Origin of the sequence: Burkholderia sp. Ac-20345 (assembly GCF_017104825.1) — a bacterium.
Classification (GTDB): Bacteria; Pseudomonadota; Gammaproteobacteria; order Burkholderiales; family Burkholderiaceae; genus Burkholderia; species Burkholderia lata_B.
In genome coordinates this window covers 1-115,343 of record NZ_JAAGPO010000008.1, presented here as the reverse complement: position 1 = coordinate 115,343, position 115,343 = coordinate 1, and the positions used below count along the sequence as shown (strand labels likewise).

Annotated in this window: 94 protein-coding genes and 3 pseudogenes; 41 read left to right on the top strand and 56 right to left on the bottom strand. The window is 66.2% G+C overall.

Features of this window, described 5'->3' with window-relative positions:
• The first annotated feature begins 28 nt into the window (after window positions 1-28).
• On the top strand, window positions 29-277 hold the full coding sequence (locus G3O06_RS06110) for a hypothetical protein (RefSeq protein ID WP_237434471.1): 249 nt from the start codon (window positions 29-31) through the stop codon (window positions 275-277).
• 200 nt (window positions 278-477) lie between these two features.
• Here the strand turns inward: G3O06_RS06110 and G3O06_RS06105 are convergent, their stop codons facing one another.
• Window positions 478-1,638, bottom strand: a complete 1,161-nt coding sequence (locus G3O06_RS06105) for a porin (RefSeq protein ID WP_205815411.1) — start codon at window positions 1,636-1,638, stop codon at window positions 478-480.
• A 316-nt stretch (window positions 1,639-1,954) separates the two neighbouring features.
• On the opposite strand from G3O06_RS06105, the gene G3O06_RS06100 reads away from it, so the two are divergent.
• Both G3O06_RS06100 and G3O06_RS06095 read left to right on the top strand, forming a co-directional pair.
• Window positions 1,955-2,230: a DUF4148 domain-containing protein gene (locus tag G3O06_RS06100; protein ID WP_205815410.1), complete on the top strand. Its 276-nt coding sequence runs from the start codon at window positions 1,955-1,957 to the stop codon at window positions 2,228-2,230.
• A 65-nt stretch (window positions 2,231-2,295) separates the two neighbouring features.
• Entirely contained in the window at window positions 2,296-2,799 is a 504-nt protein-coding gene (locus tag G3O06_RS06095; RefSeq protein ID WP_205815409.1) for a hypothetical protein, read from the top strand.
• Between the two features lie 16 nt (window positions 2,800-2,815).
• Here the strand turns inward: G3O06_RS06095 and G3O06_RS06090 are convergent, their stop codons facing one another.
• The gene (locus G3O06_RS06090; protein WP_205815408.1) at window positions 2,816-3,541 is read right to left on the bottom strand and encodes a hypothetical protein; all 726 of its coding nucleotides are present in this window, start codon (window positions 3,539-3,541) and stop codon (window positions 2,816-2,818) included.
• Window positions 3,542-3,727: 186 nt separating this feature from the next.
• The gene (locus tag G3O06_RS06085) at window positions 3,728-5,023 is read right to left on the bottom strand and encodes an aminotransferase class I/II-fold pyridoxal phosphate-dependent enzyme (protein ID WP_205815407.1); all 1,296 of its coding nucleotides are present in this window, start codon (window positions 5,021-5,023) and stop codon (window positions 3,728-3,730) included.
• Window positions 5,024-5,155: 132 nt separating this feature from the next.
• Here G3O06_RS06085 and G3O06_RS06080 point away from each other — a divergent pair, with 132 nt between their 5' ends.
• On the top strand, window positions 5,156-5,824 hold the full coding sequence (locus G3O06_RS06080; RefSeq protein WP_174916077.1) for an O-methyltransferase: 669 nt from the start codon (window positions 5,156-5,158) through the stop codon (window positions 5,822-5,824).
• Between the two features lie 36 nt (window positions 5,825-5,860).
• Here the strand turns inward: G3O06_RS06080 and G3O06_RS06075 are convergent, their stop codons facing one another.
• The 4 genes and pseudogenes from G3O06_RS06075 to G3O06_RS06060 form a co-directional block, all read right to left on the bottom strand.
• Window positions 5,861-7,156 (bottom strand): nitrite reductase, encoded by a 1,296-nt coding sequence (locus G3O06_RS06075; RefSeq protein WP_205815406.1) that lies wholly within the window; start codon window positions 7,154-7,156, stop codon window positions 5,861-5,863.
• A gap of 62 nt (window positions 7,157-7,218) precedes the next feature.
• Window positions 7,219-8,367 carry a DUF1176 domain-containing protein gene (locus tag G3O06_RS06070; RefSeq protein ID WP_205815405.1) on the bottom strand — a complete coding sequence of 383 codons (1,149 nt, stop codon included), beginning with the start codon at window positions 8,365-8,367 and terminating at the stop codon, window positions 7,219-7,221.
• A 258-nt stretch (window positions 8,368-8,625) separates the two neighbouring features.
• On the bottom strand, window positions 8,626-9,438 hold the full coding sequence (locus tag G3O06_RS06065; RefSeq protein ID WP_205815404.1) for a nucleotidyltransferase domain-containing protein: 813 nt from the start codon (window positions 9,436-9,438) through the stop codon (window positions 8,626-8,628).
• 55 nt (window positions 9,439-9,493) lie between these two features.
• Window positions 9,494-10,348: pseudogene (locus G3O06_RS06060) on the bottom strand (RtcB family protein); the annotation flags it as partial.
• Window positions 10,349-10,357: 9 nt separating this feature from the next.
• On the opposite strand from G3O06_RS06060, the pseudogene G3O06_RS06055 reads away from it, so the two are divergent.
• A pseudogene (locus G3O06_RS06055) lies at window positions 10,358-10,756 on the top strand (fatty acid--CoA ligase family protein); the annotation flags it as partial.
• A gap of 96 nt (window positions 10,757-10,852) precedes the next feature.
• Window positions 10,853-11,686, top strand: a complete 834-nt coding sequence (locus G3O06_RS06050; RefSeq protein ID WP_205815403.1) for an AraC family transcriptional regulator — start codon at window positions 10,853-10,855, stop codon at window positions 11,684-11,686.
• A 127-nt stretch (window positions 11,687-11,813) separates the two neighbouring features.
• Here the strand turns inward: G3O06_RS06050 and G3O06_RS06045 are convergent, their stop codons facing one another.
• On the bottom strand, window positions 11,814-12,743 hold the full coding sequence (locus G3O06_RS06045; RefSeq protein WP_174933248.1) for a LysR substrate-binding domain-containing protein: 930 nt from the start codon (window positions 12,741-12,743) through the stop codon (window positions 11,814-11,816).
• A gap of 112 nt (window positions 12,744-12,855) precedes the next feature.
• Between G3O06_RS06045 and G3O06_RS06040 the strand changes: the two genes are divergently transcribed.
• The 6 genes from G3O06_RS06040 to G3O06_RS06015 all read left to right on the top strand — a co-directional run bounded on the left by G3O06_RS06040 (window position 12,856) and on the right by G3O06_RS06015 (window position 18,737).
• Window positions 12,856-14,028, top strand: a complete 1,173-nt coding sequence (locus G3O06_RS06040) for an acyl-CoA dehydrogenase family protein (RefSeq protein ID WP_011349984.1) — start codon at window positions 12,856-12,858, stop codon at window positions 14,026-14,028.
• Between the two features lie 20 nt (window positions 14,029-14,048).
• The gene (locus G3O06_RS06035; RefSeq protein ID WP_174967020.1) at window positions 14,049-14,798 is read left to right on the top strand and encodes an electron transfer flavoprotein subunit beta/FixA family protein; all 750 of its coding nucleotides are present in this window, start codon (window positions 14,049-14,051) and stop codon (window positions 14,796-14,798) included.
• A gap of 15 nt (window positions 14,799-14,813) precedes the next feature.
• Window positions 14,814-15,746: an FAD-binding protein gene (locus G3O06_RS06030; protein WP_205815402.1), complete on the top strand. Its 933-nt coding sequence runs from the start codon at window positions 14,814-14,816 to the stop codon at window positions 15,744-15,746.
• 77 nt (window positions 15,747-15,823) lie between these two features.
• Window positions 15,824-16,681, top strand: a complete 858-nt coding sequence (locus G3O06_RS06025; protein WP_205815401.1) for a MaoC family dehydratase N-terminal domain-containing protein — start codon at window positions 15,824-15,826, stop codon at window positions 16,679-16,681.
• Between the two features lie 10 nt (window positions 16,682-16,691).
• Window positions 16,692-17,882: a CaiB/BaiF CoA-transferase family protein gene (locus tag G3O06_RS06020; protein WP_205815400.1), complete on the top strand. Its 1,191-nt coding sequence runs from the start codon at window positions 16,692-16,694 to the stop codon at window positions 17,880-17,882.
• 3 nt (window positions 17,883-17,885) lie between these two features.
• On the top strand, window positions 17,886-18,737 hold the full coding sequence (locus G3O06_RS06015; RefSeq protein WP_205815399.1) for a CoA ester lyase: 852 nt from the start codon (window positions 17,886-17,888) through the stop codon (window positions 18,735-18,737).
• Window positions 18,738-18,927: 190 nt separating this feature from the next.
• Here the strand turns inward: G3O06_RS06015 and G3O06_RS06010 are convergent, their stop codons facing one another.
• The 3 genes from G3O06_RS06010 to G3O06_RS06000 all read right to left on the bottom strand — a co-directional run bounded on the left by G3O06_RS06010 (window position 18,928) and on the right by G3O06_RS06000 (window position 23,024).
• Window positions 18,928-20,352, bottom strand: a complete 1,425-nt coding sequence (locus tag G3O06_RS06010) for an MmgE/PrpD family protein (RefSeq protein ID WP_205815398.1) — start codon at window positions 20,350-20,352, stop codon at window positions 18,928-18,930.
• 80 nt (window positions 20,353-20,432) lie between these two features.
• Window positions 20,433-21,503, bottom strand: a complete 1,071-nt coding sequence (locus G3O06_RS06005; protein WP_205815397.1) for a zinc-binding dehydrogenase — start codon at window positions 21,501-21,503, stop codon at window positions 20,433-20,435.
• Between the two features lie 51 nt (window positions 21,504-21,554).
• The gene (locus G3O06_RS06000; RefSeq protein WP_346779489.1) at window positions 21,555-23,024 is read right to left on the bottom strand and encodes an aldehyde dehydrogenase family protein; all 1,470 of its coding nucleotides are present in this window, start codon (window positions 23,022-23,024) and stop codon (window positions 21,555-21,557) included.
• A gap of 457 nt (window positions 23,025-23,481) precedes the next feature.
• On the opposite strand from G3O06_RS06000, the gene G3O06_RS05995 reads away from it, so the two are divergent.
• From G3O06_RS05995 to G3O06_RS05985, 3 genes are all read left to right on the top strand, one after another.
• The gene (locus tag G3O06_RS05995; RefSeq protein WP_205815395.1) at window positions 23,482-24,936 is read left to right on the top strand and encodes an MmgE/PrpD family protein; all 1,455 of its coding nucleotides are present in this window, start codon (window positions 23,482-23,484) and stop codon (window positions 24,934-24,936) included.
• A 765-nt stretch (window positions 24,937-25,701) separates the two neighbouring features.
• Window positions 25,702-26,811 carry a porin gene (locus tag G3O06_RS05990; RefSeq protein ID WP_205815394.1) on the top strand — a complete coding sequence of 370 codons (1,110 nt, stop codon included), beginning with the start codon at window positions 25,702-25,704 and terminating at the stop codon, window positions 26,809-26,811.
• Between the two features lie 133 nt (window positions 26,812-26,944).
• On the top strand, window positions 26,945-27,859 hold the full coding sequence (locus G3O06_RS05985; RefSeq protein WP_205815393.1) for an alpha/beta hydrolase: 915 nt from the start codon (window positions 26,945-26,947) through the stop codon (window positions 27,857-27,859).
• Window positions 27,860-27,887: 28 nt separating this feature from the next.
• Here the strand turns inward: G3O06_RS05985 and G3O06_RS05980 are convergent, their stop codons facing one another.
• Window positions 27,888-28,565, bottom strand: a complete 678-nt coding sequence (locus G3O06_RS05980; protein ID WP_346779488.1) for a TetR/AcrR family transcriptional regulator — start codon at window positions 28,563-28,565, stop codon at window positions 27,888-27,890.
• A 145-nt stretch (window positions 28,566-28,710) separates the two neighbouring features.
• A complete protein-coding gene (locus G3O06_RS05975; RefSeq protein ID WP_205815392.1) occupies window positions 28,711-29,025 on the bottom strand; it encodes a hypothetical protein in 315 nt (104 codons plus the stop codon).
• Between G3O06_RS05975 and G3O06_RS05970 the strand changes: the two genes are divergently transcribed.
• Window positions 29,020-29,931, top strand: a complete 912-nt coding sequence (locus G3O06_RS05970) for an alpha/beta hydrolase (RefSeq protein WP_205815391.1) — start codon at window positions 29,020-29,022, stop codon at window positions 29,929-29,931. The two genes, G3O06_RS05975 and G3O06_RS05970, sit on opposite strands and share 6 nt — an antisense overlap.
• A gap of 40 nt (window positions 29,932-29,971) precedes the next feature.
• Here G3O06_RS05970 and G3O06_RS05965 read toward each other — a convergent pair whose 3' ends face one another.
• From G3O06_RS05965 to G3O06_RS05935, 7 genes are all read right to left on the bottom strand, one after another.
• The gene (locus tag G3O06_RS05965; RefSeq protein ID WP_174967034.1) at window positions 29,972-30,385 is read right to left on the bottom strand and encodes an SgcJ/EcaC family oxidoreductase; all 414 of its coding nucleotides are present in this window, start codon (window positions 30,383-30,385) and stop codon (window positions 29,972-29,974) included.
• Between the two features lie 112 nt (window positions 30,386-30,497).
• The gene (locus tag G3O06_RS05960; protein ID WP_174933286.1) at window positions 30,498-31,286 is read right to left on the bottom strand and encodes an IclR family transcriptional regulator; all 789 of its coding nucleotides are present in this window, start codon (window positions 31,284-31,286) and stop codon (window positions 30,498-30,500) included.
• Window positions 31,287-31,293: 7 nt separating this feature from the next.
• Window positions 31,294-32,256 (bottom strand): helix-turn-helix domain-containing protein, encoded by a 963-nt coding sequence (locus G3O06_RS05955; RefSeq protein ID WP_241019540.1) that lies wholly within the window; start codon window positions 32,254-32,256, stop codon window positions 31,294-31,296.
• Between the two features lie 639 nt (window positions 32,257-32,895).
• A complete protein-coding gene (locus G3O06_RS05950; RefSeq protein ID WP_174967238.1) occupies window positions 32,896-33,954 on the bottom strand; it encodes an LLM class flavin-dependent oxidoreductase in 1,059 nt (352 codons plus the stop codon).
• Window positions 33,955-34,568: 614 nt separating this feature from the next.
• Entirely contained in the window at window positions 34,569-38,087 is a 3,519-nt protein-coding gene (locus tag G3O06_RS05945; RefSeq protein WP_205815390.1) for a pyruvate carboxylase, read from the bottom strand.
• 306 nt (window positions 38,088-38,393) lie between these two features.
• Entirely contained in the window at window positions 38,394-38,597 is a 204-nt protein-coding gene (locus G3O06_RS05940; protein ID WP_205815389.1) for a hypothetical protein, read from the bottom strand.
• Window positions 38,598-38,617: 20 nt separating this feature from the next.
• Window positions 38,618-39,769, bottom strand: coding sequence for an acyl-CoA dehydrogenase family protein (locus tag G3O06_RS05935; protein ID WP_205815388.1), 1,152 nt, complete (start codon window positions 39,767-39,769; stop codon window positions 38,618-38,620).
• 242 nt (window positions 39,770-40,011) lie between these two features.
• Here G3O06_RS05935 and G3O06_RS05930 point away from each other — a divergent pair, with 242 nt between their 5' ends.
• The 6 genes from G3O06_RS05930 to G3O06_RS05905 all read left to right on the top strand — a co-directional run bounded on the left by G3O06_RS05930 (window position 40,012) and on the right by G3O06_RS05905 (window position 47,716).
• Window positions 40,012-40,887, top strand: coding sequence for a MaoC family dehydratase (locus tag G3O06_RS05930; protein ID WP_205815387.1), 876 nt, complete (start codon window positions 40,012-40,014; stop codon window positions 40,885-40,887).
• Between the two features lie 24 nt (window positions 40,888-40,911).
• The gene (fabG, locus tag G3O06_RS05925) at window positions 40,912-41,661 is read left to right on the top strand and encodes a 3-oxoacyl-ACP reductase FabG (RefSeq protein ID WP_174967038.1); all 750 of its coding nucleotides are present in this window, start codon (window positions 40,912-40,914) and stop codon (window positions 41,659-41,661) included.
• Window positions 41,662-41,753: 92 nt separating this feature from the next.
• Window positions 41,754-42,959 carry an acetyl-CoA C-acetyltransferase gene (locus G3O06_RS05920; protein ID WP_174996700.1) on the top strand — a complete coding sequence of 402 codons (1,206 nt, stop codon included), beginning with the start codon at window positions 41,754-41,756 and terminating at the stop codon, window positions 42,957-42,959.
• A gap of 15 nt (window positions 42,960-42,974) precedes the next feature.
• Entirely contained in the window at window positions 42,975-44,927 is a 1,953-nt protein-coding gene (locus tag G3O06_RS05915) for an AMP-binding protein (protein ID WP_174967040.1), read from the top strand.
• Between the two features lie 158 nt (window positions 44,928-45,085).
• Window positions 45,086-46,267 carry a CoA transferase gene (locus tag G3O06_RS05910; RefSeq protein WP_174967041.1) on the top strand — a complete coding sequence of 394 codons (1,182 nt, stop codon included), beginning with the start codon at window positions 45,086-45,088 and terminating at the stop codon, window positions 46,265-46,267.
• A 465-nt stretch (window positions 46,268-46,732) separates the two neighbouring features.
• Complete coding sequence (locus tag G3O06_RS05905) at window positions 46,733-47,716, top strand: LysR family transcriptional regulator (protein ID WP_205815386.1); 984 nt, start codon at window positions 46,733-46,735, stop codon at window positions 47,714-47,716.
• A 37-nt stretch (window positions 47,717-47,753) separates the two neighbouring features.
• Here the strand turns inward: G3O06_RS05905 and G3O06_RS05900 are convergent, their stop codons facing one another.
• A complete protein-coding gene (locus tag G3O06_RS05900; RefSeq protein WP_205815385.1) occupies window positions 47,754-48,533 on the bottom strand; it encodes an enoyl-CoA hydratase/isomerase family protein in 780 nt (259 codons plus the stop codon).
• Between the two features lie 394 nt (window positions 48,534-48,927).
• Between G3O06_RS05900 and G3O06_RS05895 the strand changes: the two genes are divergently transcribed.
• The 3 genes from G3O06_RS05895 to G3O06_RS05885 are packed head-to-tail and all read left to right on the top strand — an operon-like array spanning window position 48,928 to window position 52,968.
• The gene (locus G3O06_RS05895) at window positions 48,928-49,821 is read left to right on the top strand and encodes an MBL fold metallo-hydrolase (RefSeq protein WP_205815384.1); all 894 of its coding nucleotides are present in this window, start codon (window positions 48,928-48,930) and stop codon (window positions 49,819-49,821) included.
• A gap of 18 nt (window positions 49,822-49,839) precedes the next feature.
• Complete coding sequence (locus G3O06_RS05890) at window positions 49,840-51,336, top strand: aldehyde dehydrogenase family protein (RefSeq protein ID WP_205815383.1); 1,497 nt, start codon at window positions 49,840-49,842, stop codon at window positions 51,334-51,336.
• A 3-nt stretch (window positions 51,337-51,339) separates the two neighbouring features.
• Window positions 51,340-52,968 carry a GMC family oxidoreductase N-terminal domain-containing protein gene (locus G3O06_RS05885; protein ID WP_205815382.1) on the top strand — a complete coding sequence of 543 codons (1,629 nt, stop codon included), beginning with the start codon at window positions 51,340-51,342 and terminating at the stop codon, window positions 52,966-52,968.
• Window positions 52,969-53,416: 448 nt separating this feature from the next.
• Here the strand turns inward: G3O06_RS05885 and G3O06_RS05880 are convergent, their stop codons facing one another.
• The 6 genes from G3O06_RS05880 to G3O06_RS05855 form a co-directional block, all read right to left on the bottom strand.
• The gene (locus G3O06_RS05880) at window positions 53,417-53,905 is read right to left on the bottom strand and encodes a hypothetical protein (RefSeq protein ID WP_205815381.1); all 489 of its coding nucleotides are present in this window, start codon (window positions 53,903-53,905) and stop codon (window positions 53,417-53,419) included.
• A gap of 350 nt (window positions 53,906-54,255) precedes the next feature.
• Window positions 54,256-55,761, bottom strand: coding sequence for a cytochrome c (locus G3O06_RS05875; protein ID WP_205815380.1), 1,506 nt, complete (start codon window positions 55,759-55,761; stop codon window positions 54,256-54,258).
• Between the two features lie 4 nt (window positions 55,762-55,765).
• On the bottom strand, window positions 55,766-57,418 hold the full coding sequence (locus tag G3O06_RS05870; RefSeq protein WP_205815379.1) for a GMC family oxidoreductase: 1,653 nt from the start codon (window positions 57,416-57,418) through the stop codon (window positions 55,766-55,768).
• A gap of 5 nt (window positions 57,419-57,423) precedes the next feature.
• Window positions 57,424-58,014: a sorbitol dehydrogenase family protein gene (locus G3O06_RS05865; protein WP_241019538.1), complete on the bottom strand. Its 591-nt coding sequence runs from the start codon at window positions 58,012-58,014 to the stop codon at window positions 57,424-57,426.
• 483 nt (window positions 58,015-58,497) lie between these two features.
• Window positions 58,498-59,010 (bottom strand): heme-binding protein, encoded by a 513-nt coding sequence (locus G3O06_RS05860; protein WP_241019537.1) that lies wholly within the window; start codon window positions 59,008-59,010, stop codon window positions 58,498-58,500.
• A 447-nt stretch (window positions 59,011-59,457) separates the two neighbouring features.
• Window positions 59,458-59,745 carry a DUF1330 domain-containing protein gene (locus tag G3O06_RS05855; protein ID WP_205815377.1) on the bottom strand — a complete coding sequence of 96 codons (288 nt, stop codon included), beginning with the start codon at window positions 59,743-59,745 and terminating at the stop codon, window positions 59,458-59,460.
• A gap of 652 nt (window positions 59,746-60,397) precedes the next feature.
• Here G3O06_RS05855 and G3O06_RS05850 point away from each other — a divergent pair.
• Window positions 60,398-61,780, top strand: a complete 1,383-nt coding sequence (locus tag G3O06_RS05850; RefSeq protein ID WP_241019536.1) for an MFS transporter — start codon at window positions 60,398-60,400, stop codon at window positions 61,778-61,780.
• Between the two features lie 226 nt (window positions 61,781-62,006).
• Here G3O06_RS05850 and uvrA read toward each other — a convergent pair whose 3' ends face one another.
• The 4 genes from uvrA to G3O06_RS05830 all read right to left on the bottom strand — a co-directional run bounded on the left by uvrA (window position 62,007) and on the right by G3O06_RS05830 (window position 70,197).
• On the bottom strand, window positions 62,007-67,910 hold the full coding sequence (gene uvrA, locus G3O06_RS05845; protein ID WP_205815376.1) for an excinuclease ABC subunit UvrA: 5,904 nt from the start codon (window positions 67,908-67,910) through the stop codon (window positions 62,007-62,009).
• A gap of 524 nt (window positions 67,911-68,434) precedes the next feature.
• Window positions 68,435-68,620 (bottom strand): DUF1289 domain-containing protein, encoded by a 186-nt coding sequence (locus tag G3O06_RS05840; protein ID WP_205815375.1) that lies wholly within the window; start codon window positions 68,618-68,620, stop codon window positions 68,435-68,437.
• Between the two features lie 2 nt (window positions 68,621-68,622).
• Window positions 68,623-69,912: a CDF family Co(II)/Ni(II) efflux transporter DmeF gene (gene dmeF / locus G3O06_RS05835; protein WP_205815374.1), complete on the bottom strand. Its 1,290-nt coding sequence runs from the start codon at window positions 69,910-69,912 to the stop codon at window positions 68,623-68,625.
• Window positions 69,913-69,924: 12 nt separating this feature from the next.
• Window positions 69,925-70,197 carry a metal/formaldehyde-sensitive transcriptional repressor gene (locus G3O06_RS05830; protein ID WP_089448796.1) on the bottom strand — a complete coding sequence of 91 codons (273 nt, stop codon included), beginning with the start codon at window positions 70,195-70,197 and terminating at the stop codon, window positions 69,925-69,927.
• 383 nt (window positions 70,198-70,580) lie between these two features.
• Between G3O06_RS05830 and G3O06_RS05825 the strand changes: the two genes are divergently transcribed.
• The 3 genes from G3O06_RS05825 (at window position 70,581) to G3O06_RS05815 (ending at window position 73,530) form a co-directional block, all read left to right on the top strand.
• The gene (locus G3O06_RS05825) at window positions 70,581-70,997 is read left to right on the top strand and encodes a plastocyanin/azurin family copper-binding protein (protein WP_205815373.1); all 417 of its coding nucleotides are present in this window, start codon (window positions 70,581-70,583) and stop codon (window positions 70,995-70,997) included.
• 380 nt (window positions 70,998-71,377) lie between these two features.
• Entirely contained in the window at window positions 71,378-72,355 is a 978-nt protein-coding gene (locus G3O06_RS05820; protein WP_205815372.1) for a chromate resistance protein ChrB domain-containing protein, read from the top strand.
• On the top strand, window positions 72,352-73,530 hold the full coding sequence (locus G3O06_RS05815; protein ID WP_205815371.1) for a chromate transporter: 1,179 nt from the start codon (window positions 72,352-72,354) through the stop codon (window positions 73,528-73,530). The genes G3O06_RS05820 and G3O06_RS05815 overlap by 4 nt, the downstream gene beginning before the upstream one ends.
• Before the next feature lie 268 nt (window positions 73,531-73,798).
• Here G3O06_RS05815 and G3O06_RS05810 read toward each other — a convergent pair whose 3' ends face one another.
• Window positions 73,799-74,194 (bottom strand): helix-turn-helix domain-containing protein, encoded by a 396-nt coding sequence (locus G3O06_RS05810; RefSeq protein WP_205815370.1) that lies wholly within the window; start codon window positions 74,192-74,194, stop codon window positions 73,799-73,801.
• A gap of 132 nt (window positions 74,195-74,326) precedes the next feature.
• Between G3O06_RS05810 and G3O06_RS05805 the strand changes: the two genes are divergently transcribed.
• Genes G3O06_RS05805 through G3O06_RS05795 form a run of 3 tightly spaced genes read left to right on the top strand, consistent with a single transcriptional unit; the run spans window position 74,327 to window position 76,607 of the window.
• A complete protein-coding gene (locus tag G3O06_RS05805; protein WP_241019535.1) occupies window positions 74,327-74,698 on the top strand; it encodes a DoxX family protein in 372 nt (123 codons plus the stop codon).
• An 11-nt stretch (window positions 74,699-74,709) separates the two neighbouring features.
• Window positions 74,710-75,453 (top strand): SDR family oxidoreductase, encoded by a 744-nt coding sequence (locus G3O06_RS05800; protein ID WP_205815368.1) that lies wholly within the window; start codon window positions 74,710-74,712, stop codon window positions 75,451-75,453.
• Between the two features lie 14 nt (window positions 75,454-75,467).
• On the top strand, window positions 75,468-76,607 hold the full coding sequence (locus tag G3O06_RS05795) for a D-alanyl-D-alanine carboxypeptidase family protein (protein ID WP_346779487.1): 1,140 nt from the start codon (window positions 75,468-75,470) through the stop codon (window positions 76,605-76,607).
• Window positions 76,608-76,675: 68 nt separating this feature from the next.
• On the opposite strand, the gene G3O06_RS05790 is transcribed toward G3O06_RS05795, so the two are convergent.
• The 12 genes from G3O06_RS05790 to G3O06_RS05735 all read right to left on the bottom strand — a co-directional run bounded on the left by G3O06_RS05790 (window position 76,676) and on the right by G3O06_RS05735 (window position 87,530).
• Entirely contained in the window at window positions 76,676-78,133 is a 1,458-nt protein-coding gene (locus G3O06_RS05790) for an amino acid racemase (RefSeq protein ID WP_205815425.1), read from the bottom strand.
• Window positions 78,133-79,407 carry a dicarboxylate/amino acid:cation symporter gene (locus G3O06_RS05785; protein ID WP_174967065.1) on the bottom strand — a complete coding sequence of 425 codons (1,275 nt, stop codon included), beginning with the start codon at window positions 79,405-79,407 and terminating at the stop codon, window positions 78,133-78,135. Before G3O06_RS05785 ends, G3O06_RS05790 begins: the two co-directional genes overlap by 1 nt.
• Window positions 79,408-79,591: 184 nt before the next feature.
• Window positions 79,592-80,506: a LysR substrate-binding domain-containing protein gene (locus G3O06_RS05780; protein ID WP_205815367.1), complete on the bottom strand. Its 915-nt coding sequence runs from the start codon at window positions 80,504-80,506 to the stop codon at window positions 79,592-79,594.
• Between the two features lie 242 nt (window positions 80,507-80,748).
• The gene (locus G3O06_RS05775; RefSeq protein ID WP_205815366.1) at window positions 80,749-81,063 is read right to left on the bottom strand and encodes a high-potential iron-sulfur protein; all 315 of its coding nucleotides are present in this window, start codon (window positions 81,061-81,063) and stop codon (window positions 80,749-80,751) included.
• 74 nt (window positions 81,064-81,137) lie between these two features.
• Entirely contained in the window at window positions 81,138-81,479 is a 342-nt protein-coding gene (locus G3O06_RS05770; protein WP_174967068.1) for a cytochrome C oxidase subunit IV family protein, read from the bottom strand.
• Between the two features lie 7 nt (window positions 81,480-81,486).
• Entirely contained in the window at window positions 81,487-82,206 is a 720-nt protein-coding gene (locus G3O06_RS05765; RefSeq protein ID WP_174967069.1) for a heme-copper oxidase subunit III family protein, read from the bottom strand.
• Complete coding sequence (locus G3O06_RS05760; protein WP_174967070.1) at window positions 82,203-82,814, bottom strand: cytochrome c oxidase subunit 3; 612 nt, start codon at window positions 82,812-82,814, stop codon at window positions 82,203-82,205. Before G3O06_RS05760 ends, G3O06_RS05765 begins: the two co-directional genes overlap by 4 nt.
• The gene (gene ctaD, locus G3O06_RS05755) at window positions 82,811-84,571 is read right to left on the bottom strand and encodes a cytochrome c oxidase subunit I (RefSeq protein ID WP_205815365.1); all 1,761 of its coding nucleotides are present in this window, start codon (window positions 84,569-84,571) and stop codon (window positions 82,811-82,813) included. Before ctaD ends, G3O06_RS05760 begins: the two co-directional genes overlap by 4 nt.
• A 31-nt stretch (window positions 84,572-84,602) precedes the next feature.
• Complete coding sequence (locus tag G3O06_RS05750; protein ID WP_205815364.1) at window positions 84,603-85,751, bottom strand: cytochrome c oxidase subunit II; 1,149 nt, start codon at window positions 85,749-85,751, stop codon at window positions 84,603-84,605.
• A gap of 104 nt (window positions 85,752-85,855) precedes the next feature.
• Window positions 85,856-86,371: a hypothetical protein gene (locus G3O06_RS05745; RefSeq protein ID WP_174967073.1), complete on the bottom strand. Its 516-nt coding sequence runs from the start codon at window positions 86,369-86,371 to the stop codon at window positions 85,856-85,858.
• 216 nt (window positions 86,372-86,587) lie between these two features.
• Entirely contained in the window at window positions 86,588-87,097 is a 510-nt protein-coding gene (locus G3O06_RS05740; protein WP_043184322.1) for a hypothetical protein, read from the bottom strand.
• Window positions 87,098-87,314: 217 nt separating this feature from the next.
• Entirely contained in the window at window positions 87,315-87,530 is a 216-nt protein-coding gene (locus G3O06_RS05735; RefSeq protein ID WP_043184321.1) for a DUF3820 family protein, read from the bottom strand.
• Between the two features lie 127 nt (window positions 87,531-87,657).
• Between G3O06_RS05735 and G3O06_RS05730 the strand changes: the two genes are divergently transcribed.
• Window positions 87,658-87,846, top strand: coding sequence for a hypothetical protein (locus G3O06_RS05730; RefSeq protein ID WP_174982231.1), 189 nt, complete (start codon window positions 87,658-87,660; stop codon window positions 87,844-87,846).
• A gap of 287 nt (window positions 87,847-88,133) precedes the next feature.
• On the opposite strand, the gene G3O06_RS05725 is transcribed toward G3O06_RS05730, so the two are convergent.
• A complete protein-coding gene (locus tag G3O06_RS05725; protein WP_174981631.1) occupies window positions 88,134-88,463 on the bottom strand; it encodes a hypothetical protein in 330 nt (109 codons plus the stop codon).
• A gap of 474 nt (window positions 88,464-88,937) precedes the next feature.
• On the opposite strand from G3O06_RS05725, the gene G3O06_RS05720 reads away from it, so the two are divergent.
• From G3O06_RS05720 to G3O06_RS05710, 3 genes and pseudogenes are all read left to right on the top strand, one after another.
• Window positions 88,938-89,234: a hypothetical protein gene (locus G3O06_RS05720; RefSeq protein ID WP_174967077.1), complete on the top strand. Its 297-nt coding sequence runs from the start codon at window positions 88,938-88,940 to the stop codon at window positions 89,232-89,234.
• A 425-nt stretch (window positions 89,235-89,659) separates the two neighbouring features.
• Window positions 89,660-91,384, top strand: coding sequence for an ABC-F family ATP-binding cassette domain-containing protein (locus G3O06_RS05715; RefSeq protein ID WP_205815363.1), 1,725 nt, complete (start codon window positions 89,660-89,662; stop codon window positions 91,382-91,384).
• Window positions 91,385-91,603: 219 nt separating this feature from the next.
• A pseudogene (locus G3O06_RS05710) lies at window positions 91,604-91,789 on the top strand (IS5/IS1182 family transposase); the annotation flags it as partial.
• Between the two features lie 420 nt (window positions 91,790-92,209).
• On the opposite strand, the gene G3O06_RS05705 reads toward G3O06_RS05710, so the two are convergent.
• Complete coding sequence (locus tag G3O06_RS05705) at window positions 92,210-92,869, bottom strand: OmpA family protein (RefSeq protein ID WP_205815362.1); 660 nt, start codon at window positions 92,867-92,869, stop codon at window positions 92,210-92,212.
• A gap of 125 nt (window positions 92,870-92,994) precedes the next feature.
• Complete coding sequence (locus tag G3O06_RS05700) at window positions 92,995-97,797, bottom strand: YadA-like family protein (protein ID WP_205815361.1); 4,803 nt, start codon at window positions 97,795-97,797, stop codon at window positions 92,995-92,997.
• Between the two features lie 1,443 nt (window positions 97,798-99,240).
• Here G3O06_RS05700 and G3O06_RS05695 point away from each other — a divergent pair.
• Window positions 99,241-100,077 carry a response regulator gene (locus tag G3O06_RS05695; protein WP_174967082.1) on the top strand — a complete coding sequence of 279 codons (837 nt, stop codon included), beginning with the start codon at window positions 99,241-99,243 and terminating at the stop codon, window positions 100,075-100,077.
• The gene (locus G3O06_RS05690; protein ID WP_205815360.1) at window positions 100,070-102,418 is read left to right on the top strand and encodes a sensor histidine kinase; all 2,349 of its coding nucleotides are present in this window, start codon (window positions 100,070-100,072) and stop codon (window positions 102,416-102,418) included. Before G3O06_RS05695 ends, G3O06_RS05690 begins: the two co-directional genes overlap by 8 nt.
• A 134-nt stretch (window positions 102,419-102,552) precedes the next feature.
• Here the strand turns inward: G3O06_RS05690 and yjfF are convergent, their stop codons facing one another.
• The 7 genes from yjfF to G3O06_RS05655 all read right to left on the bottom strand — a co-directional run bounded on the left by yjfF (window position 102,553) and on the right by G3O06_RS05655 (window position 109,732).
• A complete protein-coding gene (gene yjfF / locus G3O06_RS05685) occupies window positions 102,553-103,641 on the bottom strand; it encodes a galactofuranose ABC transporter, permease protein YjfF (protein WP_205815359.1) in 1,089 nt (362 codons plus the stop codon).
• Window positions 103,638-104,678 (bottom strand): ABC transporter permease, encoded by a 1,041-nt coding sequence (locus tag G3O06_RS05680; RefSeq protein ID WP_205815358.1) that lies wholly within the window; start codon window positions 104,676-104,678, stop codon window positions 103,638-103,640. Before G3O06_RS05680 ends, yjfF begins: the two co-directional genes overlap by 4 nt.
• Complete coding sequence (locus G3O06_RS05675; RefSeq protein ID WP_205815357.1) at window positions 104,675-106,189, bottom strand: sugar ABC transporter ATP-binding protein; 1,515 nt, start codon at window positions 106,187-106,189, stop codon at window positions 104,675-104,677. Before G3O06_RS05675 ends, G3O06_RS05680 begins: the two co-directional genes overlap by 4 nt.
• A 73-nt stretch (window positions 106,190-106,262) precedes the next feature.
• Window positions 106,263-107,225, bottom strand: coding sequence for an ABC transporter substrate-binding protein (locus tag G3O06_RS05670; protein ID WP_174981650.1), 963 nt, complete (start codon window positions 107,223-107,225; stop codon window positions 106,263-106,265).
• Window positions 107,226-107,638: 413 nt separating this feature from the next.
• On the bottom strand, window positions 107,639-108,490 hold the full coding sequence (locus G3O06_RS05665) for a pirin family protein (RefSeq protein ID WP_205815356.1): 852 nt from the start codon (window positions 108,488-108,490) through the stop codon (window positions 107,639-107,641).
• Between the two features lie 36 nt (window positions 108,491-108,526).
• A complete protein-coding gene (locus G3O06_RS05660) occupies window positions 108,527-109,132 on the bottom strand; it encodes an FMN-dependent NADH-azoreductase (protein ID WP_174996674.1) in 606 nt (201 codons plus the stop codon).
• 21 nt (window positions 109,133-109,153) lie between these two features.
• Window positions 109,154-109,732 carry a YceI family protein gene (locus G3O06_RS05655; protein WP_205815355.1) on the bottom strand — a complete coding sequence of 193 codons (579 nt, stop codon included), beginning with the start codon at window positions 109,730-109,732 and terminating at the stop codon, window positions 109,154-109,156.
• Between the two features lie 117 nt (window positions 109,733-109,849).
• Here G3O06_RS05655 and G3O06_RS05650 point away from each other — a divergent pair, with 117 nt between their 5' ends.
• Window positions 109,850-110,773, top strand: a complete 924-nt coding sequence (locus G3O06_RS05650; RefSeq protein ID WP_174967091.1) for a LysR family transcriptional regulator — start codon at window positions 109,850-109,852, stop codon at window positions 110,771-110,773.
• Window positions 110,774-111,016: 243 nt separating this feature from the next.
• Here the strand turns inward: G3O06_RS05650 and G3O06_RS05645 are convergent, their stop codons facing one another.
• Window positions 111,017-111,244 carry a hypothetical protein gene (locus G3O06_RS05645; protein WP_174996672.1) on the bottom strand — a complete coding sequence of 76 codons (228 nt, stop codon included), beginning with the start codon at window positions 111,242-111,244 and terminating at the stop codon, window positions 111,017-111,019.
• Between the two features lie 15 nt (window positions 111,245-111,259).
• Window positions 111,260-111,544, bottom strand: coding sequence for a DUF4148 domain-containing protein (locus G3O06_RS05640; protein ID WP_174967093.1), 285 nt, complete (start codon window positions 111,542-111,544; stop codon window positions 111,260-111,262).
• A 269-nt stretch (window positions 111,545-111,813) separates the two neighbouring features.
• Between G3O06_RS05640 and G3O06_RS05635 the strand changes: the two genes are divergently transcribed.
• Both G3O06_RS05635 and G3O06_RS05630 read left to right on the top strand, forming a co-directional pair.
• The gene (locus G3O06_RS05635; RefSeq protein WP_205815354.1) at window positions 111,814-115,041 is read left to right on the top strand and encodes an efflux RND transporter permease subunit; all 3,228 of its coding nucleotides are present in this window, start codon (window positions 111,814-111,816) and stop codon (window positions 115,039-115,041) included.
• Between the two features lie 49 nt (window positions 115,042-115,090).
• Window positions 115,091-115,343: hypothetical protein (locus G3O06_RS05630; RefSeq protein ID WP_205815429.1), on the top strand; the 253-nt coding region annotated here is incomplete at its 3' end.

Here is a 115,343-nt window from a genome sequence, read left to right as displayed (position 1 = left end):
GTTCTGACTTTCACACCGGACTTGAAAAGTGCATCGTCCCGCCATTCGCCTAGCCTTGATCGCAGTCCTGATCGTCCCGTTGTTCGCGGGCTGCGCATCGACACGTTCCGGCACAACGCCAACCGCGCAGGCGGCGCCGGCCGCCGCGAAAAAACCGGTGCCGGCCGACCTCATGCCCGGCGAGCAGATCGACTATGCCGGGCATCGCTGCGGCAATCCGAACCTGTACGTGAAAACGCATAACTGCCTGTTTCCACAGCGCAATTCAACGCCCTGATCATCGGGGCGCAACCAAAAAAGAAGCCCGGCACTCGACGTGTCCGGGCTTAACGCGTGACGTGCCGTGCGGCAGCGACCCGCTTGCGTGGTCTGGAACGGGCGCTGCCTGTCACGTTTCCGATCGTAGCGATACGACGCTTCGCGAAGCTGATCGGAACATGAAATTTTCGTCACGTTGCGCGCGTATCGCCGCCGCGATCAGAACCGGTGGCGCAGCCCGAGATTGACGATGCCCTGCGTGCGCGTGCCGCCATAGCCATACGAGCCGATCGATGCCTGCGCCGTTTGCGTGCCGCCGTCGAGCGTGCGCTGCTCGCCGTTCGCGCGTTGCCATGCACCGACCGCGTAGAGGTCGGTACGCTTCGACAGCACGTAATCGGCGCCGGCAGACACCTGATGGTAAGTCGCGCTCGTATCGCCGCGGGCACGCGTGTAGCTGTAGCCGACGCCGACGAGCAGGCTGGGCGTCGCCTGGTAGTTGAAGAACCCGCGCGCGGTGTCGTACTTCTGCGTGCTCCGAAACGCGGACATCGCATCGGCCTTGTACAGCGCGTTGCTGTAGTCGATGCCGACCGCGAATGGCGCGAAGTTGTAGCGCAACGCACCGCGCGCGATGCCGATCGATTTCGCCGAGATGTAGCCGCCATTGACCAGCGACCCGTCGAATGTGCCGTCGGAGGTGCCGTTCCAGCCGGTCCGGATGCCGTTGGCGAGCGATGAACGATTGGCCGCGTAGTAATAGCCGCCAGCCACGTCGACCGGGCCGTTGCTGTACGACAGGCCGGCCGACCAGGTTTGCCCGGCGCCGCTCTTGCCGGCCACGCCGCCGAGCGCGTACATGCCGACGAACTGGAATCCGTTGATCATGGGCGACGTGTATTTCACCGCGTTGTCGGTGCGCGACGACGTGTCGTAGTTGTCGACGTCGCCGGGTGTCGCATAGACGCTGCCGAAGTAGAAGTCGCCGGTGACCGGCCATGCGACATCCGCGAGCGCGTCGTACTGGCGGCCGAGCGTCAGCGTGCCCCAGCGCGCGCTTTCGAGGCCGACGAATGCCTGCCGGCCGAACATCCGGTTGCCTTGCCCGAGCGCGCCGGTGTTCGGGTTGAAGCCGTTTTCCAGCGTGAAGATCGCTTTCAACCCGCCGCCCAGATCTTCCGCGCCCTTCACGCCGAAGCGGTTGCCGAGCAGGTTGCCGTTGCCGAGGCCGACGAGATTCTTGCCTTCCGCGTTGGCGTTCCATACATAAGTCAGCGACGTATCGAACAGGCCGTACAGCGTGACTTCCGACGCGTGTGCCGCGTGAGCGGTCGCGAGCAGCGCACCCGACATCATGGCGAGCCGAACTGGAGTTTTCATGGTGTGCCCCTGAGGTTCAAGATGATCGTTTCGTGCATTGGTCGATTCCGCGCCGCGCGTTGTGCTGGTGGGCGCGGAATATCACAATCGCGCTGCCGATTCTGGAAAGCGTTCGGATCGTGAAGGTGAGGGACAAATGAGAAAAATGTCATCGCCGCGTCATGGGCGCAGACGCCCAGGACGATTTTTCATTCGCAGTGCGATGCAGGGCATGTCGCGGCGGTGAAGAAACCGTCATGCTGCGATCACGAATCCGCACCGCCGCCGGATCAAAGTGAAGGCTCCTGTCACGGATTACCAGCAAGGAGCGAACAGCATGAACATTCCGCGACCGATGATTGTCATCGCCGCTGCCGCACTGTCGATTGCGGCCTTCTCGCAAGCGGTGGCCGCGCAGCAGAAGACCCGGCAGGAAGTTCGTCAGGAACTGGTGCGCGCGCGCCACGACGGCGTGATCCCGAGCCCGAATCACGACTACCCGGCGAGCCCGGCCACCGTCGCACGCAACCAGGAGATCCATCGCGCGACGGTGCATCGCGGCGAGACGACGCCGCTGGTCGATGCGCACGACAACCGCTTTGCGGTTCGTTGATCGTTCATTCGCGGCCGACCGGCGCGCTGCCCGTCGGCTGCAACCCACACGAAGAGGAGAGTGCCATGCGCCATTTCGCGAAAGGAATCGTGCTCGCGGCGTGCCTGATGTCGACGGTCGCGATGGCGGCCGGCTGGCCGGAACGTGCGCTGTCGCACGCGTCGGCGCATGATGTCGGCCGGCGTGCGAACGAGCGGATGCGCTGCGAGTTCGCGGCCGTGCCGGCAGGCGCGTGGAGCGCGACGTTCACGCAAGGGCAATGCGAGGTCGACAACGGTCGACTGACGTTCGTGCCGGCCGATGCAGGCGGCGGATCGAATGTCGCGGAGAAGCGGATCCCGCTCGGCGACATCCGCACCGCGTCGCATCAGTCGCGCAAGCTGAAGGAGCAACTGCAACTGACGACAGGCGACGAAGTGATCGCGCTGAACGTGCTGACCGACGACGGCAGCCGCAAGTCGCGCGAACATGCGATCGACCTGTGGGCCGCGCTGCGCAACGAGGGCGTGACGCCCGTCAACGGCACGCGCGTCGTCGATACGTATCCAACGGGCGCGACCACGTGGTAGCCGGTGTGCGCCTGGCTTATCCGGCCTTCACCGATCCTTCGATCAGGAAGAACACGATGAAGCCGATGAAGAACGCGGCCGTCGCGAACGGCGTTTCGGGTACCTCGTGCGCTTCGACCAGCAGTTCTTCGGTGACGAGGTACAGCAGCGCGACGGTGCCCAGCCCGAGCAGCGCCGCGTAGATATTGGACGGAAGTCCGGCGAACACCGCGTTGCCGGCCACGGCTGCGAGGCTCAGCAGCGCCGCGAGCCCGACCGGCACGACGATCGACAGCAGGCGGCCGATGCCGGCGGCCGCCAGCGCCGCGCTGGCCGACAGCGCGAGGAACAGCACCTCGAGCGTCAGCGCGACGGTCAGGATGATGCCGCTTTCGTCGCTCGCGGAGAACGCGATGCCGAGCACGAGGCCGTCGATGACGAGGTCGATCGCGGTGACGATGATCAGGCTCACGGGCAGCCGCGCTTCCTCGAAGCGCGTCTCGATCGCACCCGACAGCGCGCGGATCGCGAGCATTAGCGCGATGCCGAGCACGAAGCCGACGACGACCGGAAACAGCGCATGCGCGCGGTCCTGCGGCAGCAGTTCGAGCGCTGCTGCCGCGAACACGATGCCGCCGGTGAAATGCTGGATGACGCTGGACGTTTTCGGGCCTGGTGCGCGCCAGGCGGCCGCAAGGGCGCCGAAACAGGCCGCCAGCACGGGCGGTAACGTGAGCAGCGCAAGCTTCGCGGTCGGGGTCATGAGGCCTCTCGGACGGTTGGCGTACCGCGGCGGGCTCAGCGTCTGGCTGCCCGGCTGCATGGTACGGTTGGTTCGTACACGCCGGGCGTTGCCCCGGCACCAACCGGGGATTGAACACCTTGAAGCCGCTTCAAGGTCAACACATTCGATGCAGGGCGCACCCGCAAGCCGGCGCGCCCGTGCCGGTCAAAGCTGCGCGAGCGCCTGGTCGAGATCGGCGAGCAGGTCGTCGATATGCTCGATGCCGATCGACAGCCGCACCGTTTCTTCCTTCACGCCGGCCTTCGCGAGTTCGGCCGGCGACAGTTGCCGGTGCGTTGTCGATGCCGGGTGCGTCGCGAGCGATTTCGTGTCGCCGATGTTGACGAGCCGCGTGAACAGCTTCAGCGCGTCCTGGAATTTCGCACCGCCGTCGCGGCCGCCCTTCACGCCGAACGTCAGGATGCCCGGCGCGCGGCCCGACAGGTAGCGCGCGACGAGCGGATGGTCGGGGTGATCGGGCAGGCCCGCGTAGTTCACCCATTCGACGTTTTCGTGGCGAGCGAGATGCTGCGCGATCTTCAGCGCGTTGTCGCTGATCCGCTCGACGCGCAGCGCGAGTGTCTCGATGCCCTGCAGGATCTGGAACGCATTGAACGGCGAGATTGCCGCGCCCATGTTGCGCAGCGGCACCACGCGCGCGCGGCCGATATAGGCGGCCGGCCCGAACGCTTCCGTATAGACGACGCCGTGATAGCTGACGTCTGGCTCGTTCAGCCGCTTGAAGCGGTCCGCATGCTCGGCCCACGGGAACTTGCCCGAATCGACGATCGCGCCGCCGAGGCTCGTGCCGTGCCCGCCGAGATACTTCGTCAGCGAATGCACGACGATATCCGCGCCGTGCTCGAACGGGCGCAGCAGGTACGGCGACGGCACCGTGTTGTCGACGATCAGCGGGATGCCGTGGCGATGCGCGACTTCCGCGAGCGCGGCGATGTCGGTGACGTTGCCGAGCGGGTTACCGACCGATTCCGCGAAGATCGCCTTCGTGCGCGCGTCGATCAGCGGCTCGAACGATGCGGGGTCGCGCGGATCGGCGAAGCACGTCGTGATCCCGTATTGCGGCAGCGTATGTGCGAACAGGTTGTAGGTGCCGCCGTACAGCGAACTCGCGGACACGATGTTGTCGCCGGCTTCGGCGATCGTCTGGATCGCGTACGTGACGGCCGATTGCCCCGATGCAAGTGCCAGCGCGCCGATGCCGCCCTCGAGCGCGGCGATCCGCTGCTCGAGTACGTCCGTCGTCGGGTTCATGATCCGCGTGTAGATGTTGCCCTGGACCTTCAGGTCGAACAGGTCGGCGCCGTGCTGCGTGTCGTCGAATGCGTACGCAACGGTCTGGTAGATCGGTACGGCGACTGCGCGCGTGGTCGGGTCGGGACGATAACCGCCGTGCACGGCGATGGTTTCGAGACGCCAGTTCGATGCGGCCTGATCGGTCATGGGTGCTCCTTCTGTTGTTGTGGTGGTCGAGCGATTATAGGAGCACGTGCGCGGCTACCCTTAGAACGAATGGTTTGTTGCTTATGGCGGCGCGGCGCATAAAATGCCTGTTCCGCAAACAAGGGGTGCACGATGAATCAGGATCATTGGAACCAGGTGGATGCGTATTTTTCCGCGACGCTCGTGCCGTCCGACGACGCACTTGACGCCGCGCTGGCGGCGAGCGACGCGGCCGGGCTGCCCGCGATCAACGTCGCGCCGAACCAGGGCAAGCTGCTGCAACTGCTCGCGACGATCCGCGGCGCACGCCGGATCCTCGAGGTCGGTACGCTCGGCGGCTACAGCACGATCTGGCTCGCGCGTGCGTTGCCGCCGGGCGGCACGCTCGTGACGCTCGAACTGAACCCCGAGCATGCAAAGGTCGCGACGCGGAACATCGCGCGTGCGGGGTTCGCGGAAGTCGTGACGGTGGTGGTCGGTAGTGCGAAGGACAGCCTCGCGCGGCTCGTCGACGCGGGTGAAGCGCCGTTCGATTTCATCTTCATCGATGCCGACAAGGACAACAACCCGGTCTATCTCGACGCGGCGCTGAAGCTGTCGCGGCCCGGCACGGTGATCGTCGTCGACAACGTCGTGCGCGGCGGGCGCGTGGCCGATCCGGACAATCGCGAGCCCGACGTGGTTGGCGTGCGCGACGGGTTCGCGCGTCTCGTCGCCGCCCCGAACCTCACGACGACCGCCGTGCAGACAGTCGGGCAGAAGGGCTGGGACGGGTTTTCGATTTCGATCGTCGGTGCGTAATGTGATGGCGGTACGCGCGTGCGGTCGTACCGCACGCTAGTTCCTGTCGGGATTCTTCTCTTCGCACTGGTCGGGCTCGTCGCGCAGCACGATGCGGCGGATGCGGCCGTTGTCGTAGAACGGGACATCGGGGCAGAACTTCATGCCGGCGCGGGTTTGCGTGCGCTTCCACGTGACCTTCTCGGTGCGCACCAGCGTCGGCGCATGACCGGGTGCGCCCGGCTTCCAGATGTCGATGTACACGCGCGACATCCACGGTGAATCGTTCGCCTCGCACTCCTTCGGGTTGCCCAGTGTCGAACGCAGCCCGGTGTCAGTCTGCTCGATACGCTGCGGAAACTCGATGTAACCGTCGCCGTAGCCGGGCACGACGTAGCAATAGCGACGCGTGTTCCCGTCGAGCACCGGCAGCATGTAGCTGCTGGCCGAGTCGACCTCCTTCACGTCGTTGCCCTGCCAGCGGTAGGTCGTCACGCCATGCTCGCAGCAGCTCGCGCGCCAGCTCGTCCAGATGATCCGGTGCGCGGGATCGAAATCCGGCGACGTGATGCCCTGCAGCCCCTGCGGCGCATCGACGAAGCGCCGCGTTTTCGGATCGTAAATCCACGTCTGGTATGGAATGTTTGGGCTCGCTCCCATCCCTTGCGCAAGCATCAGGTCGGGCCAGCCGTCGAAGTTTACGTCGGCGAAATCGGGCGTGAACAGGCTGCAGGTGCCTTGTGAATCGGTCTGCAGTGTCTGTACGAGGTGGCCGCGATCGTACAGACGGATCGCGGAAACGTGCGGCGGGTCGTTGCACGAACCGCTGTCGTCCGGCAGCTTGTCCGCGACGAGACGGATCTCGTAAGGGAACGGCCGTCCGTCTTGTTTCGGTGCGAGCGAGACGGGCAGTGTGCGCTTGCCGTCCGGCGACGCCCACGTGCCGGTCACGGCATTGTCGAGGGATGCAACGCGCCACGTACCCGTTACGCGATCGGCGTTCGCTTTCGCGCCGCTGTCGCGTTCCGACAGCGTGGCGCCGTGTGCATCGAGCGTTCCCTTCAATGCGAGCCGATAGCGTTTGTCGGACGTGCAGGGCGCGTAGCAGTACCAGCCCGATACCGTGTCGGCCACGCGCGACAACGACACTTCGACATGCCGGTTGCCGATCGTGCCGGTCCAGTTACGCGACCAGAACGGGATTTCGACCGAATCGTCGGCGCTTGCCGCCCGCACCGGCGCCGACGCGAACGCGGTGACGGCGATCAGCGCGAACGCAAGCGTGCCGCGCCAGCCGCGCGTGCGCCGCGTCGCGCTCGCGTTGCGCGACGCGTCGATGAACGGGAGATACATGGTGCGGCCCCTCGGTTTGTTATGGGTTATGTCTGCCGGCGTGTTTCGGTGCGATGCGCGCGTCAGCGGTTCCCCGCCGCATCGGCCCGTCGATACAGGCGTGGCCATTGATCGTCGAACAGGCCGTTGCACGTGCCGTGCGTGGCGATGTCGGCGAGCATGAAGCGCCGGCCGTCGAAGATCCACGATGCGGTCGAGCCGCAATCGCCTGCACTGCGCAGCCGGACTTTGCTCGACAGCGTCGCGCTGGTGCGGTCGTAGCCGGCGTCGGTCAGCTCGTTCGCGAACGACGCCGAATCGAGTCCTGCATTCGCGTTCTCGCCGAAATTCATCGCCGTCGGCGTGAACGGTGCCGTGCGTCGCACGCGATACCACAGGTCGGTGTGGTTATACATGCTGCTCGTCTGGCACGGTATCGCGACCAGCGCTTCGTCGGCGGAGATCGCCACGGCGCGCGACGCCTTCTTGCGATCGCGTGCCGACATTTCGTCTTCGACATCGGCCGCGCATTGCTTCACGTCGTCGCCGAACTTCGCGAGCACCGCGTCGACGAGCGGGCGCTGCTCGGCGGCCGACAGGTTCGCGACGGCCGGTGCCGGCGTGACGGCGGGCGGCAGCGCGGGTGCTGCGGGCACCGACGACGCGGGCCGCGTGCCGGGGCGCAGCAGCGCCGTGACGGTGCCGACACGGCCCTGCGTGTCGTCGATCAGCAGCAGCGCGGCACTCAATCCCGTCAACGGCGTGCGAGCGGTTTGTGCCGACGCCGGATCGCCGAAGCTCAGCAGTTGCGCATTGCGCGATGCGGTGAGCCATGCGGCAACCGTTGCCGGATCGGTGGTCCGGACCCGGAACGGGTGTGCTTCGTCATCGTCCGGCTTGCCGCCGAACGCATGCCATTGGGCCGCCATTGCATCGAACGGGCGGCCGTCCACGCGCGCGGTGCGCAGGTCCAGCGGCGCCGACGCGTAGATGTCGAGCGATGCTTGCGCGTCCGGGCCGGCATCGCGCGTCACGCGCAGGATGACGCGGGTGCGTGCGTCGTCGATATCGTCGGCGTGGCTTTCGGCAATGCAACGGTTGCCGTTGTCGCAGACGACCGACCAGTTCTTGAAATCGCGTTCGACCGGCGGCCGCGCGAGCGGGCGAGCCTGGGCAACGATCGGGGAAACGGCGAGGAGGGCGGCGACGGCGAGCGAAAGGCGGTGCGACATGACGGTTCGTATCGACTGTGGATGGGCGGGCGGAAGACGTCGGACTGCAAGCGCATCGTCAGCAAGCGGGGCAGGTCGAAGGCTGCGGCGCATGCGGCGACGCGCTTTACCGAACGGCATCGAGTATACCGCCGCAATGGGCTGCGATCGTGACGGCGACGCGTCGTGTGCGGGCACGTCCATTGCTGGCCTGCATTGATCGGACAAGTGCGGATGCGAAAACGGCGCGACACCCGAGGGCGTCGCGCCGTTCGCTTTTCATCGGCCGTCGACCACGTCGCGCAGGAACGCGTCGAGCATCGCCACGTCGCCCCACGGCCGCTTGTATTCGCGATCGTGTTCGGCATCGGCGAGCATCGTCTCGACGAGCGCGTGGATCGCCGGCCGGCGCGGCCCGTATTCGCTTTCGTTCGCGCTCATCTTCAGCGCGAGCAACGCGTCGAGCTCCGCGCGCACCGCCGGCTCGTGCACGGTGCCGTCGACGAGATCCACGAAGCGCATCGGCGGCATCCCGAGCCCCGAGTCGATCCAGCGCACCGCGAGCAGCGGCCGCAGCACGTACAGGTACTTCTTGTAACGCACCGTGTCGCCTTGCAGATAGCCGCGAAAGTTCTTCTTCGCCATTGCGAGGTAGTGATGACGCCCGCGCATCGGCGAGAAGAACGCCGACGCCAGCGACTTGAGCCGCGGCGCCCAGCGCGCGTCTTCGCGATACACGACGGGCGAGTCGAGCCATTCGAGCAGCGTCGGGTTCGAGCGGCGCAGCAGTTGCAGCGCCTTGCGCAGTTCCCAGCCGCTGACGTCGAGCTCGTCGTCGAGCGGCCGCTCGATCACGTCGCGTTGCGGTTCGACGCTCAGGTACCAGTCGCGCCGGTGCGCATACACGAAGCGCACGTCGTAGTCGCTGTCAGGCGATGCGAACCCCCAGCCGCGGCTGCCCGATTCGCAGGCGAACAGCACGCTCACGTCGTGGCGGCGTTCGACTTCCGCGAGCTCCGCCATCACGCGCGCCCGCACGGCTGGGTCGACCGGGTGCGCGCTGCGCACGGTCGTCAATTTTTCCGTTTTCATTGTTGTTGCTTCCCTTTCGTTGTGCGCGGCCGCCGGCCATCGGCCGCGCACCGCGCTATCCTTTCACGCACACCACCTGGCGCAGCGTATGCACCACTTCGACGAGGCTGCGCTGGGCCGCCATCACCGCGTCGATGTCCTTGTAGGCCATCGGGATTTCGTCGACGACGCCCGCGTCCTTCCGGCATTCGACGCCCTGGGTTGCCTTCACCTGGTCGTCGACCGTAAAGCGGCGCTTCGCTTCGGTACGGCTCATCGTCCGGCCCGCACCGTGGCTGCACGAGCAGAAGCTTTCCGGGTTGCCGAGCCCTCGCACGATGAAGCTCTTCGCGCCCATCGAGCCCGGAATGATCCCGAGCTGCCCCTTCTGTGCCGACACCGCGCCCTTGCGCGTCACGAGCACGTCTTCGCCGAAGTGGCGTTCGCGCTGCACGTAGTTGTGGTGGCAGTTCACCGCGTGTTCGTCGACCGAGAACGGCTTCGCGATCACGCTGCGCGCCGCGCCGATCACCGCATCCATCATGGCCTGCCGGTTGCGGCGCGCGTAGTCCTGCGCCCAGCCGACCGCTTCGACGTAATCGTCGAAGTGCCGGCTGCCCTCGGTGAAATACGCGAGGTTGCGATCCGGCAGGTTCGCGATGTGCTGCCGCATGTCGGCCTGCGCGAGTTCGATGAACAGGCTGCCGATAGCATTGCCGACGCCGCGCGAGCCGCTATGCAGCATGAACCACACGTGGCCCGCTTCGTCGACGCACACTTCGATGAAGTGGTTGCCGGTGCCGAGCGTGCCGAGATGCGCGTAGTGGTTCGTCTTTTCCAGCTTCGGATACTTGTCGACGATCCGCTGGAAGCCCGGCTGCAGCGACTTCCACGATTCGGTCACGGCGGCCGGCGTGCGGTCGCCCCACGCGACCCGGCCGCCACGGCCGACGTGATGCGCGACGGCGGCTGGTACGCGTCGGGCGACCTGGGCGAGCTGCACGACGACGGCGCGCTGTTCATCGTCGGGCGGCTCAAGGACATGATCATCCGCTCGGGATTCAACGTGTATCCGGGCGAAGTGGAACAGGCGCTCAACGGGTTCCCCGGCATCCGGAACTCGGCCGTGGTCGGCCAGAAGGAAGCGGACGGCAACGAGGCCGTTATCGCGTTCGTCGAGCTCGATCCCGCGCATCCACTCGACGAAGCCGCGTTGCGCCGGTACTTGCGCGAACGGCTCGCCGCCTACAAGCACCCGGCGCGCATCATCCCCATCGACGCGCTGCCGTTCAACGGCAACGGCAAGCTCATGCGGCGGGAATTGCTGGCGCGGCTGTAACGCGCGAAACGGTGCCGACGCGGTTTCCCCTTCCCCGAAAAAACCGCAAAATCTGCAAACCCGCCGACCCTACATTGCTCCCCCAGGAGCCCGCAATTGAAAACCCGAACCCTGACCCAATACGCCCGGCGCATGGACCCCGTCCTGCGCTGGCTGGCAAGCCACCCCGACGCCGACCCGGATCTGTATCTGCTGGCCGACCTCGCGTGCTTGTCGCCGTATCACTTTCATCGCGTCTACCGCGCGATGCTCGGTGAGACGGTGAACGCCACCGTGCAGCGCATTCGCATGCACCGTGCGGCGGTCGCGTTGGGCGGGACCGGGGTGCCATTGCGCGATGTTGCGCAGCAAGCCGGCTATACGTCGGACGCTGCCTTCAACCGCGCGTTCGGCGCGACCTTCGGCATATCGCCGGGGCGCTACCGCGCGGCCCGCTCCGTTCCGTTCAATCCACAGGAGCTCGGCATGTATCCCGTTACCATCGAAACCTTCCCCGGCGCCGTACTGGCCGCGTTACCGCACCACGGCAGCTATCAGGAAATCGGCCCGGTCTTCACCCGGGCGTTCATGCTGGCCGCCTCCCGCGGGCTGGCGCGCCCCGAGGCGATCGGCTTCGGCGTGTATTTCGACGATCCCGAGCAGGTGCCGGCCGACCGGCTGCGCTCGATGGCCGGCATGTCGGTCGCGCCCGATGCCGAGGTGGGCGACGAGCTGCAACGCTTCGAGATCCCCGCCGGCCGCTGCGCGATCCTGACCTACACGGGGCCGTACAACGAAATGGACCGGCCGTATAACTGGATGTTCTCCGAATGGCTGCCCGCGAGCGGCATGGTGCCGGCCGACTTCCCGATGTTCGAGCAGTACCTGAACGACCCGCGCAGCACGCCGCCCGCGCAGTTGCAGACGCGCATCTGCATGCCGTTGAAGTAAGCGCCGCGCGGCCCCGGCCGATGCAGGCCGGGGCCTGCCGGCGCTTGCCTGTCCCGGCCGCGCACGCGCCCCGGGGCGGGCTGCGATCGCCCTGGCGCCTGTTCGCGCCCACGGGATGGTTCACACCCTAGCCCAGCCAGCGCGCATCGGGCCAGTCGCCCTGGTCGAACGTCGCCTTCACGCAGTCGAGCAGCACGGCGACCACGCAGCGCACGGGCGCCGTGGCCTGCCGGCTGCTCGGCGCCGCGAGCACGATCGTGCGCCTGACGCCCGGCGACGCGAGCGGCGCCGCGGTCAGGATGCCGCGCTCGACCTCCTGCGTCACGCCGACGGCCGGCAGGATCGTCCAGCCGTGGCCTTGCGCGACCAGTTCCTTCTGCACGCTCAGCGCATTGGTTTCGGCGAAGACCTGCAGCGTCACGCCAGCCTCGGCCGCCGCGTGCTCGATCGCGGCCCGCAGGCCCTGCGGCGCGGAAGGCAGGATGAACGGCTCGCGCGCGACCCGCTCGAGCGACAACGGCCGCTTGCGCGACAGCCCGGCCGACGGCGCCGCGACGGCCCACAGACTCTCGTCGATCAGCGCCTTCACGTGCAGCGCGGGCGTCTCCTTCTGCCCGTACAGCAGCGCCGCGTCGACATCCCCCGCTTCGAGCCAGTCCTGCAGGTGCCCCGCGTAGCCGATCGTGAGCCGCAGGCGAATGTGCGGGTAGCGCCGCGCCACCTCGCCCGCCAGCCGCGTGGCCAGCAGATCCGACGTGCTGGCCAGCAGCCCGATGCTCACGATGCCCGCCACCGGCCCCTCGGTCGGCTGGATCTCGGCCTTGGCCCGCGCCACCTCGTTGAGGATGCGGCGCGCGTATTCGAGCATCGTCTTGCCCGACGGCGTGAGCTGCATGCCATGGCGGCTGCGGTCGAACAGTTCCGTCCCCATGTCCTCCTCGAGCAGGCGCAGCTGGCGTGACACGGCCGGCTGCACGAGATTCAACAGGCTCGACGCGCGGGTGACGTTGCCCGTTTCGGCCACGGTAACGAACGCACGCAGTTGCTTGAGATCCATCGCGGGTACCTCGATGCCAAAAACTGATTTGGCGATCAGAAAATTCTATTGTTTAAGAAATCCATCAAAACTTATTATGGACTCAACCCATGCCAATGACGAGACACGATTCATGAGCGCCTCCGTTTTCTCCGCCCCCGACCAGTACCAGGAAATCCGCGACGCGGTACGCGGCCTGTGCAATCAGTATCCGGCCGAATACCACCGCAAGATCGACGAGGCGCGCGGCTACCCCGAAGCGTTCGTCACGGCCCTCACGCAGGCCGGCTGGCTGGCCGCGCTGATTCCGCAGGAATACGGCGGCCCGGGCCTGTCGATGGCCGAGGCGTCGGTCATCATGGAAGAGATCAACCGCTCCGGCGGCAATTCGGGCGCGTGCCACGGCCAGATGTACGTGATGAACACCATCGTGTTCAGCGGCACCGAAGCGCAGAAGCAGCGCTACCTGCCGCGCATCGCGGCCGGCGAACTGCGCGTGCAGTCGATGGGCGTGACCGAGCCGACCACCGGCAGCGACACCACCAAGCTCAAGACCACGGCCGTGAAGAAGGACGGCCGCTGGGTCATCAACGGCCAGAAGGTGTGGATCTCGCGGGTCCAGCACAGCGACCTGCTGATCCTGCTCGCGCGCACCACGCCGCTCGACCAGGTGCAGAAGAAGAGCGACGGCCTGTCGTGCTTCATCGTCGAGCTGGACAAGGCGATCGGCAACGGCCTCACGGTGCGCCCGATCCTCAACATGGTCAACCACGAGACCAACGAGCTGTTCTTCGACAACCTGGAGCTGCCGGAAGACGCGCTGCTCGGCACCGAAGGCAAGGGGCTCAAGGTGATCTTCGACGGCCTGAACGCCGAGCGCACGCTGATCGCGGCCGAGTGCATCGGCGACGGCTACTGGTTCCTCGAGAAAGCGCGCGACTACGCGAGCGAACGCAAGGTGTTCGGCCGCCCGATCGGGCAGAACCAGGGCATCCAGTTTCCGCTCGCCGAATCGTTCATCGAGCTGGAGGCCGCGAACCTGATGCGCTGGCGCGCCTGCGAGAAGATCGACGCGCGCCAGAACGCGGGGGTCGAGGCCAACATGGCCAAGTACCTGGCCGCGAAGGCAAGCTGGGAAGCGGCCAATGCGTGCCTGCAGACGCACGGCGGTTTCGGCTTCGCCTGCGAATACGACGTGGAGCGCAAGTTCCGCGAAACGCGCCTGTACCAGGTCGCGCCGATTTCCACCAACATGATCCTGGGGCATGTGGCCGAGCACGTGCTGCAGCTCCCCCGTTCCTACTGATTCCGGAAGGATTCCTCCCCATGAAGATTCTCGTACCCGTCAAGCGCGTGGTGGACTACAACGTCAAGGTTCGCGTCAAGGGCGACGGCACCGGCGTCGATCTCTCGAACGTGAAGATGTCGATGAACCCGTTCGACGAAATCGCGGTTGAAGAAGCCGTGCGCCTGAAGGAAGCCGGCGCCGCGACCGAAGTGATCGCGGTGTCGGTCGGTGTCGCGCAGGCACAGGAAACGCTGCGCACGGCGCTGGCGATCGGCGCGGATCGCGCGATCCTCGTCGAAGCGAACGACGGCGTCGAGCCGCTGGCTGTCGCGAAGATCCTGAAGGCGCTGGTCGACAAGGAGCAGCCGCAGCTGGTGATCGCCGGCAAGCAGGCCATCGACGACGATTCGAACCAGACGGGCCAGATGCTGGCCGCGCTGGCCGGCCTGCCGCAAGCGACGTTCGCGTCGAAGGTCACGATCGCCGACGGCCGTGCAACGGTCGCACGTGAAGTCGACGGCGGCGCGGAAACGCTGTCGCTTCAACTGCCCGCAGTCGTCACCACCGACTTGCGCCTGAACGAGCCGCGCTACGTGACGCTGCCGAACATCATGAAGGCGAAGAAGAAGCCGCTGGAAACGGTGAAGCCGGAAGACCTCGGCGTGGACGTCGCGCCGCGCCTGAAGACGCTGAAGGTGGTCGAGCCGCCGAAGCGCGCGGCCGGCGTGAAGGTGCCGGACGTGCAGACGCTGGTCGAGAAGCTGAAGACCGAAGCCAAGGTACTGTAAGAGGGAGCGGAAAAAATGACGATTCTGGTGATTGCAGAACACGACAACGCGTCGATCAAGGCCGCGACGCTGAACACGGTGGCGGCGGCAGCGAAGATTGGCGGCGACATTCACGTGTTGGTCGCGGGCCACAATGCGCAAGGCGCAGCCGATGCGGCAGCGAAGATTGCAGGTGTCGGCAAGGTGTTGCTGGCGGATGCGCCGCAACTCGAAGCGGGCCTCGCGGAAAACGTCGAAGCGACCGCGCTGAACATCGCGAAGGATTACTCGCACGTCCTCGTACCGGCCACCGCCTACGGCAAGAACGTCGCGCCGCGCATCGCCGCGAAGCTGGACGTTGCGCAGATCTCCGAGATCACGGCGGTGGTGTCGGCCGACACGTTCGAACGCCCGATCTACGCGGGCAACGCGATCGCAACGGTGCAGTCGGGCGACCCGATCAAGGTGATCACGGTGCGTGCGACCGGGTTCGATGCGGTGGCAGCGGAAGGCGGCAGCGCGGCGGTCGAGAAGATCGCAGCGGCGGCCGATGCCGGCAAGTCGCAGTTCGTGAACCGTGAAGTGACGAAGCTTGACCGTCCGGAACTCACCAGCGCGAACATCATCGTGTCGGGCGGCCGCGGTCTGGGCAGCGGCGAGAACTACACGAAGGTGCTGGAGCCGCTCGCCGACAAGCTGAACGCCGCACTGGGCGCCTCGCGCGCGGCAGTCGACGCCGGCTACGTGCCGAACGACTACCAGGTCGGCCAGACCGGCAAGATCGTCGCGCCGCAGCTGTATATCGCGGTCGGCATCTCGGGTGCGATCCAGCATCTGGCCGGCATGAAGGATTCGAAGGTGATCGTCGCGATCAACAAGGATCCCGAAGCGCCGATCTTCAGCGTGGCGGACTACAGCCTCGAAGCCGACCTGTTCGCGGCCGTGCCCGAGCTGGTCAACGCACTCTGACGGCAACGGCAGCCGGCTGCCTGACATGCAGGCGCCGGCTGCCTGCCTGACGCTTCAATCATCGAGCACGAAACACCATGAGTGACGAGCCTTCCGAATCCTTCGACGCGTGGGTCGGCCGGAGCGTTGACAGCGCGGACCGGATTACCCGGGCCCCCGTCCGTCTGCTGCAGGCGACACTGGACTACGCGAACCCATCCGAACTCCCCGCGACGCTGCCGCCGCTGTGGCACTGGCTGTACTTCCTGCCGGGCGAGCGTCAGTCGAACATCGGCGTCGACGGTCATCCGCAGCGCGGCGGCTTCCTCCCGCCGGTCACGCTGCCGCGCCGCATGTGGGCGGGCGGACGGCTGCAGTTCCTGCGTCCGCTGGCCGTCGATGCGCCCGTGCAGCGCCGCTCCACGATCCTGAGCGTGCAGAGCAAATCCGGCCGCAGCGGCCAGCTGGTGTTCGTCACCGTGCTGCACGAAACGAGCGACGCCGAGGGCGTGGCGGTCCGCGAGGAACAGGACATCGTGTATCGCGACGCGCCGCCTCCCGCCGCGGCCGGCGCGCCGGCACCGCAGCCGGCACCGGCGCCGACCGACGAGCAGTATTCGCGCGTCGTCACGCCCGATCCGGTGCTGCTGATGCGCTTTTCCGCCCTCACCTTCAACGGCCACCGGATCCACTACGACCGGCCCTACGCGATGCAGGAAGAAGGCTACCCGGGCCTCGTGGTACACGGCCCGCTGATCGCGATGCTGCTGCTGGAGGAACTGCGCCGCACGCACCCCGGCAAGACCGTACGCCGCTTCGAGTTCAAGGCCGTCAGCCCGCTGTTCGACACCGCGCCGTTCACGGTGAACGGCAAGCTCGAAGGACATGCCGCCCGCCTGTGGGCGCGCGGCCCGCAAGGGCAGCTGGCCATGCAGGCCAGCGCCGAACTGGAATAACGATCCGATCATGCAAGCTCGAAAAGGCCCCCTGAGCGGGATGACCGTCGTCACGCTCGAACACGCGATCGCCGCGCCGTTCTGCACACGCCAGCTCGCCGACCTCGGCGCCCGCGTCATCAAGGTGGAACGCCCCGGCGTGGGCGATTTCGCGCGGGCGTACGATCACCGCACCCACGGTCTCGCATCGCACTTCGTGTGGACCAACCGGTCGAAGGAAAGCCTCACGCTGGACCTGAAGCAACCGGCCGCGCAGGAAGTACTCGGCGAACTCGTGGCCCAGGCCGACGTGCTGGTGCAGAACCTCGCGCCCGGCGCGGCCGCGCGCATGGGCCTGTCGTTCGACGCGCTGCACGCGAAGCACCCGCGGCTGATCGTCTGCGACATCTCGGGCTATGGTGGCGACGGCCCCTATCGCGACAAGAAAGCCTACGACTTGCTGATCCAGAGCGAGGCGGCGTTCCTGTCGATCACGGGCACGGCCGACGAGCCGTGCAAGGCCGGCAACTCGATCGCCGACATCGCTGCGGGCATGTATGCATACACGGGCATCCTCAGCGCACTCCTGCAGCGAGGCGTCACGGGTATCGGGTCGCACGTGGAAATTTCGATGCTCGAGGCGCTGGCCGAGTGGATGGGCTTCCCGATGTACTACGCGTACGACGGCCAGCAGCAGCCGGGCCGCAACGGCGCCGCGCACGCGACCATCTACCCGTACGGCCCGTTCACGGCCGGCGACGGCCGCGTCGTGATGCTCGGCCTGCAGAACGAGCGCGAATGGAAAGCGTTCTGCGATGTCGTGCTGCGCGACCCGGCGCTCGCGACCGATCCGCGCTTCGACGCCAACGTACGCCGCTCGGAACACCGTGCGGAACTGAAGGCCGTGATCGAACAGGCGTTTTCCGCGCTCACCGCGCAGGACGTGATCGCGCGCCTCGACGAAGCGCAGATCGCGAACGCCGCCGTCAACCAGGTCGGCGATCTGTGGACGCATCCGCAACTGCACGCACGCGAGCGCTTTCGCACCATCGACTCGCCGGCGGGCGAACTGCAGGCGCTGCTGCCGCCCGCCACGATCGACAGCTTCGACGTGCGCATGGATGCGGTGCCCGCGCTGGGCGAGCACAGCGCGGCCATCCTGCACGAACTCGGGCGCACCGACGCCGATATCGAACAACTGCGCGCCGCCGGCGTGATCTGAACCATGTCCAAGCCCGTCTCCCCCGTCCGTCACGCGCGCAGTCTCCTGTTCGTGCCGGCCACCCGCCCCGAGCGCTTTGCGAAGGCGCTCGACTCGGGCGCCGACTGCATCATCGTCGACCTCGAGGATGCCGTCGGCCCCGACAGCAAGGACGACGCACGCGCGCAACTCGCGCAGCACCTGCCGCTGCTGACGCCTGAGCAGCGATCGCGCACCGTCGTGCGCGTGAACGCGGTCGGCACGCCATGGCACGACGCGGACATCGCGCTGCTGCGCGACTGGGCCACGCAAGGCGTGGTCGTGATGCTGCCGAAGTCCGAAGACGCGGGCGCGCTGCGCCGCGTCGCGGAGCAGCTCGGCGAGCGCGCACAACTCGTGGCGCTGATCGAATCGCTGGCCGGGCTCGATGCGGCCGACGCGCTTGCGCGTGACCCGCAGGTCGTGCGCGTCGCGTTCGGGCATCTGGATTTCCAGCTCGATCTCGGCATGCGCGCGACACCCGAAGAGCCGGAGCTGGCCTTCGCGCGCAATGCGCTCGTCGCCGCGTCGCGCCGCGCGCAGTTGCCCGCGCCGATCGACGGCGTGACCACGCGCACCGACGACGCCGAGCGCCTCGCGGCCGATGCCCGGCGCGCTCGCGCATTCGGTTTCAGCGGCAAGCTGTGCATCCATCCGGCCCAGGTCGCCGGCGTGAACGATGCAATGGGCTATTCGGAAGACGAGCAGGCGTGGGCGCGCCGCGTAATCGACGAAGCCGCGAAGCACGGCGGCGCGGCATTCAGGCTGGACGGCCGCATGGTCGATCTCCCGGTGATCCGCGCAGCCGAGGCGATCGTCGCCGGCACGCGGAAATAGTCAGGCGCCACGCGGCACGATCCGCGACTTCGACGGCCTGCCTCGCACCAGGCAGGCCGGCCGTTCCGACAGGTAGCCGGATATGGGAAAAAGACATGGGCGGCGTCCGGCATCCGAACGCCGCCCATCTTTTTGAGCCGCCTTGAATCGGGAGACGCTTGCGCGCCTCCCGGCCAAGTTTCCGATCAGATCAGCGCTCGACGGCCCACATGCGGGTCAGCTCGGCGGCCTTCATCGCCGGGTTCAACTCGCGCAGCGCGGTCAGCAGTTGCCGGGCCCGTTCGGCGCCCAGCACGTCCCGGGTCAGGTCCATGAACTTCGCGTCCTGCTCGCGCTCGGGCATCGGATTCGTGTCGGTGCCGATCGGGTCGCCGACGAACACGTGCTCGGTGCGACCGTCCTTGAACGTCACGGTCACGTCGGCCACGAACTTGCCGGGATACTGCTTTTCGAGCGCGGGCTCCTCGGTGATGCGGATGCTGCGCGCGATCTCGATGACCGGCGCCATGTCCACCTTGCCGGCGAGGTAGTCGCGATGGACGGGATAGCCATTGCCGTGGCCCAGCAGCGTGAACGCCGCCTGGATCGGCAGGCTGAACTGCACGTGCTCGATGTTCTTCGGCTCGTAAGCGTTGGCGTTGGCCGTGCCGACGACGACGTTGAAATGCGGCGTGATCTTCAGGTGGATGTCGGCGATCTCGTCGCGGCGCGCCGCGAACGGCCGCAGCGCGTCGATGTACGCATGCGTGCAGTAACACGCGCAGTACGCCTTCAGCCACACCGTGCCGATCTCGAACGGCCGGTCGATCACGAAGCGCCGTTCGGCCGCGTCGCCGGCCGGGCGTTGCAGCAACGTGCGGAAGAAGCCCTTGTTGCCGCTCAGGAACGCGCGCGGGCCCGTGATGCCGGCGCGGGCCATGTCGGCCGCCGCCATCCCGTTGCGCGTGCCGATGCCCGCATGGATCCGCTTGATCGAGCCGCCGGTGGACGTGTACTCCGTCGTGCCCGACACGTGGCTCAGCGCAATCGCCAGCGCGTGCAGCGTCGTTTCGGCATCGAAGCCACGCAGCTTGGCCGCCACGGCCGCCGCGCCGAAATTGGACAGCGTGGCATGCGGATGGAAACCGCGCTGCAGCAACTCGGGGGCAGCCAGCATGCCGATGCTCGCGTACACCTCATAACCGGCTACCATCGCGACGATGATGTCCTCGAGCGACGAACCCAGCTCCTCGCCGATCGCGAGCGCGGCAGGAATCACGCAACTGCCGGGGTGACTGTAGCTGGGGCCGTGCGCGTCGTCGTACTCGAAGCCGTGGCCGTACGAGCCGTTGACGAACGCCGCGTCCGCCGCGCTCATCGTCAGCGCCGACGCGCTCACGCGGCTGTTGCCCGGACGCTGCTGGGCCTTCGCATAGTCGAGCAGCTGCATCGACCACGGCAGCTTCGAGATGCCGACCTGCAACGCAATCTGGTCGCGCATCAGCCGGTTGATGCCGGCGTGCGCATGCGCGTCGAGATGCTCGTATTTCAGTTCCTGGATGAAGCGCACCACCGCTTGTTCGAGCGGCGGGCAGTTGTCCGGCGCGACGGGCCGGTTCTCGTGGGTACTGGTCATGAATTGCTCCTGGAGAGTCGAATTCGAAATGGGGTGTCCCGGCACATGCCCGGGTATCAGGTTCCGGCCGGCGCGAGCGGTCAGAACAGGAACGCGCCCTTGCCGCCCGACTGTGCGTCGAACGTCCGATACGCTTCGTCGGCCTGGTCGAGCTTCCAGTAGTCGGTGAACAGCTTGTCGACGTCCACGCCGTGATCCGCGACGAAATGGATGCATTCCTTCATGCTGACTTCCGAGAACGTGTACGACCCGATGATGGTGCGCTGCTTGCCGATCACGTCCTTCATGCCGTCGACGTTGAGGTTGCCGCCCACGGCCACCAGCGCGATGCGGCCCCACGGGCGCGTGCTGCGCACCGCCTGTTGCCGCGGCACTTCGCCGCCCGCGCAGTCCATCGCGCAGGTCACGCCCAGGCCGCCGGTGAGCTTCTGGATCGCCTCGACCGGGTCCTGCGTGCTGCCGTCGATCACGTGGGTTGCGCCGAATTCCGTGGCGCGCGCGACGCGATCGGCTGCGATGTCCACGCCGATGACTTCCACGCCCATCGCCGCGGCCAGCTGCACCGCAGACAAACCGACCGGGCCCAGCCCGAACACCGCGAGCGTGTCGCGCGCGCTGATGTCGAGGCGCAGCAGCGCGCCCCAGGCCGTCCCCGTGCCGCACGAAATGGCCGCGCCGGCGGCGAACGATACTTCGTCGGGCAAATGGACCAGCGACGTCGCGGGCACCTTCATGTAGTGCGCGTGGCCGCCGTGCTTGATCACGCCGTGAATGTCCGCGCCATGGCTGCACATCTGCGTCCAGCCGGTACGGCAGTGGTCGCAATGCAGGCAGCCTTCGTAGTGGAACACCGCGACGCGATCGCCGACCTTGAACGCGCGCGGATCGACGCCCGCGCCGACTGCGACGATCTGGCCGCAAGGCTCGTGGCCGCCGATGACGGGCGTGTCCTCCGACATGCCGCGCGACGCGAGATCCTTGAAGCCCAGCGAGCGGATCACGTCGGCCGGCTTGTTGCGATAGAAATGCAGGTCGCTGCCGCACATGCCGGAGGCCTTCATCTCGATCACGGCCTCGCCGGGGCCGGGCACCGGGTCGTCGAAATCCAGGATCTCCAGCTTCCGTTCGCCTCTGAACACGACGCCTTTCATGTCCTTGTCTCCTGATTGTCTTGCAACGGGGTCGAGCGCGTGCGCGCCGGCTCAGCCCAGGTTGATGTAGGTCGCCTTCGGATACAGGAAGCTTTCGACGTGCTCCTTCCCGCCCTTCCATCCGTAGCCGCTCATCTTCGTGCCGCCGAAGCCCACGGCCGGGTCGATCACGCCGTAGCAATTGACCCAGACCGTGCCCGAGCGAATGCCTTGCGACACCTTGTGCGCGGTCGACAGGCTGCTGGTCCACACGCCGCCGGCCAGGCCGTACGGCGTGTCGTTCGCCAGCTGCAGCGCCTCCTCCGTCGTGTCGAACGGGATCACCGACGCCACCGGCCCGAAGATTTCCTCCCGCGCGATGGTCATGTCGTTGCGCACGTTGGCGAACACCGTCGGCTCGACGAAATAGCCGCGCGCCAGCTCGCCGCCCGGGCGCCGGCCGCCGTGCACGAGCGTGGCTTCCTTGCCGCCGATGTCGACGTAGTGCATCACGCGCTCGAGCTGGCGCTGCGAAATCAGCGGGCCGATCTGCGTATCGGGTGCAAGGCCGTCGCCGATCCGGATCGTCTTCGCGAACGCGGCAATGCGCTGCACGAATTCGTCGTGGATCGCGCGCTGCACGAAGATCCGCGTGCCGGCCACGCACACCTGGCCGGTATTGGTGAACACGCCCATCGCCGCACCGGGCACGGCCTTGTCGAGATCGGCATCGGCGAACACGATGTCGGGCGACTTGCCGCCGAGTTCGAGCTGCAGGCGCTTCAGGTTGCCTGCGGATGCGCGCACGATCGCCTGCGCGGTGCCCACCGAGCCGGTGAAGGCCACCCGGTCAACGTCCGGATGCTCGGCCAGCGCCTGGCCGACGTCCTTGCCGTAGCCGGTCACGACGTTGATCACGCCGTCGGGCACGCCGGCTTCCATCATCAGTTCGGACACGCGCAGCGACGACAGCGACGCATCCTCGGCCGGCTTGAGCACCGCCGTGCAGCCGGTGGCCAGTGCGGGGCCGTAGATCCACCACAACCCCATCAGCGGGCCGTTCCACGGGATGATGCCGCCGACCACGCCCACCGGCATCAGGTGCTTGAGCGCGGTGAAACCGGGCGCGATCGACATCGGCGCGGCCTGCACCGTGCCGGCGCCGGTTTGCGACGCGTAGAACTGCAGCAGTTGCGACAGCCATTCCTTGTAGCCGCGCGTGCGCGCCAGCGGCGCGCCCATGTCGAGCGTCTCGATCAGCGCGAGCTCGTCGAAGTGGTCGAGAATGACGTCGTGCACGCGCAGGAGCAGCTTGCGCCGCTCATGCGGCGTGAAGCGGCTCCACGCCCCCTCGAACGCGCGGCGCGCGGCCGCGACCGCCCGCTCCACGTCCTGCGTGCCGCCCTTCGCGATGTGGCACAGCACCTCGCCGGTGGCCGGATTGATTGCCTCGATATGCTCGCCGCCCACCGGCTCGACCCATTGGCCGCCGATCAGCAGTTTCTTGTTGCCGTCGATGAAGCCCGGAATGTTTACGCTCACTGGCGTCTCCTTCAATTTCGTTCTGTTCTGGTTGGTGAAAATCACATGCGCAGCATGATCGACTTGGTCTGCGTGTACGCGTCGATCGATTCCTGACCGAACTCGCTCTCGTATTGCATGCGTGGCCCGGAATCGTGTTGAAGCGGCGGCGCTCATGCATCGAGCCCGCCGGAGGAAGAAATCCGTGTTGAAACGCAACGCCCGGAGCAATGCGAGAGCGCGTCGCCGTATTGCTTTACCTAACAAACAGTAGTTATTCTATTTTCCCGCGGCGTATTTCCCATCAGGGAATCCCCGTAGCCCGCACGTTGCACTGCACGAAATTTTCGAAGGATGGAACGCTTTGAATACGGGCATTGCGAACGGCGACGCACACGCGACTAAATGATCCGAGCAAACGCACGACGCGCTGCGATCGCATCGCGCCTCACCGCTTCTCCCACAGGACCACCGCACCATGCCTGACACCATCATCCAGCAGCTCGCGGACTTCACCGCCGGCACCCGTTACGATCAGCTCCCCGCCCCCGTCGTCGATGCGTGCAAGCGCATCCTGCTCGACTCGATCGGCTGCGCGGTTGCCGCCGTCGACGAACCGAAGGGGCGCATCGGCATCGACTATGCGCGGCTGACGGGCGGCCACGGCGACGCGACCATCATCGGCACCGGCGAGCGCGTGTCGATGTCCGGCGCGGCATTCGCGAACGGCGAACTCATCAACGCGCTCGACATGGATGCCGTCGTGCCGCCCGGCCATGTGACGCCGTATGTGCTGCCCGGCGCGCTCGCCGTCGCGGAGACGTCGCACGCGAGCGGCCGGGCGCTGATCGAGGCGATCGCGCTGTCGCACGAAATGTCGTACCGGATCGGCAAGGCGATGGATTACCTGCGCGACACGCGCGACGGCAAGGTGGCGCCGCCGCCCGTGTACGGCTACAGCAGCACCGTATTCGGCGCGACCGCCGCGATCGTCAGGCTGAAGGCGCTGGCGCCCGCCGTGCTGCCGAACGCGCTCGGCATCGCCGGCAGCATTGCGCCGGTGAATTCGCAGGTCGCATGGTTTCAGCACGCCCCGAGCTCGACGATCAAGTACCTGCTTGCGGGCGCGCTCACGCAGGCGGCGATGACGGCCGCGCACATGGCCGAACTCGGCCATCGCGGCGACACGCAGATCCTCGACGATCGCGAGTACGGCTTCCCGCGCTTCATCGGCACGCAACGCTGGGAGCCGCAGCACATCACCGACGCGCTGGGCACCGACTGGCGCTTTCCGTCCGAACAGGCGTTCAAACCCTACCCGCATTGCCGCATTCTTCACGCACTGCTCGACGGCCTCACTGAAATCGTCGAAACGAACGACATCGCGCCGCATGAAATCACCGGCATCAAGGCGTGGGTCGAAGGTTTCGTCGAGCAGCCCGTGTGGCTCAACCGGAACATCGAACACGTTCACGATGCGCAGTTCAGCATCGCGCACGGCCTCGCGCTCGGCGCGCATCGGCCGCCGCCCGGCAAGGCATGGCAGGATCCCGCGCTCGTCTTCGGGCCGTCCGTGATGGCGCTGATGGACAAGGTCACGCACGAGGTGCATCCGAACTACGTCGAACTGCTGTCCGGCCACGCCGCCAGCCGGCCGGCGAAGATCGAAGTGTCCGCGCGCGGCCGGACGTTCGTCGACGAGCGGCGTTACCCGAAAGGCAGCCCGTCGCCCGACCCGGCGAGCCTGATGACCGACGACGAGCTGATCGCGAAGTTCCGCCGCAATGTCGAGGACGTGCTGCCCGCCGGCCGGATCGACGATGTGATCGACGCGGTCTTCACGCTCGAGCGTGCGGACGACGTCGCATCGATCATGCGCATGCTCGGCCCCGATTCCGGCCGGGACGGCGCGCGGGCACGATCGGCCGGCTGAGCGTACGCCTTTGCCGTTCCGGCATTTCGTAACACCAGGCCCATGCTGCCGATGAGCCGCGTGGGCCAGCCGCACGAAGTCGCCAACCTCAGCGCGACCCTGGCGTCGCCGGCCGCCCTTTCCGGGGTGGCCATTCCACTTGCGCGTTCGATATGCGCAGCGCGCCTGTCGCGTTGCGCTCTTCGATTCCGCCTCGCCTCGCGCGGATAGATCGGCATCTTTCGCACGTCGCTCCCGCAAGACGCCGTCCGGCACCTTCCTCATCGACACCGCGAACAGGGCACTTGTCGTGCCCGAACTCGTCCGTACGATCCGCGCAAGAAATATTCGGCAACACATTTTCGACCCGGATTCATGCCATGAATCCGATCAAGGCGCATTCGTCAGAATGTGTCGTTCCGTTCGACGAAACGCGACAACACGTCGTCACGCTCGACTGCTCTCGAACGACATTGATCAAACCCCGCCTCCATCATCGATGCCGGATAAAAATTACTACGCATGGCGAATTATTTTCCATATTTTTCCGTGTCGATCATGAACTGAAGTACGGAACACGTCGACTCATGCGTTCGATCAGACGCGAATCCGATGCGGGTTAGACCCAATGGAGATTCAATGTTCCGACATTCACTCTACCGAACGTTAGATTAAATCCCACGCGGTCCCGGCCACCGCCGCCGGAGGCTTGTACACGGTTCGAGGCAGCACCGATTGCACCAGAAGCGACTCCCTTCCAGTCACCCATTAGATTCGGATACCGAAATGAATGTTCGCCCCTTGCCCGGCCGCCTCAAGAAAAAGACGATCCTCGTGCTTGGCATCTCGATCCTGCCGGCCTGGACCTGGGCGCAAAGCAGCGTCACGCTCTACGGCACGCTGGATACGGGCTTCCTGTACACCAGCAAGACGCGCAATGCGGCGACCGGCGGCAACGGCGGCAAGCAGTTCGGGCTGATCAACGGCGGGCTGGAACCATCCAATTTCGGCCTGCTCGGGCAGGAAGACCTCGGCGGCGGGATGAAGCTGACCTTCAAGATGGAAAACGGCTTCAGCGTGGCCAACGGCGGCTACGACAACAGCAACGGCAACTTCTTCGGGCGGCAGGCGTGGATCGCACTCAACGGCCGCTACGGCGAACTGAAGGCCGGCGTGCAGTATTCGCCGTTCGTGCTCGCGATCTACGAATCCGACCCGCGCAACGCCGGGCAGTTCGGCACCGCGTTCTCGGTCTATGCCGACCAGACGTTCGTGGGCACGTTCAATCCCAACGCGATCACCTATACGAGCCCGCAGATCGCGGGCTTTTCCGCCCACGCGATGGTTGCGCCCGGCGGCGTCGCGGGTGACTTTCGCGCGGGGCAGCAATATTCGGTCGCCCTGCGCTACGCGTATCGCGGGCTCTTCATCAACGCGGCAATGTACGACTCGAGTTCGGGCAGGAGCACCCCGACGCTCACGACGTTCCAGCAGCCGTTCCTCGGGCGCATGATCGGCGCGGGCTACAGCTTCGGCCCGATCACGGTGAAGGGGTCGTTCACCAGCTACAAGGTGCCCACGACGATCGTCGGCGACGCCGTGAACGGCGGCACCAACAACGTGTGGAATCTCGGCTTCGACTACTACCCGGTTCCGCAGGTCGATATCAACTCGGGCGTGTGGTACATCCGCGACCCGCACGACTCGAACAATCGCTCGATCATGGGCGCACTGACGACCCGGTATTTCCTGTCGAAAGCGACGTCGCTGTACTGGGAAATCGGTGCGGCGAACAACCGCGGCACCGAGAAAACCGGGCTGTCGATCGACAACGCGATGTTCGGCGCGCGGGGCACGACCATCGGCAGCATCGTCGGGATCAACAAGAAGTTCTGATCAAGCGCAATTCGACCGGAGTACGGAACGTTTCGTCGATCCCGATTGACCCCGCTGCATGCGGCCGCGACCTTATGCGCATACAGGTGGATTTCAGCGCGGCGCGGCATCGCAACGCGGGAAGCAACGGATCATGAACACTTCGACGACGACGGGAACACGCGCGGCTTGCCTGACCGGCACGCCGCGTACGTGGCAGACCAGGGACGGCATTCAACTGGCGGGCAGTGCATGGGGCGACCCCGATGGCACGCCCGTCATCCTGCTGCACGGCAGCGGGCAGACGCGCCACGCGTGGGCCGGCATGGCCCGCTCGCTCGGCGCGGCGGGCTTTCATGCGATCGCGTTCGATGCACGGGGCCACGGGGATTCGGGCTGGTCGCTGACCGCCAACTACAGCCAGGGCGCGATGATCCGCGATCTCGAACGGGTGGTCGCCACGCTCGACGGCCGGCGGCCGATCCTCGTCGGCGCGGGGCTGGGCGGCGGCACGGCCCTGCTCGCCGTCGGCGAAGGGTATCTCGACGCGCAGGCGCTCGTGCTGGTGAACATCACGCCGCACATCGAACCCGACGGTGCGTCACGCCTGCATTCGTTCATGCGGCAGCCCGCGGAAGGCTTCGAGTCGCCCGACGAAGCGGCCGACGCGATCCGCCGCTATCGTTCGCTTCCGGCTCATGCGCTGTCGCAGGAAAGCGTGACCCGCAGCCTGCGCTACGACGACGGCAAATACCGGTGGCATTGGGACCCGCTCTTTCTCGCGTGGCCGCGCGACCTGACGCGCCGCCACGCACGCTTTTCGGCGAGCGCCCGCCGCCTGAAGCTGCCGACTTTGCTCGTGCGCGGCGAAGCGTCGGAGATCGTCAGCGAGCAAGGCGCGCGCGAATTCCTGAAGCTGTGCCCGCACGCCGAATATGCGGATGTGCAGGATGCCGGGCACACGGTCGCGGGAGAACACTACGACCTGTTCGCCCATGTCGTGCTGCGTTTTCTTGCGCGCCAGGCCGCGCACGACCCGGCCATGCTGCTGATGAACGCGGCCGCCTGACAGGGCGGCCGCTACCGCTGGCGCGAAGTCAGGATGCGGCGAGTTCCGTCTTGCGGCTGCCGCGCCGCGTTTTCGCGGCGGGCGCCTTCGCGGCAGGCGTTTTCGTGGCCGGTTGTACGCCTTCGAAGAACATCCTGACGAGCTGATCCGCGACATGGTCGAGCGACCCTTTCTTCGGATCGAACCAGGTCTGGACCGAGTTGATGCAGCCGAGCACGAAGACGCGGCACAGCGCGTCGTCGACGTCTTCGCGCAGCCACCCTTCGGCGCGCAGGTCGTCGAACACCGCGGTCCACAGCTGCTGATGCCGCTCGCGCCGCTTGACCTGACGCTCCCGCACCTTGTCGGGCAGCTGGGTCAGGAGCCGGCTGTGCGCGAGCGCGTAGTCGCCGAACTTGATCAGCGCGCTCATCTGCCCGATCAGCGCCGCCTTGAAGCGCGCGTCGGCCGTCGCACCGGGCGGCAGCGCGGCGAAGTGCTCGTTGATGTGCTGCACGATGCTCTCCGCACCATGCTCCATCACGACGTCCACCAGCTCTTCCTTCGACGAGAAGTGATAGTAGATGCTGGCCGCCTCGATCCCCGCCTGGTCCGCGATGAAACGCATCGTCGTCGCTGCATAGCCCTGCGTCGCAAAGGAACGCGCGGCGAGCCGCAACAAGGTTTCCCGCGTATCCGCGCTGGGATTTACATTTTTCTTACGCACGTTCGTGTATCAGCCGTCTGTTATCAAGCATCTAGATGAATGAGGAAACCGCGTGCCGCGTCGGCGGAACCGGGGCCTGCGGCGGCGCGCGCCGTTTTCCCGCGATACTGCCTGATCCTCTTGCCCACCGCCATCCGGTACAAAACTAATGTTCGAGAGGGTAGCCGAATTTCACCAGGCGGACCAGCGCATCGGGTTGCCGTCGGCCGGCTCGCCGGGCGCGCGTCGTCATCGCCACGATTGCCTGAATCTCCTGCTCGAAGCGGAAACGCTCGACGTCTCGCGCGACGTCACCCTCGACATGCGCGCCGGGCCACATGCCGCGCGCGGCGTCACTGTACGAAACGGCGCGCTTGCGCACGTTGACACTCACAACCGCACCGGCGAAGTTTGAAGCATCGCCGGGCTGCCCGATCCGCCCGCCTTTCCTCTTCAGCCGCCCGTCGTCACGCCCATGCATCCATCGACCACCCCGTTCACCCCCGCCCCGACGAAATCCGGCAGCCGGCTTCCCGGCACCCCCGATCCGATGCACCTGTGGCAAGGCACGGACGGCGTGCGGCTCGCCGGCGATACGTGGGGGCACCCGGACGCGCCACCGGTCATCCTGCTGCACGGCGGCGGCCAGACGCGCCACGCATGGGGCGGCACGGGCGAACGTCTGGCCGACGCCGGCTACTACGCGCTCGCGTACGACGCGCGAGGACACGGCGACTCGGACTGGAGCGCCGACGGCGACTACGACCAGGATGCGTTCGTCCGCGACCTGCGCCAGATCGTCGCCACGCTCGGCGGACGTCGCCCCGCGCTGATCGGCGCATCGCTCGGCGGCGGCACGAGCCTCGTCGCGATCGGCGAGCGCCAGGTCGATGCGCGCGCGCTGATTCTCGTTGACATCGTGCCGTACACCGAGCCGGCCGGCGTCGCGCGCATCCGCACCTTCATGGCGCAGAACGCCGACGGGTTCGGCTCGCTCGACGAAGTCGCCGATGCGATCGGCCGCTACCGCTCGAACCGCACGCGCCCGGGCAATCCGGCCGGCCTGTCGAAGAACGTCCGGCTCGGCGACGACGGCCGCTATCACTGGCACTGGGACCCGCGGTTCCTGGCCCGCACGATCGACCTGCCGGCGCGTCACGCCCGCTTCTCGGCCTGCGCACGCAACCTGACGCTGCCCGCGCTGCTGGTGCGCGGCGGCAGTTCGGACGTGGTCAGCGAAGCAGGCGTGCGCGAATTTCTCGACCTCTGCCCGCACGCGGAATACGTGAACGTCGCCGCCGCGGGCCACATGGTCGCCGGCGATCGCAACGACGTGTTCGGCGAGGCCGCCGAGGCGTTCCTGATGCGTCACGTTAGCGCCGCTTGAGTCCCGGCCGATGCGGCACGCGCCGCATCGGCGATGCACGTCAGATCGGCGGCGTCTCCGGCGACGCCGAGAAATGATGCTGGCGGATCTTCCATTCGCCCGCCTGCGACGCGATCACGAGCGTCGTGCGCAACCGCGAGCGCGACGTGTTGCCGTCGCCGAGCACGAACGCGAATTCGCCATAGCCTTGCGCGAGAAAGCAGTCGTCGCCGAACCGGATGAAGTGTTGCTCCACCAGTTCCAGCGTCGCCGACCGGATCACGCCGGCGTACGACGCGAAGTACGCGTGTATCGCGTCAGGCCCGGTCGAGTGGCCAGGACGCCCGCCGAAGAACAAGGCGTCGGCCGTGTAGACCCCGGCCAGCGCGTCCGGATTCCAGTCTTGCGCAGCCGCGTTCCACGCGGCCTGCACGATCGCCAGCGCAGGGCCGGGAACGTCGTTCACTCCAACCATCGTCCACTTCTCCTCGTTTCGGAAACACCGAATACGTCAAAGTAACTACCATTAGTTAGATGATTGCGCACCGTTGCGGATGCCGCCGGTGCACGACCTCATGACATGCGCATCAAGGCTCGCAGTCGATATCGCTCAGGATCACGGACAGCGTTTCCGCCGCCGTCTTCAGTTCGGGCGCGACGCGCTGGCGGATCGCCGCCATGTCCGGCTCCAGTTCCACCGCGCCGCAATTCAGCGCCATCAGCGTGCGGGTACGGCCGACCACGATCGGCACCGCGACGCCATACGCATTGCGCTGATATTCGCCCACCGACATGCAGACGCCCGTCTGGCGCAGATCCTCGAACGCCGCCTCGAGGTTCTCGCGCACCGTGCCTGCATCGTCGCCGGCCGCTTCGAGCAGCGCGGCGATCAGCGGCTCGCGCATCGCATCCGGCAGCGCGTACAGATATGCGCGCCCGACCGCGGTCGACGCCATCGGCAACAGCGAACCGACGCCCAGCCGCAGCGTGGCGATCCGGGCGCTCGCGCGCCATGCGATGTACACCATGTCGAGTCGATGCGGGACGGCCAGCGCCACCGACAGGTTCAGCTTGTCGGCGAGCTTCTGCATCACCGGCGTGACGAGACGCGTGACGGGATTCGCTTCGAGATACGCATGGCCGATGCTCAATGCACCGGCGCTGAGTTCGAACTGGCGCCCGCCGCCCACCCGGCGTAGATAGCCGATCGAGATCAGCGTCGTCGTCAGGCGCGACACCGTGGCTTTTGGAAGACCGGTGCGCCGCACCAGCTCCGCGTTGGACAACGGCGCGCGGGCCGCACGAAATGCGTGGAGCACTTCGAGCCCGCGTTCGACGGTCAGCGTGACGCCCTGTTGCTTGTCGGTGGTATTCATGTTCGCGTCAGTCGATCACGACTGCCTGCTCCTGCAAGTGCTGCGCGGCCGCGACGAGCCTCGGCCCGAGTTCCCGTTCGACCCGCGCGCGCCCCAGCCGCGCGCTGCGGCCGATGCAGGCCAGCACGAGCGGCGTGTGATCCTGGACGACCAGCGGCACAGCGAGAATCGTCAGGTCCGGCTCCCATTCGCCGAGCGACATGCAGTAGCCGACGTTGTGCACCTGGGAAATGCCTTCGCTGATGCGGCGGCGCAGATTGGGCCAGTCGCGCCCGGTCTTGCGTTCGATGTTGCCGAGCAGGTAGAAGCGCTCGAGCTCCGGCAGTGCCGCCAGCAGCGCCCAGCCCATCGGCGACGACGCGATGCGCAGCCGCGTGCCCGCGTGCAGCTTGAGATCGACCGATGCGGGCTTGCCCGCGCACGTTTCCAGCACGATCACGTCGAGACGGTCGCGCGTGCCGAGCATCACATAGGTTTCGTTCGCGTTCGCGAACGCCTGCATTTCGAGGCGGGCGAGCAGTTGAACGTTGGAATGCGCGATCGCTGCATAGCCGAGCGACAGCACGGGTGCCGCCAGCCGGTACTTGCGGCGCTGTGGCGAATAGTGAAGGTAGCCGAGCGCGACGAGCGAGCGCACCATCCGCGACACCGTCGGGGCCGGGATGCCCGTTTCGCTCACGAGCTCCTGGTTGCCGAGCCACGGCGCGTGCGGCGAAAACGCGGCCAGGATCGCGAGGCTGCGCGCGAGCGGCACGACCATCGCGCGGGACGCGTGCCCGCCGTCCTGGCTCTCGCCGTCTCCGATCGACGCGTCGTGCCAATTCGCGTCTTCCTGCGCTGACATGCGCGGCGCTGCCCGGGTTGCCTGCGGCGACATCGATTGCTCCATTTGTCTCGATTCGGCTCTGAAAGCGGCCATGAACTGCGTGTACCGGTTGCCCGCGACGTGCAGCCATCCGATGTCTTGCATTACACGAGCCAACGGGAGTCGAGTCAAATTGCAGCGACGATATGTTCCGTACTTTGGAATATCGGCGGAAACGGTGATAGCGGGCTTTGGGTAAAGGATCGGGCGTGGGCGATCTGTTCGAGACGGAGCGCATGCGCCGAACGCAATCGAAGTACGGAACATGACACCGATTCCGTCGGTGCCGGCAATCGATCGACGCCCTTTCGCGTTACGCGGTTGGTTGAGCCCGCTCGCGCGATGGCAACACGTGCAACGAGGTATCCGCGGATGCCCGATCGGATCGGCTACGTACCCCGGACGGGACGAATCAGGTCGGCCTTCCGATGACGACAGCGGAGCGCATGACGTGTTGACCGTGTTTGAAATAGTCGTGTCACCCGGCTTCGCTCGGACGGCGTCGACGACGAATCCGCGCGCCTTGTCGAGCAGGGAGACGGGTATCCGGCAACCGCGTCGACACCCGCCTGCATTTGATCCGGCCCGTTCGCGCGCTGGCCCGCGAGCGATGCATACCAGACGCCCGGTCAGTCGATGGCCACCGCGACCGACTCGCGCGACAGGACGTGGTACGGCGCGAATGATGAAATCGATGCGATCCGGCGCGGTGTTCGCTCCGCTGCCGCGCCTACGCGCCGCCGCTCAGGCCGCCGCCGGTTCACGCCGATCGGCGGGGCGCCAGCCGAGTGCCGGTGCGATACGCGTCACGACATCATCGAGGATCTGCAGATAGTTCTCGAATGGCAGGTCGTAAGGCAACTCGACGCGCAGTTCCCGCACCTGCCCGACCACCGGATCGGCGAGCAGCCGCTCCAGGATTTCGTCCGAGGTGCCGACGAGATCCGGCGCGTACAGCGTGCGTCGCTCGCCCTGTGGCGCAAGCGTGCGGGCATGACGCGCGTCGGCGAACTGGCGATAGCGTTCGCGCTCTTTCGCGCTCGCGCCGTCGGTTGGGACGATCACACGCCCCAGCGAGATACGCGGTGCGTGGGCTTCATGCCAATGGTCGCGATACAGCTCCAGTTGCCGCAACTGGGCGTCGAGATGACTGTCGGTGCCCTCGCCCGTGGTCACGTTGGCGATCAGCAGGTTGAATCCGTTCCGGCCGGCCCATTCGGCCGAGCGCCTGGAACCTCCGCCGTACCAGAGCCGCCCCGTCAAGCCGGGTGCAAAGGGGCTCACGCGCGGCCTGACCTTGCCCGCGGCCGATTCCACGAACGTATCTTCGTCACCGAGCCAGTCGCCGGCGAGATTGCGGCGCAGCCGGGCCAGGCGCGCATGCGAGAAGTCGACAAGCTCCGGATCGGTGTCGAACAGGCGTTCGCCCAGCAGCGCCCCGTGAATCGGCGCGCCCGCACTGAGTCCGACATTGAGCCGCCCGCGCGAGAGCACGTCGACGGTGGCGAGATCCTCGGCCAGCCGAAACGGATTCTCGTAGCCCATCTGGATGACCGCCGTGCCCAATTCGATCCGGGTCGTGCGCTGGCTCGCCGCCGCGAGAAACGTGGTAGCTGACGAGACGGCGCGCTCGAGATGACGTTGCCGTATCCAGGCACCGTCGTAGCCGAGCGCTTCGCCCGCGCGGAACAGGTCGAGCGCCCGCTCGAATCCCTCCGCTGCGTCTTCGCCGGGGTAATTTCCCGCTGTCAGGAAGGCAATCTGATCAATGCGTACGTTGCTCACTTTCGTATCCTTCGTCATCGGTCGAAAATCGAAAGGAAATGAGACATCGAACTCGACCTCGCGAAAGGCCGGGCTCACCGGATTAAAGCTGTCGTGAAGAAGTGTCGAACGGGCAGGCAATTTCACATGCGTCTTCGATTATGGAGAACGCACGACTGCCCCGTTGCAGTCATTTCTTCTATGGATATGACGCACGCATCAAAACGGATAGCGCGCGCACAAATAATGGAATTCGCGATGGATGCAGGGGTGGCCGCACAGATGCGGACAACCGGATAAGCGGAGCGCCCGGTTCCCTGGCTGGCGATCGTGCCGACAAAGCCATCGAGACCGTGATGAAGAGAACGCGATGGACGCACTCAACGACGTTCAACGCGAAGGTGCGCTTGCAGCGGTTAAAGACGAGCGGGCGCTGGCCAGCCGCCGTGACTGGAGCAAAAGCGCGGTAACAGCTCCACGCGGGAGCCGTTACCACCTGGCTTGAGAGAAAGGAACCGATCGAGGTGCCCGGCCCATGTCGCTACGTGCCGGCACCGCTCACCCGGCCATTCGGGCATGCGTCACCGATCCGCGCAGCAGCGCACGCCCCCCTTGCACGACATCAGCCAAATTCATCGTGCAGTCGGCACACCTCAGTCCCCTCCCTTCAACTCGATCAGCAGATCCTTCGCCGCAACCCGCTCGCCGGGCTTCACATGCACGGCCGCGATTTCGCAGTCGCGCTCCGCCGCGATATGCGTTTCCATCTTCATCGCCTCCAGCGCGATCAGCGTCGTGCCGGCCGTCACGCGCTGCCCCGGCTGCACGGCCACCGTCACCACCGAGCCCGGCATCGGCGCGGCAATATGCAGCGGATTGCCCGGATCGGCGCGCTGCAGCCCGTGGCGCTCCTTGCCCGCGTGCACGACCGTCTTCTGCTCGACCAGCGCCGAGCGCGACTGGCCGTTCAGCTCGAACAGCACCTTCACGATGCCGTCCTGCGCATCCGCGTGCTGGCCCTGCAGCGATACCAGCAGCGTCTTGCCCGGCGAGATGTCGATCGCCACCTCCTCCTGCGGCTGCAGCCCGTACAGGAACGCGGGCGTCGGCACCACCGACGTGTCGCTGTATGCGCGAACGTGCGCGTAGTAGTCGACGGTCTGCTTCGGATACATCAGGTACGACGCCAGTTGCCGATCGTCGAGCGGCTGCTCGCAAGCGGCCTCGGCCTGCGCGCGCGCCGCGTCGAGATCGACCGGCGGAATCTGGTCGCCCGGGCGGTACGGCGCCGGCGGCTCGCCTTTGATCACCTTGCGCGACAGCGCCGCCGGAAAGCCGTCCGGTGGGAAGCCCAGCTCGCCCTTGAACAGCGACACGACCGACTCGGGGAACGCGATGTCCTTGTCCGGGTTGCGCACGTCGTCCACGCCGAGATCGTTCGCGACCATCATCAGCGCGAGGTCGCCGACCACCTTCGACGTCGGCGTGACCTTCACGATGTCGCCGAACAGCCGGTTCACGTCCGCATAGGCACGCGACACCTCGGTCCAGCGATGATCGATGCCGAGCGAGCGCGCCTGCTCGCGCAGGTTCGTGTACTGGCCGCCGGGCATCTCGTGGCGATAGACGTCGGCCGTGCCCGCGCGGATCTCGGATTCGAACGGCGCGTAGTAGCGGCGCACGCCCTCCCAGTACATCGACGCTTCGTGCAGACGGTCGGCATTCAGGCCAGGATCGCGCTCGCTACCGGCCAGCGCCGCCGCGATGCTCGACAGGTTCGGCTGCGACGTGAGGCCGCTCATCGCGTCGAGCGCGCCGTCCACCGCGTCGCAGCCGGCTTCGACCGCCGCGAGCACCGACGCCGCGGCGATGCCGCTCGTGTCGTGCGTGTGGAAATGCACGGGCAGCCCGGTTTCCTCCTTCAGCGCCTTCACGAGCGTCGCGACGGCCTGCGGGCGGCAGATGCCGGCCATGTCCTTGATGCCGAGCACATGCACGCCGGCCTGCTGCAGTTCGCGCGCGATGCCGACGTAGTACTTGAGGTCGTACTTCGAGCGCGACGTGTCGAACAGGTCGCCGGTGTAGCAGATCGCGCCTTCGCACAGCATCCCGCTCTCGCCCACCGCATCGATCGCCACGCGCATGTTGCGCACCCAGTTCAGCGAATCGAACACGCGGAACACGTCGACGCCCGCGCTCGCGGCCTGCTGCACGAAGAAGCGCACGACGTTGTCCGCGTAGTTCGTATAGCCGACCGCGTTCGAGCCGCGCAGCAGCATCTGGAACAGGATGTTCGGCACGCGTTCGCGCAGCAGCGCGAGCCGCTCCCATGGGTCTTCCTTCAGGAACCGCAGCGCGACGTCGAAGGTCGCGCCGCCCCAGCATTCGAGCGAGAACAGCTGCGGCAGCTCGCGTGCATAGAACGGCGCGATCGGCAGCATGTCGGCCGTGCGCATGCGCGTCGCGAACAGCGACTGGTGCGCATCGCGCATCGTCGTGTCGGTCAGCAGCACCTGCTTCTGGTCGAGCATCCAGCGCGCGAATTTCTCCGGGCCCAGCTCACGCAGGCGATCGCGCGTGCCGGCCGGGATCGCCGCCGCCGTATCGATCTTCGGCAGCACCGGCTTCTGCAGCGGCAGCGCCGGCAGCGTGCGGCCGCTCATCTCGGCATTGCCGTTCACGTTCAGCTCGCCGAGATAGCGCAGCAGCTTCGTCGCGCGGTCGCCGCGCTTCGCGAATTCGAGCAGTTCAGGGGTCCTGTCGATAAAGCGCGTCGTCACCTCACCCGCGATGAACGCCGGATGGTTGATCACGTTCTCGAGGAACTGCAGGTTCGACGTGACGCCGCGAATCCGGAACTCGCGCAGCGCGCGATCCATCCGGTGAATCGATTCGGCCGCGGTCGGCGCCCACGTCGTCACCTTCACGAGCAGCGAGTCGTAGTACGGCGTGATCACCGCGCCGCCGTAGGCCGTGCCTGCATCGAGCCGCACGCCGAAGCCCGCCGCGCTGCGATACGCGGTGAGCCGCCCGTAATCGGGCAGGAAGTCGTTCTCCGGATCCTCGGTCGTGATCCGGCATTGCAGCGCGTTGCCGTTCAGCGGAATCGCGTGCTGTTCCGGCACGCCGGCCGCGCGCGCGACGATCGTGCCGTCGCCATCGATTGCATCCTCCGCCAGCCCGATCCGCCCGCCTTCGGTGATGCGGATCTGCGCCTTCACGATGTCGATGCCGGTAATCATCTCGGTCACCGTGTGCTCGACCTGGATGCGCGGGTTCACCTCGATGAAGTAGAACTGGCCGGTGTCCGCATCCATCAGGAACTCGACGGTGCCCGCATGCGTATAGCCGACCGCGCGCATCAGGCGCAGCGCGGACTCGCACAGCGCTCGCCGGCCGTCGCGATCGAGGTACGGCGCCGGCGCGCGTTCGACCACCTTCTGGTTACGCCGCTGCACCGTGCAGTCGCGCTCGTACAGGTGCACGACCGTGCCGTGCGTATCGCCGAGCACCTGCACCTCGACGTGGCGCGCATTGCGCACGAGCTTCTCGACATACACCTCGTCGTTGCCGAACGCGGCCAGCGCCTCGCGCCGGGCGACGGGCAGCAGCGTCTCGAGGTCGCGCTCGTTCTCGAGCACGCGCATCCCGCGTCCGCCGCCGCCCCAGCTCGCCTTCAGCATCAGCGGATAGCCGACTTCTTCGGCCAGCGCCTTGCATACGGCAAGATCGTCCGGCAGCGGCGCCGTCGCGGGCATCACCGGCACGCCTGCGGCGATCGCCGCGTTGCGCGCGGCCACCTTGTTGCCGAGCGTGCGCATCACGTCCGGCGACGGGCCGATCCAGCGGATGCCGGCATCGATCACGGCCTGCGCGAACCCGGGGTTCTCGGACAGGAAGCCGTAGCCGGGGTGGATCGCGTCGACGTTGGCCTGCCGCGCGACGCGCAGGATGTCGTCGATGTCGAGATACGCGGCGAGCGGCTTCTTGCCCTCGCCGATCAGGTAGCTCTCGTCCGCCTTGAAGCGATGCAGCGCCAGGCGGTCTTCCTTCGAATAGATCGCCACCGTGCGGATGTTCAGCTCGGCGGCGGCACGCATCACGCGAATCGAGATTTCCGAGCGGTTCGCGATCAGGATGGACTGGATGGGGGTTGGAGTCACGGCAGCCATGAATCGTTGAAGGTTGAATGAAACCTGTCGACGCGATCCATCCGCCGCCAGATCGAGTTGCCGGTCGGTGCGCGGAGCGCGCCGGCGTTCGTTCGCTTTGCATCGGGCCCGCTTGCGGCCACCTGCATTGTTGTCACACTTTCGGGCCGCCGCAATCGGCGTCGCGACGGCGAATGGTATTCAGACGACCGGCCGCGAGCCGGCGCGCGGGCGCGTGGGCCCGCTGGCCGGTGCCCGGCCGATGGGCGGCGAAACGGGCGGGAAAGCGTGCGACGAATAAAGGGCCTGAAACGGGCCCGATGGGGATCAGTCGCGATGATCGAAGTGCGGCGCGTGATCCATCCAGTCGTAGTGGGCGCTGCTGGTCGCCCACGCCCAGTTCACCTCGACGCGCCGCGTACCGTTCGCACCCGATGCCTCGGGCGCGTGCCGGCCGTCCGCCGCATGGTCGTCCGGCGCGCGCGATGCACCGCACCGCCGCGCGTCGTTGCCGGTTCCGAAGCCGCTCACCGCATCAGTGCCCCGGCGCATCATTGTGCGTCGCGGATCATGTTGCGGGCGATCACCAGCTGCTGGATCTGGGTCGTGCCTTCGTAGATGCGGAACAGCCGCACGTCGCGATAGAACCGCTCGATGCCGTATTCGGCCATGTAGCCCGCGCCGCCGAAAATCTGTACCGCGCGATCGGCCACGCGCCCGCACATCTCGGACGCGAACAGCTTCGCGCACGACGCCTCGGTGCTCACCGGCAGCTTCGCGTCGCGCCGGCGCGCGGCGTCCACCACCATGCAGCGCGCCGCATAGATTTCGGCCTTGCTGTCGGCGAGCATCGCCTGCACGAGCTGAAAATCGGCGATGGGCTTGCCGAACTGCTTGCGCTCCATCGCATACGACAACGCCATCGACAGCATGCGCTCGGCCACGGCCACGCAGACCGCGGCGATGTGGATACGCCCCTTGTCGAGCACCTTCATCGCCGTCTTGAAACCCTGGCCCTCTTTCCCGCCGATCAGGTTGGCCACCGGCACGCGCACGTTGTCGAAGATCACGTCGCAGGTGTGCGCGCCCTTCTGCCCCATTTTCTTGTCGCGCTTGCCGAAGCTGATGCCCGGCGTCTTCGCGTCGACGATGAACGCCGAGATGCCGCCCGAGCCCTTGTCCTCCGGATTGGTGCGCGCCATCAGCGTGAAGATGCCCGCATGCGGCGCATTCGTGATGAAGCGCTTGGTGCCGTTGACCACGTAGTCGTCGCCGTCCCGGATGGCCGTGGTGCGCAGCGACGCCGCGTCGGAGCCGGACTCCGGCTCGGTCAGCGCGAACGACGCGATCAGCTCGCCGGTCGCGAGGCGCGGCAGGTAGCGCTCCTGCTGCTCGGGCGTGCCGTCGAACAGGATGCCCTGCGAACCGATACCCACGGTGGTGCCCAGCAGCGAACGAAACACGGGCGACGCCTGGCACAGCTCGAACACCGCGAGCACCTCTTCCTCCATCGTCAGTTCCAGCCCGCCGAAGCGCTCCGGAATGGTGAGGCCGAACAGGCCCATCGCCTTCATGTCGGCGACGATGTCCTCGGGAATTTCGTCGGTTTCGGCCACCTGCTCCTCGTTGGGCACGAGACGCTCGCGCACGAAGCGGGCAATGGAGTCGAGCAGGCCGTTGAGCGTTTCTTGATCGCGAATCATGTCGGTACGCCTGAAAAAAGGTGAAGAAAACGTCGAAATGCTGCGCCGAGCGCCGGCACGAAACAATTGCGCCGCCGGAAACGTTCCGGGAAATGAAATCGCGTCGCCAAGGCGGGGATTGGGGCCGGCGACCCTGGGGGCCGGGCATCTGCCAAGGTACGGAACAAACTTCGCGGATGCGTTGACCGGCGATCGGCACGGTTCCATCGTAGGGACTCGAATCAACCGCCACGCCATTCACCATGCCGCTCCAGCCCGATCACCTGCTGTCCCGCCGCTTTCCGCCCATCGAGCATGCGTACTCGCTGCACGATACCCAGCTCTACGCACTCGGCCTCGGGCTCGGCGCCGATCCGCTCGACGTCGGGCAATTGCGCTACGTGTACGAAGGCAAGGAAGGCGAGTCGCTGCGCGCGCTGCCGACGATGGCGAACGTGCTCGCGTACCCGGGCTTCTGGGCACGCGAACCGGACACCGGCATCACCTGGCAAAAGCTGCTGCACGCCGAACAGGAAATCCGGATTCACGCGCCGCTGCCGGCGAGCGGCCGCGTCACGGGCACGACGCGCATCTCCGGCCTGTGGGACAAGGGCGAAAACAAGGGTGCGTTCCTGCAGCAGACGCGCGACATCACGGATGCCGATACCGGCCGCCTGCTCGCGACCGTGGTGCAACTGAGCCTGTTGCGCGGCGACGGCGGTTTCGGCGAAGGCGGCAGCACCGACGCGCTGCCGACGCCGCACACGATGCCCGACGGCGCGCCCGACCACGTGTGCGAACTGGCCACGCCCGCGCAGCTGGCGCTGATCTATCGCCTGAGCGGCGACCTGAATCCGTTGCACGCCGATCCCGCGGTGGCATCCGCGGCCGGTTTTCCGCGCCCGATCCTGCACGGCATGGCGCTGATGGGCGTGGCCGCGCATGCGGTGCTGCGCACGGTGCTCGATTACGACAACACGCGCTTCGCGGGCATGCGCGTGCGCTTCACCGCGCCGGCGTGGCCCGGCGACACGCTGCGCACCGAAATGTGGGTGCGCGGTGAAACGGTTTCGCTGCGCGTCACGGCCGTGGAGCGCAACGTAGTGGTATTGACCAACGCGCGGGTCGACCTGCGCTGAATCGCAATTCTTCAGGAGACACACATGGATCTGGGTTTGACCGGCAAAGTCGCCATCGTCACCGGCTCGGCACGCGGCCTGGGCGCCGCCACGGCGCGCCGGCTCGCGCAGGAAGGCGCGAGCGTCGTCATCACCGACATCAACGCCGAGCTGGCGCAGGCCACCGCGAAGGCGCTGCAGGACGAAGGGCTGGCCGCGCACTGCATCGTGGGCGACATCACCCGCGAAGCCGACGTGCAGCGCCTCGTCGATGAAACCGTCGCGCATTTCGGCGGCGTGCACATCCTGGTGAACAACGCCGGCGCGCCGCGCGACAAGTACCTGGTGAAGATGAGCGCGGACGACTGGGATTTCGTGATGAACGTGATGCTCAAGGGCGCGTTCCTGGCCGCGCGGGCCGTCATGCCGCACTTCATCGAGCAGGGCTGGGGCCGGCTGATCAACATCAGCTCGCGCGCGCACCTGGGCAACCCGACGCAGGCCAACTACTCCGCCGCGAAAGCCGGCCTGATCGGCATGGCCAAGGCGCTGTCGATGGAAGAAGGCCGCTACGGCATCACCGCGAACTGCGTGGCGCCCGGCTTCATGGAAACGGAAATGGTGCAGGCGCTGCCGACCTACGAAACGATCAAGGAGCGCGCGGTGGCGGCCCAGCCGATCAAGCGCGTCGGCCGGCCGGACGACATCGCCGACGCGGTGGCGTTCCTCGCCAGCGAGCGCGCCGGCTTCATCAGCGGCGAAGTGCTGCACGTCACGGGCGGACGCTACGGCTGATCGCGCGACGGCGGACCACGAACAATAGCGGCCAGCGCGTGACAGACGCGCGATGGCGGCGGAACATTCATGACATTCAAGAGGCAATCCAGATGAAACGAGCAGCCATCGTCGCCCCGCTGCGCACCCCCGTCGGTGCGTTCGGCGGCGCGTTGAAGGGTATTCCCGTCGAGGAACTCGGCGCCACCGTCGCGCGCGCGGTCGTTGAGCGCACCGGGCTGGACCCCGCGCGCATCGACGACGTCGTGTTCGCGCAAAGCTACGCGAGCGGCGAGACGCCGTGCACCGGGCGCTGGGTCGCGCTGCAGGCCGGCTTCCCGATCGAAGTGGCCGGCATGCAGCTCGACCGCCGCTGCGGCGGCGGCGTGCAGGCGCTGGCCACCGCGGCGATGATGGTGCAGACCGGCGCGGCCGACGTCGTGATGGCCGGCGGCGTCGAAAGCATGAGCAACGTCGAGTTCTATACGACCGACATGCGCTGGGGCAAGCGCGCGGGCTCGGTCACGATGCACGACCGGCTCGATCGCGGCCGCGAGCGCTCGCAGCCGGAAAGCCGCTTCGGCCGCATCAGCGGCATGATCGAAACCGCCGAGACGCTGGCGCGCGAATACGACATCACGCGCGAAGCGTCCGACCGCTTCGCCGCGCGCAGCCACCAGCGCGCCGCCGCCGCGCAGCAGGCCGGGCATTTCGACGCGGAGATCGTCCCCGTCGCCGTGCCGCAGCGCAAGGGCGATGCGCTGATCGTCAGGCAGGACGAAGGCGTGCGCGGCGAAACCACGCTGGAAAGCCTCGCGAAGCTGCGCACGATCATGAAGGACGGCGTCGTCACGGCCGGCAACGCGTGCCAGCAGAACGATGCCGCGGCCGCATGCCTGATCGTCGCCGAGGACAAGCTCGACGAACTGGGCCTCACGCCGATCGGCTGGCTGGTCGGCTGGGCGGCCGCCGGCTGCGACCCGGCGCGCATGGGCATCGGCCCCGTGCCGGCCGTGCAGAAGGTGCTGGCGCGCACCGGCCTCACGTTCGACCAGATGGACCTGATCGAGCTGAACGAAGCGTTCGCGTGCCAGGCGCTGGCCTGCGTGAAGGGCTGGGGCAGCTCGATGGCCGCGCTGGAAGACAAGCTCAACGTGAACGGCTCGGGCATTTCGCTGGGCCACCCGGTGGGTGCGACGGGCGGGCGCATCATGACCACGCTGCTGCATGAAATGCAGCGCCGCCAGGCCCGCTACGGCCTGGAAACGATGTGCATCGGCGGCGGCCAGGGCATCGCGATGATCGTCGAACGGGCATAAGGCAGGAGACCAACCATGAGCAACCCTGAATCCGGCCAGACCTGGCAACCGGGCCAGCGCGAGCTGCAGAACGCCGGCATCGTGAAGCTGATGCGCGCGCTGGAGGTGCCGTCGTATGACGAACTGATGCGCGTGTCGATCGCCGAGCCCGAACGCTACTGGCAGACCGTGATGCGCGAATGCGCGATCGCATGGGACGTACCGCCGACCGGCTACGTCGACCTGTCGCGCGGCCCGCAGTTTCCGAGCTGGTTCCCCGGCGGCAGGCTCAACTGGGTCAACACGATCTACGCGTGGGCACGGCAGCCCGCCACGGCGCAGCAAAAGGCCGTGGTGGCCGAACGCGAGGACGGCGGCGTCAGCACGCTGACCTTCGCGGAACTGGAGCAGCGCGTGCAGGATTTCGCCGCGGGGCTCGTGCGCCACGGCGTCAAGCAGGGCGACCGCGTCGGCCTGCTGATGGAAAACGGCGTCGAAGCCACGATCTCGCTGCTGGCGATCGTGCATCTCGGCGCGCTGGTCGTGCCGCTGTTCAGCGGCTTCGGCGTCGACGCGATCGTCGCCCGCCTCTCCGCCGCCGAAGCGCGCATCGTGATCGCATCCACCGGCTTCTCGCGCCGCACCAAGCGCGTGGACGTGCAAGGCGCATTGCGCGACGCATGGCGCCAGTTGCCGCTGCTCGAACACGTGATCTGGAAGCGCGGCGAAGGCGACACCGCGCAGGACGCGCGCGACCTCGACTGGCAAGAAACCGCGGCCGCCGCACCGGAACAACGCAGCGCCGCCGTGTCGGTCACGCCCGACACGCCGTTCATGGTGATCTACACGTCGGGCACCACGGGCAAGCCCAAGGGCGTCGTGCATACGCACGGCAGCTTCCCGATCAAGATCGCGCACGATTCGCTGATCCACTTCGACGTGCAGCCCGGCGACGTCTATTGCTGGCCGGCGGACATGGGCTGGATCGCCGGCACGCTGGTGCTCGGCTGCGCGCTGCTGCGCGGCGCGACGCTGGTGTGCTACGACGGCGCGCCCGACTACCCCGACTGGTCGCGCATGTCGCGCGTGGTCGAACGTCATCGCGTCACGCACTTCGGCTCCGCGCCGACGCTGATCCGCGGGATGGCGAGCCACGAGGCACTCGCGCTCGCGGGCGACCGCTCCACCGTGCGGCTGCTGATCACGGCCGGCGAAGGCATCGCGCCCGAGCATTTCAACTGGTTCCTGCAGCGCTTCGGCGACGGCACGGCGCCCGTCATCAACTACACGGGCGGCACCGAGGCATCGGGCGCGCTGCTCGCGAGCGTGCCGATCCGGCCGATTCCGCCGAGCGGCTTCAACACCGTGTCGCCGGGCGTGGCGGCCGACGTCGTCAACGCGGACGGCCAGAGCGTGACCGGCGAAGTCGGCGAGCTGGCGATCCGCGCGCCGTTCGTCGGCATGACGCACTCGTTCTGGCGCGACGACGAGCGCTACCTGGAAACCTACTGGCAGACCATTCCGGGGATCTGGGTGCATGGCGACCTGGCGCTGCGCACGCCCGACGGCAACTACTTCATGATGGGCCGCTCCGACGACACGCTGAAGGTCGCCGGCAAGCGGCTCGGGCCGGCCGAGGTCGAGGAAGTCGTGCTGGAGTTGCATGACGTGGCCGAAGCGGCCGCGATCGGCGTGGCGGATGCCGACAAGGGCCAGAAACTGGTGGTCTTCATCGTGCCCAAGCCCGGCACGGCCGTCGCGGCCGCCGAGCTGGAAGCCGTCGTGTCCGGTCACGTCGACAAGCGGCTGGGCCGCCCGTTCCGGCCCGGCCACGTGCACGTGGTCGCGCAACTGCCGAAGACGCGCAGCTCCAAGATCATGCGCCGCGTGATCCGCAGCGTGTACTGCGGGCAGCCGCCGGGCGACCTGTCGTCGCTGGACAATCCCGCCGCGCTCGACGAAGTGCGCGCGGCCTCGACCGTCTGCTGATCCGCGCGACGTCCGGCTCCGGGCCCGCACTGGCCGCGCCCGGGCCGCCCCGCACCGGATCGAGCCATGCGATGCGTGCACTCGCATGAAGCGCAACCGGCCTGGCCGCCTGGCCGATCCCCGATCGTTCAGGCGGCCGACTTAACCGCAAACGAAACATGAAAGTACTCGAAGGCATCAAGGTCCTCGATTTCGGCCGCTTCATCGCCGGGCCGTTCTGCTCGGCGCTGCTCGCCGACTACGGCGCCGACGTCATCCGCATCGACCGCGTCGGCGGCGGCGAGGATCGCTTCATCGTGCCCGTCACCGAGCACGGCGAAGGCGCGCTGTTCCTGCAGGTCAACCGCAACAAGCGCTCGATGACGCTCGACCTCGACAGCCCGGAGGGGCGCGAGATCGTGCGCAAGCTCGTCGCCGATGCCGACGTGGTGATCGCCAACATGCCGCCGCGCACGCTGAAGAGCCTCGGCCTCGACTACGACAGCCTGTGCGCGATCAAGCCCGACGTGATCCTCGTCGCGTCCAATGCGTTCGGCAACAGCGAGGCGGTGCGCGACCGCGTGGGCTTCGACGGCGTGGGCCAGGCGCTGAGCGGCGCCGTGCACATCGCGGGCACGCCCGACCGGCCGCAGAAGGCGATGGTGCCGGTGGTGGACTTCGCGACCGCGTTTTCCTGCGCGCTCGGCGTCATGCTGGCGCTCTACGAACGCCAGCGCAGCGGCATGGGCCAGGAAGTCAGCGCGTCGCTGCTGTGCACGGGCCTGAACATGGCCAGCGGCGCGCTGATCGAGGAAGCGCTGCTCGGCCTCGATCGTCACGCAACGCTGAACCGCGCGTCCGGCTATGCGCCGTCCGACATCTTCAAGGCCGCCGACGGCTGGTTCATCACGCAGGTCATCGGCCGCCCGATGTTCAAGCGCTGGACGCAACTCGTGGGCCGGCCGGAGCTGCTCGACGATCCGCGCTTCGCCGACGATACGCTGCGCGGCGAGCACGGCGAATTCCTGAGCGACATCATGAGCGCATGGTGCGCGGACAAGACGCTGGCCGACGCGCTGGCCGATCTCGAAAAGGCGCGCATCCCGGCCAGCCCGGTCAACTCGCCGCGCCAGGCGCTGGAAGACGAAACCGTCAAGGCCGCCGACGTGATCCGCTGGATGGACTACCCCGGCGCACCGAAGCAGGTGCCGATCTTCGCGACGCCGGTGACGCTGTCGCGCACGCCGCCGGAAATCCATACGCGGCCGCCGCTGACCGGTGAGCATACGGATGAAATCCTGGCGGGGATTGGCCTCGATGCGGGGGCGGTTGCTGATTTGAGGGCGCGGAAGATCGTTTGAGCGGAGCGGCGCGCGGCGTCCTCGTCCTCGTCCTCGTCCTCGTCCTTGGCGATGGCGTTGGCGATGCGTGCGCGCCGGACGTTACGCGCCGGCTCGCCGCCGGACTGGCTGTGATCAACAGTCCGGCGTGCGGGCCTCCAACGGTTCTCTGGGTACTTTCTTCAACCGCGCCCTTCCGCCGCTTTCCCTCGCGGCCTTCTCCTGCCGCTTCCTCGCGTTTTCTCCCGCTGCTGCCACCTGCTGCCTCTTCGCGCCGCTTTCTCCCTCAGCTTTCCCCGCTCCCCGTTCCGTACGTCGCCACGGCACGGCCGCACGTACCGGCCTCTCGCGGTCGCCAAGTCGATCCCGACCATCCCGCTCTATCGTCACCGGCCGCCGCCGTCGCACGTCCGGCGCTCGATCAATATGGACGCCCGACAAGTACAATCCGCACTACCGTCGTAAGACAAACTTGACAATCGAACCATGGACCCGTCCCAGCTCCCTTCCCTCGCATGGTTCGTGCATATCGCCCACCATCTCAGCTTCACCCGGGCCGCGGCCGAGATGGGCGTGTCGCGTGCGGCGCTGTCGCAGAACCTGAAGGCGCTCGAGCAGCAGTTGAACGTGAAGCTGCTGTACCGGACGACGCGCGACATGTCGCTCACCGAGGACGGGCAACGGCTGTACGACACGCTGCGGCCGGCGTTCGGTTCGATCGAGCAGGCGATCAGCAGCCTCCACGAAGGCCGGCACGCGCCGTCGGGGCTGTTGCGCGTCAATACGTCCCGGATCGCCGCGCGACACCTGCTCGAGCCGCACCTCGGCGAATTCATGGCGCGCTACCCGCTTCTGCGGGTGGAGCTCGTGATGAACGACGGGCTGTCGAACATCATCGCCGACGGCTGCGATGCGGGTATCCGTCTCGGCGAAAGCCTGGCGGAACACATGGTCGCCGTGCCGATCACGCCGATGCTCGAAATGGCGGTGGCCGGCTCGCCCGACTACTTCGCGCGGCACGGCAAGCCGGCCTCGCCCGCCGACCTGATCGCGCACAACTGCCTGTGCTATCGCCAGACGACGAGCGGCGCCATCTATCGATGGGAGTTCACGTCGTCCGACATCGAGGGCCACGCATTCGAGGTCGAGCCGAAGGGCAGCGTAGTGACGAACGACGACGACGGAATGATTCGTGTCGCGCTGCAGGGCGTCGGCCTGATCCAGCACCAGGACATCGCGTTGCGCGAGCATCTGGCCGCCGGCACGCTGGTGCGCGTGCTCGACGCGTGGTGCAAGCCGTTTCCCGGCTACTACCTGTACACGCCGTCGCGTGAGCAGATGCCCGCGAAAGTGCGCGCGCTGATGGATTTCCTCGTCGAGAAACGCGAACACCTTGCCGCCGATAGAGCGATGCGTGCACCTCGTCCCGCCGCCCCGAAGCGCCGCAAGGCGCCGACGCGGCGCGCGTGAGCGACTGAGAATCGAGACGCAGCTCGCGCCGCCCGGTTCAGCCCGTGTTGCGCTGCGCGAACGCTTGTACTGACGCAACCAGCGTCGGCGATTCGGTGCGGTAGCGATACTGCATCCACCGCTCCATCGCCAGCCCGTCGTTCAGCGGCATCTCCAGCGCGCGGCGCGTCATCAGTTTCATCGCCGCCAGCGCATCGGCATCGATACGCGCGATCTCGGCGGCGAGTTGCATCGTCGCCGCATCGAGTTCGGCGCCGCTCACCGCCAGCGACGCGAGCCCCATCCGTTCCGCGTCGCGTCCCGTCATGCGCCGCCCCGTGACGAGGTAATACATCGCACGTGCGAGCCCGATCTTGCGCGGCAGGCACTGCGACCCGCCGCCACTCGGCAGCAGGTTGCGCTGCAGATGCGCGTCGCCGAGTTCCGCTTGCTCGTCGACGATCACGATGTCGGCGGCGAGCGCGAGTTCGAAGCCGCCGGCCACCGCATGGCCGTTGACCGACGCGATCACGATCTGCCGCGCGCCCTCCATCGCGGCGAACGTGTCCTGCATCAGGTCCTGGTGACGCATGTGCGCGGCAGGATCCGCAAGCACGCCGCTCGCGAGCCATTTCAGGTCGTTGCCCGCGCAAAACGCGCGGCCCGTACCGCGAATCACGATCACACGGATATCGCGCGCCGGATCGGCGGCCGTCCGCACGGCATCGTTCAGCGCCGCGAGCGTCGAGCCGTCGAGCGCATTCATCCGTTCGGGGCGATTCAGCGTGACGACGCGCACGCCGGGCTGCGTATCGTCGATCACGAGCGAGTGCGTCATCGGCCGGTACCTTGAAATGCACGGCGCGCGATGCGGGACCACGCTGCTTCGTTGCTCATGCTGTCTCCTTGTCGTACGGGCCGGCCCGTATCGGCTCGCGGTGTCGTGACACGCCGGCCCCTGCCCGCATTAAAGTCCCGCGCCGCCGATCTTCGCAACGCGGCACCCGTGTCGTTCCGCAGGTTGAAAGCGAAAGCGAGGCGGAATATCACGACGCGTTCCGAAGTACGAAACAGTGCAGACGAAAACGCTCGACAGGGGCACGCGGTGTGATGCAATCGAAGCCCAACGTACGGACAGCACCGGCCGCCCGTCTCGCGCGCGGCCGGTGTTCGATCCGCCAGGGCACAGCTCGGCCGGGCAGCCCGTCGAACAAATTCCGAGGAGACACGCCATGCCGTTGCTGCATACCATTCGCTCGCGGATCGGCCATGCGGAAGTCGTGCAGATCGTCGAGATGGACATCAGCCGGATTCTGGAAACCCTGCTGCCCGACGCCACGCCCGGCCTGATGAAAACCATTCCGTGGATGAAGCCGCCGTACGTGGACGACGATCACGGCATGCGCGCCGTCAGCCAGTGTTTCATCGTCAGGACCGGCGCCCGCTTGCTGGTGGTGGACACCTGCGTCGGGAACGACAAGAACACCGCCGGCTTCGACGCGTTCGCCGATCTGAAGCTCGAATTCCTGGCAACACTCGAGCAGGCGGGCATCGACCGTCATGCAGTTACCGACGTGCTGTGCACACACCTGCATTTCGATCACGTGGGCTGGAACACGTACAAGCAGGACGGCCGGTGGCTGCCCACCTTCCCCAACGCGAAATACCACTTCGGCAAGCAGGAGTACGACGCCGCGCAACAGGGCAACCCGGACGACGCGATGTACCGCGCGCAGGACCTGTCGTTCCACGAATCGATCCAGCCCGTCGTCGCTGCGAGCCTCGCGAACTTCATCGAGCGCGACACCGACCTCGGCGACGGGATCTCGGTGTTCTCCGCGCCGGGACACACGATCGGCCACATCGCGATCGAGATCGACGCCGGCACCGAGACCTTCATCATCGCCGGCGACGCGATGCACCACCCGGTCCAGGTAGCCAGGCCGGACATGGCGCAGATCCTCGACTACGACCACGCGCAGTCGTCGGCCACGCGACACGCATTGCTGTCGCGCCTCGACGGCAGCAAGACGCTGTTCACCTGCACGCATTTCTGTTCACCGTCGTTCGGGCGGATTACCCGCGATCCGGAAGGCGACTACGTGTTCACCGGCGTGCCCAAGTAACGCTTACTTTCCGACACCATGCTCAGTCTCGTTTCCCATCTCGACCGGTTGAACGTCCGCCCCGGGCGCCTTTTCATCGATGGCCAATGGCTGGACTGGCCCAACGCGCGTTTCGACCAGCTCAACCCCAACACGAACGAAGTCATGACCAGCTTCGCCGACGCCGGCGCGCGCGGCGTGGAGCTGGCCGTGGCCGCGGCGCGCAAGGCATTCGACGAAGGCCCGTGGCCGCGCATGCGCGCGCAGGACCGCAAGCGCCTGCTGCAGCCGATCGTCGAGCGCCTGCATGCGGCCGAGGAAGAAATCGCGCGGCTGCAAACGCTCGACAACGGCATTCCGTACACGTTCAGCCGCCATTCGCGCGTATCCGCCAAGTCGGCCGCCGACGTCTTCGATCACTTCTTCGGCTGGATCGACAAGATCAACGGCGACACGCTGCCGATCTTCTCCGACGCGTCGAACCAGCAGTACATGACGTTCCGCGACCCGGTCGGCGTGGTCGCGGCCGTGCTGCCGTACAACGGCCCGGTGCTGACGTTCGCGATGAAGGTGGCGCCCGCGCTGGCGTGCGGCTGTACCGTGATCGTCAAGCCGTCGGAGCTCACCAACCTGGCCGTGAGCAGGCTCGCGCAGATCATCGCCGACTGCGACTTGCCGCCCGGCGTGTTCAACCTCGTGACCGGCGGCGTCGAAACGGGCACCGCCCTCACCGCGCACGCCGGCGTCGACAAGGTGACCTTCACCGGCAGCCCGGTCGTCGGCGAAAAAATCATGGTCGCCAGCGCGCCGACGATGAAACGCCTGTCGCTGGAACTCGGCGGCAAGAGCGCGGCGCTCGTCTTTCCCGACACGCGCAGCGTGCAGACCACCGCGCACGCGCTGATGGGGCTGTGCTCCACGTTCCTGTCGGGACAGGTCTGCTCCACGCCGTCGCGCGCGGTCGTGCATCGCTCGATCATGGACGAGTTCCTGCACCACGCGCAGGAACAACTGCAGAAGGTGCGGTTCGGCGATCCGTTCGACGCGGCCACCACGTCGGCGCCGATGATTTCCCGGCGCCACCAGGCACGCGTGCTCGACTACGTCGAAAGCGGCCGGCAGCAAGGCGCGACGCTGCTGGCCGGCGGCCGCGCGCCGGGCGGCGAATTCCGCGACGGCAACTGGGTCGAGCCTGCACTCTTCGCCCACGTGAGCAACGACATGACGATCGCGCAGGAGGAAATCTTCGGCCCCGTGCTGTCGGTGATTCCGTTCGACACCGAGGAGGAAGCGATCCGCATCGCCAACGACAGCGCGTACGGGCTGGCGGGCTGCGTGTACACCACGGACGTGAGCCGCGCGTTCCGCGTCGCGCGTGCGGTCAAGAGCGGCGCGATCGGCGTCAACGGCTTTGCCAGCATTCCGAACGCGCCGTTCGGCGGCATCAAGCGCTCCGGCGTCGGGCGCGAAGGCGGCTGGTCGACCATCGAAGCGTTTACCGAACTGAAGACCGTCAACTTCAATCTGGATGCCTGATCGATGACCGAAACCTTCGACTATGTGGTGGTCGGCGCAGGCAGCGGCGGCAGCGTGGTGGCCGCGCGCCTGGCGGAAGCCGGCCATACGGTGTGCGTGCTCGAAGCCGGCCCGCCCGATACCAACCCGTTCATTCACATCCCGGCCGGCTACATCAAGAACCTGTTCAACGACAAGCTCGTGTGGCGCTTTCGCAGCGGCCCGATCGCGGGCACCGACGGACGCACGATCGAGCTGACGCAGGGCAAGGTCGTCGGCGGCTCGGGTTCGATCAACGGGATGGTCTACAACCGCGGCCAGCACGCCGATTTCGACGACTGGGCCGCACTGGGCAATCCGGGCTGGGGTTACGACGACGTGCTGCCGTTCTTCAAAAAGGCGGAAACGCGGATCGGGCCCGGCGACGACCGCTATCGCGGCCGCAACGGGCCGCTGATCGTGACCGACCCGATCATGCCGGCCCCGTTGTGCGACCTGTTCATCGAGGCCGTCAAGAGCCTCGGCTACCCGTATGTCGCCGATTCCAACGCGCAAGCGCAGGACGGCGTCGGCCCGTGGCATTTCATGATCGACACGCGAGGCCATACGCCGCGACGCAGGAGCGCCGCGCGGGCCTATCTGCATCCGGCCATCAGGAGCGGCCGCGTGACGCTGCGCACCGGCAGCCCCGCGACCCGCGTGCTGCTGGACGGCCGTCGCGCCACCGGCGTGCGCTACCGTGCTGGCGGCACCGGCGCACCCGAGCGCGAAGTGCGCGCGAACCGCGAAGTCATCGTCGCCGCCGGCGCGCTGAACACGCCCCGCCTGTTGCAGATCTCGGGCATCGGCGACAGCGCGCATCTGCGCGCCATCGGCGTGCAGACACGGGTCGACCTGCCCGGCGTCGGCGCCAACCTGGTCGATCACTTCAACCTGCGCGTGGCCGTCCGGGTCAAGGACGTCGCCACCCTCAACGAACGCGGGCGCGGCCTGCCGCTCGCGAGGGAAATCGCGAGGTACTTCCTCGGCCGGCCCAGCATCCTGAGCATGGGCCCCGTACCGATGCGCTTTTTCTTTCGCTCCGATCCGGCGTTGTCGCGGCCCGACCTGCAGGTGTCGTTCACGCCGGGCAGCTATCAGGAAGGGCTACCCGGCCTGCTCGACCACTATCCGGGCATGACGCTCGGCGGCCACAAGCAGCGCCCCGACAGCCGCGGCTGGGTCAAGGCGCGCTCCGCCAGCATCGACGAACTGCCCGAGGTGCAGCCCAACTACCTGACCGACGAATCGGACCAGCGCGCGATGGTGGCGGTGGTGAAGATGGCGCGCGCCGTGCTGCAGGCCAGGCCGTTCGCCCCGTACTACGTCGACGAAATGTTCCCCGGCAACGACGTGCGCACCGACGACGAGATCCTCGCGTTCGCGCGCCAGCGCGGCGGCACCGTCTATCACCACAACGGCACCGCGCGCATGGGACCGGACAGCGACCCGATGGCCGTGGTCGACGCACGGCTGCGCGTGCGCGGCGTGCAGGGCCTGCGGGTGGCCGACGCGTCGGTCATGCCGTCGCCGATCTCGGGCGCGACCAACGCGGCCACCATCATGATCGGCGAGAAGGCCGCCGACATGCTGGTACGGGACGCGAGGGGGTGACGCGTCAACCGATGGTTTCGTGGCGGCCGGATCCATGACATGGGAAATTGACAGCCGATGCCGTCGTATGCGCGGTGCCGGTTGCAGATGGAGAAGTGGTGCCATGCAGGCCAGGCCGCACGCCGCACGTCCAGGCTTGAATGAGCGTGCTGTCGAGATTCACTCAACTTGGTTTCGACCCGCCGGCCGTACACGGTCTACCGGCAAACTCGCTCATTCAATATTGAATTCGCGGTTCACTCAACGATTAACTATCTGCTTTGCCGTGCATTCGACGTTGAACTTCCAAGGGCAGCTTGACCCGTTCGCGCACGGGTGACGGGCTCTCATCGACCCGGAGCAGACCGACGCCGACTCCGGAAGCAGCCACTCAAACCATCGTTTCCAGGAACGTCAAACGAGCAGCCAAGCAGGTGTCTGTGTCAAAGGACTTATACGGTCCTGCGCATCACTTCGCGACCTCAAGCTTGACAATCGAGTTGCCAACATAGGACACGCGGACCTGCAGCCCTTCACGAATGGGACCACCGTGGGAGCTTGTATTGTTAAAGCCACCTGTGACTACATAGTCTGAGTACTCAAAACACTCGCCTGATACGCAGAACCGCTCCATAGCGTGGCCCGTCACTGGCATAGGTTTGAAATTAGTGACCACACCTTCAACAACCCGAACGTCATTGGTCATCCTCGCCTTGGAAAGCGAAGAGTACTCACTGTATGTGGAAAAAAACGCTATGAGCGTCCATAGAATCGCGAAACCGAAGAAGTAGAAGGTGAACGCAGCGCTTGCTCTCGGGTGCTCGCTCCACCAGCCTGGAAGGCTCTTGCGTCTTGCGACCAACACGCTACCGATAACAACAAAAATTAGGCCGAATGCGGGAGAGCTCCAGGCTTTATAGCCCGCTTCCGCTACATCAAAGACGGTTCGATATTCCATATGTTCACCGCTTGAAAGCATAACTTGGAATTATATGAACAGCATCCTGACAAGGGGAGCAATGACCGTCTGCTTCTGGCCGAACCGAGCCACAGAGCAACCCTGAAGCCGGCGGACCAGCTTCGACCACAACCTTGAAGTAACGTTAGAGGTCAACGCTGAGTGAACAAAGTTCCATGTAGCGTGAATCTCGACACTCGCCCACCGGATACGAAATCTCGATCCCGGGGCTATTTCCGCGATGTTGTGCCGGCTCGACCTGAAATGTGGAAGCAGGCTCGATACGCATCGGCTTGCGCAGAGGGATCGATACCTGCTTCCGCGCCGCACGTGTGCGGCGGTCCGCTGAATCAGCCGGCCTTGCCGCGCGGCGGATCGGCAAGCGGAGCACGTTGGCGTTGGCGCCACCAGAATGCGACGCCCAACATCGCGATCAGCACGACAACCGCTGCGCCAGGCAGGATCAGCGGCTGGACGCGCATGATCAGCGGAACAGGACCGCCGCTGCGCGCGACGGCAACGTCGTCCGCGGTGACGGTTACGTCCGGATTGCCGTACCGCGCGAGCACGTAGTTCGAGATTGCAGCGATCTGATCGTCCTTGAGCGGCTGGACATAGGAGTCCTCGCCAAAAGACGGCATCAGCACGTGCTCGCCACCCACCTCGCGATCGACGCCGTACAGGATCGCCGCAATCAGGTTCGACGGATTGCGCGAGCCCGTGGCGGTATTGTTCGACAGCGACGGATACGCTTGGCTCGGGCTGCCCTTGCCGTTGGCCTGGTGACAACTCGCGCAGTAGCCGCTGAACAGCGCCGCGCCCGTCGTCAGCGTACCGTTCGCGTTCAGCGGGGACGCGCCGCGCAACGTCGCTTCGCTGCTGACCGCGCGCCCGTACGAGAATGCCGGCGCCGATTCGCTTTCGTCGTGAATCGACTTCGTGCTGCGCAGATACGAGACGATCGATTTCAGGTCCGCGTCCGACAGATACTGCAGGCTGTTCTGCACGGCCTCCGCCATCGGGCCGGCCGCCTGGTTCTTGCCGGGCGTGCGGCCGGTTTTCAGGTACGACACCAGCTCGTCGTCGGTCCACGCGCCGATGCCGCTCACCGGATCCGACGTGATGTTCGGCGCGTACCACGCGCCGAGTTGCGCACCGCCCAGGTTGCGTCCGAAGTCTTCGGCCATCAGTGCGTTGCGCGGCGTGTGGCATGCGCTGCAGTGTGCAAGCACGTTGGTCAGGTACGCGCCGCGATTCCACTGCGCATCGTGGGCCGGATCGGCTTCGAAACGCTTGTTCGACAGGAACAGCATGTTCCATCCTGCCATCGCCATGCGCATGCCGAACGGGAACGGCAGGTTCGTGGCGGGCGCGGGTTCGTCGACCGGTTTCACAGCATGCATGAAGTAGCTGTAAAGCGCGTGCACGTCGTCGTCGCTGAGGCCGCTGTACGACGTATAGGGCATCGCCGGATAAAGGTGCGCGCCATCCGCGCGCACGCCTTCGCGCAGCGCGCGTGCGAACTGCACTTCGGTGTACTTGCCGATGCCGGCCGTTTTCGACGGTGTGATGTTGCTCGAATAGATCTGCCCCATCGGCGACGCGATGCCGTACCCGCCCGCGAACGGCTTGCCGCCGTCGAGCGCCGTATGGCAGGCCATGCAGTCCGCAGCGATCGCGAGCTGGTGGCCCTTTTCGACCAGCGCGGCGTCGGCCGATGTCGAAGCCGCGTCGGCCGACGCATCTTGCGCGAACGCGGACGCGCTGCCGACAAGCGCGAGAAGGCCTGCCGCGATGGCCGCGCGATACGCGGTGCCGCGCCGCGCGCGACGTTGCCGTTGAATCGTGTGTGTCATCGCATCAACCCTTCGCGAGGCTGGCGGAAATCGAATCCGCGGCCTTCAGGCCAAGGGCCGCCATCGACAGCGTCGTGTTGACGACGGACGCGGACGGCATCGCTCCCCCGCCCGGCAGCCACAGGTTCGCATGGTCGTGCGCGCGGCAGTCGCCGTCGACGACCGAGTTCTTCGGATCCGAGCCCATGATGGTGCCGCCCATGATGTGATTGTTCGCGTTCAGCGTCTTCGTAATGTTGAATTCGACCGCGTCGAACAGGCTGCCGATGTGCGACAGCTGCTTGCATGCCGCGTCGTAGCCGCGCCGCACGTAGTCGCCGACGTCGTAGTGGACGTCCGGGCAGGCGAGGCCGAGCGGATCGACGCGCGTCTTGCTGAGCGTCAGGCGATTGTTCGGATCCGGCAGCGGTTCGAGGCTGATCGACAAGTCGACGCCGTAGATCGCGCGCCGGCGGATTTCCTCGTCGAGTGCCTTGCCGACCAGGCCGAGCTTCAGCGCCTGCTGCGTAGCCGGCCCGACGCGCGAGATGTTGTTCAGGATCATCTTGTTCGCCGAATACTGCCCGCGGAAATCGCCGTCGCGCGGACCGACGATACAACTGCTCTGCGCGGGGCCGCGGCCGAGCCACATCGGCTCGTTCGCGAGGAACGTGCAGTGGAAGCCCGAGTGATCCATCATGTTGCGGCCGACCTGGTCCGAGCCGTTCGCGATGCCGTGCGGATTGCGCTCGTTCGCGGCAAGCAGCAGCAGGCGCGGTGTCTCGATGCCGTTGCAGGCGAGCACGAACCGCTTGCCGCTCGCCTTGTGCGACTTGTGTGACGCGTCGTACCAGTGCACGGCCGTCACGCGATTGTTTGCATCGGTGTCGATCTTGTAGACGACCGATTCGGCGAGCACCTTCGCGCCCTTGCGCTCGGCGCGCTCGATGTGATGGATGCCGTTGTACATCGCCCCGATCGGGCAGATCGGCTGGCAGTTGTTGTTGCCGCAGCAGGTCGGGCGGCCATGCCATGGCCGCGTGCTGCGCGCCTGCGGAATCGGGATCGACCGGTAGCCGTGCGCGTTGACGATTTCGGCGAAGCGCCGGTCGCCATGCCCCCACGGCACCATGTCCATCGGATACGGGCGGCTGCGTTGCGACGGCGACTGCATCGCCGGGTCGCTCGGTCCGGCCACGCCCATCTCGTCTTCCGCGCGGCAGTAGTACGGCTCGAGATCGTCATAGGAGATCGGCCAGTCGCGGCCGACGCCATACGTCGATTTCATCCGGAAATCGACCGGCAGATGCCGCCAGCTCGACGCGGCCCAATGCCATGTCGTGCCGCCGACCGTGCGCAGGTAACCCTGCTGGAAACTCTGGCCGTCCGGACCGCTCAGGCCGACGTAGTTGTTCTTCGGAAAATACAGCGGGGCCGGCGCATTCGGCGCCTGCGGGTAGAGTCCCTGGAAGTCGGACCCGACGCGATTGTCGAAAGGCATGTTGCGCCAGTTCTCGACCGCCTGCCCACGCTCGATGCGCAGGCCGGATTCGAGGATCAGCACCGAATGGCCCTGGCTGACCAGCTGGTCGGCGATCAAGCCGCCCACTACGCCGGATCCCACGATCACGACGTCGGCCGACACGTCGCCGTTCGATTCAAATACAGGAGTTTTCATGAGATTCAGGCGTGCTTTTGCGGGTGCTGTGAAGTTGCTGGCGCAACCATCTTGCGCGGCGGCGCGACATCGGCCGGCGGCGGTTCGGCGGTCCACCACAGCGGGCCGTTCGAGCAGTAGGTCGGCGCGCTCATCCCGTCGTGGACGGTGTCGTACATCAGCGCATCGGCATAGGTGACCATCACGGCCTTCTGGCCATGACCGACGGTGCCCGTGTACCACGCGGCGACGATCGCGAGCGCGGTGTCGTGAAGGCCGGCGCCATCGGCATCGGCCAGCAGTTGTGCGGGGGTCTGCCCGGCGCGGACGCGTTGCGCCAGCGCGGCCGCACGTGCGGCAAAACCGGCGTCGGTGCGATGGAACGCGTCGACGAGCCGCCTGGCCGTCATCGGGTCGAGATTCGCGTGGCCTGTCAGTGCGCTCGACAGCGCGAGAAAGGTGTTGGCGTCGAGCGACGGCTGCTGCGCGAATGCATAGCCGGGCGCGGCAGTGAACAGCCCGACTTGCGTCAGGGCTGCCGCCATCACTTTCAGGGCCGCTCTCCGGGTAATGCCGGTGCGCGCGACGACGCGCGGTTCATGATCGTATTGGGGCATGTCGTTTTCGTCTTTTTGGCGAGCGGTTGCCCGCATGCTTTCTTTCTTCCAAATATTCCGCGACGGGAGTCGCTCCGCGCCGAAACGACGGAAGGCCTCCCCCACGACTTGCGCGCAACCCGTCCGAAAGCACCGGCAAACGACCTTGACCGGCTGAACCAAGTATTGCACACGCCATGCACGCAAATTTTTATCTGCTCAAACTGCGCATAATCGAGACGAGATTATGGAACCGGTTCCATTTTTGCTTGTAGCAACCGGTTCAAATTGTCATCGCAGGGGGGGAGTGTAGCGATATCGATCGAATCGCGTATTTTCGCGACCGCGTCGAGTATCCAATCCCTTCTGAGACGGGACGAATCTGCCGGACCGCAGTCAGTCTCGGATACGCGCAAAAACCAAATGAAATTAAAACGTCAGGTTGATATTATTTTTTTTGAAAGCACAATCGACTCCTGGACAGCTCGCGTGTTGCGCAGCGTCTTATCGGATGGCCGCCGCGCCCGCTGCCGCGATCACGCTATCCTGCACCCCCGCGCCACCACTGGTCCCGACTGCGCCGATCAGTTGCCCGCCAATCACGACCGGAATGCCGCCCTCTCCGGCGAGAATACCCGGGATGCTGAGGTTGCCGGTCGCCCCGTTGTTGATCGCGTTCTGCATATCCTTGGTCTGTCGGCGGAAGCGAACCGACGCCCGCGCCTTGGCTTCCGCAATTTCGGTGGATGCGAGTTGCGTTCCATCCATCTTGTCGCACGAGACCAGATTCCCGCCGCTGTCGACGACGACGATCGCGTATTTCCAGTTTCGGCGTCGCGCTTCTGCTTCGGCTGCCGCAATGGCAGTGCGCGCCTGTGCCAACGTAATGGGCGGACCGTAGGGGATGTCATACGGGAGTTGTTCGGGGATCGGTGCGGGCGCGGGAGATTGTGCTTCCGCATGGGCCGTGAAAAATGCGGCTGCCACGATGAAGAGTCGGGATGGTTTCGAAAACATGAGAGACGGTTCCATAAAGGCTCGACGAGGCTGATTTGCCCGGCGAACGGTTGATCTTACTTGTGACGCAAACGTAACGCGTCGTCAGTACGGCCACTGCACAGCCCTCCATTCGAAATGGCAGTTGAGCGTCAGGTCATGACGCAGCCCTGTGATCGAGGTTGGAATGTGACGCCGGCCGCGCAAGACTGCCACGATGGAGATGGTCCCGAGAAACAGCGGGAACGTGTGCAACAACGCTTTTTGATTGCGACAGACCCGGATACTATCCGACAGCCATCGGCGGTGCGCCCGAGACCACGGGCACGATCCATCGTCAGCCCGACTTGCGACGTCCTGTTTCCATGCAGGGAATTTCATCGACGACGACGAAATCGAATGCACGGATACGGTCCTGTCGATGGCATGGTCGTAACGGTGGTCGGCGAGCCGCCCCCGCCGGCCCGGTCAGACGCCTTCGACCAGCACGGCGCGATAGCGTGCGCCCTTGAAGCGATGCTGAACGACGGCCTGATATGCCGGGCTGTCATACCACGCGTGCGCGGCGTCCCTGGACGGAAACTCGACGATCACCACGCCTTCCGGGCCGTCGCCCTCCAGCGTTTCCTGCGGGCCATACGCGGCCAGCACTTTCAACGGGTGGCCGGCGAGCGTCGCGCCGACCTTGTCCTGATAGCGGTCGAGTTCCTGCTGATCCTGCGTGCTTTCACGCGTGAAGACGATATAGGTCGCCAAAATTGCACTCCTGATGCGGTTCGAGAATGATGGGGCGATCCGGAGATCGTCCGTCGGACAACGGCATTCATCCTAACCATCGGGCGCGCTTTCTCGTATCCCCCCTGCTTCCAACTCAGTATTCGAGCCGGATTAACAATGGATGCGCCCGATCGGTCGAGCGCAAATATCGGCCACCGTGGTGACGGTGGTCACCGGTGGTGGCCCGCGGCCTCGACCGGCACACGCCTTCGGCGCACGGCGGTCGATCGCAGGTGTCGCGGTTACGCGAGCGCGTCCCGCACCGTCGTGTTCGCCGAGATCTGCAGGTGCCAGTTCGGAAGCAACCCGTTCGCGTCCCGCGACCAGTCCGAATGCCGGCCAGGCTTCCCGCCACGTTTGCAGGACAACGCGCATCGCCACACGCTCTCGGCCATGCCAGCCGCACTTAATGGATAACACGCATGGCACTTCACTTTCGATCCCGCCAAACTACCTAACGATAGTTTGATAAAAAGCGCTGACGCACGTCGCGACCGGCGGCCCTGACCGGGCGGCCATGCACTGTGCAGGCGCCTGATCGACGCGATTCAGCGCCGCGCGCGGCGACGTATTCGTCGAATGATTTTCACAGCAACCGAACGACCGGATTGGAGAAATGATGAGGAATGCCATGAATGAAACCCCGCCCGCCGGCGGCCTGAGCACCGCGCTAGCGGGACGCACCTCCGTCCAGACCGGGCATGACAGCCTCCGGTCGTGGTACATCCTGGTCATTCTCACGCTCGCGTATTCGCTCGCGTATATCGACCGCCAGCTCCTCAACCTGCTCGTCGACCCGATCCGTCATTCGCTCGCCATCTCCGACACCCAGCTCAGCCTCGTACAGGGCGTCGCGTTCATTTCCGCGTACCTGATCGCATCGCCGCTGTTCGGCCGGCTCGTCGACGTGACCAACCGGCGCAACATCCTGCTGGTCGGCATCTGCCTGTGGTGCATCTTCACCGCACTGTGCGGCAAGGCCACGACGTTCCAGGGATTGTTCCTGGCGCGTTTCGGCGTCGGCGCCAGCGAAGCGTGCGTGTTTCCGATCGCGCTGTCGATAATCGCCGACTGCTTTTCGGCGAAACAGATGCCGCGCGCGATGAGCGTCTTCATCCTCGGCCCGATGCTCGGCGGCGGCCTTTCGCTCGTCGCCGGCGGCCTCGTCATCTCGTTCGCACGCGACGTTCATCAGCAATTCCCGATGCTCGCCGGCTTCGAGACCTGGCAGCTCGCGTTCGTGCTGATCGGGCTGCCGGGCATCCTGTTCGCGTTGCTGGTGTGGCTGACGGTGCGCGAACCTGTGCGCAGCAAGGTCAGCAGCGGCAGCGCGGACGAGCGGCAGTACTCGACCCGCGATTCGGTCGCGTTTCTGTGGGCGCGGCGCGGGTTCTACGCACGGATCCTGTTCGGTGTCGGCACGCTCGCGATCGTCGTGCTCGGCATGCCCGCGTGGCTGCCGACCTATCTGATCCGTGCGCACGGGATGCCGGCCGCGCTGGTCGGCTTCCGCTTCGGCGCGCTGGTGGTCTGCTGCGGGGTGGCCGGCGCGCTGTCCGGGCCGTGGGTCGTGCGCTGGTTCGAGCGACGCGGCTACGAAGATGCGTCGCTGCGCACCGCCGCGTTCGCGATGATTCCGATGCTGCTCAGCTGCGCGAGCATTCCGTTTGCGCCGGGCGCGATCGGCACGCTGGCCGCGGCCGCCGTCACCGTCTTTTTCTTCACGCTGCCGACCGCGTGCATGGCCGCGTCGCTGCAACTCGTCGCACCCAGCCGCATGCGCGGCCTCGTCGGGGCGCTCTACTCGTTCTTCGCGCAGCTGATCGGCTTCGGGCTTGGCCCGACGTTGATTGCGCTCGTCACCGACCGCGTGTTCGGCAACCCGAAGATGGTCGGCGATTCGATCGGCATCGTCTGCACGCTGGCAGCGGCGCTGGCTACGTGGTTGCTGTTCACGTCGCTGCCGCACTATCGCCGCTTGCTGGCGGAGGAGCGTGGCGCGAACGCTGGATGAAGGCGTGGGATGCCGGCCAGGGCGGTCGTCGTGTCGATCTGCCGGCCTGAGTCGGCTCGCATGCCCCGCGATCACGGCGGCTGCATCTGGCGTCGAGAGTCACCCCAAAAGAAAACACCCCTCAACGAGGGGTGCATGGGCCGGATCGCGGTGCTCCCCTCAGCCACTTTCTGCTAGCTGTGGGGGCATCACCCGGCACCGGGGCCGTCGATACGAAGCGTCACGCTCAACCTACCCGCGCTTCTCCCTCACGTTCGGCTTCCCCCTCGTCCGTACCCGTTCGCGCCAGCACCGGCTTGAGCGCCTGCCCGGTGTGGCTGGCGCTCACCTGCACGAGCGCTTCCGGCGGCGCCGCCGCGACGATCGTGCCGCCGCCCACGCCGCCTTCCGGCCCGAGATCGATGATCCAGTCGGCTTCCGCGATCACGTCGAGGTCATGCTCGATCACGACGACGCTGTGCCCCGCATCGACGAGCCGGTGCAGCACGCGAATCAGCTTCGCGACGTCCGCCATGTGCAGGCCGACCGTCGGTTCGTCGAGCACGTACAGCGTGTGCGGCGCCTTCTGGCCGCGCCGCGTGATGTCGTCGCGCACCTTCGTCAGCTCGGTGACGAGCTTGATGCGCTGCGCCTCGCCGCCCGACAGCGTCGGCGACGGCTGGCCGAGCGTCAGGTAGCCGAGGCCGACATCCTTCATCAACTGCAGCGGATGCGCGATGTTCGAGATCGGCGCGAAGAACTCCACCGCCTCGTCGATCTCCATCGTCAGCACGTCGCCGATGTTCCGGCCGCGCCACGTGACGGCGAGCGTCTCCGGGTTGAAGCGCTGCCCGTGACACACGTCACACGGCACCTTCACGTCGGGCAGGAAGCTCATCCCGATCGTGCGCACGCCTTGCCCTTCGCAGGCGGGGCAGCGCCCGTCGCCGGTATTGAACGAGAAACGCGACGCCGTGTAACCGCGCGCGCGCGCTTCCAGCGTGTCGGCGAACAGCTTGCGGATCGTGTCCCACACGCCGATATAGGTGGCCGGGCACGAACGCGGTGTCTTGCCGATCGGCGTCTGGTCGACTTCCAGCACGCGATCGATCTGCTCCCAGCCGCTCAGCGACTCGCAGCCCTGCCACGCATGCGTGACGTTCAGTGACGGCCGCGGTGCGGTGCGCGCCAGCACGCTCGAACGGCGGTTGGTGGCCGGCGCATCCTGCTGCGCGGCCTTGCGTGCGCGCCGCGTGGCCGGCGACGACAGCACCGAGCGGCCGACCGCGTCGAGCAGGTTCGTCATCAGCACGTCGCGCGCGAGCGTCGACTTGCCCGAGCCGCTCACGCCCGTCACCGCGACGAGCCGCGCGAGCGGAATGCCCACCGTGACGTCGCGCAGGTTGTGCAGCCGTGCGCCATGCACGGTCAGCCAGGCTTCCGGCACCGCGGCGCCGCCCTTCTTGCCCGGCAAGCTTACGCTGCGGCGCGGCTGCAGCGGGTGCGTCATCGGCTGTGCAAGCAAGCGCCCCGTGACCGAATCGGACTGCGCGGCCAGATCCGCGACCGCGCCCTGCGCGACCAGCGTGCCGCCGCGCTTGCCGGCGCCCGGGCCGACGTCGATGATGTGATCGGCGCGGCGGATCGTGTCCTCGTCATGCTCGACGACGACGAGCGTATTGCCCTTGTCGCCGAGCTTGCGCAGCGCGTCCAGCAGGATCTGGTTGTCGCGCGGATGCAGGCCGATCGTCGGTTCGTCGAGCACGTAGCAGACACCTTGCAGGTTGCTGCCGAGCTGCGCGGCGAGCCGGATGCGCTGCGCTTCGCCGCCCGACAGGCTCGGCGCCGCGCGATCGAGGCTCAGGTAGCCGAGCCCGACTTCCTCGAGAAACGCGAGGCGGCTGCCGATCTCGCTGACGATGTCGCGCGCTATCTGCGCGTCGCGGCCCGTCAGCTCCAGTCCGTCGATCCAGCGGCGCGTGTCGGACACCGTCCACTGCGCGACCTCGACGATCGGATGCGCGTCGAACGTGACCGCACGTGCGGACGGGTTCAGCCGCGTGCCGCTGCAATCCGGGCACGGCTCGTTGCCGACGCCTTCCGGTTCCTGCTCGTCGGAAGGCAGCGTCTGCTCGCGGCCGCGATCGTCGCCGGCGAGCACCGTGTCGTCGTACGCCGCGCGCTGTTCGCGCGTGAGCGTGACGCCGGTGCCGACGCAGGTCGTGCACCAGCCGTGCTTGCTGTTGTACGAGAACATCCGCGGGTCCAGCTCCGGGTAGCTCGTGCCGCACACCGGGCACGCGCGCTTGACCGACAGCACCTTGACCGAGCCGACGCGCGCGGTCGAATGCTCGTTCTGCATCGCATGGTGCAGCCCGTCGAGCGGTGCGAGCAGATGCATCACGCCCTTGCCGAGTTCCAGTGTCTCGTCGAGCACGCGCCGCAGTTCGGCCTCGTTGTCCGGCGACACGACGATATCGGCCACCGGCAGCTCGATCGTGTGCTCGCGGAAGCGGTCGAGCTTCGGCCACGGATCGACCGGCACGAACTCGCCGTCGACGCGCAGATGCGTGCTGCCGCGCGCCTTCGCCCACTTCGCGAGATCGGTATACACACCCTTGCGGTTGACGACGAGCGGCGCGAGCAGCCCGACGTGCTCGCCGCGATGATCGCGCAGCAACTGCGCGGCGATCGATTCGACGGACTGCGACGTGACCGGCGTGCCGTCGTGGATGCAATGCTGCAGGCCGAGCTTCACGTAAAGCAACCGCAGGAAGTGCCAGACCTCGGACGTGGTCGCGACCGTACTCTTGCGCCCGCCGCGCGACAGCCGCTGCTCGATCGCGACGGTCGGCGGAATGCCGTACACCGCATCGACTTCGGGGCGGCCGGCCGGCTGCACGATCGAGCGCGCATACGCGTTCAGCGATTCGAGGTAACGGCGCTGGCCTTCGTGGAACAGGATGTCGAACGCGAGCGTCGACTTGCCCGAGCCCGACACGCCGGTGATCACGTTGAACTTGCCGTGCGGGATGTCGACGTCGAGCGCCTTCAGGTTGTGCTCGCGCGCGTTGACGATCCGCACGACGTCTTCGCCTTCGATCGCACGCCGCTCGCGCGCCGCGTTCAGCACGGCCTGCAGCGGCTTGCCTTCGTCGGCGAGCGCCAGTTCGGCATCCATCGCGCGGTCGTATTGCAGCAGCGCCACGCCCGTATGCGATTCGGCGCAGGCCTTCACGTCGTCGGGCGTGCCCGCGCACAGCACGAGGCCGCCGCCGTCGCCGCCTTCCGGGCCGAGGTCGATCAGCCAGTCCGCCGCGCGGATCACGTCAAGGTTGTGCTCGATCACGATCAGCGAATGGCCTGCCGCGAGCAGCTTGCCGAAGGCCTGCATCAGCTTCGCGATGTCGTCGAAGTGCAGCCCGGTGGTCGGCTCGTCGAACATGAACAGCTTCGCCCGCGCGATGCGCGCCTCTTCCGTCGCGACCCGGCGCCCGTTGGCGGCCGCCGCCGATTCGGCGAGGAAGCCGGCCAGCTTCAGCCGCTGCGCTTCGCCGCCCGACAGCGTCGGCACCGGCTGGCCGAGCTTCACGTATTCGAGGCCGACGTCGACGATCGGCTGCAGCACGCGCAGCACCTCCGCGTCGATCGCGAAGAACGCGGCCGCTTCGCTGACGGTGAGATCGAGCACGTCGGCGATACTCAGCGCACGGCCGTTGCGCTCGATGCGCACTTCGAGAATCTCGGCGCGGTAGCGGCTGCCGTCGCAGTCCGGACAGCGCAGGTAGACGTCGCTCAGGAACTGCATCTCAATGTGCTCGAAGCCCGAGCCGCCGCAGGTCGGACAACGGCCGTCGCCCGAGTTGAAGCTGAACGTGCCGGCGCCGTAGCCGCGTTGCAGCGCGAGCGGCGCCTTCGCGAACAGCTTGCGGATTTCGTCGAACGCGCCGACGTAGCTCGCCGGGTTCGAACGCGTGGTCTTGCCGATCGGCGACTGGTCGACGAACACGACGTCGCCCACCTGATCGGCGCCCGTGAGATTGCGGTACGCGCCCGGCGACTCGGTCGCCTTGCCGTGGTGCCGCGCCATCGCCGGATAGAGTACGTCCTGCAGCAGCGTGGATTTGCCGGACCCCGACACGCCCGTCACGCAGACGAGCCGCTGCAGCGGAATCTCGACCGTCACGTCGCGCAGGTTGTGTTCGCTCGCACCCTCGAGCACGATGCGCGGCGTGTTCGCATCGACCACGCGACACGCCCAGTTCGACGCGTGCGCGACATGCTTGCGGCCGCCGAGATACTCGCCCGTCAGCGTGCGCGCGGAGCGGATATCGCCCGGCGTGCCGTCGTAGACGATCGTGCCGCCGCGCTCGCCCGGGCCGGGCCCCATGTCGATCAGCCGGTCGGCCGCGAGCATCACCGACGGATCGTGTTCGACCACGACCAGCGTATTGCCCGCGTCGCGCAGCCGCTGCATCGCCTCGACGATCCGCGTGAGATCGCGCGGATGCAGCCCGATGCTCGGTTCGTCGAGCACGAACAGGGTTTTCGTGAGCGACGTGCCGAGCGCCGTCGTCAGGTTGATCCGCTGCACCTCGCCGCCCGACAGCGTGCGGCTCTGCCGGTCGAGCGTCAGGTAGCCGAGCCCCACGTCGCACAGGTATTTCAGGCGCGTGCGCACCTCGGCGAGCAGCAGCTTCAGCGCATCGTCGAGCAGCGCGCTCGGCAGGGCGATTTCATCGAAGAAGCGGCGGATGCGCTCGATCGGCAACAGCATCAGGTCGTGCACGGTCAGGCCCGGCAGCGCTTCGAGCTGCGCGCGGCTCCAGTCGACGCCGCGCGGCATGAAGCGGCCGGCCGGCGCGAGCACGCCGTCGGCGTTTTCCTTCGAGCCGAGGCGCCATTGCAGCGACTCCGTCTTCAGGCGCGCACCGCCGCACACGTCGCACGGCGTGTAGCTGCGGTATTTCGACAGCAGCACGCGGATATGCATCTTGTACGCTTTCGACTCGAGATAGCCGAAGAAGCGCTTCACGCCGTACCAGTGGCTCTGCCACTTGCCGTTCCAGTCGGGCGAACCGTTGACGACCCAGTCACGCTCGGCGTCCGACAGCTCGGCCCACGGCGTGTCGCGCGGGATGCCGGCCTTCGCCGCGTAACGCATCAGGTCGTCCTGGCACTCCTTCCACGCGGGCGTCTGCATCGGCTTGATCGCGCCGCCGCGCAGCGTCTTGCGCGCGTCGGGGATCACGAGGCCGAGGTCGACGCCGATCACGCGGCCAAAGCCGCGGCAGGTTTCGCACGCGCCGTACGCCGAGTTGAACGAGAACATCGCGGCCTGCGGCTCCGCGTAGCGCAAATCGCTGTCGGGATCATGCAGCCCGGTGGAAAAGCGCCACACCTGCGGCTCGGCGGCCACGGCGACTGCGTTCTCCGGCTCAGGCGCGAGCACGTACACGTTTACGCGCCCGCCGCCGCGCTTCAGCGACGCCTCGATCGCCTCGACGACGCGCACCTTGTCGGCCTGCTGCACGCGGAAGCGGTCGGCCACCACGTCGAGCACCTTGCGCGGCCCGGTGGGCGACGCGACCTCGCGCTGCGCCTGCACGCGCGTGTAGCCGCTCGCGGACAGCCACTGCGCGATTTCTTCGTCGGACACCGTTTCCGGCAATTCGACCGGGAACGTGACGACGACGCGCGGATCGTCCGCCTGCGTGCGCGCGACGAGATCCGCGTAGATCGTCTCCGGCGTATCGTGCCGCACCTGCCGCGCGGTCTTGCGGTCGAACAGCTCGGCCGCGCGCGCGTACAGCAGCTTCAGGTGATCGTTCAGCTCGGTCATCGTGCCGACCGTCGAGCGCGAACTGCGGACCGGGTTGGTCTGGTCGATCGCGATCGCGGGCGGCACGCCGTCGACGCGCTCGACCTGCGGCCGGTCCATCCGGTCGAGGAACTGGCGTGCGTACGCGCTGAAGGTTTCGACGTAGCGCCGCTGGCCTTCCGCGTACAGCGTGTCGAACACGAGGCTCGACTTGCCGGAGCCCGACGGGCCGGTGACGACCGTCATCTCGCCGGTGCGCAGGTCGAGATCAAGATTCTTGAGGTTGTGCTGACGTGCTCCGCGAATGCGGATCAGATTGCTGGATGACAATTTGCCTGCCCGTCTGAATGAGTTAACCAGAGTTCACGGTGCCGGAACGCTGCGGCGGATGCCCGCAGGCGCGGCGCACGTGCCGCAAGGATTGCATGGGTTGCACCTGTGCGGCTCGATTTCGACGGACACTATACTGTATATTCATACAGTTTTCCATGACGACCCTGGGGGCGTCATGGGCAGGCGGCTGGCGAGGGGTCGAGATGCATGCCGGAAGGAATGGCGTGGCGCTCACCGGAACGGCATGGCGCGTTGCGGGCATCACGAAATCACGGATCGGCCGGATTCCGCTATCGGTCGCCGCCGTCCAGTCCGATGCAGGCCGGCACCGAGCCGGGCAAATTCAACCGGGGCCCGTCGCCCATTACGACGCCGGCGTCGCCAGAAATTTTCCCTGACGTCGGCTGACCGATCAGGTCTCGGCCGACAGAAGAATCAGCGGAATCAGCGGCACCGGCCACGACACGCCGCGCCCTCCCCAAACATGCCCGGCGCGCAGCCACGCCTCCGATGAACGCCGGTCAGCCGACGGGCTCGCGAGTCAGCTTTGCCTCCCGCCGGGCCCGGTCGTTCACGATCTGGTGACGCCGATGGTCCGTCATCTTCTTCCACCCACGGGCTTCGTCCCGCGTGCGCAGGCAGGCCACGCAGTAGCCGGTCCTGCCGTCGAACGTGCACACTTCGACGCAAGGCGATTTGACCGCCATCGTCAGTGCCCCCTCGCGGCGGGCACGACCTCGACGGTCACGTGCGAGAGATCCTTGAAGCGCTGCAGCAGGCCGTGATAGAAGCGCGAATCCCGTGCCGTGTCGTCGGTCGAGACGGAGACGACCGCGCTCATGTGCCCCGGCCCGAGGCGCCAGACGTGCAGATCGTTGATCCTGTCGCCGCTGCCTTCGATCGCGGTGCGCACGTTGTCCGCCAGCCGGCGATCCGGATTCATGTCGAGCAGAATGCCGCCCGTGTCGCGCATCAGGCCGTACGACCAGTTCGCAATCACCAGCGCGCCGATAATGCCTGCGACCGGATCCATCCAGACCCACCCGAACGCACGCGCGAGCAGCAGGCCGATGATCGTCAGGACTGAGACTGCCGCATCGGCAATCACGTGAATGTAGGCGGAGCGGATATTGTGATCGCGTGTTGCCGAGGCGGACGCTCCGTGATCATGTTCTTCGAACCCGAGTTCATGCTCGTGGTCGTTCAACCGAACGATGGCCTTGAATTCGTGAGGTTCAGGGATCTCGTCGACCGACTCCAGATAACCGCCCCGGTTTTCCATCGCGAATGCTTGCCGCGTACCGTCCGGACGGATCGTCGTCACCGACACGGCCCTCGCATCGTCGAGCTTCGTATCGCTCGTGGCAGGCGCCACACGGAACACGGGCGGGACGCCATCCTCGAACACCGACACGAGGAATACGCCCTGCCGATCGAAGATCTTGTGCACTTCCTCTTCGTGCGCATGATCGTCGTGGCCGCCATGAGCATGCCCGTGATGATGGCCGTGACCATGCCCGTGGCTATGGCCATGGTGATCGCCGCTCAGCAGCCAGACGCTCGCGATGTTGACGAGCAAGCCGGCCACCGCAATCGGAATCGCCTCGCCGAAATGAATCGGCACCGGGGCGAGCAAGCGCGCGACCGCCTCATACCCGATCAGCAGCGCAATCATCGCGAGCACGATTGCGCTCGTGAAGCCCGCCAGGTCGCCGAGTTTGCCCGTGCCGAATACGAAGCGCGGGTCGCTCGCATGCTTGCGCGCATAGGTGTACGCCAGCGCGGCAATCAGCATTGCGCCCGCGTGCGTCGACATGTGCAGCCCGTCCGCGATGAGCGCCAGCGAGCCGAAGATCGAGCCACCGACAATCTCGGCCACCATCATCGCCGCGCACAGCCCGATCACCATCCAGGTCCTGCGCTCGTTCTCCTCGTGCGCCGCACCCAGAAAAATGTGATCGTGCCCCGCACCGAAAGCGGCATCCTTGAATTCACTCATTTCCGCACCTGATTACTTGAAATAGCTGTGAACGACTTCGATCAGTTGCTCGGTCGCACTGCCTTCGTCTTCGTGCCCTTCGGCATCGACGAGATGGCTGCGAATGTGATCCTCGAGCACGACCGCGAGCAGTCCGTTCATCGCGCCGCGGCTGCTCGTGATGCGCTGCAGGATTTCGTTGCAGCCGCGCTCTTCTTCCAGCGCGCGTTCGATGGCTTCGACCTGCCCCTTGATGCGGCGAACGCGATTCAGCAGCTTCTGCTTTTCCTTGACGGTGTGACTCATGATGGCTCCTTCATATAGCGGGGGGGAGTATATTTCAATTCCCGATTCCATATAGGGAGGAGGGGTATCCGAAGGGATATCGCAAGGATGGCGCCGAGAGACCGGATCGGCAGCCGACGAACACCATTGCCGCAGAGACCGCGCAGCGCAAGCCGGCGTGCACGATCTGCCGGCGACGCTCCTGCTTTGCACGAACGACCCGCGCGAGAAGCGCTGGCCGACCCCAGGAATAAACGCGTCGCCGTGCACGTTTACAGCACGTACCGCCCCAAGCAAGCGTTCATGCCGTCGCACTGGCAGGGGTATCTGCGTGCGCGGCGTATCGAATGCGGAAGTCGCCGGACGCTTGGCAGGTGCGGTGTTTCGTTGCAAAGGGAGCTGTCATGGACGCCATTTACAGAATCGCCATCCTCGCCGGCGTGACTGCGCTCGGCATGACCTCGCCTGCAAGCCGGGCAGAGCAAACCGTCAACGCGACGCTGCTGTCGAACTCGATCCAGCTCGAGCCACACAACGTGAAAGCGGGCCGCGTCACGCTTGATGTCAAGAACGCCGCGAGCAACAACATGGAACACGAACTCGTCCTGCTCAGGACCGATCTCGCGGATGACGCACTACCTGTCCGCAAAGGCCAGGTGCTGGAGCACAAGTTGAAAAAGATCGGCGAAGTCGAAGACATCGCACCGGGCAAGAGCAAACGCGCGTCATTCAAGCTCATGCCCGGACGCTACGCGCTGATCTGCAACAAGCCGGGACACTATGCTGCCGGTATGCATACCGTGCTTGTCGTGACGCCGTGAATCGCCTGGCCGATCGCACGGCGCCGGATACCGACGCCGTACGATCGGAATAGCAGACTTCGCCACGTCGCGCGGCGTGTGCGTTGTCAACCTCGACGCCTCTTCAGTTCGTCCGTCGTGCGGCACCTCTGCTGCGTCACGCCGACGGATGACCCTATCCCGATTCCCCCTTCCCGACGTTTCGCTTGCGCGACGGATCCGTCCTGAAAGACGACCCGCGGCATGCCGGTTCGCTGCGGCGTGGGGCGCGCCCCGCCAACCATTCGAATCCCCCCGAGGGCTGTTACGCGTCGCCTGGGGATGACGGGTGCAGGACCACCGCATGCATCACCCGAAAAGTTAACTTGTAGATGTTGTAACGCATGGGTAGCATCCGCTACATGGACACTATCTCGACCTGGTCACTTCTTGTTCTGACCCTTCCAACCGAAAACGCGACGGCCCGCATGCGGTTCTGGCGCGCGCTCAAATCAAAGGGTTGCGCGGTGCTCCGCGACGGCATCTACCTGCTGCCGTACACCGAAGCGCATGAGGAGACCCTGCGCGAGCTCGCGGACGCGATCGCCGAGAGCGGCGGCACGGCCTACCTGCTGCGCGCGCCCAGTCTCGACGCGTCACAGGAACAGGAATTCCGCGCGCTGTTCGACCGCGACGACGACTACGCGACCTTCACGCGAGCGCTCACCGACGCGCGCAAGACACTTGCCCGGCAGTCCCCCACGGAGCTCACCCGCCTGCTGCGTCGCTTGCGCAAGGATTTCGACGCCATCCGGGCGATCGACTATTTCCCGCGCGATTCGGTAACCCGCGCCGAAGTCGCGCTGCAGGATTTCGTCGCGCTGGTCGACACCGTGCTGTCGCCGGGCGAGCCGCACGCCGCGGACCGCCTTGTCCGTCCGCTGGCGATCGCCGAATACCAAGGTCGAACCTGGGCGACCCGGCAACGCATGTGGGTCGATCGCGTCGCCAGCGCGTGGCTGATCCGCCGCTTCATCGACGCGCATGCCCGCTTCATCTGGCTTGCGTCGCCGGCGGATTGTCCGGTTGACGCGCTCGGCTTCGATTTCGACGGTGCGACGTTCACGCACGCAGGCGAACGCGTGACGTTCGAGGTATTGCTCGCCAGCTTCGGGCTCGACACGGACGCGGCGCTGATGCAGCTCGGCGAGATCGTGCACGCGCTCGACGTGGGCGGCCCTGCCGCGCCTGAAGCGGTCGGCTTCGAGGCCGTGATGGCCGGCACGCGCCAGCGGACCGAGAACGACGATCAGTTGCTCGAGCAGATGGGCGCCGTACTCGACTCCCTGTACGTGTACTTCACATCGAACAGCAAGAACGAAACCGCTGCCAGATCATGACCACTGCCATCGCCACGACCGAACCGACCTATTCGCTTGGCGAGCTGGTCGCCTACATGCTGCGTCTCGGCACATTCGGTTTCGGCGGACCGGTGGCGTTGGCAGGCTACATGCGTCGCGACCTGGTCGAGCGTCGCGGCTGGATCACGGAAGCCGACTACAAGGAAGGGCTCACGCTGGCCCAGCTTGCCCCGGGGCCGATGGCAGCCCAGCTCGCGATCTATCTCGGCTTCGTCCACTACCGCATCCTGGGCGCGACGCTGGTGGGCTTCGCATTCGTGCTGCCGTCGTTCCTGATGGTGCTCGCACTCGGGTTCGCGTACGCGCATTTCGGCGGGCTGTCGTGGATGCAGGCCGTCTTCTACGGCGTCGGCGCCGCGGTCGTTGGCATCATCGCGATGAGCGCGTACAAGCTCACGACGAAAACCGTCGGTCACGACAGGCTCTTGTGGGCAATCTTCCTGACGCTCGCCGCCGTGACCTTCATCACGGAATCGGAAATCGCGTGGCTGTTCATCGTCGCCGGCCTGATCGGCTGGTTGTGGCGTGCGCCACCCAAGTGGCTGCACAAAGGCGGGCTGAATGCAGTCGCTGCCGCCCATCTGCCGGCAGCCAGCGGGCTGCTGAGCGGAATCGATTTGCCGCAACTCGTCCAGATCGGCACGTTCTTCATGAAGGCAGGCGCGTTCGTGTTCGGCTCCGGGCTCGCGATCGTGCCATTCCTCTACGGCGGCGTCGTCACCGAACATCACTGGCTGAACGACAAGCAATTCGTCGACGCGGTCGCGGTCGCGATGATCACGCCGGGTCCCGTCGTGATCACCGTCGGCTTCATCGGGTATCTCGTGGCGGGTTTTCCCGGTGCGTGCGTCGCGGCGCTCGGCACGTTCCTGCCCTGCTATCTGTTCACGGTCATTCCGGCGCCTTACGTGAAGAAATACGGACACCTGCCGGGCGTCAAGGCGTTCGTGGACGGAATCACGGCCGCAGCAGTCGGTGCGATCACGGGCTCCGTCCTCGTCATCGCGAAGCGATCGATCGTCGACATCCCGACTGCACTGCTCGCCGTCGCAACGGTACTGCTGCTGTGGCGTTTCAGGAAGTTGCAGGAACCGGTGATCGTGATCGCGGCCGCCGTCATTGGACTCGTTACGTTCCCGCTTCTCCATCACTGACTTGCGTCGCCGGGAAACGAACGTGACGTAGCAGATCAAGGCGTTGGCATGCGATCGTCATTCACATGCTCCGGGAATCAAAGTGAGCAACTCGACGAGGCGCGAGTGATGCGAAGGTTTTTGCGGGATCATGCCTGTCACGATGGCACTTGCTCCGACCGTTGCGCTGCCCGGTAGCAACAGAAGCGAGCCCGATGAGCGTACCGGCGAGATCAGGATTCTTGCGGTTGTGCCGGCGTGCTCCGCGAATGCCGGCAAACGCGCCGGATCACCCCGGCTTCGCCTTGGCGGGACTGGTCTTGCGTCCACGCCCCGGCGGCTTGACCGGTACGGTGCGCCCGTACTCGTTCCACCACGCCGTCAGCGCCTCCATCGTCGGCCCGAGACCGCGCGCCTTTTCGGTGATTTCGTATTCGACGCGCGGCGGCACTTCCGCGAACACCGTGCGGGTAATCAAGCCGTCCGCTTCCAGCTCGCGCAACTGCGCCGTCAGCATGTGCTGCGTGATTCCGGGAATCGATTTTCGTAGTTCACCGAATCGATAGATGCGCTGGTTGAGCAACCACATGATCTCCAGCTTCCACTTTCCGGAAAGCAGTGCGAATGCGCGCCGCATTTCGTCGTGCATGTTCACTTCGTCGGCGTCGTTAGTCATCTTTTCCATACCGGCAGACAGAAAATCATCCTACTTGCGGGCTTTCATCTTAGACGACATTCTTGTGCCAAGTCGATAGCGACGAAACTCAGGAACCCGCAACAAATGGCTGAAAATATCGCATACTGGATCAGCACCGCATTGCTGTCGCTGCTCTATCTCACGTCCGCGACGCTCTACATCGTCAAGCGGGACCGGGTCCGCAAAATCCTCGTCGGATTCGGCTATCCCGCGTATCTCGTGCCGCTCCTGACCGTCGCGAAGGTCGGCGCCGTAGCGGCCATCCTGACCCGTGTCGGCGTACCACTCAGCGATCTCGCGTACGCGGGCGTCTTCTATCACCTGCTGCTTTCCGGACTGGCGCACATCGGTGTTCGCAAGCCACGCGACGCACTGCCGGCAGCGGTCGCCTTCGTCTGTCTCGTCGTTTCATTCACCACGCAGAACGCAGCGCGCGACATCCCGTCACCGTATGGCATCGCCGCGACAGTGGGTCACGCAATCATCACCTGAAGGAGAACACCATGGCCCGACTCAGCGGGAAAATTGCCATCGTCACGGGCGCCGGCCGGGGAATCGGACGCGCCACCGCGAAACGGTTCGCCGCCGAAGGCGCAACGGTAGCGGTCGTGTCGCTCACGCCGGCCAACGTCGATGCGGTCGTCGCCGACATCGAGGCCGCCGGCGGCCACGCGCTCGGCATCCCTTGCGATCTCGGCAACGCCGACCAGATCAACGCTGCCGTCAACAAGGTTGCCACGACCTGCGGCGGCATCGACATCCTCGTGAACAATGCGTTCGATCCGTCCGCGCCGTTTTCGTCGATCGCCGATTTGTCGGTGGAGAAGCTGCAACGCAACTTCGATCTCGGGCCCATCGCGTACCTGAGGATGATGCAGGCGGCCTACCCGCACCTGAAAGCGAGCGGCGAAGGCCGCGTGATCAACTTCGGCTCGATGGCCGGCGTCATGGGTCTCGCGGGCTACGGACCGTACAACATGGCGAAGGAAGCGGTGCGCGCGCTGACGAGAACCGCCGCGCGCGAATGGGCCGCCGACCGGATCACGGTCAACAACGTGCTGCCGTTGGCGCAAACGTGGGGCGAGAACGCCAACGTGCCGCCGCCGGCCAACCCGCTGGGTCGCTTCGGCGAACCCGACGACGACATCGCGCCCGTCGTCCTGTTCCTCGCCAGCAAGGACGCCCGGTTCCTGACGGGCTACAGCCTCACGCCGGACGGCGGTTCGATCATCGACAGCGCACGCTGAACGACACTCGGCGGGTGCGCGTCGCAACAGCCCGCGCCCGCACATTCGAGCTGGTATTCCGTGCACGCATCGTGCAATGCCGACGCGGCATCACGCGCGCCGCGTCATCGCTTATGATCGGCGTCCGCGAATCCTGTCGCGCTACGTCGCGCCAGACGCTTCCCGCTCTTTCCGTCACGACTCACATCCCCACGCAGGCTATGCGGCATACGCCCCAACGATTCCATTCCCTCTTCCGCTTATCCCTCCTGCTGGCCGGCATTACCACCTGTTTGACAGCAGCAGCAGCCGAGGCCGCGCCCGCACCACCGCACATTCAAGCCGCGTCATGGCTCGTCGTCGACGGCGAATCCGGGCAGATCCTGGCCGAGCACAACGCGGACGCGGAGCGTCAGCCCGCCTCGCTCACCAAGCTCATGACCGCGTACGTCGTCCTCCGTGCATTGCGCAACGGAACACTTGGCTGGGACGAGAAGGTGACGGTCCGCGCGTCCGACGTGGCAGAAGTCGGCAACGACGAAGCCCGGATGTATCTGGTCCCCGGGCACCGCGTCACGGTCCGAAACCTGGTCCAGGGACTGATCGTCGCGTCGGCGAACGATGCGGCGCTGGTTCTGGCCGAGCGGGTCGGCGGCTCGCTGTCCGGCTTCGAGCAGTTGATGAACGACACCGCGCGGCAGATCGGCATGCAGCACACGCGTTTTACGACGCCATCGGGCATCACGACGCCGGGCAACCACTCGACCGCTCGCGATCTGTCCACGCTGGCACTCCGTGTCACCCGGGACTTCCCGGAATACTACGGATACTCGTCCGAACAGCACTTCTCCTACGGAAAATTCGAGAAGCGCAACAAGAACTGGCTGCTGGGTATGGATCCATCCGTGGACGGCCTGAAGACGGGACACACCGCGGCCGCCGGATATTGCATCGTCGCGACCGCGAGCCGGCCGCAGCAAGCCCCGGCGATGAAGCGCCGCGTGTTCGCGGTGGTCCTCGGTGCGCCCACTGCGGCTGCACGAATATCTGGCGCGGCGCAGTTACTGAACTACGCCTTTTCCTCGTACAAGGATTACGCTGCGGTGCCCGCATCGGGATACCCGTTCATCACGCGCGCGGTCGGACCGGGCGCCGGCGACGCGGGAAGAACCTGACCTCGTGCCGAGGCGCATGAACGGCGCCTCGACCACGTCATCGACGCTCGCCCCAAGCAGGCCCTCAATCAGCCGGCCGCCGCAATCGCATAGGCAATGCACTGCCGGGCGAGTACGTCGGTCGGATCGACGAGCGTCGCCCGGCTCCCGTCCCGCGCGACATATTCGCCACCCGGCAGCAGGATCGGCAGTTCGGTACAGCCGAGCACGATCACGCTCACGCCCTCGGCAATCAATCCCTCGATGGCAGCGCCGATATCTTCCTCGCACTGTCCGGTCGTGAAGCCGGCCTTGACGCCCTGCTTCCCGTAGATCGCTTCCATCACGCGTGCCTGCAACGCTGGCTCCGGCGCCACTTGCCGGAGTCCTTGCGATTCCAGCACCTTCCGGTAGACCCCACTTTCGATCGTGCCCGACGTCGCCAGCACGCCGACCTCCCGCAGCGCCGGATAGGTATCGCGCAGGTGGGCGACCGTGACGGTCAGCATGTTGACGATCGGAATGCCGAGGTAAGGCTGGATCCGCTCGACGAACGCATGCGCGGTGTTGCACGGGATCGCGATAACGTCGGCATCGCCGTCCTCGAGCTTCTTGCAGGTCGCGTACAGCGAGATCGTCGGATCCGCACCGGCGCCCACCAGATTCTCGGTTCGGTCGGGAATCTGCGGATTCTGTTCGACCAGCAGCTTGATATGGTCCTGATCGCGCGACGCCGGCGTGTTGCGCACGATCTTGTCCAGGAAATCGACCGTCGCGGCCGGACCCACGCCGCCGACCACGCCGATCTTGAACGTCGCCGCACGCGAGCCCGGCTGCCCGGTCACCGCATACTGCGCGTAAGCCAGATTCGAATCCACGAGCGGCACGCGTTGCGGGCCGATCTCGTCCGCGACCAGCGCGATCTCGGTCAGCCCCGGCACGATGACCTGCACGCCCTGATCGGCCAGGTCCTCGCATGCGCGGCGCAACAACGCGACCGGCCGGCCGCGAAGATTGCCGCGCTTGATGCCGTCGGAGCCGTAGATGGCCTCCGTTACGAGGTCGATGCCCTCGTGTGCCCGCGGATAAACGACTTCGAATTGCGGTGCCGGGAAATACGCTTCGAAGAGTCGCTTGCCCCGTACGTAGTCCGAAGCCAGCACGCCGATGCGCGTCGCGTCGGGGTACCTGCGCCGCACGTGGTTGCGAACGGCTTCGACGATATCCACGATCGGCAGGCGCGTATTCGCCTTCAGCTCGTCGATGAACGTATGGCTCAGGAAACACGGCAGCACGACGGTCGTCACGCCACGCTTCTCGAACGCCCGGATCATGTCGAAGACGTACAGCTTGCGTTCGACGGTCACCGCACTGCCCGACCCCGAACCCTTGAACGGATATTGCTCGAAGACCATCTCGACGTGTTCCTCGTCGGACGACGCAGGCGTCGCCTTCACCATCTTGAAGAACACGTCGGCGCTCCCCAGCGGCCCGAGACCGCCGACCACACCGAATTTCTGCCGGGCATTCACGCTATCCGTACGCATCATGCGTTCAGCTCCGGCTGGTCGAATGCGGCGTCTTGCGGCTTCGCGGCACGCCGGCTTTCCCATTTCGCGATCACCGCGGTCGCCACGCTGTTGCCGATCACGTTCGTCATCGTGCGGCCCATGTCGAGAATCTGGTCGATCGCCAGGACCATCGCGACGCCGGCCGCCGGCAGATGGAACATCGGCGCAACCGCCGCGACCACCACCACCGAGCCGCGCGGCACGCCTGCCATGCCCTTGCTGCTCAACATCAGCACCAGCAGCATGAAGACCTGCTGCGACAGCGGCATGTGCACGCCGAACGCCTGTGCGATGAAGATCGCGGCGAACGCCTGATACATCATCGAACCGTCGAGGTTGAACGCGTAACCCAGCGGCAGCGTGAAGCCCACGACCTTCTTGTCGACGCCGAACTTCTCGAGCTGCTCGGCCAGGCGCGGATAGGCGGCCTCGCTGCTCGCGGTCGAGAACGCGATCAGCGCGGGTTCGCGCATGGCCTTCAGCAGGCTCCCGACGCGCCGCCCGAGAAACACGTAGCCCACGCCGACCAGAATCGCCCAGAGCACGAGCAGGCCGAGATAGAACGCGCCGATCAGCCTGCCATACGTGTAGATCACGTCGAGCCCGCGCAGCGTGACCGACGACGCGATCGCACCGAATACGCCGAGCGGCGCCGCGCGCATCACGTAGTTCGTCAGGCGCAGCATCACCGGCACCATCCCGTCGATCGACTGGATCACGACGCCGACCCGCTTGTCGTGCTTCAGCGCGCTCAGCGCGACGCCGAGAAAGACCGAGAACACCAGGATCTGCAGGATGTCGTTGCGCGCCATCGCGTCGAGCAGGCTGGTCGGGAACGCATGCGTGATCACGTCTCGGGCGTTCAGTGCGGCCGTATTCAGCCCGGTGTTCACCTCGCCGGCGGTTTCCGTGAGGTTCAGGCCGGCGCCCGGCTGCAGCGCATTGGCCATGACGAGCCCGAGACTCAACGAAATCAGCGACGCGCAGATGAACCAGCCGATCGACCGCGCACCGATGCGCCCGACGTCTTCGCCGCCGTCCATGCCGGCCAGGCCCGACACGAGCGTCACGAACACCAGCGGCGCAATGATCATCTTGATCAGGCGCAGGAAGATGTCGGTGACGATCGAGAAATAGCCGGCGACCGCTTTGAGCGTGGCCGGGTCCGCTATGTTCGCGTGGCATGCGTAACCGGCAACGACACCGAGGATCATGCCGATTGCAATGCTCAGGGTAAGGCGATTTTTCATGTCCATCCGTCCTTGGGTGGCACCCGGCCGCCGGAAGGCGGGCGAGCGCTGCGAAGAAGGCCGCGCGACGCCGGTCACGCGTCACCTTTGCCGCTGGAACGAATGGTAGGGACGGTCAATAAGTCCGTCATGCCGGTACAACATGCCGGTATGCGAGTTGCGCATAATCCGGGAAAACCCTCACTTACCCCAGCCGGGAAGGTGCCGCGCGCAGATGCTGCCAGAGCGTGTCCAGGAATTCGCTGCGGTTCGACACGTCGCGATACACGCGCAGTTCGACTTCCAGGTTCCACGCCGCCGGCCCCGCCGGCACGAGTTCGCCGGCCGCGAGTTCGGCCGCGATCGCGCTCCGGGGCAGCCATGCGACACCCTCGCCTTCCATCACGAGCTTTTTCAGCACTTCGGCCATGTCGGACTCGTAGTGCAGCTGCAACACCGGCACGTCCGACGCACGGTCGAGAAGCAGCGCGAGACACCGGCCGAAATAGCTGGTTTCCGTATACGAAATCAGCGGCAGCGGATGCTGCTTCGTTCCGGGAAGGCGAAACGCGGGCGCCGATCGCCGGTTCGGCCGGCATGCCGGCATCAACGTGTCGAGGCCCACGGTCAGGTGCTCGTACTTCGCCGGGTCGAGATGCAGCGGCAGCTCCGGATGGTGATAGGCAAACATCAGCTCGCAGTTGCCGTTGACGAGCATCAGGATCGAGTCGTGGACATTGGTCGGAACGACGCGCGCCCGCACTTCGCCGAAATGCGGCGCGAGCGCCTTGAGCCAGGCCGGCAGGAAACTCAGCGCGATCGTGTGACCCGCGGCGATCTGCAGGCTCTTGCCGGCGATCCGCTGCTCGGTGCGGATGATGGCTCGCGTGTCGAACAGGCGGCTGAGCACGTCTTCGGCCGTCTCGCGAAACAGGCGCCCCGCCGGCGTCAGCACCGGTGGAAAACTGCTGCGGTCGATCAGTTCGGCGCCGATCCACTGTTCGAGCGACTGAATGCGACGGCTGAAGCCCGATTGCGTGACGTTGCGAAATTCAGCCGCACGGGAAAAGCTTTGATATTGAGCGAGCGCGAGGAAATCCTCGATCCATTTGATTTCCATGTAGGCCTTGGAGGGTCGCGAGTGGATCGGCCGGTGCGTCGTCCAGGCAATCCGGGTGACGCGCCGGCCGGCGGACGCTCCATTGTAGGTGCTCGCCCCCGCGCATCGCATTGGTGCTCACCGCGGCGCCGATGGCCGATCCGAATGTCGTCTTGGGGCATCGTCGGTGACGGGACGATATGCGCCGCGCCTCATCGACAACGACGATTCGGCGGCACGACCGCCACGCCATCCCTGCCGTGCTACGCCTTTTTCGAATAAGCGCTGCACCAGCCTTTCGCATTGACCTGCTTGCCGCCGAAAATGGCGCACGGCGCCGTCGCGGCGCCGGGCTTGCCCTGGAAGAACTGGCAATTCGCACAAGCCTCGCCCGCCTGGAATTTCGGGTACTTCGCATGGTCGACCCGGCCGGCATCCGTCTTGTAGCCGAGGGCCTGGGCGTTTGCATCGGATTCCTGCACGGCGCCGGCATCCGTCGCCGCCGCGCGGCGTCCAAAGGCGAGCGCAGATGCCAGGACGGTGGCGGTTGAGATAAAACGTCGACGTGAAAATTGCATGACGTCCTCCTCCAGGTTTGCGTAAACCGATGTCCGCAAAGCGTTCATCGCCCATGAATCAGCCGTCGACGGCATCAGCGAAAGAACAGCTCCCGCATCCCGAACGTGTGATGCGCTTCCGCCGCCATCAGCACCATGAGCACCAGCAGGCACAGCGGCGGGATCAGGATCGCGTACACGAGCGCCAGCCGCTCCCACATCATGTGCATGAAGATCGACACGATCAGCCCGGCCTTGGCGATCATCAGCACGACGATCAGCACCCAGCGCATCAGGCCCTGCACGTTGAAGTAGTCGACCAGGTACGACAGCGTGCTCAGCACGAACAGCAGGCCCCAGATCTTCAGGTAGAGGCCGATCGGATGCTGCTGGCCGTGCGCGGCGTCGGGCCGGTCGGCGGGATCGGTGTGGTCCATGGCTGCCTCACCACAAATAGAACAGCGCGAAGATGAACACCCACACCAGGTCGACGAAGTGCCAGTACAGGCCGGCGATCTCGACGATCTGGAAGTTGCCGTGTTCGGTGAACCCCGGCTGCCGGATCTTGCGCGCGATCAGCAGCAGGTAGATCACGCCGCAGGTCACGTGAAAGCCGTGGAACCCGGTGATCGTGAAGAAGCACGCGCCGAACTGCGCCGCGCCCAGCGGGTTGCCCCAGGGCCGGATACCTTCGTGGACGATCAGCTTGGTCCATTCGAGGGCCTGCATCGATACGAAGCTCGCGCCCAGCAGCGCGGTCGCGAGCAGCAGCGCGCCGGCGCGCCGGGCGTTGCGCCGGTAGCCGAAGTTGACCGCCATCGCCATGGTGCCGCTGCTGGTGATCAGGATGAACGTCATGATGGCAATCAGCAGCAACGGCACATCCAGGCCACCCACCGTGAGTCCGAACACCTTCGACGTGTCGGGCCACGGCGCCGTGGTCGACATGCGCACCGTCATGTAGCCGATCAGGAAGCTGCTGAACACGAAGGTGTCCGACAGCAGGAAGATCCACATCATCGCCTTGCCCCACGGCACCCTGAAGGCTTCGCGGTCGGACGACCAGTCCGTGACGATACCGCGCCAGCCGTCGGGCCGCGCGTCGGCGGACGGGGCCGCAGGCGCTTCGGCCGCGGATTCGGTGTGGGCCGTGGGCGAGGTCATGGCGCGGCTCCATACAGCGGCCCGCAGATCGCGGCGACGATCCCGGGGGTCAACCACCACATCGCCGCCAGCAGCACGAGCCAGACGGCGAGCAGGAAATGCCAGTAGAGCGCGCACAGCCCGATGGCCCGTTGGGCGCGGAACGGGTCCACGCGCCGGAGCTGCACGATCGTCACGACCCACGCCGCGAGCCCACCCAGTACATGAACGCCATGCAGGCCGGTGAGCAGGTAGAGGAAGCTGTTGGACGGATTGACGGTGACGGTCTGCCCGGCCGCCGACAGCATGTGCCACGCGGTCAGTTGCCCGATCACGAACAGGGCCGCCAGCGCGCCGCCGCCCGCCAGCCACGCCGTACGGTGCGCGGTCAGTCGCCTGGCACGCTGCATCGCGACGCTGGCCAGCGCCAGCGCGCCGGTGTTCCACCACAGCAGCGCCGGATGCGGGATCGGCTGCCAGTCGGATTCACGCATGCGCATTGCATAAGCGAGCAGCAGCAGCGAAAACAACGTCGTCGCAACCGCCATGAAGACGGCCAGGCCGGTGCGCCCCGCATTCGGCAAGCCGGGTGGCGCGTCGGGAACGAAGGGGCGTGGCAGCGTGGTCATTCGCGGGCCTCGCCGGGGTGAAGCGTCGGATGGGCCGCTTCAGGTTCAGGCGCCGTCGCCGGCGGCTGGTTTTGCGGCACGAAGTCTTCCGCTTGTCCCGGCGGACTGTATTCGTACGCCCAGCGATAGACGACGGGAAGCGTCGCGCCCCAGTTGCCGTGCACGGGCGGCGTTTGCGGTGTCTGCCATTCGAGCGTGGTGGCCCGCCACGGGTTGCCGTCGGCCCGCCGGCCGCGCACGAGGCTCCACGCCAGGTTGAACAGGAACAGCAGCTGCGCCGCCGCGACGATCAGCGCGACGACGGTGATGAACGTGTTGAGCGTCTGCGCCGAATCTGGAATGAAGCTGTAACCCTGATACGCGTAATACCGTCGCGGCATGCCGAGGATGCCGAGATAGTGCATCGGGAAATAGATCGCATAGGTGCCGACGAAGGTGATCCAGAAGTGCGCGCGGCCGAGCGTGTCGTCGAGCATGCGGCCCGTCACCTTCGGGTACCAGTGGTAGAGGCCGCCGAACACCACCAGGATCGGCGACACGGCCATCACCATATGGAAGTGCGCGACCACGAAGTACGTGTTCGACAGCGGGATGTCCACGCTCACGTTGCCGAGATAGAGCCCCGTCAGCCCGCCCAGCACGAAGGTGCTGATGAAGCCGATGGCGAACAGCATCGGCACGGTCAGGTGGATATCGCCGCGCCACAGCGTCAGCACCCAGTTGTAGACCTTGAGGGCGGTCGGGACGGCGATGATGAGCGTGGTGGTGGCGAAGAAGAAGCCGAAGTACGGATTCATGCCGGCGATGAACATGTGGTGCGCCCAGACCACGAAGCTCAGCGCGCCGATGATGACGATGGCCCACACCATCATCCGGTAGCCGAAGATGCTCTTGCGCGCATGCGTGCTGATGAGATCCGACGCGATGCCGAAGGCCGGCAGCGCGACGATGTAGACCTCCGGATGCCCGAAGAACCAGAACAGGTGCTGGAACAGCAGCGGGCTGCCGCCGGCATGCTTGAGCGTCTGCCCCATCGACACCACGGCCGGGATGAAGAAACTGGTGCCGAGCGTCCGGTCGAACAGCATCATCACCGCCGACACGAACAGCGCCGGAAACGCCAGCAGCGCCATGATGGTCGCGATGAAGATGCCCCACACCGTGAGCGGCATGCGCATCAGCGTCATGCCGCGCGTGCGCGCCTGCAGCGTGGTGGTCACGTAGTTCAGGCCGCCCATCGTGGCCGCGACGATGAAGATCGCCAGCGACACGAGCATCAGCACGATGCCCCATTCCACGCCCGGCGTGCCCGGCAGGATCGCCTGCGGCGGATACAGCGTCCAGCCCGCGCCGGTCGGCCCGCCCGGCACGAAGAAGCTCGCCACCAGCACCAGCACGGCCAGCAGGTAGACCCAGTAGCTCAGCATGTTGAGAAACGGGAACACCATGTCGCGCGCGCCGAGCATCAGCGGGATCAGGTAGTTGCCGAAGCCGCCAAGGAACAGCGCCGTCAGCAGGTAGATCACCATGATCATCCCGTGCATCGTGACGAACTGGTAGTAGTGGTTCGCGTCGATGAAAGCGAACTTGCCCGGAAAGCCGAGCTGCAGCCGCATCAGGTCCGACAAGACGAGGCCGACCAAACCGATGGCGATGGCCGTCAGCGCGTACTGCACCGCGATGACCTTGTGGTCCTGGCTCCACACGTAGCGGGTCCAGAAGCTGTGCGGGACGTGGTCGGTGTGCGCATAGGTCATGGCATCTGCTCCGTCTGCTCCATCTGCTCCGCTACGGCTGGGCCACGGTGCTGGCCGGCGTCCCGCCTTGCGCCTTGATATACGCCACCAGCGCGTCCAGTTCCTGCTCGCTCAGGTCGAAGTGCGGCATGATCGGCGAGAAGCCCTTCACGACACGGGCCGTCGGATCGCGGATGAATGCGCGCAGATAGGCTTCGTCCACCTTCGCGGTACTGCCGTCGGCCATCGTTTCGGTCTTGCCGTACAGGCCCTTCCAGGTCGGGCCCACGAGCGGGCTGCCGTCCACGGTATGACAGGCGACGCAGCCCTTGGCCGCCGCGAGCGTCTTGCCCAGGTTGGCAAGCGCCTGCGCGCTGCCGCCCGCCGCGGCGGGTGCGGCCTGCACATGGGCCATCTGCTGCTGCGCGAACGTGGTCTGCTGCGCCAGCCAGCGCGAGAACGCGGCTTCGTCTTCCACCACCACCACGCCGCGCATGCCGGCGTGCCCGATCCCGCAGAGCTGCGCGCACAGGATGTCGTAGCGCCCTGCCTTGGTCGGCGTGAACCAGAAGGTGGTCACCATCCCCGGCACCATGTTCATCCGCGCGCGGAACGGCGGGACGTAGAAGTCGTGCAGCACGTCGCGCGACCGTGTCAGGACCTGGATCGGCCGGTTGAGCGGCAGGTGCACCTCGGGGCGCTCGATCAGGTAGTTGTCACGGCCGTTGGGGTCGGCGGGATTCAGGCCGAACGGGTTGTCGCTGCTGATGTAGCGCACGTCCGTCGTGCCCAGCTTGCCGCCGGGGCCGGCGAAGCGGAAGCGCCATTGCCATTGCTGGCCGAGCACTTCCATCTGCAGCACGTTGCGCGGCGGCCGGACGTAGTCCGCGTAGACGAACAGCCCCGGCGCCAGCAACGCCGCCACACCGACGCCAGTCAGGCCGATCAGCCACCATTCCAGCTTCCGGTTGTGCGGTTCGTAGGCCGCGCGATGCCCGCTGCGGTGGCGATAGCGCACCAGGGCGACCACGATGAACAGGTTGATGGCGATGAAGAGTGCGCCGGTGATGACGAGCGTGATCGTCAGCATGTCGTCCATGCGCACCCAGTTCGACGCGATGGGCGTGATCCACCACGGACTGGCAAAGTGAAACCCCACCGCCAGGATGATGATCAGGACCAGGGCAATCGCAAGGGCCATAGGCCGCCTCGCTGCGTGTCACTCACCGGTGCCGCCGACACCGGGTTCCGTGTCTCCCGCGGGCGCCGCGTGTTCAAGGTCGGCGCGACGGGAAACGCGATGTGTCAGTCGTCCGCGTTCCGCTTGCGCAATCGTTCCAGCCTGCCGTAGGTGATGGCCGCAACCACGCCGAACAACAGGTTGGCCAGCAACGGCCCGGAACCCCGCTCGGAGACGAACCACGGAAACACGGCCGTCATCACGTAGAAGTTCCACCCATACGCGACGATCCCGAACGCCAGCCCGATGGCGGCTTCCATGCCCACGCTCGAATCGAGGCGGAAAGGCGCCATGATCGCGGCGAGCATCATCCCCATGATCGCGCCGAGCACGTAGTGCAGCAGCAGCGCCATCGCGACGATTTCAAGGTTGAATTGCGTCATCTGGCCGAGCGCGCTGCGGCCCATCACCATTGCCGCGATCTTGTGGGTCGGTTGCCACGGGCTTGAGCCGAGCACGAGGGTCGACCAGACGAATTCCAGCGCGATCACCAGCGCACCGCCCGCGAGACCTGCCACGGCAGCCGAGATCCAGTCGGGCGTACGACGCTCCCAATGGTGCGATTGAATGTGCAGTTCCATACGACCTCCTTGCCGACGGTTCGACGTCGGCGCTGCGGTTCCGAAGGCGTCACGCGCGTCGGGCCTGCGTCTCTCGCGCGATTCGGAATGGCGGCCAAGGTTGCCTGCGCAACGTGCGAACGACCCGCTCCGCGCGCGGCCCGCGGTCGCGGTCGTGCGCTCGACGAGACGCGTCGATGAACCCGGGTGCCGGGCAAGCCGGCTTGCTATCGCGCGTCAGGGGAAGATCGGTGTCGTAGGCTCGGCGCCTTCCAGGTCCGCCTTCGGAAAATGCTGGGCGACCATCTCTTCGATTTCCTGCTCTCGCAATGCCGGCACGTCGGCCATGATCAGGATCTGGCCTTCCTGAATGGCCTCGCGAAATCGCTGGAGTCGCGCGTTCGGCTCGGCGATGCCGATCATCGCGGCGGTCCACGCCCCGAAACCCGCTCCGGCCAACGTCAACCCGACGACGGCGCCGCCCGCGATCACGAGCTCCGCCGGTGGAAATACGAGCGCGACGAGGCCGATCAGCGCACCGGCCGCGCCGCCGAGCGCGACGCCGCGCTCGAGGGCATGCACGACATCGCTGCTTTGCAGCAACGATGCTTCGGGTAACTGATCGAGTGTGACGCTGTGGTCGGCGAGAACGTGAATATGGCGCCAGATGATGCGTGCGCGCAATAGATCGTCGACGATGGCCTTCGCCATCTGCGTATCGGGTACGAGGAAATAAAGGCGTCTCATGTCGGCACCCCTTCTCTTGCCATCAACTCGTCCTCAAGGGACTGTTTTATATTCTATGTCAGCATCGGCGACGCGCTAGGTGCGCGCGGGCCACTGTCGGGGTCGCATGCGGGCATTCGGCACGCATAGCAGGTGTGGCCGGCGAGGGGTGGGGGTCGATCACGGTCGATCGATGCCGGGCGGCGTGGCACGCGGAGGCATTCGCCCCCGATTGGCGCTATCCGCGTTTTCGCAACGGCTCCAGCAAGTCCCGCAGGCCGTTGTGGTCGATCTCGTGCATCAGCGCGAGCTGCCGACCGATTTCGCCGCGCGGGAACCCTTCGCGCGCCAGCCAATTGAGGTAAGGCCCGGGCAGGTCGGCAATCAGCCGGCCCTTGTATTTCCCAAAGGGCATGGTGACGGTGACGAGGTGTTCGAGGTCTGGATTTTGCATGCGGGTATTGTGCACGGCTTTTCGGTCCTGCCGCAGACCTCACGGAAAGGACGCTGCAAACCGCCTGCGCCCCGTTTCTGGCCTGCTAGACTGGAATTCCCCCCTGCAAACGATGGAGGGAATCATGATGATGTCCACCTACGTCGTGAAGACTGGCGAACAGTTCCTCTGCACCGCCGAGGATGGCGATATCGGCATGGCACCGGCGGTTGAGGATGCCACGTCGTTTGGTTCGTATGAGGAAGCGGAAAAGGCGGCGCACGTGCATGCCGACCCCGGATACGAAATCGTGGCCGTCTGCGTGATCAGACACTGACATGGCGCCCGCTGTCAGGCGCCCGGCGACGAGATGCGGCTCGCAGTTGCGTTGGTGCCATGCAGCATGGATGGCGCGGTTGGCTGCGCCCGAAATTATCTGCGAATGGTCGGATTGCGGGTCGGGGTTCTCACGATGGGAGCACCCGGTGCGTCGGTAGTCTCGCCGTGTACGCTGCGACGCAGCGCACGCGCAACGCGGATCGTGCCTTCGTTGAAACGCTTGGCATCAGGCGCGCACCTCTGTGTGCCGCGCTGCCAGGAATCGGAGCGTCATTGCCTCCGCTTTTATCGTCTGGGCCCTTTCATGCCCTCCGACTCCATGGCCGCATTCCACTCCTCATTCGCCTCGATGGGGTCCATCGCCTCGTCAATCGAAGCGTTCGCGCGCTCGGCGGCCGCTCTGGTTTCGTCTGCCTCGGAGGCAGCATCACCGTCGCCATCACCGTCGCCGTCGCCCGGGGGATGCAGCATGTCCTTGAGCATCGCGCTCAACTCCGACGTGTCCCATGGCAGCCCGCGCCGAGTCCGGTCCTTGATGTAGTGCCGAACTTCCGCGTCCTGCTCCACGGTCAGCGGCAGCCCTCGGAAGGTACTTTGGGGGCCAGCGTCGATCATCGCATTCTCCTGTTTCTACGGCATGTTCAGTGTACTCGCCATTGCGAACGTGTGAGCCGCGATTGCTGTGCGCTTGCGGCGGATCAAACGTGTGGGCTCGACAGGCAAGCGGCGGCCACGAGCAGTCACTGAGAAGTATGCGATCCACGAACGACGTCTCCAGAGTAAATCGGTGGAGCGCTTTGAGGTCGGTGACCCGGTTTCTTGGTAGGCTTCATTTCGGCGGTTCTCCTGTCTGGGAGTTTGGTCTTGGAAACCCGATTTTCTCGGATTCCCACGGGAACCACCGCTTTCAAACTTCAACTATTTTCGGGACTCCGCCCAATGTCAGATGCCGAATCGATACACGCGTACCCAGGGGACGAATCCACTTTCAATTGTACGTGCTGTGGTCACGAGACGAGGAGAATCACGGGTGAACTGCACCAAGACGATTCGGTTGTTGGTGTCTACTTTGTCCAATGGGCGATCGGAATGCCGGACCATCCACCGACCATTAACCTTGTGTTAGGCGACTGGGGGGAAAGCGCCGGGCCTGCTGACCGCGTCCTGGTTTCCTTGATCTATCTGCCGCGCAAGAAAGGTGGTGCTGTCTCCATCGTGAACGCCGCGGACCGGGGCGTCGATATTTCCGCCTTGTTTGAATTCGCGCTTGCCCGCGAGCAGGTCATCGGTACGCCGCTGGCCCCGTTGGTGTTTCAGATTATCGATGCGCTCTGGATCACCGAGCCACGAATCGCAGAGGTCAAAGCACTAGACGACATCGTATAGATCAACCTCGAGCGTTTCATCAGGAGCCGGAAGCCGTTCCCGTCCCGGTCGATGATTTTGATCCGATCACGACATCGATCGCCGAACCCGTAGAGCTATTTGTCGTGGAGCATTCTGCGATCCCTCTCGGAACAAATTGGGAGCGGCAACGCCAGCGGCTTGTATAAACGACGAGAGCCGAGATAAACTCCGCCGCTACATCCAACTCTTTTTAAAAAGGAGGTAAATATGGTTTTTCTGGTGCGCCCGCTGATGCTGGCACATTTGTTCAGCACATTCGCCTGCTCTTGCCTGAGTTCCATCGCGCTGCGATAACCCGGCCAGAGCAAAGCCCTCTCCTCCCGAGTCCTTTCTCGACTCCAAGGTTGTCGCCAGCGCTCCTGTTGACAGGGACAAACACGTCCCGAAAAAACGAGAGCAAGAGCATGACCACCCTGATTTCCGCACTTACCTTGCAACTGGAAACCGGCCATGGCCCGCTATTCCAGGATCTTTCCTTTACTGTAAAACTTGGCGACCGCATCGGCCTGATCGGCCACAACGGCTGCGGCAAGAGCAGTCTGCTTGATGTATTGGCGGGCAGCCGCGAACCCAGTGCCGGTAGCGTGCACTATGCGGCAATGTGCCGCCTTCAACACGTCGAGCAGCATCTACCGCAAAGACTTGCCGACCTTACGACGCGAGAGGCGTTGCTGGAGAGCGTCGGCGAGCAACGGGCAGAGCATTGGCGGGTAGACAGTCTACTGGACGATCTAGAGCTAGCCTCTGCGGCGGATACACCCGTTTCCGACCTGAGCGGCGGCCAGCACACTCGTTTGCTGTTGGGACGTGCAGTTCTTGCGCAGCCGAATCTGCTGTTGCTTGACGAACCCAGCAATCACCTGGATCTACCCTCGTTATTGTGGCTGGAAGATTTCCTGCGCCGCTGGCAGGGTGGCTTCATCCTGGTATCGCACGATCCGCGACTTCTAGACACGCTCAGCGCCAAAAGCTGGATTCTGCGCGATCAGCGCTTGTACAGTTTCGATATGCCATGCAGCCGGGCCTTGGCCGCGTTGGCCAATGCCGACGCAACGGCACAAGCGCGTCATGCAGGTGAGCAAAACGAGATAGACCGGCTAGCCGCCAGCAGCAAACGTCTGGCCATCTGGGGGCGCGAGCACGACAATGAGAAACTGTCGCGCCAAGCCAAGTCCATGCAAAGGCGTGTCGAAAAACTAAAGGAAGACCAGACCTTTGTTGGTCGTGGCAACCCTTGGCGCTTGAAACTATCAGGAACACGATTGGCGGCGGACCGTCTGCTGGCGTTCGAAGGCCTGCATGTACGCGCTCAGGCGGAAGAGCCGATCCTGTTCGAGGCTCACGATTTGTGGTTGCGGCCAGGCGACAAGATCGCACTCCTGGGCAGCAATGGCACGGGCAAATCCTCGTTGCTGCGCCAGTGCTGGAGCGATCTGCGGCAAGGAGAAGCGCCCATGGGTTGGCGTTATCATCCGGCGGCGCGCATCGCCTACTACGATCAGTCATTGCATCAACTGGCCGACGACGCCACTTTGTCTGACGCGCTGTATAATTTTGCGCCAGTCGGCGACAAAGAGCGAAGGCAGGCTTTGATTTCCGCCGGGTTTCCGTATGTACGTCATGGTCAGACCGTAGCCACTCTGAGTGGCGGCGAGCGGGCCCGCCTGCTGTTTCTTGCGCTGTCCATGGCCAGCTACCACCTGTTGTGGCTCGACGAACCGACCAATCACCTGGATATGGAAGGCAAGCGCGAACTTGCCGCTGCGCTGGCGGCGTTCGATGGCGGTTTCATCCTGGTTTCGCACGACCGCGAATTGATCGAGCACAGTTGCAATCGCTTCTGGGCAATCCATGACGGGCGCTTGCAAGAATTGCCGGATGCTGAAAGCGCGTATCGAATTTTGTTCACATCTCGTGATTCCGCTGCACCCGAGCAGATCCCGACCACACGGAACCACACCGGCGTTCAATCCACCGGCAGTGACGTCGAGGCACAGTGGCAACGTTGGTGTCAGTTGGAGACGTTGCTGGCGGCAGAGCTCGCACGCAAACCGAAACATCAAAAGCCGCAACTGCAGGAACAGTGGCGGGAAGAAATGCGGCGACTGGAACAGGAGCTTGGGCTTTAACGCGTATGTGACGGGTGCGGTTCGCAGCGGCGCGGCGACGTCTGAGTGGCTGAATGCAGATGCCGCCTGCCGCCAATATCCCGCGATTCCACGCCCGCTTCACTTTCTGATCGAACGAATGGCCGATATCAAAAAGCTCGAGTATCCCTCCCGGGTCGAGGCTGTGTGAAAACGCGTTGATCGCCTAGACTGAATCAACGCATTCAGGATGGGTTGCCCATGAAGCGATTCGTTGAAGGCGATGACCGCAAGCAGGTAGAGCCATTGCCCGAATGCCTGGACGATTTCGTTGCCGAGGATAACCCGGTCAGGATCGTCGAGGCCTTTGTCGAGGAGCTTGATCTGCACACACTCGACTTCACCAGTGTTACGCCTTCGACGACAGGCCTCCCCTCCTACCATCCGCGATGCGGCTGGTGGGTGCGTGAAACACTCTAGGGTGCACTTACATGCCGAGGGACGACAGCAACTCGGCATTGAAGCTATGGCGGCACTCTTCGTTCACTTGAAGGCTGCGAAAATGCGGCACGGGATCTGCTCCCGCCGACGCTGAGTTACGTGTTTCCACACAGCCTCGGTCGTTTTCCGCCCTTCGTGCCTGTCGACCCACGCAGCAGCACCGGGCATCTCTTACGCCCCGCGCAGCAACGCTTAGCAGGCCCACAGGCCGCCGTTCCGCATCGTCGTCCAGGCGGCAGCGCCACCGCACACGCCCGTCGCGACGCGTTGCCTGACTCGACCGCCTGCGTCCCCGGACGGCACCGCTCCCGCAAGCGAGCCGTCCGGTTGCGACGGCCACACCTGCGGCAACCCGTTGCCCACGTCTTACTTCTGCAGCGAGATTTCCACCCGGCGATTGCGCGCCCGCCCTTCAGCGGTCTCGTTCGACGCCGCCGGATTGGTTTCTCCATGCCCCGCCGCCGCGAACGATTCCGCCTTCAGCCCGTGTTCGCGCAGATACCCCGCGACCGCATCGGCGCGGCGCTTCGACAGCGCCTGGTTGTGTGCATCCGAGCCGGTCGCGTCGGTATAACCGTCCACCTCCACGCGCGAAAAATGCTTGTCGCCCTGCTGGTTCAGCAGCGTGTCGAGCGCGGCGGTGGCGGCGGACGTCAGCACGGCGGAGTCGGTCGCGAAGTACGCATCGCCGGTCAGGCTCACCTTCTCGACCGCGGCAGGCGCCGGCGCAGCCGCCGCAGCCGGCGCGGGTGCCGCACCGCACTGGAACACCATCGAGTGCGGATCGGCGCCGTCGCGGTACGGCGTCGTGGAATCGACCGTGCGCACGGCCTCGTTGCCGCACATGCGCGTCGCGACCTTCATGCAAGTATTGGCGCTCGACAGGATGCCGTGGCAGTCGACGCGGAAAGTCCGGATACCGTCGCGGGGCTGAAGCTCGTAGGCGTTGAACGTCGGTCCCGACGCGCTCGAACAGGCCGCGAGGGAAACGACGGACGCCAGCAGTGCAAGATGGATGTTTTTCACTTGATTACTCCGAAAATGCGATGGGCGCAGCGCGTGCGGCGCAATGGCGCAGCCGCATCCGCGTGCGTTTGCGTTCGGCGCGGTCCGCTCCGGCAGTGCGTGCCGGAACGAACCGCGACGCGCGATCACTTCCACTGATACAGCATGCCCGCGCCGACGACGCGCTGGCTGCCGGCGAAGCCGCCGTTCAGCGTCGCCTTCAGGTTCTCCGTGACGCGCGCCTGCACGCCGACCGCCATGGCTTTCTGCCCCTGGAACGTCGCCGTACCGACCCCCATCGCGAAGTTCGAGTCGCGGTCCATGTGCGGGATCGACGCCATCGCGGCGGTTGCCGCGATCCCCTCACGTGCCATCGAATCGGTCTGCTGGATCTGCTGCTGCATCTGCGTGAGCTGGTTGTTGACCGTGTTCAGCGACTGCGTGAACTGGTTCGACACTGCATTCAGCTGGTTCACGTTCACCGCATCCGTGCCCTGCGTGCCGGCCGCGACGTTGACGACCTGGCGCGCCGATTCCGTCGAACCGACCGCGACGACGTTCGACCGCCCGCCGTCGTTGCTGCCCGTGCCGATCGCGGCCGAATTGCTGCCCGTCGCCGTCGAGCCCACGCCGATGGCGGTAGAACCGTTGCCCGATGCAAGCGAATTGTTGCCGACCGCCGTGCTGTTCGAGCCCGATGCCACCGCACCCGACCCGCCCGCCGACGAATTCGGGCCGATCGAGCCCGGCGGCACGTTCGTGCCGTTCGGGTTCGTCGTGTACTGCCCGCCGAGGTTGGTCGTGCGCTGGTCGATCAGCGTCGTCAGCTGGTTCGCGACCGAATCGAGCTGCGATACGTTCACCGCGTCCGTGCCGTTCTTGCCGGCCGCGAGGCCCGTGATCTGCCGGTTGCCGATGTTCACTTCGCCGGACGACGATTGCGGGCTGCTCAGGCCGTACGCAACGTAGTTCGTCAGCGCGCCGACCGTCGTCAGCGAACCGGCGCCCAACGCCACGCTGTTCGCGAACGTCGCGGACGCACCGGCGCCGAGCGCGAGCGCATCGGTTGCGTTGCCGAGCGCGCCGGAACCCAGCGCGACGCTGCCCACGCTGACCGCCTTCGCATTTGCGCCCTGCGCGACCGACTGTGCGCCCAAAGCCGTCGCGCCGCTGCCGAGCGCGATCGCGTCGGCCTGCGCGGAACTCGCCGCCTGCCCGATCGCGACGCCGCCAGGGGCGGTCTGGTCGACGATCGCGCCGTTGCCGATGCCCACGCCGTTATCGCCGTTGACGACCGTCGTCGGCCCCACCGCGACCGATTCCGCGCCGACCGCAAGCGAGTCCGCCGCCGTCGAGTTCGCATGGAAGTATTTCTGCGGCGTGACCGCGAACGACTGCAATGCGCCGGTCAGCTGCCGGACCGTCACCGCGTCGTGTTGCCCCGTGCCGTCCGCGACATTGGTGATCTGGCGGTAGGTCTTGCCCGTCGCATCGCCGAGCGACACCGCGCCGAGCAGCGTCTGGTCTGTCGTATCAAACGGAATCGACGCGCTGCCGTTGCGCAGGATCCCGGATGACGGCGCGATCGGACGATCGGACACCGAACCCGAGCCGAGCGCGATGCTGCCGTCCACCTTCGAGATCGCATTCGGGCCGATCGCGACGCTGTCGACGCCGAGCGCCTGGCTGTCCGGCGCGGTCGAGTTCGCGTGGAAATACTTGAAGCCGTGCGCGTTGATGTTGTCGATCGCCGAGCCGACGTTGTTGTTGATCGTCGTCGAACCGTCGCTGTTGTACGTCACGTACGACGGCGCCGAAATCGTCCCGGTCGTCGGGTTGTAGGTGGCCCCGCCGCCGATCGCGCCTGCCGTGCTGTTGCCGAGGTTGGTGTTGTTGTTCGCGATCGAGCTGAGGCCGGTCGACAGCGAACCGATGCCCGTCGACGTCGCCGTGGACAGCGACGTCAGGGTGCTGTTCGTGCTCGACAGGCCGGTGGACAGCGAGCCGACGGTCGTCGAGGTCGACGTCGACAGCGACGAGATCGAGCTCGTGGTCGAACTGAGCCCGGTCGACAGTGAACCGATGCTCGTCGAGGTCGCGGTCGACAGCGATGTGACGTTGCTGTTCGTCGTGCTCAGGCCGGTGGACAGTGAACCGACCACCGTCGAGGTGGACGTCGACAGCGACGTGACCGTGCTGTTCGTCGAACTCAGGCCGGTGGACAGCGAGCTGATGCCGGTCGAGGTCGACGTGGACAGTGACGTGACCGTACTGTTCGTCGAACTCAGGCCGGTAGACAGCGAGCTGATACCGGTCGACGTCGACGTGGACAGCGACGTCACCGAGCTGTTCGTCGAACTCAGGCCTGTGGACAGCGAACTGACGCCTGTCGACGTGGACGTCGACAACGATGTCACCGAGCTGTTCGTCGAACTCAGGCCGGTAGACAGCGAGCTGATGCCGGTCGAAGTCGACGTGGACAGTGACGTGATCGCGCTATTGGCCGACGACAACCCGGTAGACGTGGACGTCGACAAGGACGTCACCGTGCTGTTGGTCGAACTCAGGCCGGTCGACAACGACGTGATGCCCGTCGACGTCGACGTGGACAGCGATGCGATCGAGCTGTTGGCCGACGACAGGCCGGTTGACGTGGACGTCGACAGTGAAGTCACCGAGCTGTTGGTCGAACTCAGACCCGTCGACAGCGAACTGATGCCGGTCGAGGTGGACGTGGAAAGCGACGTGATCGCGCTATTGGCCGACGACAGCCCCGTCGACGTGGAGGTCGACAGTGAAGTCACCGAACTGTTGGTCGAGCTCAACCCCGTCGACAGCGAGTTGATACCGGTCGAAGTCGACGTCGAAAGCGACGTGATCGCACTATTCGCCGACGACAGACCCGTCGACGTGGAGGTCGACAACGAAGTCACCGAGCTGTTGGTCGAGCTCAACCCCGTCGACAACGAGCTGATACCGGTCGAGGTGGACGTGGAAAGCGACGTGATCGCGCTATTCGCCGACGACAGCCCCGTCGACGTAGAGGTCGACAATGAAGTCACCGAACTGTTGGTCGAGCTCAACCCCGTCGACAACGAGCTGATACCGGTCGAAGTCGACGTGGAAAGCGACGTGATCGCGCTATTGGCCGACGACAATCCGGTCGACAACGACGACACCCCCGTCGACAAGGAACTGACACTCGACGCCGTCGACGTCGACAGCGAATTCACCGCCTGATTCGTCGCATCGAGCTGCGACCCGTTGATCGCATCCGTGCTCGCGGAACTGATGCGCCCGGCAGCAACATTGGTGATCTGCCGCTCGGTACCCGCTGCGCCGACGCTGACGACGCTGACCGGATTCGTCCCGTTGAAGTTGTACGTGACGCCGCCGATCGTCGCGCTTGCGGTCGGATTCGGCGCGGCCGTCGTCGAGCCCGAGCCGAGCGCGACATCGCCCGCATTGTTCGCCACGGCCGACGCACCGAACGCCACCGCACCGGTCGCCGCGGCCGTCGACGTATTGCCGAGCGCGAGCGAGCCTATGCCCTGCGCAATGTTCGAATTGCCGATCGCGACCGCGCCGTCGCCGGTCGCCGTGTTGTTCGCCCCGGCCGTGACCGCGCCGGTGCCGATCGCGGTGCTCGGGTCGCCGATCGCCACCGCACCGTTGCCGCTGACCGTCTGGCCCAGGCCGAGCGCGACAGCGCCGACGCCGCTCAGCACCTTCGAGCTGTTGCCGCCGGCAATCGAGCCCGCGCCCGCCGCTGCCGCGACCGAGTTGCTGTCGCCGATCGCCACGGTGGAACTCGCCGCCGCGACGCTGTTGATGCCGATGGCCGTCGCATTCGTAGCCGACGCCGTCGCACCGGGCCCCAGGGCGGTCGCCGAGATGCCGGTCGCCAGCGCGAGATTACCGAGCGCGGTCGCGAACTGCTGCGTCGCGCTCGACTGCACGCCCATCGCAATCGAACTGACACCCGATGCATTGGCGTTCAGGCCGAACGCCATCGCGGAATTGGCGCCGGCCGTCGTGGCCGAGCCCAGCGCGATCGAACTGGTGCCGAGCGACTGCGTGCCCGAGCCCGGTACGCCGGCTGTCCCGCCCCAGCCGATCGCGATCGACGTCGCGCCCTTCGCGCCGCTGTTGACGCCCATCGCGACGCCGGAATTGCCGGTCACCAGCGCGCCGCTGCCCACGGCAACACCGGCCGCGCCCGAACTCGTCGACTGGTTGCCGATCGCGATCGTGCCCGTATCGGTCGCATGCGACGCATAACCGAGCGCGACGCTCTGAACGCCGACCGCGCTCGCGCCGAGGCCAAACGCCGCCGCGTACTGACCAGAGGCCAGCGCATTGTTGCCGAGCCCGATGGCGGAAACACCGGTTGCTGCAGCGCCGCTGCCCATCGCGACCGACCCGCTTTGCGTCGCACTCGACAGGTTGCCGATGGCAACCGAGTAGGCACCCGAACCGATCGCCTGCACACCCATCGCCGTGCTGTTGACGCCGGTCGCCTGTGAGTTGATGCCGACGGACGTCGACGCGTCACCCATCGCATGCGCGCCCGGGCCGATCGCCGTGGCCGACAAGCCCTGCGCCGTCGCCAGATTGCCCAAGGCGGTGGAGTTCTGCTGCGCGGCACTCGAACCGACGCCGATCGCGATCGACGAGATGCCGCCGGTGGCCGATCCGCCGTCCGGCTGGTACTGCGCGTGCGCGCCGGCATGGAACAGCGCGAAATACGCGGACGCCATCAGCACGGTGAGCCGCCTGAGCGACGGAGCCGAAGGCGTGCCCGCGCGTGCCGCGGCTCCTCCGTCCACGGCACGCTCCGGCGTGCCACGCGACGACGCGACGCGCTTTCCGCGCGCGCGATCAAGCTCCGAAGCCGCAACCCAGGCTCCCAATGCTTCGTTCCAGATCGACTTGAACGACTTGTTCATCTTGTCTTCCCTCGGTTCTCATGTGCTGGATGACGCAACGGCGAACACGGCGACCGGCGAGAACACCCTCTGTACATTCCCGTCCGCCTCGCGACGCCCCGCTACTCACTTTGGATCACTAACTAAACTGCTGGGTAATGCCGCACGACACTCGCGATGGACATCGCGATCACGCGACCGTACGCCGCCCGTGCCCGTCGACACGATGTGACGCGACGATCGCCGGTTATCGAATCATGGATGTCGACGTGACAGGCCCGGCGACACGATGCGCGACGCGCCGCGCATCCGCGCGCGCGAACGCCATCGCGCCGAACCCGCGACGACCTTGAATCTCATGGGAAAGCGTCATTCAGACGCCGGATAGGCGGAAGCCGGCCCGCACCCGGGGGCGGCCCGCCCTGTTTCATTCAGGAGGAGGATGACGCCGTGCGATCCCCGGGACTGAAGCACGTGCCGCCGGTTCGTGCGAACCGGTGCGTTGGCCTGTCATGCCTGTTGTGTTCATCTTTTTCGTGCCCGCCTGATTCGAAAGCGCACCGCGCGCGGCCGTCCTCCGACGGATCGAACCCTCGGACGGCCAACGCGCAGCCACTCACCCTTTCCGTCCGGCGTTCAAACGCATTTTCCGGATTTCCGGAACAGCATCGACGACTTGCCGGACGACCCCTGCACCGAATTAATCGAGCGAATTTCCTTGACGATTTCGTCTCGACCGGCGCCCCACACCCAATCGCATTTCAAGATTTGCCGATTTCTCTTATATAGCGACGTATTCGGCAAATTATGAAATTTGCATTACCCTCGTGCCAGTTATTCGTTCGTTGCCGCGATCCCAAATCATGAGATCTCGCATCGTTCAATGTCTCATTGGTATCGCATGCGTCGGGATGGATCTTCGGCATGCGATTCGCGCGATACCGGCCGTTTGAAAGAACCGATTCCAGCCGCGCCGGGGCTAGTGTGCGGGCATCCGTCCGAACGAACCTTTTCCCGAGCGGAAAATTCCTTTTCCCGAGCGGACGGCATTTACATTCATACATTCCGGCGCGAAATACGATTTCACGACTAACATGACTTCCACCTTCCATCGGGAAAAAATAAATCAGGCGACCCGCACGCTCTTCATTCTATTTACATAGAAGACGTCGACTTCCAGATGTCCTCCAGACTGATTCTCCGCCCCTTCCAATTCAAATTCCTCGAAATAAATCCGGAAATAAAGACCGATTATTAAAATCCGGTTCGGCATGTTTTTCCACTTCCGTTTCTTTTGGCCGGACGCCGACCTGACAAACCCGCAACACCTTGTCGCACAAGCCCCCACGAGACACACGGAATCCTCACAGTCAGCGCTGTTGTCGGCATATAATTTTTCGCAACAATCGTGCAGACCGCGATGCCCTTCATCTGACCGGCCACCCTTCCAACGCATTCGCAACCATGTCATCCCGCTCGTCCAGTCCGGCATCGCCTCGTCCCACGCCGGATCTCGCTGACGCACATATTCTTGTCGTCGACGATCGCCCGAACGACTTGCGGCTCCTGACCGAAATCCTGCGTGCCGCACGGTGCCGGATCAGCGTCGCGTTCGACGGGCTGCAGGCCTATCACCGTGCCCAGGCGATCGCGCCCGACCTGATCCTGATGGATGTCCGCATGCCGCGCATGGACGGCTTCGCCGCGTGCCGGCTGCTGGCGTCGACCCCTGCGACGCAATCGATCCCGGTCATCATCCTGACGGCCGCGGGCGATCTCGAGGATCGCATCGCCGGGCTCGAGACCGGCGCGATCGACTACATCATCAAGCCGTTCGAGCCGACCGAAGTGCTGGCCCGGATCCGCAATCACCTGAAGCGGGCACGGCGCAGCCAGCCGTTCGCACATCTGCCCGAGCTGCCCGACAACCCGGATGCGGCGCTCGTGCGCGCGGCGTCCGAGGTCCTGCTGCGCGACCTGCGCCACCCGCCGGCGCTCGAGGAGCTCGCGAGGCAGGTCGGCACGCATGAAAAGCGCCTGTCCCGCGTGTTCCGCGACCATCTCGGCCAGACCGTGTTCGAATATCTGCGCGACACGCGCCTGCGCGCCGCGATGCATTTCCTCGCGGAGACGTCGATGGGGATCGGCGACATCGCCGAGGAAATCGGCTTTTCCACGCCCGGCAACTTCGCAACCGCGTTCCGCGAACGCTTCGGCATCACGCCGTCCGACTGGCGGCGCCAGCGCCATGCGGTCAATGCTCCCCCCGCCACGCCCGGGGAGCACCATCACGATGCTTAGGCGCCACGCGGCGTGGGCGGCCGGATGTCGCGCGGTGCTGCTGCTTCTGCTCGCGATGGCCGTCACCTGTGCGACCGCGCGCGCCGCGCCGGTGCCGGATCCGGCGCAACTGGACGCCGTGTCGGTATTGGAAGACGCAAGCACGACGATGTCAGCCGCCCAGGTCGCCGCACGGCTCGCCGATCCGGTTAATGGCACGCCGTTGGCAGGCACGTCGACGTTCAACGTCGAGTTCTCGCGATCGGCGTGGTGGATCCGCGCGACGCTGACCAACCGCGACAGCGTCGCGCGCCCGCTGGTGCTCGCGATTCGCGACGCACGGGTCGACCAGGCGGACTTCTATATCGGCCAGAACGGCCGGTGGACACTCGACAGCCGCTTCCCGGCCGCCGGCGCCGGCGGGGAAGCCGCCGCGCCGCCGTCGCGCTACCCGGTGCTCGACGTCACGCTGCGCGCCGGCGAAAGCGTCACCGTGCTGATCCGCGTCACGTCGCGCAAGGAAATGCGGCTCGCGCCGGTCGCGTTCACGCGTGCGGCGTGGGATGCGCTGGAACGGCGCGCGACGATGTGGGACTTCGGCTTCTTCGGCGGGCTGCTCGCGCTGATGTGGTGCGCGCTGCTGATCGGGTTCTTTTCGCGCAGCGGCGTGTTCCATGTGCTGGCCGCGGTGGCGCTGGGCACGACGCTGTTCGAAGCGGCTTACCGAGGCTATATCGCGATGGCGTTGCCGCCCGCGCTGCGTGAATGGTCGGCGCGCGGCGAAGTCATCTTCGCGTACCTGGCGGTCGGTTGCTTCTTCGTATTCATCCTGATGGTCGCCCGGCGCGAGCAGGCGCGGCTGCCGATGCGCGCGATCTACATGGCATTCGTCGCGCTCGAATGCGTCGGCATGATCGGCGCCGCATGCGGCGACCTGCTGACGTTCACGTGGTTCTGCCTGCGGCTGAACGCGGTGTCCGGAATCGTCAACATCAGTCTCGCGCTGCTGCTCGCGATCCGCCGGACGCCGACCGGCCGCGTGATGCTGATTGCTATCGCGATCGCCACCTTCAACATGCTGATCCGCGTGCTCGACGGCATGAACACGCTGCCGCCGGCGCTCGCCTGGCTGAAATCCGACATCTTCCCGAACCCCGTCCTCGCGGTCATCGGGCTCGCCACGCACCTGCTGGTGCTGGCCGCATGGATCCACCACGTGGGCCGCCAGCGCACCGAGGCGAGGAAACGGCTCGAACACTGGCAGATCACCGAACAGGATCGCCTGCGCGACGAAGTCGCACGACGCACGCTCGCGCTCAACGACGCGCTGCAACAGGTGACGACCCACATGCAGCAGAAGATCGAGACACTCGGCTACGTCAGCCACGACCTGCGTGCGCCGCTGTCCACGATCAACGGCTACGCGAAGCTGCTGCTGCAAGGCGCGACGCACGGCCAGGCGCGGCTGATCCGGTCGATCGACCGCAGCATCCGCTACCAGCTCACGCTGATCGACGAACTGCTCGCGTTCACGAAGGCCGAGCTGCAGCCGCTCGGCGTGTCGCCGGACGCGACCGACCTGCCCGGCCTGCTCGACGACATCGGCCACTACGCGGTCGCACTGTGCGCGCAGCAGGACAACCGGTTCGTCTACCGGCCGGCCACGCCGCTGCCGCGCACGGTGTCGATCGACGGCATGCGGCTGCAGCAGGTGCTGCTCAACCTGCTGTCCAATGCATCGAAGTTCACGCGCGACGGCACGGTCACGCTGTCGATTCATGCGTCGCGCGAAGGCGACACCTGGCGCCTGCTGTTCGAAGTCGCCGATACGGGGATCGGGATCGACATCAGCGGAAACCGCGACATCTTCCGCGCGTACCAGCAGGTGCAGGCCGTGAACGGCGGCACCGGGCTCGGCCTGTTCATCGCGCAGCGCATCGTCGGCGCGATGGGCGGCGAGCTGGCCGTCGCCAGCCAGCCGGGCATCGGCACGGCGTTCTCGTTCGCGTTTGTCGCGCCGGCCGTCGGGCACGCGCTCGTACCGGCGTCGGAGCTTCTCCGGCGGTTCCAACCGGACGGCGAGGCTGAGCCGGACATCCTCGCGCCCACCATGCCGTGCCCGCCCGACGATGCGCTCGACGCACTGATCCGGCTCGCCGACAATGGGCAGCTCACCGATATCGAGGAATGGCTCGGCCAGTATGCGGACGAGCCCGATTACGCAACCTTCGTGCGGGACGTGCGCGAGCACCTCGATACACTGGATCTGGACGCGATCGGGAAACTGGCCGGCTCGCTGAAACACGCGCGCAGCGCCGAAATGTCGTTCGACACGAAGGCCGACGCGGCCGGGCCGGTCTGACGGCGCGGGCGACCGCATCGCTCACGCTCGGGCCAGGCACCGGCCGGCCGCCGGGTTCGACGGCCCGCGCATCACATCGCCCACCGTCACGCCACGACGCTTCGTGCCGTTACCCCTGCCGGACGATACGCGCGCTACAGCCGCTGCATCGTCGAAACCAGCGCGGCATCCTCATCGGGCGATGCCGGTCGCGCCTGTGCGGGGCCGCGTTTCGGCCTCGGCGCCCCGAGCCCCGTGCCGCCCGTGCGCCGCCGCGCCGCGTGCCGTTCGATCACCCGTTGCAGCACGCAGAACACGCACAGCAGCGCGCCGATCACGATCCGCGTCCACCACGAACTCAACGTGCCGTCGAACGTGATCAGCACCTGGATCGTGCCGAGAATGCCGACACCGAACACCGAGCCGATCACGTAGCCCACGCCACCCGTCAGCAGCGTGCCGCCGATCACGGTCGCGGCGATCGCATCGAGTTCCATCCCCTGTGCCTGCAGCCCGTAACCCGACAGCACATACAGCGTGAACACCACACCGCCGAGCGCCGAACAGAAGCCGCTCAACGCGTACACGCCGATCTTCGTGCGCGCGACCGGCAGCCCCATCAGCAGCGCCGAACGCTCGTTGCCGCCGATCGCGTACACGTTGCGGCCGAAGCGCGTGAAATGCGCAACGTAGATCGCGCCGCCCAGCGTCGCGAGCGCGATCAGCGCACCTGCGCTCAGCGTGCCGCCGCCCACCGGCACGCTGATGCCAGCGATCGCATGGAACACCGGCTCGTTGATCGTGATCGACTGCGTCGTGATCAGGAAGCACGCGCCGCGCGCGAGGAACATCCCGGCCAGCGTGACGATGAACGGTTGCAGCCGGAAGTAATGGATCAATGCGCCCATCGCCGCGCCGTACAGCGCGCCGAACGCGAGCACCAGCGGCACGATCACCCACACGGGCCAGTGCAGCCGCTCGGCGCCGACCGCGCAGAAGATGGTCGTCAGCGCGACGACCGAGCCGACCGACAGGTCGATGCCGCCCGACACGATCACGAACGTCATCCCGATCGCGACGATCAGCAGGAATGCGTTGTCGACGAGCAGCCCGGTGAGCACCTGCATCGAGAAAAAGCCCGTGTACGTCACGGACCCGAAGCCGAACAGCGCGGCGAACAGCACGATCGTCACGACGATCGGCAGCGTGCGCGGGTCGGCAAGCCGGCCAAGGAGTCGGTTCATCGCGGCGTCGCTCCGGAAGTGGCGCGCGAACGCGCGGAAGACAGCAGCCGCGACGCGTGCCGGACGACCAGCGCGCGCGCCGCGTCCGACTGGATCAGCGTCACGACGATCACGACGACCGCCTTGACGACGAGCGTCGCCTCCGGCGGCACGCCGATCGAATAGGTCGTGTAGGTGAGCGTCTGGATGATCAGCGCGCCGAGCACCGAGCCCGCGAGGCTGAAGCGGCCGCCGAGCAGCGACGTGCCGCCGAGCGTCACCGCGAGGATCGCGTCGAGTTCGAGCAGCAGCCCCGCGTTGTTGCCGTCGGCGCTACGCACGTTCGAGCTCGCGAGGATGCCGGCGAGCGCCGACATCGCGCCGGAACACAGATACACGCCGAACACGACCGCGCCCGAGCGCAACCCGACGAGCCGCGTCGCGACCGGGTTCACGCCGATCGCGCGGATGAACAGCCCGAGCGCCGTGCGGTTCACCAGCAGCGCGGTCGCGGCGATCGTCGCGACAGCGATCCACACCGCGCACGGCACGGCCGCGAGATAGCCGCCGCCGAGCGCGAGGTAGCCGGGCGCGCCGATCGGGATGATCTGGCCGCCCGTCAGCAGTTGCGCGATGCCGCGGCCGGCCACCATCAGGATCAGTGTCGCGATGATCGGCTGCATCCCGACGAATGCGACGAGCAGCCCGTTCCACGCGCCCGCGAGCAGCCCGACGCCGAGTGCGGCGGCCAGCGCCAGGCCGACCCGCGACGGGTCCGCATCGAGCACGATCGCCGCGGCAGCCCCCGCGATTGCGACGATCGCGCCGACCGAGATGTCGATCCCGCGCGTCGCGATCACGAGCGTCATCCCGAGCGACACGATCACGAGCGGCGCCGCGCGGTTCAGGATGTCGACCGGCGCGCCGAACAGGTGACCGTCGAGCAGCGTGATCGACAGGAAGCCCGGGCGATGCGCGACGTCGAGCGCGAACAGCAGCACGAGCGTCAGCACGGGCCATACGAGCGAGTGACGGAACAGTGTGCGCAGCAGCGTCATGACTGGCCTCCCGCGATCAACCGGTAAACCTGCTCCTCGGATGCGTCGGCACCGGTCAGTTCGGCGACCTTGCGACGATCGCGCAACACCGCGATCCGGTGGCTCACGCGCACGACTTCACTGATCTCCGACGAGATGAACAGGATCGCGAGCCCCTGCGCGCACAGCGCAAGCACGCGCTCCATGATGTCGAACTTCGCGGCGACGTCGATGCCGCGCGTCGGCTCGTCGAGGATCAGCAGCTTCGGTTCCGTCGCGAGCCAGCGCGCGAGCAGCACCTTCTGCTGGTTGCCGCCCGACAGCAGGCCGATCGGCTGCTCCGCGTCGCGCGCCTTGATGCCGAGCCGCGCGATGTACGTATCGGCGAGCTCGCGCTGGCGCGCACGCCCGATCAGCCGCCACCAGCCGCGCCGCGCCTGCAGCGCGAGGACGATGTTCTCGCGGATCGACAGCGCGGCGACGATGCCCTCCTTCTTGCGGTCCTCCGGGCAGTACGCGATCCCGTGCCGCACCGCGTCGTGCGGCGACGCGAGCCGCGTGCGCGCGCCGTCGATCTCGATCGCGCCGGTGTCCGTGCGTTCCGCCGCGAATGCCAGCTGCGCGGTTTCGGTGCGCCCCGAGCCGAGCAGCCCGGCCAGCCCGACGATCTCGCCGGGCCGCACGTCGAGGTCGAGCGGGCTCATCATCCCGCGCCGCCCGACCTGCTGCATCGACAGGAACGGTTCCGCCTCGCCGGCGGTGCGCTCGACGGCCGCGGCGCCCGCCTGCAGCGTGTCGGACATCCGCTCGCGGCCGGTCATTTTCGCGACGAGCACATCGACCGGCAGGTCGCGCGCCAGGTACTCGCCTTCGCGCTCGCCGTTGCGCATCACGGTGATCCGGTCCGACACCGCATAGGTCTGCTCGAGAAAGTGCGTGACGAACAGGATCGCGATGCCCGACGCCTTCAGGCGGCGCAGCACGTCGAACAGCCGCGCGACCTCGCCGTCGTCGAGGCTCGACGTCGGTTCGTCGAGGATCAGCACGCGCGCGTCGACCGACACGGCCCGTGCGATCGCGACCATCTGCTGCACCGCGATCGGATACGCGTCGAGCGAGCGCGTGACGTCGAGCGACAGGTCGAGTTCGGCCAGCGCGGCGCGCGAGCGCGCATGGATCGTGTTCCAGTCGATCGCGCCCCGCCGCATCGGCTGCCGACCCGCGAAGATGTTCTCCGCGACCGACAGGTTCGCGCACAGGTTCACTTCCTGGTAGAGCGTCTGGATGCCGGCCGCCTCGGCCTCGCGCGGCGCGGCGAAGCGCACGGGCTCACCGCCGACGCGAATCTCGCCCGCGTCGTGCGCATGCACGCCGGTGAGCACGTTGATCAGCGTCGACTTGCCCGCGCCGTTCTGGCCCATCAGCGCGTGGATCTCGCCCGGAAACAGCCGGAAGTCCACGCGCTGCAGCGCGCTGACGCCCGGAAACGACTTGTCGATGCCGATCATCTCGACCACCGGCGGATTCGTCATGAACCCTCCCTCGGAGCGGTTGCCATCCGGGCGGCCGCCACGCCGCCGCCCGTGCCGGATTGTCAGCGCGTGCTCAGTACTTGCGGGTCGGCAGCACCTGCGCCGCGACGTTCATCGGGAACACGGTCTCGTTCGTGACGATGCGCTTGGGCAGCGGCTTGCCGGCGACGACGTCCTTCACCGCGCTCATCAGTTGCGGGCCGAGCAGCGGGCTGCATTCGACGTCGACGTTGATCTTGCCGGCGACCATCGCCTGGAAACCGCCCTTGGTCGCGTCGAACGACACGACGCTCACGTCCTTGCCGGGCTTGATCCCCGCTTCCTCCATCGCCTGGATCGCGCCGAGCGCCATGTCGTCGTTGTGCGCGTAGACGACGTTGATCTGCTTGCCGTAGGTCTTCGCGAACGCTTCCATCACCTGCTTGCCGCCGGCGAGCGTGAAATCGCCGCTCTGCGACGCGATCACCTTGAATTTCGGATTGCTCTTGATCACTTCGAGCAGGCCGGCACGCCGGTCGTTGGCCGGTGCCGAACCGACCGTGCCCTGCAGCTCGACGATGTTGATCGGGCCTGCGTCATTCTTGTAATGCTCTTCCATCCAGTGGCCGGCGCGCCGCCCTTCCTCGAGGAAGTCCGAACCGATCATCGTCACGTACAGCGACGGATCCTTCACGTCGACCCCGCGGTCGGTCAGGATCACCGGGATGTGCGCGGCCTTCGCTTCGGTCAGCACGGGCTCCCAGCCCGATTCGACGACCGGCGAGAACGCGATCACGTCGACCTTCTGCGCGATGAACGAGCGGATCGCACGAATCTGGTTCTCCTGCTTCTGCTGCGCATCCGAGAATTTCAGGTTGATGCCGGCGTCCTTCGCCGCGCCCTTCACCGACACGGTGTTCGCGGTGCGCCACGCGCTCTCCGCGCCGACCTGCGAGAACCCGAGCGTGATCGGCTTCTGCTGCGCGTACGCGCCGCCAGCCAGCACCGTCGCCGCGGCAACGATCGCGCCGGCCGCCAGCTTCCTGATGAATGTCATGGTTCGTCTCCGATGATGTCGTTGTCTGCCGCGGCGCTGTTCTGTTTCTGCGTGGGCCCGCGCGGGTCGGGGCTGTGACGGGCGGTGCATCGAGCCGGCCCGGTCTGCACGCCCCGCATCAGTCTAGAAACAAGCCCGATAACCTTCCAATGAAATATTGGATTGAGGCGATATCGAAATCGGCATACGTATAAACACCTAAGCACATGGAGACGATGGCTTCGGTGCGCCTGCGGGGTCGTTTTGAACGCGCGAAGGCCGGCGCATTCGGGGAATGCGCCGGCCACTTCACAAAGATATCGGCCTGCGTCGGGCAGAAAATGCCAGCCACTCGCCGGGCAGCGTGCGATGAGCGCCCGCCAGCAAGCCCGTACGTCGATGCCGTGCGCCGCCATGCAACAGCGCCTGCCGGATCAGCGCAACGCGCCCTTCGCGCGCAGTTCGTGGCCGATGCGCACGATCTCGCGCTCGCCCTCCACCAGCGCGGCTGCGCTCGTGTGCACCGAGTAGTTGCCCAGATGCAGATCGTGCGGATGCGGAACGGCCGTGCCGACCACGAAGCGCACATCGGTCACCGCTTCGAATTCGATCGCCGCGTCGGACGGGTCGAACACCACGAGTTCGCCCTGGCCGACCGGATCCGGTACGCGCAGGCTGCCGTCCATCACGGCGGTCCAGCCGACGCTGCAGCCCGGCTGCGGCCGGCAGGTCCAGCGCTCGCCGGCCTTGAGCTGCACGACGACGTAGTGGATGCCCGGCGGCGCATCGATCGGGCTGACCGCGTCGCCGCTGCGGCCGAGCAGCACGCGCGCCGGACCGTCCGACGGGATGTCGGCGATCGACAGATGCTGGCTGAAGGCCGGCGCCAGCTCGCGCTCCGGCGGCAATGCAACCCACAGCTGGAACACCTTGACCGGCGGCACGACGGTACCGGTATGCCAGACTCCGCGACCGGCGCTCATCCATTCGATGTCGCCCGCCACGGTCGTGCCTTCGTGGCCGGTGGATTCGGCATAGCTGCCTCGACCGTCGATCACGAGCGTGAGCGTGGCGATCCCCGAATGCGGATGCCAGCCGAAGCCCGACCCGATCGACGCTTGCGTATCGACCAGATCGAGAAAGACGAACGGCTTGATCATCTCGCCGACGTCGGACGGGCTCACCATCCGGACGATCGGCCCGTGCGCGCGGCCGCGCGTGCGGAAGATGACGTGACGGCTGGCGACGGCGACATCGACGTCGGCGGGCTGCGTGACAGGTGACATGGTGGTTCTCCGCTGGTCAGTCTCGGGCGCGTGGCATCAGGCCGCGAGCGCAGCCGCCGCTTCCTTCGCCGATGCGATGGCGCCGCTGCGCAGGTCCGGCCCCATCGCCACGCCTTCCGCGCGGATGAACGTGATGTCCGTGATGCCCAGGAAGCCGAACGCCGCTTTCAGATAGGTTTCCTGATGATCGAACGCCGCGGCAGGCGAACCTTCGCTGTACACGCCGCCGCGCGACGACGCAACGACCAGCTTCTTGCCGCCGCACAACCCGACCGGCCCGTTCTCGCCGTAACGGAACGTCGTGCCGGCCACCGAGATGCGGTCGATCCACGCCTTCAGTTGCGATGCGATGCCGAAGTTGTACATCGGCGCGCCGATCACCACGATGTCCGCCGCGAGAAATTCGTCGAGCGCGCGCTGGCCGATCTCGACGTCCGCCTTCAGCGCGTCGGAAATCGGGGCGCCTTGCGCGGCGGCCAGGTGGTCCGCCGTCAGATGGCCGATCGGCGTAGCGGCGAGATCGAGGCGCGTGACCGTGAGGCCCGGATCGCGGGCGCGGAACGTCGCGACGACTTCCGCCGACAGTTCGCGGCTGACGGAGCCCTGGCCGAGGATGCTGGAATCGATATGGAGCAGTTTCATGCGTGTGTTCTCCGAACGGAATTACTGTTTGAGCGCTTCGGCCGTGATCAGCAGCTTCGTCTTCATCCTGAAGCCGTACTGCTTGCCGTAGTCGAGGCCGAAATCGCTGCGGTCGAATTCGCCGACGGCGTCGACGCCGCACACTTCACGCTTGAGCATCGGGTGCGGCATGCACTTGAACGAATCGATCTTCAGCGTCACCGGCTTCGTGACGCCATGCAGCGTCAGGTTGCCGACCACCGACACCGGCTTGTCGCCGTTGAACTTGATCGTGCCCTTGTAGTTCGCCTGCGGGAACTTCGCGACGTCGAAGAATTCGGCCGTCTGCAGATGCTCGTCGAGCTTCGTACTGCCGGTGTGGATCGACGCGATGTCGGTCGTCACGTCGACCGTGCCCGTCTTCGCCGCGCGGTCAAGCGTCACGGTGCCGCTCGACTTGTCGAACTTGCCGCGCCAGACCGACAGGCCGCCCATGTGGTCAGCCTCGAAGCTCGGGTACGTGTGGCTCGGGTCGAACTGGTACGTGACGCTTTCGGCAAACGCCGGGAACGACAGCGACGCTGCCAGTGCGCCTGCGGCGATCATCAGATGCTTCTTCAACTCTTTCTCCCTGGAACGTAGAGGTTCGTCTGTAGTGTGAGAGCAGTATGAAGATTGAAGCTGCTTTACACTAGACGGATAAATAGGATTTGATTAATCCATTTTTGGAGGAATCCGATGCTCGATCTGAATGACCTCGCGCTGTTCGTCCAGGTCGTCCGCGCCGGCAGCTTCTCGGAAGCCGCGCGCCGCCTGCGCATGCCGGCCAATACGCTGAGCCGGCGCATCGACCAGCTCGAAGGGCAACTCGGCACGCGCCTGCTGCATCGCTCGACCCGCAAGCTCGCGCCGAGCACGGAGGGGCAGGCGCTGTTCGAGCGCTATGCGCCGGCGCTCGACCGGATCTTCGAGATCGAGCGGCTGCATGCGGACGGGCAGGAACCGTCCGGCACCGTGCGCGTGACGGCGATGGCCGGCCTGTTCGAAATTTTCCGGCTGGAATGGCTGGCCGAGTTCTATGCGCGCTATCCGCAGATCAGCATCGACTTCCTGCTCGACGACACGCCGTCCGATCTGATCGGCGAGCGCATCGACCTCGCCTTGCGCATGGGGATCGAGACCGGCAGCAGCTTTCGCGTGCGCCGGATCGCACCGGGCACGATGATCCTCGCCGCGAGCCCCGCCTATCTGGAACGGTGCGGCACGCCGCGCACGCCGCGCGAACTCGCCGACCACGACTGCCTGACGGTGTCCGGCCGCCAGGGCCGCAGCATGTGGCGCCTGCAGGGGCCGCGCGGCACCCAGGAAATCTCGATCGACAGCCGCTTCTCGGTCAACGACATGCGCGTGGTGGTGCAGGCCTGCATCGCCGGGCTCGGGGTCGCGCTGCTGCCGCAGTTGCTCGCGGAACCGGGCATCGAGCAAGGGAAGCTGGTGCGCGTGCTGCCCTCATATCGACGGTCGAGCAGCGACCTCGGGCTGCAGCTCGTCTACACGGGCCGCCCGCCGTTGGCGCCCGCTGTCACGGTGTTTGCCGATTTCCTGCTGGAGAAGCTGGGCGAGGCGCTGCCCGGGCAGTCGAAGCATCTCGCCGATCGGTAACGTTTCGTTGTTGCGCTAAGCGGAATTTCTTGTTGGATGCCGAATTTCGGCGATCGAACACTGCAGTGCGTCGCGTCGGGTATCGACTGGCGAAATACGCGGGCTTTGAGCCCCATCGCAGGGGACAGCCATGCCGGCAACAGGAAGATCCCTGCGGCGGCTGAAGTGTCGCCGAACACGCGTTGAGGAAGCGACCGCGAAACGCTGTCGCATGACGTCCGTCGCCGCAGCGCTCGACGACACTCAGCTCCGGCTGGTCGCGTCCTTCCTGCCCGTCTCGCCATGCCGGTTCGACGGGACGCCGGCAGCGGGCGGCCGCGCGTCGCCGGTCGCCCGCGTCGGGTTCAACTCGCGCAGCACGCTGGCGCGCCCGCCGTCGTCATCGGGAAGTTGCGGCTGCCCGCGCGCAAAGGCCGGCGCGACCGCCGCCGCGAGCAGCGCGGCGATCGCCAGTCGGGAAAGAACCTTCATTGCCCGACTCCCGCTTCACTGCGCGCTGACGGACGGCACCGGCGTCGATGCAGTCGCGGTCGCGGTGGCCTGCTCGCCGTGCGCGATCGCATAGAGTTCGCGATTGCGCGCAACCGTCTGTGTGCTCGGCGGATAGTCCCAGTTCGACGTCGGCACGGTGCCGTCGCGCTGCGCCTGGACCAGGTCGGCGATCACGTCGGCGCGCGTCAAGCCGGACGACGAAGTTTGTGCGAAGGCGGCCACCGGCGTGCCGATTGCGAGGGCGAGCAGCGCGGCGGCTGCGATCAGTCTGCGATTCATGATGAAACTCTCCAGAACGGTTCGATGAGGACGCATCGTCGATGCGCCGCCGGCGGGACCGCGGATGCGGTTCGCCGCCCGACACCTTCATTCTGGTGACCGCGGCCGGCACGACGCTGACCGCCGGATGACAGTTTTGAAATCTGCCGGCCCGCGCGCAGATAACGGTTTCGTAATCTTCGAGTCAGGGCCGGGTCAACGCGGCGCCGTCAGACTGCACGCTCGTCGCATCGAATGCGTCTTCCCTGCCCTGCTTCGAGGAAAACATCATGTGGATCGTCCGGCTGGCGTTGCGCAGGCCCTATACGTTCGTCGTGCTCGCGCTGCTGATCTTCATCGCGGGGGCGCTCGCGATCCTGCGCACGCCGACCGACATCTTCCCGAACATCAACATCCCGGTCGTCAGCATCGTGTGGTCGTACAACGGCTTCTCGGCCGAGGACATGGCCAAGCGCATCACGACGAACTACGAGCGCGCGCTGACCTCCGACGTCGACGACATCGAACATATCGAGTCGCAATCGCTGAACGGCGTGTCGGTCGTGAAGATCTTCTTCCACCCCGGTGCGGACATCAATCGCGCGATCGCGGAAGCGTCGAGCAACTCCGCGTCGATCTTGCGCATCCTGCCGCCCGGCACGCTGCCGCCGAACATCATCACGTACAACGCGTCGACGGTGCCGATCCTGCAGCTCGGGCTGTCGAGCAACACGCTTGCCGAGCAGCAGCTGTACGACCTCGGCAACAGCTTCATCCGCACGCAGCTCGCCACCGTCCAGGGCGCGGCCGTGCCGCTGCCGTTCGGCGGCAAGGTGCCCGAGGTCGTCGTCGATCTGAACATGCGCGCGTTGCAGGCCAAGGGGCTCGCGCCGATCGACGTGGTCAACGCGATCAACGCGCAGAACCTGATCCTGCCCGGCGGCACCGCGAAGATCGGCGGGCGCGAATACAACGTGCAGATGAACGGCAGCACGCAGACGGTCGCCGCGCTGAACGACCTGCCGGTCAAGACCGTCGGCGGCAACGTCGTCTATGTGCGCGACGTCGCCCACGTGCGTGACGGCTATGCACCGCAGACCAACATCGTGCGCAGCGACGGCAAGCGCGCGGCGCTGCTGACGGTCGAGAAGACCGGCAGCGCATCGACGCTCACGATCATCGGCCAGGTGAAGGCGCTGCTGCCGAAGATCGCGGCCGGCCTGCCGAAGGCGCTGCACATCACGCCGCTCGGCGACCAGTCGGTGTTCGTGAAATCGGCGATCCAGGGCGTCGCGCGCGAAGCGGTGATCGCCGCGTGCCTGACCGCGCTGATGATCCTGCTGTTCCTCGGCAGCTGGCGCGCGACGCTGATCATCGCGGTGACAATCCCGCTGGCGGTGCTGACATCGCTGTGCGCGCTGTCCGTGCTCGGCGAGACGATCAACATCATGACGCTCGGCGGGCTCGCGCTCGCGGTCGGGATTCTCGTCGACGACGCGACCGTCGCGATCGAGAACATCACGCATCACCTCGAGCGCGGCGCGCCGCTCGAGGAGGCGATCCTGACCGGCGCGGGCGAGATCGCGGTGCCGACCTTCGTGTCGACGTTGTCGATCTGCATCGTGTTCGCGCCGATGTTCCTGCTGACGGGCGTCGCGCGCTACCTGTTCGTGCCGATGGCCGAAGCGGTGATCTTTGCGATGATCGCGTCGTACTTCTTCTCGCGCACGCTGATCCCGACGCTCGCGATGGTGCTGATGCGCGCCAAGGGCCACGGCAAGCCGCCGCGCGGCGTGTTCGCCCGCTTCGCGCGTTTCCAGGCCGGCTTCGAGCGCCGCTTCGAGGCAGTGCGCGCGTGTTACCGCGCGTTGCTGTCGGCCGCGATCGCGAACCGGCGCCGCTTCGCGGCCGCGTTCCTGCTCGCGTGCGTCGCCTCTGCCGGCCTGTTCGCCGTCGCGGGGCAGGATTTCTTCCCGTCGGTCGATACCGGCGAGATCCGGCTGCACCTGCGCGCGCCGACCGGCACGCGGATCGAGCAGACCGCGCGCCTGACCGACGAAGTCGAGGCGCGAATCCGCTCGGCGATCCCGGCGAACGAACTGGCCGGCGTGCTCGACAACATCGGCGTACCGGTCAGCGGGATCAACCTGACCTACGACTCGTCCGACCCGATCGGCTCCGGCGACGCCGACATCATGATCACGCTGAAATCCAACCACCGCCCGACCGCGCAATACGTTACGCAGTTGCGCAATCTGCTGAACCAGGCGTTCCCCGGCGTGACCTTCGCGTTCCTGCCGGCCGATATCGTCAGCCAGATCCTCAACTTCGGGCTGCCCGCGCCGATCGACATCCAGATCGTCGGCAACAAGCTCGACCAGAACCGCGCGGTCGCGAACCGGCTGCTCGCGCAGCTGCGCGGCGTGCGCGGGCTTGTCGACGCACGCATCCAGCAGCCGGGCGACGAACCCGCGATCAACGTCGACGTCGATCGCACCAAGGCGATCCAGGCCGGGCTGCAGCAGCGCGACGTGTCGCAGAACCTGCTGATCGCGCTGTCCGGCAGCTCGCAGACCACGCCGAACTTCTGGCTGAACCCGGCCAACGGCGTCAGCTATCCGGTGCTGGTGCAGACGCCGCAATACGACGTCAACTCGCTGCAGTCGCTCGCAAACATCGCGATGCCGACCGCCGCGCAGTCGCCGCAAACGCCCGCGGGCGGCCCCGCGGCCGGCGCGCCCGTGCAGAACCTGCTCGGCACGCTGGGCACCTTCTCGCGCGCCGAACAGCAGGCCGTCGTGTCGCATTACAACGTGCAGCCGGTGCTCGACATCTTCGCGTCGGTACAGGATCGCGACCTCGGCGGCGTGACCGCCGACGTGACGAAGCTCGTCGACGCGGCACGCGCACAACTGCCGCCCGGCTCGTCGATCGTGCTGCGCGGCCAGGTGCAGGCGATGCACCAGTCGTTCGCGGGGCTGCTGAGCGGCCTCGTGCTCGCCATCGCGCTGGTCTACCTGCTGATGGTCGTCAATTTCCAGTCGTGGCTCGACCCGCTCGTGATCGTCAGCGGCCTGCCCGCGTCGCTCGCGGGCATCGCGTGGATGCTGTTCGTCACGAACACGACGCTGTCGGTGCCCGCGCTGACCGGCACGATCCTGTGCATCGGCATCGCGACGGCGAACAGCATCCTTGTCGTCAATGCGGCGCGCGAGCTGGTCGCCGCCGGAACACCACCGTGGCAGGCCGCGCTCGATGCGGGGTTCAGCCGCTTCCGCCCGGTCGTGATGACCGCGCTCGCGATGCTGATCGGCATGTTGCCGATGGCGCTCGGCCTCGGCGACGGCGGCGAACAGAACGCGCCGCTCGGCCGCGCGGTGATCGGCGGCCTTGCGTTCGGCACGGTGTCGACGCTGCTGTTCGTGCCCGTCGTGTTCGGCTTCGTCCATGCGTGGCTCGACCGGCGCCGCGACGCGGCTGCCGCACGCCGCGCGCAGGACACGCCGGTCCTGCCCTGATCGCGGATGCATGCCGCTTCCCTTCGACTCGCCCGACTTCGAAACCATCATGAACGACTCGACCGAATCCCTCGCCCCGCCGCCGGCTGCCGAAGCGGAGACGATGCCGCCCGACACGCCGCGGCCCCGACGCGGCCGCAAGCTGGCCGTGCCCGTTGCCGCCATTGCCGTCGCCGCCGCGCTGTCTTGCGGCACGTCGACGAACACGCGCAGCGTGTCGGTCTGCTCGAGGTGGAACAGTTCGCCCGACAGCCCCGGGCTGCCCGGCGTGCCGCCCGCCGTCACGAGCGTGCCGACGTCGA

Coding starts and splice junctions, on each gene's coding strand:
- G3O06_RS05810 (WP_205815370.1), bottom strand. CDS start 74,194: ATGGAAAAGATGACTAACGACGCCGACGAAGTGAACATGCACGACGAA.
- G3O06_RS06015 (WP_205815399.1), top strand. CDS start 17,886: ATGTCCAAGCCCGTCTCCCCCGTCCGTCACGCGCGCAGTCTCCTGTTC.
- G3O06_RS06005 (WP_205815397.1), bottom strand. CDS start 21,503: ATGAAAGGCGTCGTGTTCAGAGGCGAACGGAAGCTGGAGATCCTGGAT.
- G3O06_RS05950 (WP_174967238.1), bottom strand. CDS start 33,954: ATGACGAAGGATACGAAAGTGAGCAACGTACGCATTGATCAGATTGCC.
- G3O06_RS05765 (WP_174967069.1), bottom strand. CDS start 82,206: ATGACCTCGCCCACGGCCCACACCGAATCCGCGGCCGAAGCGCCTGCG.
- G3O06_RS05640 (WP_174967093.1), bottom strand. CDS start 111,544: ATGAATCGCAGACTGATCGCAGCCGCCGCGCTGCTCGCCCTCGCAATC.
- G3O06_RS05820 (WP_205815372.1), top strand. CDS start 71,378: ATGGACACTATCTCGACCTGGTCACTTCTTGTTCTGACCCTTCCAACC.
- G3O06_RS05840 (WP_205815375.1), bottom strand. CDS start 68,620: ATGGCGGTCAAATCGCCTTGCGTCGAAGTGTGCACGTTCGACGGCAGG.
- G3O06_RS06095 (WP_205815409.1), top strand. CDS start 2,296: ATGCGCCATTTCGCGAAAGGAATCGTGCTCGCGGCGTGCCTGATGTCG.
- G3O06_RS06045 (WP_174933248.1), bottom strand. CDS start 12,743: ATGGATCTCAAGCAACTGCGTGCGTTCGTTACCGTGGCCGAAACGGGC.
- G3O06_RS05900 (WP_205815385.1), bottom strand. CDS start 48,533: ATGACGCACTCGCTCGTGATCGACGATACGCAGCCCGGCGTGCGCGTC.
- G3O06_RS05910 (WP_174967041.1), top strand. CDS start 45,086: ATGAAAGTACTCGAAGGCATCAAGGTCCTCGATTTCGGCCGCTTCATC.
- G3O06_RS05880 (WP_205815381.1), bottom strand. CDS start 53,905: ATGGAATATCGAACCGTCTTTGATGTAGCGGAAGCGGGCTATAAAGCC.
- G3O06_RS05740 (WP_043184322.1), bottom strand. CDS start 87,097: ATGAGACGCCTTTATTTCCTCGTACCCGATACGCAGATGGCGAAGGCC.
- G3O06_RS05775 (WP_205815366.1), bottom strand. CDS start 81,063: ATGCAATTTTCACGTCGACGTTTTATCTCAACCGCCACCGTCCTGGCA.
- G3O06_RS05735 (WP_043184321.1), bottom strand. CDS start 87,530: ATGCAAAATCCAGACCTCGAACACCTCGTCACCGTCACCATGCCCTTT.
- G3O06_RS05680 (WP_205815358.1), bottom strand. CDS start 104,678: ATGACGCTGCTGCGCACACTGTTCCGTCACTCGCTCGTATGGCCCGTG.
- G3O06_RS06100 (WP_205815410.1), top strand. CDS start 1,955: ATGAACATTCCGCGACCGATGATTGTCATCGCCGCTGCCGCACTGTCG.
- G3O06_RS05665 (WP_205815356.1), bottom strand. CDS start 108,490: ATGTCACCTGTCACGCAGCCCGCCGACGTCGATGTCGCCGTCGCCAGC.
- G3O06_RS06025 (WP_205815401.1), top strand. CDS start 15,824: ATGAGTGACGAGCCTTCCGAATCCTTCGACGCGTGGGTCGGCCGGAGC.
- G3O06_RS05995 (WP_205815395.1), top strand. CDS start 23,482: ATGCCTGACACCATCATCCAGCAGCTCGCGGACTTCACCGCCGGCACC.
- G3O06_RS06080 (WP_174916077.1), top strand. CDS start 5,156: ATGAATCAGGATCATTGGAACCAGGTGGATGCGTATTTTTCCGCGACG.
- G3O06_RS05725 (WP_174981631.1), bottom strand. CDS start 88,463: ATGATCGACGCTGGCCCCCAAAGTACCTTCCGAGGGCTGCCGCTGACC.
- G3O06_RS05860 (WP_241019537.1), bottom strand. CDS start 59,010: ATGTTTTCGAAACCATCCCGACTCTTCATCGTGGCAGCCGCATTTTTC.
- G3O06_RS05780 (WP_205815367.1), bottom strand. CDS start 80,506: ATGGAAATCAAATGGATCGAGGATTTCCTCGCGCTCGCTCAATATCAA.
- G3O06_RS05935 (WP_205815388.1), bottom strand. CDS start 39,769: ATGATTCGCGATCAAGAAACGCTCAACGGCCTGCTCGACTCCATTGCC.
- G3O06_RS06090 (WP_205815408.1), bottom strand. CDS start 3,541: ATGACCCCGACCGCGAAGCTTGCGCTGCTCACGTTACCGCCCGTGCTG.
- G3O06_RS05670 (WP_174981650.1), bottom strand. CDS start 107,225: ATGACATTCATCAGGAAGCTGGCGGCCGGCGCGATCGTTGCCGCGGCG.
- G3O06_RS05825 (WP_205815373.1), top strand. CDS start 70,581: ATGGACGCCATTTACAGAATCGCCATCCTCGCCGGCGTGACTGCGCTC.
- G3O06_RS05955 (WP_241019540.1), bottom strand. CDS start 32,256: ATGCAAGACATCGGATGGCTGCACGTCGCGGGCAACCGGTACACGCAG.
- G3O06_RS05915 (WP_174967040.1), top strand. CDS start 42,975: ATGAGCAACCCTGAATCCGGCCAGACCTGGCAACCGGGCCAGCGCGAG.
- G3O06_RS05930 (WP_205815387.1), top strand. CDS start 40,012: ATGCCGCTCCAGCCCGATCACCTGCTGTCCCGCCGCTTTCCGCCCATC.
- G3O06_RS06070 (WP_205815405.1), bottom strand. CDS start 8,367: ATGTCGCACCGCCTTTCGCTCGCCGTCGCCGCCCTCCTCGCCGTTTCC.
- fabG (WP_174967038.1), top strand. CDS start 40,912: ATGGATCTGGGTTTGACCGGCAAAGTCGCCATCGTCACCGGCTCGGCA.
- G3O06_RS05730 (WP_174982231.1), top strand. CDS start 87,658: ATGATGTCCACCTACGTCGTGAAGACTGGCGAACAGTTCCTCTGCACC.
- G3O06_RS05635 (WP_205815354.1), top strand. CDS start 111,814: ATGTGGATCGTCCGGCTGGCGTTGCGCAGGCCCTATACGTTCGTCGTG.
- G3O06_RS05830 (WP_089448796.1), bottom strand. CDS start 70,197: ATGAGTCACACCGTCAAGGAAAAGCAGAAGCTGCTGAATCGCGTTCGC.
- G3O06_RS06105 (WP_205815411.1), bottom strand. CDS start 1,638: ATGAAAACTCCAGTTCGGCTCGCCATGATGTCGGGTGCGCTGCTCGCG.
- G3O06_RS06065 (WP_205815404.1), bottom strand. CDS start 9,438: ATGAAAACGGAAAAATTGACGACCGTGCGCAGCGCGCACCCGGTCGAC.
- G3O06_RS05895 (WP_205815384.1), top strand. CDS start 48,928: ATGCCGTTGCTGCATACCATTCGCTCGCGGATCGGCCATGCGGAAGTC.
- G3O06_RS05800 (WP_205815368.1), top strand. CDS start 74,710: ATGGCCCGACTCAGCGGGAAAATTGCCATCGTCACGGGCGCCGGCCGG.
- G3O06_RS05790 (WP_205815425.1), bottom strand. CDS start 78,133: ATGCGTACGGATAGCGTGAATGCCCGGCAGAAATTCGGTGTGGTCGGC.
- G3O06_RS05700 (WP_205815361.1), bottom strand. CDS start 97,797: ATGAACAAGTCGTTCAAGTCGATCTGGAACGAAGCATTGGGAGCCTGG.
- G3O06_RS05990 (WP_205815394.1), top strand. CDS start 25,702: ATGAATGTTCGCCCCTTGCCCGGCCGCCTCAAGAAAAAGACGATCCTC.
- G3O06_RS05865 (WP_241019538.1), bottom strand. CDS start 58,014: ATGCCCCAATACGATCATGAACCGCGCGTCGTCGCGCGCACCGGCATT.
- G3O06_RS05890 (WP_205815383.1), top strand. CDS start 49,840: ATGCTCAGTCTCGTTTCCCATCTCGACCGGTTGAACGTCCGCCCCGGG.
- G3O06_RS05970 (WP_205815391.1), top strand. CDS start 29,020: ATGCATCCATCGACCACCCCGTTCACCCCCGCCCCGACGAAATCCGGC.
- G3O06_RS06040 (WP_011349984.1), top strand. CDS start 12,856: ATGAGCGCCTCCGTTTTCTCCGCCCCCGACCAGTACCAGGAAATCCGC.
- G3O06_RS05675 (WP_205815357.1), bottom strand. CDS start 106,189: ATGACGAATCCGCCGGTGGTCGAGATGATCGGCATCGACAAGTCGTTT.
- G3O06_RS05785 (WP_174967065.1), bottom strand. CDS start 79,407: ATGAAAAATCGCCTTACCCTGAGCATTGCAATCGGCATGATCCTCGGT.
- G3O06_RS05660 (WP_174996674.1), bottom strand. CDS start 109,132: ATGAAACTGCTCCATATCGATTCCAGCATCCTCGGCCAGGGCTCCGTC.
- G3O06_RS05975 (WP_205815392.1), bottom strand. CDS start 29,025: ATGCATGGGCGTGACGACGGGCGGCTGAAGAGGAAAGGCGGGCGGATC.
- G3O06_RS05720 (WP_174967077.1), top strand. CDS start 88,938: ATGCCGGACCATCCACCGACCATTAACCTTGTGTTAGGCGACTGGGGG.
- G3O06_RS05885 (WP_205815382.1), top strand. CDS start 51,340: ATGACCGAAACCTTCGACTATGTGGTGGTCGGCGCAGGCAGCGGCGGC.
- G3O06_RS06035 (WP_174967020.1), top strand. CDS start 14,049: ATGAAGATTCTCGTACCCGTCAAGCGCGTGGTGGACTACAACGTCAAG.
- G3O06_RS06030 (WP_205815402.1), top strand. CDS start 14,814: ATGACGATTCTGGTGATTGCAGAACACGACAACGCGTCGATCAAGGCC.
- yjfF (WP_205815359.1), bottom strand. CDS start 103,641: ATGAACCGACTCCTTGGCCGGCTTGCCGACCCGCGCACGCTGCCGATC.
- G3O06_RS05760 (WP_174967070.1), bottom strand. CDS start 82,814: ATGACCACGCTGCCACGCCCCTTCGTTCCCGACGCGCCACCCGGCTTG.
- G3O06_RS05695 (WP_174967082.1), top strand. CDS start 99,241: ATGTCATCCCGCTCGTCCAGTCCGGCATCGCCTCGTCCCACGCCGGAT.
- G3O06_RS05905 (WP_205815386.1), top strand. CDS start 46,733: ATGGACCCGTCCCAGCTCCCTTCCCTCGCATGGTTCGTGCATATCGCC.
- G3O06_RS06020 (WP_205815400.1), top strand. CDS start 16,692: ATGCAAGCTCGAAAAGGCCCCCTGAGCGGGATGACCGTCGTCACGCTC.
- G3O06_RS06010 (WP_205815398.1), bottom strand. CDS start 20,352: ATGACCAGTACCCACGAGAACCGGCCCGTCGCGCCGGACAACTGCCCG.
- G3O06_RS05745 (WP_174967073.1), bottom strand. CDS start 86,371: ATGGAACTGCACATTCAATCGCACCATTGGGAGCGTCGTACGCCCGAC.
- G3O06_RS05850 (WP_241019536.1), top strand. CDS start 60,398: ATGAATGAAACCCCGCCCGCCGGCGGCCTGAGCACCGCGCTAGCGGGA.
- G3O06_RS05770 (WP_174967068.1), bottom strand. CDS start 81,479: ATGGACCACACCGATCCCGCCGACCGGCCCGACGCCGCGCACGGCCAG.
- G3O06_RS05875 (WP_205815380.1), bottom strand. CDS start 55,761: ATGACACACACGATTCAACGGCAACGTCGCGCGCGGCGCGGCACCGCG.
- G3O06_RS05690 (WP_205815360.1), top strand. CDS start 100,070: ATGCTTAGGCGCCACGCGGCGTGGGCGGCCGGATGTCGCGCGGTGCTG.
- G3O06_RS06085 (WP_205815407.1), bottom strand. CDS start 5,023: ATGACCGATCAGGCCGCATCGAACTGGCGTCTCGAAACCATCGCCGTG.
- G3O06_RS05945 (WP_205815390.1), bottom strand. CDS start 38,087: ATGGCTGCCGTGACTCCAACCCCCATCCAGTCCATCCTGATCGCGAAC.
- G3O06_RS06075 (WP_205815406.1), bottom strand. CDS start 7,156: ATGTATCTCCCGTTCATCGACGCGTCGCGCAACGCGAGCGCGACGCGG.
- G3O06_RS05750 (WP_205815364.1), bottom strand. CDS start 85,751: ATGGCCCTTGCGATTGCCCTGGTCCTGATCATCATCCTGGCGGTGGGG.
- G3O06_RS05965 (WP_174967034.1), bottom strand. CDS start 30,385: ATGGTTGGAGTGAACGACGTTCCCGGCCCTGCGCTGGCGATCGTGCAG.
- G3O06_RS05870 (WP_205815379.1), bottom strand. CDS start 57,418: ATGAAAACTCCTGTATTTGAATCGAACGGCGACGTGTCGGCCGACGTC.
- G3O06_RS05645 (WP_174996672.1), bottom strand. CDS start 111,244: ATGAAGGTTCTTTCCCGACTGGCGATCGCCGCGCTGCTCGCGGCGGCG.
- G3O06_RS05960 (WP_174933286.1), bottom strand. CDS start 31,286: ATGAATACCACCGACAAGCAACAGGGCGTCACGCTGACCGTCGAACGC.
- G3O06_RS05715 (WP_205815363.1), top strand. CDS start 89,660: ATGACCACCCTGATTTCCGCACTTACCTTGCAACTGGAAACCGGCCAT.
- G3O06_RS05650 (WP_174967091.1), top strand. CDS start 109,850: ATGCTCGATCTGAATGACCTCGCGCTGTTCGTCCAGGTCGTCCGCGCC.
- dmeF (WP_205815374.1), bottom strand. CDS start 69,912: ATGAGTGAATTCAAGGATGCCGCTTTCGGTGCGGGGCACGATCACATT.
- G3O06_RS05815 (WP_205815371.1), top strand. CDS start 72,352: ATGACCACTGCCATCGCCACGACCGAACCGACCTATTCGCTTGGCGAG.
- ctaD (WP_205815365.1), bottom strand. CDS start 84,571: ATGACCTATGCGCACACCGACCACGTCCCGCACAGCTTCTGGACCCGC.
- G3O06_RS05985 (WP_205815393.1), top strand. CDS start 26,945: ATGAACACTTCGACGACGACGGGAACACGCGCGGCTTGCCTGACCGGC.
- G3O06_RS05920 (WP_174996700.1), top strand. CDS start 41,754: ATGAAACGAGCAGCCATCGTCGCCCCGCTGCGCACCCCCGTCGGTGCG.